The sequence below is a fragment of the Methylophaga sp. genome, assembly GCF_009711715.1.
In the GTDB taxonomy this organism is placed as follows: Bacteria; Pseudomonadota; Gammaproteobacteria; order Nitrosococcales; family Methylophagaceae; genus Methylophaga.
Map to the genome: position 1 here is coordinate 1 of NZ_VENF01000016.1, position 102,557 is coordinate 102,557.

91 protein-coding genes and 3 tRNA genes are annotated in these 102,557 nt (G+C 51.7%); 68 read left to right on the forward strand and 26 right to left on the reverse strand.

Annotated elements, in window-relative coordinates:
• Window positions 1-104: 104 nt before the first annotated feature.
• From FH755_RS11850 to FH755_RS11860, 3 genes are all read left to right on the forward strand, one after another.
• Window positions 105-797, forward strand: coding sequence for a response regulator transcription factor (locus FH755_RS11850; RefSeq protein ID WP_292441330.1), 693 nt, complete (start codon window positions 105-107; stop codon window positions 795-797).
• The gene (locus FH755_RS11855) at window positions 794-2,146 is read left to right on the forward strand and encodes a sensor histidine kinase (RefSeq protein WP_292441331.1); all 1,353 of its coding nucleotides are present in this window, start codon (window positions 794-796) and stop codon (window positions 2,144-2,146) included. The genes FH755_RS11850 and FH755_RS11855 overlap by 4 nt, the downstream gene beginning before the upstream one ends.
• 187 nt (window positions 2,147-2,333) lie before the next feature.
• On the forward strand, window positions 2,334-4,220 hold the full coding sequence (locus tag FH755_RS11860) for a TonB-dependent receptor (RefSeq protein ID WP_292441332.1): 1,887 nt from the start codon (window positions 2,334-2,336) through the stop codon (window positions 4,218-4,220).
• A 109-nt stretch (window positions 4,221-4,329) separates the two neighbouring features.
• Here FH755_RS11860 and FH755_RS11865 read toward each other — a convergent pair whose 3' ends face one another.
• Entirely contained in the window at window positions 4,330-5,676 is a 1,347-nt protein-coding gene (locus tag FH755_RS11865; RefSeq protein WP_292441333.1) for an MATE family efflux transporter, read from the reverse strand.
• Window positions 5,677-5,921: 245 nt separating this feature from the next.
• Here FH755_RS11865 and lepA point away from each other — a divergent pair, with 245 nt between their 5' ends.
• The 16 genes from lepA (at window position 5,922) to FH755_RS11945 (ending at window position 21,407) form a co-directional block, all read left to right on the forward strand.
• Entirely contained in the window at window positions 5,922-7,718 is a 1,797-nt protein-coding gene (gene lepA / locus FH755_RS11870; RefSeq protein WP_292441334.1) for a translation elongation factor 4, read from the forward strand.
• 15 nt (window positions 7,719-7,733) lie between these two features.
• Complete coding sequence (gene lepB / locus FH755_RS11875; protein ID WP_292441335.1) at window positions 7,734-8,504, forward strand: signal peptidase I; 771 nt, start codon at window positions 7,734-7,736, stop codon at window positions 8,502-8,504.
• Window positions 8,505-8,514: 10 nt separating this feature from the next.
• Window positions 8,515-8,895 (forward strand): DUF4845 domain-containing protein, encoded by a 381-nt coding sequence (locus FH755_RS11880; protein WP_292441336.1) that lies wholly within the window; start codon window positions 8,515-8,517, stop codon window positions 8,893-8,895.
• A complete protein-coding gene (gene rnc, locus FH755_RS11885) occupies window positions 8,892-9,575 on the forward strand; it encodes a ribonuclease III (RefSeq protein ID WP_292441337.1) in 684 nt (227 codons plus the stop codon). Before FH755_RS11880 ends, rnc begins: the two co-directional genes overlap by 4 nt.
• Window positions 9,572-10,477: a GTPase Era gene (gene era, locus FH755_RS11890; protein ID WP_292441338.1), complete on the forward strand. Its 906-nt coding sequence runs from the start codon at window positions 9,572-9,574 to the stop codon at window positions 10,475-10,477. Before rnc ends, era begins: the two co-directional genes overlap by 4 nt.
• A gap of 9 nt (window positions 10,478-10,486) precedes the next feature.
• Complete coding sequence (recO, locus tag FH755_RS11895; protein WP_292441339.1) at window positions 10,487-11,203, forward strand: DNA repair protein RecO; 717 nt, start codon at window positions 10,487-10,489, stop codon at window positions 11,201-11,203.
• Between the two features lie 12 nt (window positions 11,204-11,215).
• Entirely contained in the window at window positions 11,216-11,947 is a 732-nt protein-coding gene (gene pdxJ, locus FH755_RS11900; RefSeq protein ID WP_292441340.1) for a pyridoxine 5'-phosphate synthase, read from the forward strand.
• Window positions 11,944-12,327 (forward strand): holo-ACP synthase, encoded by a 384-nt coding sequence (acpS, locus tag FH755_RS11905; RefSeq protein ID WP_292441341.1) that lies wholly within the window; start codon window positions 11,944-11,946, stop codon window positions 12,325-12,327. The genes pdxJ and acpS overlap by 4 nt, the downstream gene beginning before the upstream one ends.
• Window positions 12,327-13,211 (forward strand): cysteine synthase CysM, encoded by an 885-nt coding sequence (gene cysM / locus FH755_RS11910; protein WP_292441342.1) that lies wholly within the window; start codon window positions 12,327-12,329, stop codon window positions 13,209-13,211. Before acpS ends, cysM begins: the two co-directional genes overlap by 1 nt.
• A 3-nt stretch (window positions 13,212-13,214) precedes the next feature.
• The gene (locus FH755_RS11915) at window positions 13,215-15,281 is read left to right on the forward strand and encodes a hypothetical protein (protein ID WP_292441343.1); all 2,067 of its coding nucleotides are present in this window, start codon (window positions 13,215-13,217) and stop codon (window positions 15,279-15,281) included.
• Between the two features lie 12 nt (window positions 15,282-15,293).
• Entirely contained in the window at window positions 15,294-15,908 is a 615-nt protein-coding gene (locus tag FH755_RS11920; RefSeq protein ID WP_292441344.1) for a YdbL family protein, read from the forward strand.
• Window positions 15,909-15,999: 91 nt separating this feature from the next.
• A complete protein-coding gene (gene rlmD, locus FH755_RS11925) occupies window positions 16,000-17,334 on the forward strand; it encodes a 23S rRNA (uracil(1939)-C(5))-methyltransferase RlmD (protein ID WP_292441345.1) in 1,335 nt (444 codons plus the stop codon).
• Entirely contained in the window at window positions 17,334-18,443 is a 1,110-nt protein-coding gene (locus tag FH755_RS11930) for a DNA alkylation repair protein (RefSeq protein WP_292441346.1), read from the forward strand. The genes rlmD and FH755_RS11930 overlap by 1 nt, the downstream gene beginning before the upstream one ends.
• Before the next feature lie 672 nt (window positions 18,444-19,115).
• Window positions 19,116-19,724: a transcriptional repressor LexA gene (gene lexA / locus FH755_RS11935; RefSeq protein WP_292441347.1), complete on the forward strand. Its 609-nt coding sequence runs from the start codon at window positions 19,116-19,118 to the stop codon at window positions 19,722-19,724.
• A 4-nt stretch (window positions 19,725-19,728) separates the two neighbouring features.
• Window positions 19,729-20,967 (forward strand): DNA polymerase IV, encoded by a 1,239-nt coding sequence (locus FH755_RS11940; RefSeq protein WP_292441348.1) that lies wholly within the window; start codon window positions 19,729-19,731, stop codon window positions 20,965-20,967.
• Entirely contained in the window at window positions 20,967-21,407 is a 441-nt protein-coding gene (locus FH755_RS11945) for a hypothetical protein (protein WP_292441349.1), read from the forward strand. The genes FH755_RS11940 and FH755_RS11945 overlap by 1 nt, the downstream gene beginning before the upstream one ends.
• On the opposite strand, the gene FH755_RS11950 is transcribed toward FH755_RS11945, so the two are convergent.
• From FH755_RS11950 to dmeF, 6 genes are all read right to left on the reverse strand, one after another.
• Window positions 21,408-21,941, reverse strand: a complete 534-nt coding sequence (locus FH755_RS11950; RefSeq protein WP_292441350.1) for a diguanylate cyclase — start codon at window positions 21,939-21,941, stop codon at window positions 21,408-21,410.
• 62 nt (window positions 21,942-22,003) lie between these two features.
• Window positions 22,004-22,858 (reverse strand): UTP--glucose-1-phosphate uridylyltransferase GalU, encoded by an 855-nt coding sequence (gene galU, locus FH755_RS11955; protein WP_292441351.1) that lies wholly within the window; start codon window positions 22,856-22,858, stop codon window positions 22,004-22,006.
• Window positions 22,859-22,918: 60 nt separating this feature from the next.
• A complete protein-coding gene (locus tag FH755_RS11960; protein ID WP_292441352.1) occupies window positions 22,919-24,673 on the reverse strand; it encodes a sugar phosphorylase in 1,755 nt (584 codons plus the stop codon).
• Window positions 24,673-25,908 (reverse strand): glycosyl transferase, encoded by a 1,236-nt coding sequence (locus FH755_RS11965; RefSeq protein WP_292441353.1) that lies wholly within the window; start codon window positions 25,906-25,908, stop codon window positions 24,673-24,675. Before FH755_RS11965 ends, FH755_RS11960 begins: the two co-directional genes overlap by 1 nt.
• Window positions 25,901-27,661: an HAD-IIB family hydrolase gene (locus FH755_RS11970; protein ID WP_292441354.1), complete on the reverse strand. Its 1,761-nt coding sequence runs from the start codon at window positions 27,659-27,661 to the stop codon at window positions 25,901-25,903. Before FH755_RS11970 ends, FH755_RS11965 begins: the two co-directional genes overlap by 8 nt.
• Before the next feature lie 102 nt (window positions 27,662-27,763).
• Window positions 27,764-28,693 carry a CDF family Co(II)/Ni(II) efflux transporter DmeF gene (dmeF, locus tag FH755_RS11975; RefSeq protein ID WP_292441355.1) on the reverse strand — a complete coding sequence of 310 codons (930 nt, stop codon included), beginning with the start codon at window positions 28,691-28,693 and terminating at the stop codon, window positions 27,764-27,766.
• 504 nt (window positions 28,694-29,197) lie between these two features.
• On the opposite strand from dmeF, the gene FH755_RS11980 reads away from it, so the two are divergent.
• Genes FH755_RS11980 through FH755_RS12000 form a run of 5 tightly spaced genes read left to right on the forward strand, consistent with a single transcriptional unit; the run spans window position 29,198 to window position 35,218 of the window.
• Window positions 29,198-29,689 (forward strand): formate dehydrogenase subunit gamma, encoded by a 492-nt coding sequence (locus tag FH755_RS11980; RefSeq protein ID WP_292441356.1) that lies wholly within the window; start codon window positions 29,198-29,200, stop codon window positions 29,687-29,689.
• Window positions 29,689-31,239 carry an NADH-quinone oxidoreductase subunit NuoF gene (locus tag FH755_RS11985; RefSeq protein WP_292441357.1) on the forward strand — a complete coding sequence of 517 codons (1,551 nt, stop codon included), beginning with the start codon at window positions 29,689-29,691 and terminating at the stop codon, window positions 31,237-31,239. Before FH755_RS11980 ends, FH755_RS11985 begins: the two co-directional genes overlap by 1 nt.
• Entirely contained in the window at window positions 31,236-34,097 is a 2,862-nt protein-coding gene (gene fdhF, locus FH755_RS11990) for a formate dehydrogenase subunit alpha (protein ID WP_292441358.1), read from the forward strand. The genes FH755_RS11985 and fdhF overlap by 4 nt, the downstream gene beginning before the upstream one ends.
• A 14-nt stretch (window positions 34,098-34,111) precedes the next feature.
• On the forward strand, window positions 34,112-34,942 hold the full coding sequence (fdhD, locus tag FH755_RS11995) for a formate dehydrogenase accessory sulfurtransferase FdhD (RefSeq protein WP_292441359.1): 831 nt from the start codon (window positions 34,112-34,114) through the stop codon (window positions 34,940-34,942).
• Between the two features lie 12 nt (window positions 34,943-34,954).
• On the forward strand, window positions 34,955-35,218 hold the full coding sequence (locus tag FH755_RS12000) for a formate dehydrogenase subunit delta (RefSeq protein ID WP_292441360.1): 264 nt from the start codon (window positions 34,955-34,957) through the stop codon (window positions 35,216-35,218).
• 55 nt (window positions 35,219-35,273) lie between these two features.
• Here the strand turns inward: FH755_RS12000 and FH755_RS12005 are convergent, their stop codons facing one another.
• Both FH755_RS12005 and FH755_RS12010 read right to left on the reverse strand, forming a co-directional pair.
• Window positions 35,274-35,672: a hypothetical protein gene (locus tag FH755_RS12005; protein WP_292441361.1), complete on the reverse strand. Its 399-nt coding sequence runs from the start codon at window positions 35,670-35,672 to the stop codon at window positions 35,274-35,276.
• A 124-nt stretch (window positions 35,673-35,796) separates the two neighbouring features.
• Complete coding sequence (locus FH755_RS12010) at window positions 35,797-36,180, reverse strand: acyl-CoA thioesterase (RefSeq protein WP_292441362.1); 384 nt, start codon at window positions 36,178-36,180, stop codon at window positions 35,797-35,799.
• 215 nt (window positions 36,181-36,395) lie between these two features.
• Between FH755_RS12010 and FH755_RS12015 the strand changes: the two genes are divergently transcribed.
• From FH755_RS12015 to FH755_RS12025, 3 genes are all read left to right on the forward strand, one after another.
• Entirely contained in the window at window positions 36,396-38,147 is a 1,752-nt protein-coding gene (locus FH755_RS12015; RefSeq protein WP_292441363.1) for a PQQ-binding-like beta-propeller repeat protein, read from the forward strand.
• Between the two features lie 75 nt (window positions 38,148-38,222).
• Window positions 38,223-39,692, forward strand: a complete 1,470-nt coding sequence (locus FH755_RS12020) for a lipase maturation factor family protein (protein ID WP_292441364.1) — start codon at window positions 38,223-38,225, stop codon at window positions 39,690-39,692.
• 39 nt (window positions 39,693-39,731) lie between these two features.
• On the forward strand, window positions 39,732-40,448 hold the full coding sequence (locus tag FH755_RS12025; protein ID WP_292441365.1) for a DUF72 domain-containing protein: 717 nt from the start codon (window positions 39,732-39,734) through the stop codon (window positions 40,446-40,448).
• Between the two features lie 22 nt (window positions 40,449-40,470).
• Here FH755_RS12025 and FH755_RS12030 read toward each other — a convergent pair whose 3' ends face one another.
• The 3 genes from FH755_RS12030 to FH755_RS12040 all read right to left on the reverse strand — a co-directional run bounded on the left by FH755_RS12030 (window position 40,471) and on the right by FH755_RS12040 (window position 42,617).
• A complete protein-coding gene (locus FH755_RS12030) occupies window positions 40,471-40,629 on the reverse strand; it encodes a hypothetical protein (RefSeq protein ID WP_292441366.1) in 159 nt (52 codons plus the stop codon).
• Between the two features lie 434 nt (window positions 40,630-41,063).
• Window positions 41,064-42,440 carry an ATP-dependent RNA helicase DbpA gene (dbpA, locus tag FH755_RS12035; RefSeq protein ID WP_292441367.1) on the reverse strand — a complete coding sequence of 459 codons (1,377 nt, stop codon included), beginning with the start codon at window positions 42,438-42,440 and terminating at the stop codon, window positions 41,064-41,066.
• A gap of 101 nt (window positions 42,441-42,541) precedes the next feature.
• Window positions 42,542-42,617 (reverse strand) — tRNA-Asn (locus FH755_RS12040).
• A 177-nt stretch (window positions 42,618-42,794) separates the two neighbouring features.
• On the opposite strand from FH755_RS12040, the gene FH755_RS12045 reads away from it, so the two are divergent.
• Window positions 42,795-43,442 (forward strand): hypothetical protein, encoded by a 648-nt coding sequence (locus FH755_RS12045; protein WP_292441368.1) that lies wholly within the window; start codon window positions 42,795-42,797, stop codon window positions 43,440-43,442.
• A 6-nt stretch (window positions 43,443-43,448) separates the two neighbouring features.
• Here FH755_RS12045 and FH755_RS12050 read toward each other — a convergent pair whose 3' ends face one another.
• Complete coding sequence (locus FH755_RS12050; protein ID WP_292441369.1) at window positions 43,449-44,636, reverse strand: pyridoxal phosphate-dependent aminotransferase; 1,188 nt, start codon at window positions 44,634-44,636, stop codon at window positions 43,449-43,451.
• 137 nt (window positions 44,637-44,773) lie between these two features.
• Between FH755_RS12050 and uvrB the strand changes: the two genes are divergently transcribed.
• From uvrB to FH755_RS12100, 10 genes are all read left to right on the forward strand, one after another.
• Window positions 44,774-46,783, forward strand: a complete 2,010-nt coding sequence (uvrB, locus tag FH755_RS12055; RefSeq protein WP_292441370.1) for an excinuclease ABC subunit UvrB — start codon at window positions 44,774-44,776, stop codon at window positions 46,781-46,783.
• Window positions 46,784-46,833: 50 nt separating this feature from the next.
• Window positions 46,834-46,910, forward strand: a tRNA-Val gene (locus tag FH755_RS12060).
• 74 nt (window positions 46,911-46,984) lie between these two features.
• Entirely contained in the window at window positions 46,985-48,910 is a 1,926-nt protein-coding gene (gene thrS, locus FH755_RS12065) for a threonine--tRNA ligase (RefSeq protein ID WP_292441371.1), read from the forward strand.
• A gap of 3 nt (window positions 48,911-48,913) precedes the next feature.
• Window positions 48,914-49,432 carry a translation initiation factor IF-3 gene (infC, locus tag FH755_RS12070; RefSeq protein ID WP_292441417.1) on the forward strand — a complete coding sequence of 173 codons (519 nt, stop codon included), beginning with the start codon at window positions 48,914-48,916 and terminating at the stop codon, window positions 49,430-49,432.
• A gap of 33 nt (window positions 49,433-49,465) precedes the next feature.
• The gene (gene rpmI, locus FH755_RS12075; protein ID WP_292441372.1) at window positions 49,466-49,663 is read left to right on the forward strand and encodes a 50S ribosomal protein L35; all 198 of its coding nucleotides are present in this window, start codon (window positions 49,466-49,468) and stop codon (window positions 49,661-49,663) included.
• A gap of 15 nt (window positions 49,664-49,678) precedes the next feature.
• Window positions 49,679-50,038 carry a 50S ribosomal protein L20 gene (gene rplT / locus FH755_RS12080; protein WP_266238502.1) on the forward strand — a complete coding sequence of 120 codons (360 nt, stop codon included), beginning with the start codon at window positions 49,679-49,681 and terminating at the stop codon, window positions 50,036-50,038.
• 90 nt (window positions 50,039-50,128) lie between these two features.
• On the forward strand, window positions 50,129-51,166 hold the full coding sequence (pheS, locus tag FH755_RS12085; protein WP_292441373.1) for a phenylalanine--tRNA ligase subunit alpha: 1,038 nt from the start codon (window positions 50,129-50,131) through the stop codon (window positions 51,164-51,166).
• Window positions 51,167-51,184: 18 nt separating this feature from the next.
• Complete coding sequence (pheT, locus tag FH755_RS12090) at window positions 51,185-53,560, forward strand: phenylalanine--tRNA ligase subunit beta (protein WP_292441374.1); 2,376 nt, start codon at window positions 51,185-51,187, stop codon at window positions 53,558-53,560.
• 35 nt (window positions 53,561-53,595) lie between these two features.
• Window positions 53,596-53,892, forward strand: a complete 297-nt coding sequence (gene ihfA / locus FH755_RS12095; RefSeq protein ID WP_266238507.1) for an integration host factor subunit alpha — start codon at window positions 53,596-53,598, stop codon at window positions 53,890-53,892.
• The gene (locus FH755_RS12100) at window positions 53,876-54,241 is read left to right on the forward strand and encodes a MerR family transcriptional regulator (RefSeq protein ID WP_292441375.1); all 366 of its coding nucleotides are present in this window, start codon (window positions 53,876-53,878) and stop codon (window positions 54,239-54,241) included. Before ihfA ends, FH755_RS12100 begins: the two co-directional genes overlap by 17 nt.
• A 57-nt stretch (window positions 54,242-54,298) precedes the next feature.
• On the opposite strand, the gene FH755_RS12105 is transcribed toward FH755_RS12100, so the two are convergent.
• From FH755_RS12105 to FH755_RS12130, 6 genes are read right to left on the reverse strand one after another with little or no spacing between them, the layout of a single operon-like run.
• A complete protein-coding gene (locus FH755_RS12105) occupies window positions 54,299-55,756 on the reverse strand; it encodes a bifunctional 2-methylcitrate dehydratase/aconitate hydratase (RefSeq protein ID WP_292441376.1) in 1,458 nt (485 codons plus the stop codon).
• Between the two features lie 26 nt (window positions 55,757-55,782).
• A complete protein-coding gene (prpC, locus tag FH755_RS12110) occupies window positions 55,783-56,925 on the reverse strand; it encodes a 2-methylcitrate synthase (protein ID WP_292441377.1) in 1,143 nt (380 codons plus the stop codon).
• Window positions 56,926-56,972: 47 nt separating this feature from the next.
• Window positions 56,973-57,857, reverse strand: coding sequence for a methylisocitrate lyase (gene prpB, locus FH755_RS12115; RefSeq protein ID WP_292441378.1), 885 nt, complete (start codon window positions 57,855-57,857; stop codon window positions 56,973-56,975).
• 12 nt (window positions 57,858-57,869) lie between these two features.
• A complete protein-coding gene (locus tag FH755_RS12120; RefSeq protein WP_292441379.1) occupies window positions 57,870-58,859 on the reverse strand; it encodes an aldolase/citrate lyase family protein in 990 nt (329 codons plus the stop codon).
• 20 nt (window positions 58,860-58,879) lie between these two features.
• The gene (locus FH755_RS12125; RefSeq protein WP_292441380.1) at window positions 58,880-59,953 is read right to left on the reverse strand and encodes a MaoC family dehydratase; all 1,074 of its coding nucleotides are present in this window, start codon (window positions 59,951-59,953) and stop codon (window positions 58,880-58,882) included.
• The gene (locus FH755_RS12130) at window positions 59,946-60,827 is read right to left on the reverse strand and encodes a CoA ester lyase (protein ID WP_292441381.1); all 882 of its coding nucleotides are present in this window, start codon (window positions 60,825-60,827) and stop codon (window positions 59,946-59,948) included. The genes FH755_RS12125 and FH755_RS12130 overlap by 8 nt, the downstream gene beginning before the upstream one ends.
• Window positions 60,828-61,141: 314 nt before the next feature.
• On the opposite strand from FH755_RS12130, the gene FH755_RS12135 reads away from it, so the two are divergent.
• The 14 genes from FH755_RS12135 to FH755_RS12200 all read left to right on the forward strand — a co-directional run bounded on the left by FH755_RS12135 (window position 61,142) and on the right by FH755_RS12200 (window position 79,876).
• On the forward strand, window positions 61,142-61,876 hold the full coding sequence (locus tag FH755_RS12135) for a GntR family transcriptional regulator (protein WP_292441382.1): 735 nt from the start codon (window positions 61,142-61,144) through the stop codon (window positions 61,874-61,876).
• Between the two features lie 5 nt (window positions 61,877-61,881).
• Window positions 61,882-63,120: a malic enzyme-like NAD(P)-binding protein gene (locus tag FH755_RS12140; RefSeq protein WP_292441383.1), complete on the forward strand. Its 1,239-nt coding sequence runs from the start codon at window positions 61,882-61,884 to the stop codon at window positions 63,118-63,120.
• Between the two features lie 29 nt (window positions 63,121-63,149).
• Entirely contained in the window at window positions 63,150-64,307 is a 1,158-nt protein-coding gene (locus FH755_RS12145) for an aldolase/citrate lyase family protein (protein ID WP_292441384.1), read from the forward strand.
• A complete protein-coding gene (locus FH755_RS12150; protein ID WP_292441385.1) occupies window positions 64,304-65,935 on the forward strand; it encodes an acyl-CoA synthetase in 1,632 nt (543 codons plus the stop codon). The genes FH755_RS12145 and FH755_RS12150 overlap by 4 nt, the downstream gene beginning before the upstream one ends.
• A gap of 43 nt (window positions 65,936-65,978) precedes the next feature.
• Window positions 65,979-66,869, forward strand: coding sequence for a pyruvate, water dikinase regulatory protein (locus tag FH755_RS12155; RefSeq protein ID WP_292441386.1), 891 nt, complete (start codon window positions 65,979-65,981; stop codon window positions 66,867-66,869).
• A gap of 8 nt (window positions 66,870-66,877) precedes the next feature.
• Window positions 66,878-69,247 (forward strand): phosphoenolpyruvate synthase, encoded by a 2,370-nt coding sequence (ppsA, locus tag FH755_RS12160; protein WP_292441387.1) that lies wholly within the window; start codon window positions 66,878-66,880, stop codon window positions 69,245-69,247.
• 112 nt (window positions 69,248-69,359) lie between these two features.
• Window positions 69,360-69,436, forward strand: a tRNA-Pro gene (locus tag FH755_RS12165).
• A 150-nt stretch (window positions 69,437-69,586) separates the two neighbouring features.
• Window positions 69,587-69,886: a hypothetical protein gene (locus FH755_RS12170; RefSeq protein ID WP_292441388.1), complete on the forward strand. Its 300-nt coding sequence runs from the start codon at window positions 69,587-69,589 to the stop codon at window positions 69,884-69,886.
• A 576-nt stretch (window positions 69,887-70,462) separates the two neighbouring features.
• Window positions 70,463-71,845, forward strand: coding sequence for a PLP-dependent aminotransferase family protein (locus FH755_RS12175; RefSeq protein WP_292441389.1), 1,383 nt, complete (start codon window positions 70,463-70,465; stop codon window positions 71,843-71,845).
• A gap of 37 nt (window positions 71,846-71,882) precedes the next feature.
• A complete protein-coding gene (ccoG, locus tag FH755_RS12180) occupies window positions 71,883-73,304 on the forward strand; it encodes a cytochrome c oxidase accessory protein CcoG (protein ID WP_292441390.1) in 1,422 nt (473 codons plus the stop codon).
• 11 nt (window positions 73,305-73,315) lie between these two features.
• Entirely contained in the window at window positions 73,316-73,819 is a 504-nt protein-coding gene (locus FH755_RS12185; protein WP_292441391.1) for a FixH family protein, read from the forward strand.
• Between the two features lie 51 nt (window positions 73,820-73,870).
• On the forward strand, window positions 73,871-76,312 hold the full coding sequence (locus FH755_RS12190) for a heavy metal translocating P-type ATPase (protein WP_292441392.1): 2,442 nt from the start codon (window positions 73,871-73,873) through the stop codon (window positions 76,310-76,312).
• A 38-nt stretch (window positions 76,313-76,350) separates the two neighbouring features.
• Window positions 76,351-76,569: a cbb3-type cytochrome oxidase assembly protein CcoS gene (gene ccoS, locus FH755_RS12195; protein ID WP_292441393.1), complete on the forward strand. Its 219-nt coding sequence runs from the start codon at window positions 76,351-76,353 to the stop codon at window positions 76,567-76,569.
• A 55-nt stretch (window positions 76,570-76,624) separates the two neighbouring features.
• Complete coding sequence (locus FH755_RS12200) at window positions 76,625-79,876, forward strand: EAL domain-containing protein (protein ID WP_292441394.1); 3,252 nt, start codon at window positions 76,625-76,627, stop codon at window positions 79,874-79,876.
• Here the strand turns inward: FH755_RS12200 and FH755_RS12205 are convergent.
• The 3 genes from FH755_RS12205 to pip are packed head-to-tail and all read right to left on the reverse strand — an operon-like array spanning window position 79,866 to window position 81,915.
• Window positions 79,866-80,498, reverse strand: coding sequence for a lytic murein transglycosylase (locus tag FH755_RS12205; protein ID WP_292441395.1), 633 nt, complete (start codon window positions 80,496-80,498; stop codon window positions 79,866-79,868). The two genes, FH755_RS12200 and FH755_RS12205, sit on opposite strands and share 11 nt — an antisense overlap.
• A gap of 14 nt (window positions 80,499-80,512) precedes the next feature.
• On the reverse strand, window positions 80,513-80,953 hold the full coding sequence (dtd, locus tag FH755_RS12210) for a D-aminoacyl-tRNA deacylase (RefSeq protein WP_292441396.1): 441 nt from the start codon (window positions 80,951-80,953) through the stop codon (window positions 80,513-80,515).
• Window positions 80,950-81,915 carry a prolyl aminopeptidase gene (gene pip, locus FH755_RS12215; protein ID WP_292441397.1) on the reverse strand — a complete coding sequence of 322 codons (966 nt, stop codon included), beginning with the start codon at window positions 81,913-81,915 and terminating at the stop codon, window positions 80,950-80,952. Before pip ends, dtd begins: the two co-directional genes overlap by 4 nt.
• 205 nt (window positions 81,916-82,120) lie before the next feature.
• Between pip and sucC the strand changes: the two genes are divergently transcribed.
• The 4 genes from sucC to FH755_RS12235 are packed head-to-tail and all read left to right on the forward strand — an operon-like array spanning window position 82,121 to window position 86,154.
• A complete protein-coding gene (gene sucC, locus FH755_RS12220; protein ID WP_292441398.1) occupies window positions 82,121-83,293 on the forward strand; it encodes an ADP-forming succinate--CoA ligase subunit beta in 1,173 nt (390 codons plus the stop codon).
• Window positions 83,290-84,165 (forward strand): succinate--CoA ligase subunit alpha, encoded by an 876-nt coding sequence (gene sucD / locus FH755_RS12225; protein WP_292441399.1) that lies wholly within the window; start codon window positions 83,290-83,292, stop codon window positions 84,163-84,165. The genes sucC and sucD overlap by 4 nt, the downstream gene beginning before the upstream one ends.
• Window positions 84,166-85,806, forward strand: coding sequence for an NAD+ synthase (locus FH755_RS12230; protein ID WP_292441400.1), 1,641 nt, complete (start codon window positions 84,166-84,168; stop codon window positions 85,804-85,806). It begins immediately after the preceding gene.
• 9 nt (window positions 85,807-85,815) lie between these two features.
• Complete coding sequence (locus FH755_RS12235; RefSeq protein WP_266238435.1) at window positions 85,816-86,154, forward strand: P-II family nitrogen regulator; 339 nt, start codon at window positions 85,816-85,818, stop codon at window positions 86,152-86,154.
• Window positions 86,155-86,201: 47 nt separating this feature from the next.
• On the opposite strand, the gene FH755_RS12240 is transcribed toward FH755_RS12235, so the two are convergent.
• The gene (locus FH755_RS12240) at window positions 86,202-86,987 is read right to left on the reverse strand and encodes an outer membrane protein assembly factor BamD (protein WP_292441401.1); all 786 of its coding nucleotides are present in this window, start codon (window positions 86,985-86,987) and stop codon (window positions 86,202-86,204) included.
• A gap of 156 nt (window positions 86,988-87,143) precedes the next feature.
• Here FH755_RS12240 and FH755_RS12245 point away from each other — a divergent pair, with 156 nt between their 5' ends.
• The gene (locus FH755_RS12245; protein ID WP_292441402.1) at window positions 87,144-88,307 is read left to right on the forward strand and encodes a L,D-transpeptidase family protein; all 1,164 of its coding nucleotides are present in this window, start codon (window positions 87,144-87,146) and stop codon (window positions 88,305-88,307) included.
• A 395-nt stretch (window positions 88,308-88,702) separates the two neighbouring features.
• Here FH755_RS12245 and FH755_RS12250 read toward each other — a convergent pair whose 3' ends face one another.
• Complete coding sequence (locus FH755_RS12250; protein ID WP_292441403.1) at window positions 88,703-89,002, reverse strand: Lpp/OprI family alanine-zipper lipoprotein; 300 nt, start codon at window positions 89,000-89,002, stop codon at window positions 88,703-88,705.
• A 243-nt stretch (window positions 89,003-89,245) separates the two neighbouring features.
• Here FH755_RS12250 and suhB point away from each other — a divergent pair, with 243 nt between their 5' ends.
• The 5 genes from suhB to FH755_RS12275 all read left to right on the forward strand — a co-directional run bounded on the left by suhB (window position 89,246) and on the right by FH755_RS12275 (window position 95,207).
• The gene (suhB, locus tag FH755_RS12255; RefSeq protein ID WP_292441404.1) at window positions 89,246-90,040 is read left to right on the forward strand and encodes an inositol-1-monophosphatase; all 795 of its coding nucleotides are present in this window, start codon (window positions 89,246-89,248) and stop codon (window positions 90,038-90,040) included.
• A 62-nt stretch (window positions 90,041-90,102) separates the two neighbouring features.
• The gene (gene typA / locus FH755_RS12260) at window positions 90,103-91,935 is read left to right on the forward strand and encodes a translational GTPase TypA (protein WP_292441405.1); all 1,833 of its coding nucleotides are present in this window, start codon (window positions 90,103-90,105) and stop codon (window positions 91,933-91,935) included.
• Window positions 91,936-92,020: 85 nt separating this feature from the next.
• Complete coding sequence (locus FH755_RS12265; RefSeq protein ID WP_292441406.1) at window positions 92,021-92,245, forward strand: PP0621 family protein; 225 nt, start codon at window positions 92,021-92,023, stop codon at window positions 92,243-92,245.
• Window positions 92,242-93,843 carry an ATP-binding protein gene (locus FH755_RS12270; RefSeq protein WP_292441407.1) on the forward strand — a complete coding sequence of 534 codons (1,602 nt, stop codon included), beginning with the start codon at window positions 92,242-92,244 and terminating at the stop codon, window positions 93,841-93,843. Before FH755_RS12265 ends, FH755_RS12270 begins: the two co-directional genes overlap by 4 nt.
• The gene (locus tag FH755_RS12275) at window positions 93,840-95,207 is read left to right on the forward strand and encodes a sigma-54 dependent transcriptional regulator (RefSeq protein ID WP_292441408.1); all 1,368 of its coding nucleotides are present in this window, start codon (window positions 93,840-93,842) and stop codon (window positions 95,205-95,207) included. The genes FH755_RS12270 and FH755_RS12275 overlap by 4 nt, the downstream gene beginning before the upstream one ends.
• Here FH755_RS12275 and FH755_RS12280 read toward each other — a convergent pair.
• Window positions 95,204-96,151 (reverse strand): hypothetical protein, encoded by a 948-nt coding sequence (locus tag FH755_RS12280; RefSeq protein ID WP_292441409.1) that lies wholly within the window; start codon window positions 96,149-96,151, stop codon window positions 95,204-95,206. The genes FH755_RS12275 and FH755_RS12280 overlap by 4 nt on opposite strands.
• A gap of 120 nt (window positions 96,152-96,271) precedes the next feature.
• Here FH755_RS12280 and FH755_RS12285 point away from each other — a divergent pair, with 120 nt between their 5' ends.
• Window positions 96,272-96,661 carry a protein YgfX gene (locus tag FH755_RS12285; protein WP_292441410.1) on the forward strand — a complete coding sequence of 130 codons (390 nt, stop codon included), beginning with the start codon at window positions 96,272-96,274 and terminating at the stop codon, window positions 96,659-96,661.
• Here the strand turns inward: FH755_RS12285 and nadB are convergent.
• Window positions 96,630-98,243: an L-aspartate oxidase gene (nadB, locus tag FH755_RS12290; RefSeq protein ID WP_292441411.1), complete on the reverse strand. Its 1,614-nt coding sequence runs from the start codon at window positions 98,241-98,243 to the stop codon at window positions 96,630-96,632. The genes FH755_RS12285 and nadB overlap by 32 nt on opposite strands.
• A gap of 130 nt (window positions 98,244-98,373) precedes the next feature.
• Between nadB and rpoE the strand changes: the two genes are divergently transcribed.
• Genes rpoE through FH755_RS12315 form a run of 5 tightly spaced genes read left to right on the forward strand, consistent with a single transcriptional unit; the run spans window position 98,374 to window position 102,351 of the window.
• A complete protein-coding gene (rpoE, locus tag FH755_RS12295) occupies window positions 98,374-98,955 on the forward strand; it encodes an RNA polymerase sigma factor RpoE (RefSeq protein WP_292441412.1) in 582 nt (193 codons plus the stop codon).
• Complete coding sequence (locus FH755_RS12300) at window positions 98,952-99,509, forward strand: sigma-E factor negative regulatory protein (RefSeq protein WP_292441413.1); 558 nt, start codon at window positions 98,952-98,954, stop codon at window positions 99,507-99,509. The genes rpoE and FH755_RS12300 overlap by 4 nt, the downstream gene beginning before the upstream one ends.
• A gap of 6 nt (window positions 99,510-99,515) precedes the next feature.
• Window positions 99,516-100,502 carry a MucB/RseB C-terminal domain-containing protein gene (locus FH755_RS12305; RefSeq protein WP_292441414.1) on the forward strand — a complete coding sequence of 329 codons (987 nt, stop codon included), beginning with the start codon at window positions 99,516-99,518 and terminating at the stop codon, window positions 100,500-100,502.
• Complete coding sequence (locus FH755_RS12310) at window positions 100,499-100,924, forward strand: SoxR reducing system RseC family protein (protein WP_292441415.1); 426 nt, start codon at window positions 100,499-100,501, stop codon at window positions 100,922-100,924. The genes FH755_RS12305 and FH755_RS12310 overlap by 4 nt, the downstream gene beginning before the upstream one ends.
• Complete coding sequence (locus FH755_RS12315) at window positions 100,921-102,351, forward strand: DegQ family serine endoprotease (RefSeq protein WP_292441416.1); 1,431 nt, start codon at window positions 100,921-100,923, stop codon at window positions 102,349-102,351. Before FH755_RS12310 ends, FH755_RS12315 begins: the two co-directional genes overlap by 4 nt.
• Window positions 102,352-102,557 lie beyond the last annotated feature (206 nt).

The following is a 102,557-nucleotide window of genomic DNA, read 5'->3' on the forward strand; positions in this document are numbered from 1 at the left end:
GCTGCTTTTTTTTTTTTGTTAGTTAAGTGTTTATTTTTGCCGTCAGAACTTTTACCATAAATGTGAATCATTCGTATTTGAATAGTCTGAAACAGGGATGAAATTTGGGTAAAAAAGCACACATTCTGATCATTGAAGACGACACTAAACTGAGCGACCAGTTGAAACAGTTGTTAGAGGCGGCGGAGTTCGACATCAGCCAGTCTTTCAATGGCGAGCATGGATTACTGATGGCGATGAAAGCGCAGTTTGACTTGATATTGCTCGATGTGGCGTTACCTGAAAAAGATGGGTATGCCGTGCTGAAAACATTGCGACAAAGCCGGACCACACCCGTGATGATGCTGACCGCGCATGGAGCAGAAGAGGAGCGAATTACCGGCTTGCGTAATGGGGCCGATGATTATCTGCCAAAACCTTTCAATCTGACCGAGCTGTTACTTCGCATAGAAGCTATTCTCCGCCGCTCGCTTCCACAGACCAAGTCGGAATCCAGCCTGACAAGACTGACACGAGCCGGTCTGGAAATTGACAGAAATAAACTACAGGTCAGCTTTGATGGCAAACAGCTGACATTTACCCCGATTCAGTTCAAATTGCTGTGGACGCTGATGCAGCATCCGGAGCAAACAATCAGTAAACCGGCTTTATATCAGCTGGTGCTGGAACGTGAATTCAGTCGCTATGATCGCAGCCTCGACATGCATATGAGTCGGGTGCGGCGGAAACTGACTGCGGCAGGCATGCCGGCCGACCGGTTGCAAACCGTGCACGGCACTGGCTATAAGTTGCTATGAAGCGTCGACTTCTCTGGAAGCTCAGCGCAATTATCGTAGCTGGCACGGTCCTGCTGTTCTGGCTGATCCACATGCTTGTTAACAAGACTGAGCAGCGTATGAGCTTTATTGATGAAGTGCATCAGCAAACCTTGTATGACTACGCAGCTAAAGCAGAACAGCTGTATCTGGACGATGACGAGGCCGGGCTTGAGGAGTGGCTACAGACAATTCGTGACAGAGAAAACACCTGGGTAGCCGTGGTACAGCCAGAGCTGCAGCCGATTGCTGGCAGCGAACTGTCGCAGGAATTCAAACAACGGTTCCGCCTGGGACGCAGTATTGACTGGAAAATCCATCTCTATTTCAAAGCCAACCCAGTCATGGATGTTATTTTTGCCGATGGGCGCACCCATTTCTTAATTACTTTGCCGCAACGGATGCGTCCCGGTACCTACTGGCTGGAAACCAACCTGCTGCTGCAGATTGCCCTGCCGATGCTGTTGATGGCGATAATCAGCATTATCATTTACCGTCATGTGATGTCACCGCTCAGGCAACTCGAACGTGCTGCCCAGCAGTTCAGTCAGGGGAATTTTGATGTCCGCGTCAGAAACAGTCTTGGCACGCGAAATGACGAAATCACTGCGCTGGCCGACACCTTTGATGGCATGGCTGAGCGGATTGGTAATCTTATTCAGACTCAGCGTCACCTCACTTCGGATTTATCGCATGAACTGCGAACCCCACTGACGCGGATTGAGCTGGCGCTTGACTGGGCCGAACAGCATTCACCGGATAGCGAACCTTTGAGACGGATCAGGGAAGAATGTGAGCAGATGCGGCATTTGGTCGAGGATACGCTCAGCTTGGCCTGGCTGGAGAACGAACGGCCCCAGTTACTGACTGAAGAACTGGATCTGACGGATCTGATCGACAGTATTGTAGATGATGCCCGTTTTGAATTTCCTGAACACAGCATTGAACTCAAACTGCCTGAACAGGCACCGCTGACAGAGAGCAGTGATCGGGCACTGGGTCATGCGATCGAAAATATTATTCGTAATGCCCTTACTCATACCCCTGAAGGCGGCACAGTGACAGTGAGCCTTCGATCTGTTGACCAACAGTATCAGCTTGATATTGATGATGAAGGTCCGGGCATTGCAGCCAAATATCTGCAGGATATTTTCAAATCTTTTTTTCGGCTTGGCCGTAGCAGTCGGCAGCTGTATCAGGGCTTTGGTATCGGTCTATCGCTTGCCAAGCGTCAGGTTGAAGCGGTGGGAGGTAAGCTGACAGCCACGAATCTTGATACAAAGGGGCTGAGAATGACTATCCGCTTACCAGCACCTGTGCCCGCCAAGTAGAAATCACAATCTTGTAACAATTGTAAAAGTCATTTCATTTCAATTGCATGCTGATTAGAATGCGATCTTGTTTTATTTGATAATGATTATTATTAACGAGGTCGTTGTGAGTAAGAACTTGAATCCTATCAGTCGTCCGACTGTACTCTCTATTGCACTTATGTCAGCCATTGCATCACAGCCAGCCATGGCAGAGCCGGTCCAGCTGGAGACTGTTCAGGTCACCGGTAATACGATTACACCAGAATTAAACAGTGTTGATGCAGAACAGATTGAAAAGCTGCAGGCGAATGATCTGGAAGACCTGTTCAGCCAATCACCGGAAGTGACCGTAGGTGGTGGCCCCGATGTGGCGCAGAAGCTCTATATCCGCGGTCTGGAAGACCAACTTCTGAACATTACTATTGATGGTGCTCAGCAATCCACTCGCCAGTTTCACCACGCCGGTCGCATCAGTATTGAGCCTGAATTGTTGAAACGGGTTGAGGTCAATGCCGGTGCCGGGAATGCCTTGTCAGGCCCTGGTGCATTGGGTGGATCAGTGAAGTTTGTCACCAAAGACCCGGAAGATATGCTGAAACCGGGTGAAAAATTCGGTGGCCTGGTCAAGGGCATGTTTTCTAGTAATACCGATTCGTTCAAAACCAATACCACACTGTTTGGTCGCCTGAGCGATGACTGGAGTGCTATGGTCTCCGCGACGAATTACAACCCGGATGAATACGAAGATGGCGATGGTAATGAAGTAGCAGGAACAAAGTTTGATCAGGATTTTCTGTTTGCCAAAGTCGTTGGTCGTCTTAGCGATAGCCAGACAGTACGTTTGAGCTATGAAAAACGTGAAGATCAGGGGGAGAGAACACAACGTCCACAGTGGATTGTGAGTTCATGGAATCCGCTGTACCCACTGGATATTGAGCGTGAAACGGTAACCCTGAATTACGAGTTGAATCCACTTGATAATCAATATCTGGATATGGCCCTGACTCTGTATAACACAGAAACCCAGCTGTTCCAGAATGGCCGGTTCGGTCCTTACTATGGAGTCGGTGAGAGCAAAGGCTTTGATCTGCGTAATACCTCTATCCTGGGCATACATAAAGTGACCTACGGTATCGACTACCGTGAAGATGAGACGGTCGCCGGGGGCGATGCCTATGGTGATAAATCAGCGTTTAGCGACGAATCCGAGGTGAGAGGCATCTATATTCAAGACGATATGCAGCTTACTGATGCCTTGTTGCTCAGTGCTGGTCTGCGTTACGACGACTATGATCTGGAAACCCAGTTTGGCGATAACGACTTTGATGAAGATGAAGTCAGCCCAAATATTGGTATTAACTATCACTTCACGGATAACTGGAGCGCCTTTGCTTCTTATGCAGAGGCTTTTAAGGGACCACAGGCACAGGATGCATTCAAAATTGACTTCGTTGCCAATGATCCTAACCTGAAGCCTGAAGATGCACAGAACGCCGAATTTGGTGTGGCTTATGAATCAACAAGCTGGTTTGGATCAGCCAAGGTGTACAGAAGTGAAATTGAAGATGTCGTGGCTGATCCTGCCGGTGGCCCACGTCTGTTTGAAAATATTGGTGATCTGGAATCAGACGGCGTCATTCTGGAACTGGGGCGCCGGTGGGATAATATTCTGGCCCGAGTCAGCTATCACTACAACGACGCCGAAGTGGACGGCTTGGAAGCGAATGGCTTCGACCATAATGGCATTGCCAACCTGATCCAGGATACCTTCATAGCCCAACTTGACTATCAACTGAACTCCCAATGGAACTTTGGCTGGAATGCTCGTTTTGTTAAAGGCAACGACAATATCGAGACCAGTGCCGGTGAAATCGACAAGCCTGGCTACGGTGTACACGATTTCTATGCCCAGTGGCTACCATCAGCATCGGAAGATATTCGTCTGACCTTGACAGTCAGAAACGTGTTTGACAAAAACTACCTGGATCACGCCAGTGTCGGTGACTTCGAGCATATTGCAGGTTATGAAGGGGTCAGAGGCTTCAATGAACCGGGCCGTGACATTCGCCTGAGCGTAGCATGGCAGTTCTAGGCTGCTGATATTCAGATTATAGTCAGACTGAGCAAGCCAGGTACTTAGTGCCTGGCTTGTTTAGTTTTTGAGAAAGCACAGTTACTTCAAATGAGGCAAATTAAAGACTTTATTTCACAATAAGTCGAGCAGGGCGATGATGCCAGAATAGGCTGGCTGCCAGGGCAAAGGTCAGCCATTCAGCGATTGGCAGGGCGATAAGAAACTGCGGTGATGATAGTAGCGAGCTAAATATCCATAGCAGCCCCACCGGAAAAAACAGACCACGGGACAGAGCAATCAGCATCGACGGTCTGGGTTTTTGCATCGCTGTCAGATAAATCGACAGAATCACGTTCAGCCCGTTGATCAGAAACAGCGGCCAGACCAGCCCGATAAATGCTACCGATAACTGCCGGGTTGAAGTAGAGCTATCATCCAGAAATAATCCCGTCAGCCATTGCGGTGACAGCAGCAATAACAGTGCAAGCATCAGACTGATGGACATCACCATGCCCGATGCGGTGGCGACAAACTGCAATATGCGTTGCGGATTGCCGGCCCCGTGGTTGTGACTGATCAACAGATGCAGTGCATCTGCAATGCCGTAGTAGAGCATCAGGCTGACAAAAATCAGGTAATTAATGACGGCGAACGCGGCGATACCGTTGACATCCAGCTGCATTACCAGTGTCCAGTTCAGGACCAGGATAACCAGTCCACCGGAGATTTCGTTAATACATTCAGATAATCCATTAAAGCTGATGCTTTTCAACTCAGCCCATTGAGTAGGCCAGGCCCAATGCAACAGGCGGTGCTGGCGGGCGAAGAAGCTCAGCAGAATGATGAGTTGGATACCCTGTGCAATTGCCGTAGCCCAGGCGGCCCCGACCAGGCCCATTTCAAAATGAATAATAAACAATGCATCCAGTGCGATATTCATTAGCGCGCCGGTGACCAGTGCCGTCGTGGCAAGACGCTGACCATTGTCCTGGCGCACGAAATAATACAGCACCATAGTAAAAATCTGCACTACCAGCACACAGCTGATGATATGGAAATAGGGCATTATCAGTGACATCAGACTGTCAGGCGTGCCGAGCCAACCGAGCAGCGTTTGATCCAGCCACCACGACAGCAGCATAAAGCTGATGCCGACGATCAGTACCGCCACCAGACATTTGCTGAGCACCGCAGAAGCCCGCTCATTTTGAGCGCGGCCGAGAAAATGACCGCAGCGGACCGCGCCACCGATGGCAATCATCAGGGCCAGGCCGAAAACCAGTGACAAATACGGAATCAGCAGGTTGATGGCGGCGAGGCCGTCGCTGCTGACAAAGTGGCCGACAAAGATGCCATCAACAATACTGGCAGTGGTGATCGCCAGCAGTCCCAGGATGGAGGGCAGTGCAAAGCGCAGGAAAGTCATGACGACCGGACCAGACAGAATCAGCGTATTGGGAGAGAGTGAAGACATGAACAGGCCCGGCTTGATGTCACGAAGTCGCTTAGGCTAATTATTCTCATTTGATTCAGCAAGGTTTTTCCAGCAATAAGCGGGAAAAGTGGAATGGATCATGATCGTTTTGTCACTGTTAAGTGCGTATAATAACGGGTCATTTGCTTAATTCGTGACCCGAAGCCGATGATGGTCAGTGAATAAAGAGCAGTGCTGGCCTGCTCATCATGGGCAGTTGAGGTCACCCACAAAAACATAACTGAATGAATAATATACGTAACTTTTCTATTATCGCCCATATCGACCACGGCAAATCCACCATTGCGGATCGCTTTATTCAGATCTGTGGTGGTCTCACCAACCGTGAAATGCAGCAGCAAGTGCTGGATTCGATGGATATTGAGCGTGAACGCGGCATTACCATCAAGGCACAGAGCGTGTCACTGGAATATAAAGCCCGTGACGGAGAGACGTATCAGCTGAACTTTATCGACACGCCCGGTCACGTCGACTTTTCCTATGAAGTCTCGCGTTCACTGGCCGCCTGTGAAGGAGCTTTGCTGGTGGTCGATGCGGCCCAGGGCGTGGAAGCACAGAGCGTTGCCAACTGCTACACCGCCATCGATCTGGGGCTGGAAGTGTTACCGGTGCTCAATAAAATCGACTTGCCCTCAGCAGAGCCCGACCGTGTTGCCCAGGAAATCGAAGATATTATCGGCGTTGATGCCATGTCTGCGGTCCGCTGCAGTGCCAAAACCGGCCTGGGCATTGAAGACGTGCTGGAAGAACTCGTCGCTAAAGTGCCACCTCCACAAGGGAACCCTGATGGCCCCCTGAAAGCGCTGATTATTGATTCCTGGTTTGACAGCTATGTCGGTGTTATCTCGCTGGTTCGCATTGTCGATGGCAGCCTGAAAACCAAGGATAAAATCCGGGTGATGTCGACCGGTCAGGAATATCAGGTCGATCAGGTCGGTACTTTCACACCGAAGCGCACTCCTTGTCAGGTGTTGGATTGCGGTGACGTCGGTTATGTCATTTCCGGGGTCAAGGAGATTGACGGGGCGCCGGTCGGTGACACTCTGACGCAGGCCCATCATGGTGCCGATAAAATGCTGCCTGGCTTTAAGGAAGTCACACCGCAGGTCTACGCCGGCATTTTCCCGGTCAGCAGTGACGACTACGAGAATTTCCGTGAAGCACTGGCCAAGCTGCGTCTGAATGACGCCTCCCTGTTTTATGAACCGGAAACTTCGCAAGCACTGGGCTTTGGTTTCCGCTGTGGCTTCCTGGGCCTGCTGCATATGGAAATCATCCAGGAACGACTGGAGCGGGAATACGATCTGGACCTGATCACCACCGCACCGACAGTCGTTTTTGAAGTCCTGAAGAAAAATGGGGACGTGGTCAAAGTCGAGAATCCGGCTTCATTGCCTGATGTCGGCAGTATTGATGAAATCCGGGAACCCATTGTAGCTGCTGATATCCTGGTGCCCCAGGAACATCTCGGTGCTGTCATTACCCTTTGCGTGGAAAAACGCGGGGTACAGAAACACATGCAGTATATGGGCAAACAGGTCGCCTTAAGCTACGAACTGCCAATGAACGAAGTTGTGATTGATTTTTTTGATCGCATTAAATCGGTCAGCCGCGGCTATGCTTCACTGGATTATCATTTCATCCGCTTTCAACCTGCGGATCTGGTTAAGCTCGATATTCTCATCAACAGTGAAAAAGTGGATGCTTTGTCGCTGATTGTGCATAAAGATACCAGTGTCAGCCGTGGGCGCCTGCTGGTGGAGAAAATGAAAGAACTGATCCCCCGGCAGATGTTCGATGTGGCGATTCAGGCCGCCATCGGCGGTCATATTATCGCCCGTTCCACAGTTAAGGCGATGCGTAAAAATGTATTGGCGAAGTGCTATGGCGGTGACGTGTCACGTAAACGCAAGTTGCTTGAAAAGCAAAAAGCGGGTAAGAAACGGATGAAGTCTGTTGGCAAGGTAGATGTGCCGCAGGAGGCATTCCTGGCAGTGTTACAGCTGTCCAAGAATTCATAAAAGGAGCGTGGTTGAGTGAGTTTTCCGGCATTGATGGTGTTACTGGTGGCTGTGACCGGCCTCATTTGGTTAATCGACAGGTTGTTCTGGGCGCCAAAAAGAAACAAAGAAGAAGACGAACCCGTTGTGGTGGAATATGCCCGATCCTTCTTTCCGATCATTCTGCTGGTACTGGTAATCCGTTCTTTTATTGCAGAGCCTTTCCGTATTCCTTCCTCATCCATGCTGCCAACGCTGCATATCGGTGATTTCATCCTGGTGAACAAATTCTCCTATGGTATCCGTCTGCCGGTTCTGCACACCAAACTGTTTGACACAGGTGAACCGGAGCGGGGCGATGTAGTTGTATTCCGCTATCCGAAAAAGCCGGAAGATCAGGATAAGCCGGATATCGACTATATCAAACGTGTGGTCGGTTTACCGGGCGACACCGTGGGCTATTTTGACAAGATGGTTTACATCAACGGTGAGCCGGTCGGTCAGGAATTACTTGAGCCGACCAATATCGTTTTACCCAGTTATACCGAATTACGTTTTGAGCATCTGGGCGAAGAAGGGCATATGATTCTGGTGGATACCGATAAGCGGCCGCTGGAAGGAGAAATGGTCGTTCCAGAAGGGCATTATTTCGTCATGGGGGATAATCGTGATAATAGTAATGACAGTCGTTACTGGGGCACCGTGCCGGAAGAGAACCTGGTCGGTAAAGCGTTCTTGATCTGGATGAGTTGGGACTGGAATGCCGGTGGTATTATCTGGAACCGCATCGGCCAGTCAATCAATTAAGGGGATAATCATGAAAAATCAACGTGGAATGACTTTGATTGGCTGGGTGATCGTGCTGGCACTTATTGCTTTTTTTGCCACGCTGGTGATGCGTCTGTTGCCAATGTACCAGGAGTACTATGGTGTGCTGCAGATCATGGAATCAATGGAAAACGAACTCAAAAATAACAATCTGAGTAAAAATCAGGTAGAGCTTCTACTCTACAAAAAGTTTGATACAGGTTATATAAAAAGCGTTGATAGGGAAGATATTGAAATTCTTCGTGGCAAAAATACGGCCTATATCACCAAAATCGTGATCGATTATGAAGTCAGAAAACCCTTTATCGCGCATATTGACCTCATCGGCCACTTCAAAGAAGAAATTGATATAGAGCCCAAGCGACAATGATGACCCAGCGGCAAAAAGCCCTGTGCAAACAGCTACAAATTGAATTCAAGGATACCGCCTTACTGCTTCAGGCACTGACTCATCGCAGCGCCGATCCCAAAAACAATGAGCGCCTGGAATACCTGGGTGACGCGATTCTGAGCTTTGTGATCGCAGAAGAGCTGTTCAATCGCTTTCCGCAAGTGAAGGAAGGCAAGCTCAGCCGACTGCGCGCCTCGCTTGTCAAAGGCGAAACGCTGGCTGAAATTGCCCGCGAACTGAAAATCGGAGAAGTGCTGATTCTGGGACCGGGTGAACTCAAAAGCGGCGGTTTCCGGCGCGAATCGATTCTGGCCGATGCGGTGGAAGCGGTTATTGGCAGTCTTTATCTGGACCAGGGGCTGGAAGTGGTCAAAGCCCTGATTCTCCGGCTTTATGATGAAAGACTTGACAGCATTGATGTCACTGAAACCGTCAAAGATCCTAAAACACGCTTGCAGGAACTGCTGCAGAGCCGCAAGCAACCTTTACCGATCTACAGCGTCCGTGAAATCAAGGGGGAAAACAAGCAGCCGGTATTTGAGGCCGCCTGCCAGGTGACCCTGCTGGATAAAGTCGTGATGGCGCAGGGTAGCAGCCACCGCAAAGCCGAAAAAAAAGCCGCTGAACGCGCCCTGACTCTGATAGAAAGTTCAATATGACTGAAACCCCATTCCGTTCCGGCTATGTCGCCATAATAGGCCGGCCCAATGTCGGTAAATCGACCCTGATTAACCGTGTATTAGGGCAGAAGCTCTGTATCACCTCGCGCCGGCCACAAACCACCCGGCATCGTATTCTGGGGATCAAAACCACAGAGCAGGGTCAGTTCATTTATGTCGACACGCCGGGGCTGCACAGTGACAACAAAAAAGCGATGAACCGCTATATGAATCGCGCAGCAGCTTCATCGATCGAAGATGTCGATGTCATTCTGTTTGTGGTGGAAGGGCTGAAATGGACCGATGAAGACAAAAAGGTCCTCAAACGTCTGCAGCAGGACGCCCGCGCCCCGGTCATTCTGGTGCTGAACAAAGCTGATAAGCTGAGTGATAAGGGTGCCTTACTGCCGCAAATGCAGGAACTGTCAGCACAATATGACTTTGCCGCGGTGGTACCTATTTCCGCCCGCAAAGGGATGAATACGGATGTGCTGGAACAGGAAATAGCCAAGCTGATGCCTGAAGGTGAAATGATTTATGACGAGGACCAGCTGACTGACCGCAGCTCCCGTTTTCTCGCTGCTGAAATCGTACGTGAAAAACTGTTTCGCTACCTGGGTAAAGAGTTGCCGTATTCCCTGACCGTGGAGGTGGAGCTGTTTGAAGAAGCTGACAACATGTTCCGCATCAGCGCCGTAGTCTATGTCGAACGCAGTGGTCAGAAATCGATTGTTATCGGTAAAAATGGTGAGCAGCTCAAACTCATCGGCCGCGAAGCCAGGCTGGAAATGGAACAGTTGTTTGGTTGCAAGGTTTATCTGCAACTCTGGGTCAAGGTTCGTGAGGGCTGGTCGGATAATGAGCGTATGCTCAAGAATCTCGGCTATAAAGACGATCTCTAAAGTCTCAACGTGGAACTGACTGCCGCCTTTGTTCTCCACCACCGGCCTTATCGAGAAACCAGTCTGCTGGTCGATGTACTGAGCCGTGATCACGGTCGTGTCAGCCTGGTCGCCCGCGGGCAGCGCCAGCAATCCAAACGTCGCCGCAATGTGATGCAGCTGTTCCAACCCCTGTGGCTGAGCTGGTATGGTCAGGGGGAACTGGTGACATTGAGTCAGGTGGAAGTGTCTGATGCTGCTTATCGCCTGCTGGGGAATGCGAGTTTATGTGGGCTGTACATGAATGAGCTGCTTTACAGGCTACTGCCGCTGCAAGAACCGGAAACCGACTTGTTTGATACCTATCAGCGGACACTTGAACAACTACAGAATAACAGCCATCAGCAGCAGGTCACTTTACGTTTATTTGAAAAGGCTTTACTCAGTGAACTGGGCTATGGCCTGCAACTCGACATCGAGGTCGACAGTGGCCAGCCGCTGCAGGATGAGTTGAACTATCTGTATCAACCCGACAGTGGTCCACATCTGTATCAAGCTGGCAGTGGCAATGCCAGTATTGTGTCGGGCAGAAGTCTACGCCACCTGCGTGAAGGGCAGGGGTTTGATGAGATCAGTCTGAAACAGATTAAAACCCTGATGCGGACAGTGATAAATTATTATCTGGGCGGGCGGCCTCTGCACAGCCGTCAGTTGTTCGCTGGCCTCAAACAGTTTAATAGCAAATAAAAACGGAGCTCCATGTCCATTTATCTAGGCGTTAATATCGACCATATCGCGACCCTCCGCCAGGCGCGCGGTACACGTTATCCGGATCCGATCCAGGCCGCGATTGAAGCTGAGCAGGCCGGTGCCGACAGCATTACCCTGCATCTGCGCGAAGACCGCCGTCATATCCAGGAGCGTGATGTGGCGATGCTGTCTGATATTCTGCAGACCAAGATGAACCTCGAAATGGCCGTCACTGAAGAAATGCTTGAGATGGCAGAAAAATACCGTCCCGCTGATTGCTGCCTGGTGCCGGAAAAACGCGAAGAATTGACTACGGAGGGCGGACTTGATGTTGCCGGTCAATTCGATCGAATCAAACAGGCTTGTGACAGACTGGCTGCGGCGAAGGTACGGGTATCGTTGTTTATCGACCCTGAGATCAGCCAGATTGAAGCGGCACTGGCCTGCGGCGCACCGGTGGTAGAGCTGCATACCGGCCGCTACGCCGATGCCGAGAATGACAGTGACATGGCCAGAGAACTGGCGATTATTACAGAAGCTGCAGAGCAGGCGTATGCCCATGGTTTACAGGTTAATGCCGGTCATGGCCTGCATTATCACAACACCCAGGCGATTGCCGCGATTCCGCAACTGGTTGAGCTTAATATCGGCCATGCGATTGTGGCCCGCTCGGTCTTCACCGGCTTTAAAGCCGCTGTGCGTGATATGAAACAGCTGATGCAGGAAGCCCGTCGCGGATGATAGTCGGCATCGGTACCGATCTGGTTCATATCCCGCGCATGCAGAGCCTGCTGGATAAGCATGGCGAGCGCATTGCTGAGCGGATTTTGAGCGAGTCGGAGTTTGCCGAGTTTAAATTACAGATCAAACCGGCAGCATTTCTGGCCAAGCGTTTTGCGGCTAAGGAAGCGACTGCCAAAGCCTTGGGTACCGGGTTCCGTGATGGGCTCAGTCTGCGCCATATCGTGGTTCGTAATAATGCCTTGGGCAAACCGGAATTAAGCTTTGAAGCGGCCGGTCAGACTATTATGGCAGCGCATCACATCGGCCAGGCCTTGCTGAGTTTAAGTGATGATCATGAATATGCCAGTGCGTACGTCATTTTAATGGAAGTGACCTGATGACCGCTTTTCCAACGATTGAATCTTTTATCGGCCATACCCCACTGGTCCGGCTGCAACGTCTGCCGGGTGAGACCAGTAATACCCTCCTGCTTAAACTGGAAGGGAATAATCCGGCCGGTTCGGTGAAGGATCGGCCGGTCGACAGTATGATTCGTCAGGCGCAGCAGCGTGGTGATATTCAGCCCGGCGATACGCTGATTGAAGCGACCAGTGGCAATACCGGTATTGCGCTGGCGATGGTGGCTGCGATTCTGGGCTATCACATGGTTTTGATTATGCCTGAAAACAGCAGCAGTGAAAGGCGGGCAACCATGCGAGCCTATGGTGCCGAGATTATTCTCACTGATGGGATGGAGTCAGCCCGTGATCTGGCACTGGAACTGTCCAAAGCGGGTAAAGGCAAAGTGCTTAATCAATTTGCCAACTTCGACAATCCACTGGCGCATTATCAGGGTACCGGACCTGAAATCTGGCATGATACCCACGGCAAAGTTACCCACTTTGTCAGTTCTATGGGCACCACCGGTACGATTATGGGGGTGTCACGCTATCTCAAGGAACAAAACCCAGCTGTTCAGATTATCGGTGTGCAACCGGCTGAAGGAGCCAGCATTCCCGGTATCCGACGCTGGCCGCAAGCTTACCTGCCGGATATTTTCGAACCAGCACGTGTCGATGAAACCCTGGATGTCAGTCAGGAAGAGGCCGAACATACCATGCGTGAACTGGCCCGTCAGGAAGGCATTTTTGCCGGCGTTTCCTCCGGTGGCGCGCTGGCAGTGGCTTTAAGGCTATCAAGGCAGCTGGAAAATGCGGTCATCGTCAGTATTGCCTGTGACCGTGGCGACCGTTACCTGTCAACCGGGGTCTTCCCGGTCTGAGTTATGCGATGTCCTGCGGCATGGACAGCCTGGATTTGCTGCCTGTTGCTGTGGCATCCGCCCTTGTATGCGATTGACAGTATTCGTCTGCAGGCCGGTCATTGGACTTTTGATAACACCACAGCGAAGCAGTTTTCTCTCTCAGTCGACTTAACTGAACAGGGTCTGCAACTCTCCGCAGCTGCCGAAAAGCTGGATTTGCCGGCACCGATAGGCAGTCTGCACAATCTGCAACTGGCCTGTAGTTCTTTCAAACTCAATGCCGGTCGCTGGCAATGTGAATCAGGCACGGCGGCTTTCAGGCATCAGCAACTGGGCGAGCAGGATTTCCGTTTCAGTATCAAAGCCGGAACGGACAAGAATGACTATCAGTTGACCCTCAACGGTCTGAAGCTGGCTGAATCCCGGATTAGTCTGGAGGCAGATGTCACTGATTCAGCCTGGACAGTCTCGGTGTCAGCAGACCGTGTCTCCCTTACGGCACTCAGGGACTTCCTACCCCTTATGCTCAGCGAGTCTCAACTGGCCTTAGTGGCAGACTGGGATTATCAGGGGCAGGTTAAACTTGAAGGTCGTTTTGAAGGCAAAGCAGGGCAGTTACAGGCATTTTCGCTGAACTGGCAGGCCAGTGATTTGAGTTTCAGTAATGTCAGCGGCACCCAGGTTGCTGAAAGCGTCGCCTTGAATGGGCAGACCAATGGTCGCTTGCAGCAGGCGCAATGGCACTGGCAACTGGAGCTAGGGAGCAATAAGGGCCAGGCTTATAGTGAACCGATATTTCTGGATCTTAAGCAGTATCCTCTTTCGTTGACTGCGAGCGGTCAGCTGGCAACTGATTTCAAATCGTTTAAGGTTGAGCAGGCCCGGCTTGAACAGGGCCAGGTGTTGGCGGCAAATGCCACGCTTAATTGGCAAAACCAACAAATACAATCTCTGCATATCGTGACCGGACCGGCTGACTTATCAAAGCTTTATCCCATCTGGCTGCAACCGTTCGTTGCCGGTAGTGCTGCTGCCAAGCTCGAAACCTCGGGCAGACTCAGTATGACATTTGACTGGCAACAATCTGATTACCAGTTATTGCTCGACTTTAACGAAGCCATGCTCAGTGACAAAGAAGGGCGCTATAGCTTGCAGAATCTGAACGGTCAGTTGGGCTGGAGCCAGACCGATCAGTCATTGAATAGCAGCCTGGCGTGGCGATCAGCAAAACTGTTTGAAATCGAATTGGGGGCGGCCGCTATCCAGGCTCACAGTGCCAATAATCGTCTGGTACTCGATGAATCGCTGCGACTGCCGGTGCTGGATGGTTCGCTTGAGATCAGTAATTTCAGTCTTGATAATCAATCCGGCCGGTTGCAGTGGCAGTTTGCGGGTCTGCTCACCCCGATTTCGATGCAGAGGCTGACCTCGGCGCTAGACTGGCCACCGCTCGAGGGTAAGCTGTCGGGTGTCATTCCCACGGTCACCTATCAGGATGAAGAAATGAAGATTGACGGTGCCCTTCAGGTCAAAGTCTTTGATGGCACAACAATAATACGGGATCTGCGTATGACTACGCCTTTCGGCAGACTGCCGCAGCTCTATGCCAATGTGGATATCCATAATCTGGATTTAGCCCTGCTCACCAATGCGTTTGACTTTGGTCGTATTACCGGCAAAATCGAAGGCCATGTTCACCATCTTCGTTTATCTAACTGGGAACCGGTCCGGTTTGATGCCAGGCTGGCGACCCCGCAAGAAAATCCGGGTAAGCGTCGTATCAGTCAGAGAGCAGTGGATAACCTGACTGAACTGGGTGGCGGGCCCACAGGTATGGTGTCGCGCAGTTTTCTTGGTTTTTTTGATGACTTTTCCTACCAGAAAATGGGCTTAAGTTGTGAGTTAGACAACGAAGTCTGTGAAATGGCGGGTATCGAAGAAGCAGAACAGGGCTATTATATTGTCAAAGGGGGAGGTGGACTGCCGCCGTGGATCAATGTGATTGGTTATAACCGTCGCGTAGACTGGTCTGAATTGATCGCACGACTGCTTGCCATTCGCGAAAGTCCCGGCCCGGTGATTGAGTAAAAGGAGAAAATGATGAAGTTATTTAAATGGCTGACAGGCACGGTATCAGGGCTGATGCTGGTCTCTTGTGTCACGATTAATATCTATTTTCCGGCTGCTGCTGCCGAGAAAGCGGCGGATCGGATTATTGAAGATGTCTGGGGACCGGGAACACGGCCTGGAGAAGGTACCGAGCCGGAGGCCGAGCCAGCACAGGAACAGTCATCAGCCATTGAAGCCGGGCACAGAAATATCGCTATTAATATGCTTAACTGGCTGATTTCTCCAGCCGCGGCGCAAGCCGATATCAATATCAATTCGCCGGCGATTAATGAGCTGAAAGCGGATATGAAAGAGCGACACAACCAGCTCGAGCCGTTCTATAACAGTGGTGGCATTGGCCTGACCGAAGATGGCCTTATCACGGTGCGTGATGCTAAAGCCATCCCGCTTAAAGATCGCAACAAGGTCAATGCGCTGGTTGCTGATGAGAATAAAGATCGTAAAGCGCTATATGCCGAAATCGCCCGCGCTAACGGTCATCCGGAATGGCAGGACGATATTCGCCAGACCTTTGCCAAACGCTGGATTAGCAATGCAGCCAAGGGCTGGTGGTATCAACAGGGCGGTAGCTGGAAGCAAAAATAAAAGCCTGTTTCCTTTATAATATTTTCTTTCTGGTCCAGTGGCGTGGCAACGCGTCACTGGACCTTTTAGTTTCGGCATAAAAGAGAGCAAGATGGCAAAACGCAGGCGCAGGCAAAAACTGCCTCAGGAGCCGGTGACGGCAACAATCGAATCTTTATCCCATGATGGCCGCGGCATTGCCCGCATTGAGGGCAAAACCGTATTCGTTGACGGTGCACTGGCCGGTGAGCAGGTGGATTTTCAGTATGCCCGACTGCATAAAAGCTACGATGAAGCCAGAACGCTGAGCGTACATCATGCCTCGTCGCAACGGGTTGAGCCCAAATGTCGTCATTTTGGTGTCTGCGGTGGTTGTAGCCTGATGCACATGGCGCCGGAAGCACAGCTTGAACACAAACAGTCGACGCTGGCCGAGCATTTCGCCCATTTTGGTAATCTGACACCGGAAGCCTGGCTACCGCCGCTGACAGGGCCACTCTGGGGTTATCGTCGGAAAGCGCGCCTCGGTGTTAAATATGTCACCAAAAAAGAACAGGTTCTGGTCGGCTTTCGCGAAAAAGCCTCGCCGTTTGTTGCCCAGCTGGAACAATGCGAAGTACTGGACCCGCGAGTCGGTCTGCGCCTGGCTGAACTGGGCGAGATGATTGCAGGACTTGACGCTTATAATCGCATCGCCCAGATTGAAGTCGCGATGGATGATGATCATGTCGCTTTGGTATTCAGAAATCTCGATCCTTTATCTGATGCCGATATACAGACACTGATTGATTACGGTCAGGCACAGAACCTCTGGGTTTACCAGCAGCCGGGAGGTCCCGATACCATATCACCTTTATGGCCTGATAATCCGCAGCTCTCTTATGCCCCTGAGTCTGGCCTGACGTTGAATTTTGATCCCAGTGACTTTACCCAGGTCAATGCCGGCATCAATCACAAAATGATTCAGCGGGCGCTGGATTTACTGGATGTTCAGCCCGAGGATCGCATTCTGGATCTGTTCTGCGGACTGGGTAATTTCACCTTGCCGCTGGCACGCCGGGTATTCGAAGTGGTCGGCGTCGAGGGCGATGCGGCCCTGGTCGGCCATGCCCGCCGCAATGCCGGGCTGAATCAGCTGGATAACGCCGAGTTTGAGCTGGCTGATCTGACTCAAACCGAATTGAAAGACTACCCATGGGCCGCCAGAGGCTTTAACAAAATTCTGCTGGATCCGCCGCGCAGCGGGGCCTTTGAGGTGCTACATCAACTGGCTGATCTGGGGGCGGATAAACTGGTCTATGTGTCCTGTAACCCGGCCACGCTGGCGCGCGATGCCGGCGAACTGGTGAATCGTCATGGCTACAAAATGGAAGCAGCTGGGGTGATGGATATGTTTCCGCATACCAGCCATGTCGAATCCATCGCGGTGTTCAGTAAACAGGACTGATGGCGGAGCAGACACCGCTTAAAACGCAACTGGGGCCGGCTGCCGTGGAGCAACTGGCTGCTGCACTTAAATCCGTGTATCCGGACTTTGATGCGCAGGGTTTTATCAGCCAGGCTAATCATCATTTAGATGAGCTGGAACTCAAAGGCCGCGTCAGACATCTGATCGCCGTACTGGCAGCTCATTTGCCTTGCGGCTTTTGTGAAACAGCCCGGATCCTCGAGCAGGTGGCTGAAGCCTGGCCTGAGCAGCCACAGGGGCAGTGGAGTAGTTTCACTGCCTGGCCTTTGATTGATTATGTCAGTGTCTACGGGCTGGATTATCCGCAGCGTGCCTTTTCCTTGCTGGAAAAACTGACGCCGCTGTTCACCGCAGAATTTGCCATTCGGTCGTTTCTGAATCGGCATTTTGAGCTGACCCACCAACAGCTGTTGCAGTGGACCCGCCATGACAATGAGCATGTCAGACGACTGGCTTCGGAAGGTATCCGGCCACGGTTGCCATGGGCGCAGCAATTACCGGCTTTACGCAAAGATCCGACGCCAATCTGGCTAATTCTGGAAGCCCTGAAAACCGACCCGAGTCTCTATGTTCGCCGTTCGGTCGCCAATAACCTGAATGACATCAGTAAGGATCACCCCGAAGCGGTAATGATGCGCTGCCGTGAGTGGCAGCAATTACAGCACAAAAACACCGACTGGCTGATTAGTCATGGCCTGCGTACTCTGGTGAAAAGTGGCCGGGCGGAAGTTTATCCGCTGCTCGGTTTCAGCGATAAGCCGGTCATTACAGCGATCGGGCTGCAATTAAGCGAAACGCAGATAAAACTCGGTGATGCCTTGCGATTAACCCTCACGTTGACGACGCAAGAGTCCGAACGCTTGGTGGTTGACTACCGGATTGGATACCGGCGTGCAGATGGTCGTCTGGGCTGGAAAGTCTTTAAATGGAAAAATATTAGGACACAGGGCGGAGAGCCGCTGACTTTAACCAAAAGCCAGACATTTAAACCACTTTCAACCCGCCGTTATTATCCCGGGGAGCATCTGGTCGAATGTTTGATTAACGGCCAGATGGCAGCCCGGGCAGGTTTTCAATTATCCGTCTGACAGCTTAGGACATGATCAGGCCGTAAGCGACCAGCAGAATAAATGCGACTGACAGAATACAGATAAATTCGGCGAAGTGTTCACTGAAGAATTCTTCCAGTTTGTCCATAATGCACCTCCTTCATGGGTGGTTTGTCGATAAAACAGGCTTGAGTTGATTATCGAATGTGTCCAGGTGGTGAGCATTGATTTGGATCAATTATTAACAGCTTATTTGCAACTATGAAATTACGCCCATAAAAAAAGCCAGTCAAGTGACTGGCTTTTTCAGCGCTTCAAACAAGCGAATCAGGCGTTGTACAGGCCGAAAGCGACCAGACTCAACCAGAAAGCAGTGAAGCTAAGAATAATGTGGGGGAATTTTTCCACCAGCAGTTTATCGATTTTTTTCAACATGCTTTTGTCTCGTAGTTCATCAAGTTAAACAATTATTAATATTATTATCCGGGCAAAGATAGCAGTTCTTTTTCCGGAAAGCCAGCTTCAATTTCATCACTATTTTGTGTTTATCAGCGCTAAACGCAATGATATCAATGGATTTTAGCCGTAAAGCGAGGATTCGCGGTTTTCATCCGCTATTGCTTATCAATTAATAGAAAAAAACGCTTGCTGTCTTCCCTGTTGTTCTCTATATTTTCTCTTCTCACTATTTTCTCTTAAAAGGAAGAGATCATGCTGACTGAACGTGAACAAGATACGCTGGAATTTATTCGTGGTTACATCGCTGAACAGGGACGTTCACCGCTGGTCTCGGAAATCGCAGACGGGCTCGGCCTGCGTTCGCAGGGCACCACACACCGTTATATTCAGGCGCTGGTCGATGCCGGCCTGCTGGAACGCCATGTCGGCCGTACCCGCGGTCTGCGCCTGACAGAGCAGGCTGAGTTGCCTGAGACTGCGCCGCTGACCCTGCCGGTGATGGGCAAAATTGCGGCTGGTCGGCTTATCGAGGCGGTGGCCGACGAGTCTGAGATTGATCTGGGTGATATGTTTACCGGCAAAGGCCGTTTTGTGCTCAAGGTCAACGGCGATTCGATGATCGATAAAGCCATTATGTCGGGTGATTATGTCGTGGTGCAGTCGCAATCGACCGCCCGTCATAATGATATTGTCGTGGCACTGGTGGATGGCTTTGATGCCACCCTGAAAACGCTGTTGCTCAATGATGACGGCACCGTGACCCTGATGCCAGCTAATATTAACTACGAACCGGTGACCCTGCCGGCTTCCAGGGTCCGGATTCAGGGGGTCGTGGTCGGACAACTTCGCACCTATCCTTAAAGTAATGCCGAAGCAGCAAGCAACATGGCCGCGGATGATAGCCCTGGTCGATATGAACTGTTTCTTCGCACAGATTGAGCAGCAGGATCATCCTTTCTGGCGTAACCGGCCGGTCGCTGTGACCAATGGCAAACAGGGCAGTACCATTATCACCGCTTCCTATGAAGCCAGAAGTCATGGTATCCACACTGGTATGCACCTGTCAGAGGCAAGAAAATATTGTCCAGACCTGATTCAGGCGCCAAGCCGACCTTACCGTTATGCCGATGTCTCCTCGAAGATCATGGTGGCGTTGCAAGAGCTTTGCCCCGAGGTCGAGGTTTATTCAGTGGATGAGGCTTTTCTGGAACTGACCGACTGTCAGCAACTTTATGGCAGCCCGCAATCTATCGGTCAACTGATTAAACAGGCAGTCAGTCGGGCCTCAGGCCTGACCTGCAGTGTCGGCCTGAGTGGTGATAAAACCACGGCAAAATTTGCTGCCAAGCTGAAAAAACCGGATGGACTGACCATTATTTCTCCCTGGGAAGCTGAAGCCCGGCTTGCTAACGAAGTGGTGACCGAATTAAGCGGTATCAACGTTGGTATCGGACGCTTCCTGGCAAAATATGGCATCGAACGTTGTGGCGATATGAAAAAAGTACCGATGAGTCTGATCGCCAGGCGTTTCGGCAACCCCGGCAGACGAATCTGGCTGATGGCCCAGGGCAAAGATCCGGAACCGGTGGTGACCAATGTCAATGCGCCCAAGACCATTGGCCATGGCAAAGTGATGCCGCCCGGCACCCGTGACAGAGAGACAATACTGACCTATTTCCAGCACATGTCGGAAAAGGTTGGTTCACGTTTGAGAAAACATGGCTTTCAGGCTGCCCGTTTTTTTATCGGCATCAAAACCCGTCACCAGGGCTGGCTGGCTACTAAAATACAGCTGCCACAGACCACCGATGATGGTGCTGTGATTTACCAGCATTGTGATCAGTTTGTCCGGCAGTACTTCAGTGGTGAAGACAGCCGGCAAGTGCAGGTGACCGCCTTAAGTCCGGTTGTGAGCTACCAGCCGGATTTGTTTCTGGATCATGGTGAACGACATAAACGGGAAAAGCTCAACAACGCGGTGGATAGGATCAATGAGCGCTTTGGTGAGTTTACTGTCGCGCCGACCCGCGTGATCGGTCGCAGTGAAATGCCCAATGTCATTGCCCCGGCATGGAAACCCAGCGGTCACAGGAAAACAATTTAATGTGCGAAGGGGTGTATTTCACCCATGGCGATGAGGTCATGAGAGTGTTTTATATCAATCCTAAGGCCTTGCTGCCGGTGTTGATGTTAGATGGCAGTATTCGTCTGATGCCGTGGGGGCGACGCCGTAAACAGCCCGGACAGTTGCCGGCCACCGGCTGGGCGAAACTGGATGCAATCTATTCCGGCCGCTGGGACAAGTTTTTCCCCAAACCGGTAAAGATTCCGGTGCTCCGTTTTATGGACAGGGATATCGAAGGACAGCACCACTGGTATGACCTGCAGAAAGGCCAGTTTATTCAGGGGCTGATAGCCCGTGAAGGCCATGAACGACGCGTTTATATCGTGATTATCGAACCGGAAGTCGAAGATGCCGAGCAGCATCAGCATTGGCCGCGTGTCGTTCAGAGAGGAGAAAAATCCCGCTACAGCTTTGAGTAATTATTTCAAAACCCGGCTGTGTAGCCGGGTTTTGGAACAGTTGCCACCAGCCTGTTTGGCCTGAGCAACATGATGTTGCACCGTAGCCAGCATATCCAGAATACCATAGCAGTCATTTTCGACCGGCGCATAGGTGCTGTGGCCAATGCTGACCGTGGCGTAGCGGCCGGTCGGTGAATGTGGATGGAAAATTTCCAGGGCTGCGACGGCTTTGTGCAGCTTGCCAGCCATCTGGGTGCTCTGGCGATAACTCATATGAGAACTGATCGCCATCATCTGTTTGCGGTTGAAGCGGGCGATAAAGTCGGTTTCGCGGTGAAATTGTTGACGGATAGCATTCAGGATCTGCTCAAAACAGGCAGATTTATTTTCCATCTGTGAAAAACGGTCGACATCGATAATAAACATCGACACAGGAAAGTCTTCAGCCACCGCCAGACGCCAGTGAAAGATCAGTTTCTCCAGCAATAGGGTCTGATCGATCAGAATATGTTTGTCGGAAGCTTGTTCAGAATTGTTTTTGATGCCGCCCATTTGTTTAATCTTAGCCTTGTGTCAGCGTAATCATAACCGCATCACGCTGACACGGCAGTGCCTTAAGACTTTTTATAGTCGCGTTGATAGTAGTAATTAGTGGCTTCGACAAAGCCGTCGATACTGCCGCAGTCAAAACGGTGACCTTTAAATTTGAGTGCCAATACCCGCTTGTCCTGTGCCATTGCCTTAATCGCATCAGTAATCTGAACTTCACCATTGGTACCCGGTGGTGTTTTACGAATGTAATCGAAAATATCCGGCGTCAGCACATAACGGCCGATGATGCCCAGGTTACTGGGGGCGTCCTGAGGACTGGGTTTTTCCACCATGTCGTCCACTTCATAGACACCGTCTTCGATCTCACGACCCGAGATCACACCATAACTGCTGATGTTGTCACCAGGCACTTCTTCAATCGCGATCACACTGCAGTTGTAGCGTTCGTAAAGTTCAACCAGCTGTCCAAGCGCGCGTTTACTGCCGCTCTCCTCGGGGGGGGAACAAAGATCATCGGCCAGAATGACAGCAAAAGGCTCATCGCCGATGAGTGGTTCGCCGGTCAGAATAGCATGACCGAGACCCAGCATGGCGCGCTGGCGGATGAATATAAAGTCACAGCTGTCCATGAGGTTCCGGATATCTTCCAGAAATTTTTCTTTGCTGGTGCCTTTAATTTCCTGTTCCAACTCGTAGCTGGTATCAAAGTGATCGGCGATGGCGCGTTTACCGCGACCGGTGATAAAGCCTGCTTCGCTGATGCCGGCTTCAACCGCTTCTTCCACACCATACTGAATCAGGGGTTTGCTGACGATGGGGAGCATTTCTTTCGGCATGGCTTTAGTTGCGGGCAGGAAGCGGGTGCCGTATCCGGCTACCGGGAACAGGCATTTACGAATAGGTTTAACTTCTGACATGCAATTATCCTTTTTTGGAAAAAACATTAACAAACCATGGTGAATGTATCATGACAGTCATCAACTGTTTGTGATCCACAGCACTTGATAGGGCTTAACAGTAAAAGTCTCTGTTTTTTCATCAAAAATATGACCGCTGATAAGGTCCCACCAGCGATCGGTCACGATTAAATTAAGCTCAGCGATGCGAAGTGGCTGCGGCGTATCGCTGATATTAAAAATACAGAAAATACTCTGGCGTCTATCCATGCTCTGACGCCAGAATCCAAATAACTGTTCCCCCATCTGCAAAGTAAACTGGGTTGCATTAGGATGGAAGGCCCGTTGCTGCTGACGCAGGTGTACCAGCTTTTTCAGCAGATCAGACACACGGGCATGCTGTGAGGCCGGATCAGCAAGCGCAGCGCTGAGTTGGTCATAATCCCACTCGTGACGGTTAATGGCGCGATTGTGGCCGCTATGCTCGAGTTTTTCCAGATCATTACTGGTGGCGAGCAGACTGTGAATATAAATGCCGGGAATACCTTCCAGCGAGAGCATGATGGCATGCGCACAGACAAATCGGTCGATCTGCCACTGATCGGGACCCTGAATTGTACCCTGCAATGCATCGAACAGGGCAATATTGATTTCGTAGGGCTTTTTAACACCATTATCACCGGCGCGCCATGAAATCTGGCCGCCGAATTGTTGCATGGTACTGATCAGTGAGGCGATTTCGCTGTCAGACAATAGTCCCTCTGCCGGGCGCAGGCCGATGCCGTCATGCGAGGCAATAAAATTGAAGTAGGCCGTGCCGTTCTGTGCCGGTGGCATGCTCATCAGCCATTGTTTGAGATAGAAACAGTTGCCGGTGACCAGGGTATTGACCAGCAGCGGTGGCAGAGAGAAGTTATAAATGCAGTGGGCTTCGTTGGCATTACCGAAATAGCTCAGATTTTCCCGGTTGGGAATATTGGTTTCGGTGATGATGATGGCATCCGGCTGGGCATGTTGAATGAGATTACGCATCAGCCTTACCACTTCATGAGTTTCAGGCAGATTCAGGCAATTGGTTCCCGGCTTTTTCCATAAAAAAGCGACGGCATCCAGACGGAAAATGCGGATACCTTTATCGAGATAGAACCGCACGATACGGATGAACTCTTTCAATACTTCGGGATTACGGAAATCGAAATCGACCTGGGTATGGCTGAAAGTGCACCAGACATATTTAATGCCGTCATGGGTTTCGGTTTCGCGTAACAGCGGGCTGGTGCGGGGACGCACCACCTGGCTTATGGGCGTATCGGCGGCAGTCGTATAAAAGTAGTCATGGCCTGGTCCCTCACCCTTGATAAAGTTTTTGAACCATTCTCCGCTGCTGGAGCCGTGGTTAATCACCAGGTCCGCCATCAAGCGGTAATCGCCAGCGATTCTCTCTATATCCTCCCAGTCACCGAGCGCTTTGTTGACCTGGTAATAGTCCATCACGGCAAAGCCGTCATCAGAACAGAAGGGAAAAAACGGCAGTATATGGACGCCGTTGATATAACCCTTAATTTCGTGATTGAGGAAACGATACAGGGTCTTCAGCGGCGCTTCGCCCTGACGTTGCACACTGTTACCGTAGGTAATCAGCACCACATCGGACTGATCCCAGTTGTTTTTATGGGGTAGCGAATCAAAAAAAGTCTCGTCAAGACGCATTAGCTTAATGATGTCATCACTGATGTCTGTCAGTGATAAACCGGGCAGGCAATCCTGATAAATCGCCTGCAGGTGATAGAGAACGGTTTCATGCAGCTGTTTGAGCTGCTCGGCAGTCGCAGTCATCAAGCATCGGTCCTCAGGCAGAATTCCTGGTAATCGGCTTCGACCGCCTGATAGAGGCGATCGAAGATATCCGGCAGCGCACTCTGGACGCGGCTCCAGCTCGGCGTAAATGGGGTTTCCATCGGGTTTTCCAGGAACATCTGGCCGGCATCCATAATATTTTTGGCGAACATTTCCACCGACGCTTCTTCCTGGTGAATATCGAAATTAAGCCCGTTCATGACGGCATCATTGCGGTAGGTTTCAACAAAATCCAGTGCAATACGATAATAGGTGGCCTTGAGGCTGCGAAAAGCTTCAGGAGAAAACACCACGCCCTTGGTTGCGAGTTTCCGGAACAAGGATTTGGCGATATCAATTGACATTTTTGACAGGCCGCCACGCTGATCGTCCAGCGACAATTCCTGATGCTTGTGATCATAAGTATCGGCGACATCGACCTGACAAAGCCGGTTATTGGCATAGTTACGGTGCATTTCTGATAACACACCGATTTCCAGTCCCCAGTCACTGGGAATGCGAATATCGGTCAGCACATCACGCCGAAACGAGAACTCACCCGCCAGTGGATAACGGAAGCTGTCCATATACTCAAGGTAGGGGTGGTGACCAATGACTGATTTAAGCGCCCGGATAAGCGGCGTGACCAGTAGACGATTGACGCGGCCATTGAGTTTGCCGCCGGCAACCCGGGCGTAATAGCCTTTACAGAATTCATAATTGAACTGCGGGTTGGCGACGGGGTAAATCAGCCTTGCCAGAAGTTCACTGGTGTAGGTCACAATATCGCAATCATGCAGCGCGATGGATTCAGTTTTACCCGAGGCCAGAATATAGCCCATGCAATACCAGACATTGCGACCTTTGCCCATCTCCCTGGGCGCCAGACCCAGTGACTGTAACTCGGCGTCAATCGCTTTGAGTCGAGGCCCGTCATTCCAGAGGATACGATGATGTTGCGGCAAGTCAGAAAAGAATTTAATGGCACGCTGATATTGGGCCTCATCGGCACGATCGAGCCCAATGACAATTTCCGACAGATAAGGGACATTTTTCAGCTGCTGCACAATATTAGGCAGGGCCTCGCCTTCCAGTTCCGAGAATAAAGAAGGCAGTAGCAAGCCCATCGGTCGCTGTTTGCTGAATTGCAGCAAATCACTTTCCAGATCAGCGATGTGCCGGTGGGTCAGGTTGTGTAAGGTGGTAATAATCCCATTCTGGTAAAAATCAGCCATGATTGCCTCGGGGTAATTTGGGTGAATCGGAATGCAACGTTGTATTGATAATTTGGTTGACACCTTCCGCCCAGCCCTTGGGTCCGGTGTGGGTAGATACAACAAGATTGTCGGTGCGTTCAATGCCGGGCAGCGGGTGAACCGGTGAACGAATCAATAGGGCGTAATCAGCCTGTTCCAGCATCGCCTTATCATTCTGACTGTCGCCGATCGCCAGTGAGACCATTTGTCTGTCAGGGTTTGCTGTCTGGTAAACCTGTTCCAGCCATTGAATGGCACGGCCTTTATCGCAATCGCCCGAGACATGCATAAAACGACCCCCTTCGAGTATGCAGGCACCAGCCTGTGTCAGATCGTTGATAAATTGCTGTTTGAGATTGCCATTGCCCTGCCAGGCGATGGGCTCACCGTATTGTCTTCGGGCGGCACGGGCAGCAGCATGCACATTAAGACCGGTCATGGCGATGATGCCGTCAATACCGACTTCGGCAAAGGTCTTGAACTCACCCTGGTAACGACTGCGGTTTTGCTCGATCAAGGATTGCCAGTGAGAGCGCGGCGCGACAAACTCTTTAAGCCAGTAACCGTTTTTTTCGATGGTGTCTGCAGGTTGCTGTTCAAAATAGCCGACGGGAATAAACACGGCAGCACCGTTTTCAACAATAAACGGATGACTGTTTTGCAGGCTGTCGCGGAGCAGTTCGACTTCGGCCTGGGTTTTACTGGTCACCGGTATCACAGGAATATGTTGGTATTCCAGTGCCGCCAGGGTTGGCACTGCTTCATCGAAATGATAGTTATGATGATCAAGCAGACTGCCATCCATATCGGTGAAGATCAGCCATTGTTTTTTAGTCATGGGCGCCAGTGTCGGCGGCTTTGATGTCAGTTTGATGATTTGTCGGTTCTGATCCAGTTCAAACAGATAATTGACACACGAAGGCAGGGTTCTCAGCGTGTTTTGGGTGATGCGTTGATAAAACTTGATGAAGCGGGCCAGTTGTGACGCATCCATGATCTGATACTGAGCACGGCTGCTGTCACGCAGTTTATTTTCCTGCTCCAGACGCCAGTCATAAACGCATTGAAAATCCGGTGCTTTGAGCATGACCCAGATATCAATCAATTCGAATAATTTAGGATAAAACAGCGCCAGCTGTTCATTCACATAGCGACGCCAGCGGCCATGCGGGTCTTCACTGCTCTCCAACTCATTAACCGGCTCCGCCAGGCTGGCTTCAGATTCTGCACGGGCACCGAGGCACCAGCCTTCCAGGACAATGACATCGACAGGCTCATTAATACATTCCGCAAACTCGGGTGGATAGCGATCATCAATCGCTTTATTAAAGCGTGGAATCAGCACGGGTAAATGCTGATGCAGCAAATCGCTCAGCGTCTTGCGCGCCAGTGGAATATCGTGTGTGCCCGGCACACCGCGTGTCGCCAGCAAGGGATGAATGCCCTGTGCAAGACGTTGTCGCTCGGCGCGGGTAAAGTAGAAATCGTCCAAAGAGAGGGACAGGGCACGTATATGGTGTTGCTGTTCCAATAAATAGACAAGGCAAGCCGCAAGCGTGCTTTTGCCGGACCCTTGTGCACCATTGATACCGACGATAATCGGGCGTCCCGCACCTTTCTGGTGCATTCTGATGGTATCAGCTAGCGGTGCAAACCATTCCGCGATTTGTTGCTGGTAGCCCGCGGGCAGGCGGTGCTGTTGGAGAAAGCCGCTGAGATCGATGTTCAGCATATCCATATCTCTTGTTCTTCATTGAAACGATGATGAGGAGCAACGCAATATCCGTACCGGTGCAGCAGAAACAGGTTTTCTCCGGCTTGGGATCTACCTGTTTCAGCGAGGGTGATTGCAGTCCTCGTCATCACATTGATGTACTTCTATCGTGATATGGGACAAGCGATCAAAATCTGACAATAGTGCTTTGTAATGCGCCGTTGCTTGAGGCCTAGCCGTGACAATGGTGATGATAGCGGCATAGTGATGAGGACTGATATGCCAGATATGGAAATCAGCAATGCGGTTATCGCTATCGCTTTCAATGCATTGCTTTATGGCCTGCCGATATGCTTCATCGATACTGCCATCCAGCAGAATCGGACTGGTTTCCCGAATCAGGCCCACCGCCCAGGCCGTGATGATGAGTGCACCGACTACACCCATAATTGGATCCAGCCAGGTCAGTCCGGCCAGTTTGGCTGCAATCAAGGCGACGATCGCCAATACCGAGGTCAGAGCATCAGCCAGTACATGAACATAAGCTGCTTTCAGGTTGTGATCGTGGTGGTGTTCATGTTCGCTGTGACTGTGATGGTGATCTTTTAACAGTAGGGCACTGATTACATTGACAGTGAGACCCAGAAAAGCGACAGCAATCGCAGCATTCAACTGGATATCATGTGGATTGACCAGCCTCTCAACTGACTCAAGTAACATCAGTACTGCGACGACGCCGAGCGCAACAGCACTGGTGAATCCACCGAGCACACTGACTTTGCCGGTACCGAAAGCGAAGTCCGGATTATCGGAATGTTTACTGGCATAGTGATAGGCAAACAGGGTAATCAGAAAAGCGGCAACGTGCGTCGCCATATGCCAGCCGTCTGCCAGCAGGGCCATCGAGCCAAAAGCCAGGCCGGCGATGATCTCGACCAGCATGGTCACAGCGGTGAGTAACAGCACGTAGCGTGTGCGCTTTTCACCGCGCTTGTTGACGATGACAAAGTCGTGGTCCTGTTGCCAGCGTTCGATAGTGTGCTGATGCATGTTGCCCTCAGGAACGAATATTGATGTTATCCCTATGCTATCAGAGTCATCAGGCCTGAATCAGTTGCAAAAAAAAAGGGTGAACATCAGTTCACCCCAAAGCTCAGCACGTAGACAAGAGAGAAATTACAAACAACATGCAGCTGAAAAATTGTTTGTAATTATTTAGTTGCATCAGCTGTGCCAGAATATATAAATCATTTAAATTCAATTGGTTATATTTCTTACCCTGTTTTATCGACCTTTGTTGTGCACATTCCTGGTGCATTGATGACATGTCCTGCACTAACTTAAACCGGTATTGATCCATGTGCACCATAAAAGCGGCCAGCTGGCTGAAAAATACGTCATGAACGCGTTGATCGATAAGGTCATATCAGCCAGTTAAATATGATCTAAATATCATATTTTTATCTCAATAACTGTGTGTTAACGTCCTAATAAAAATAACAAAAATAGCATTATTTATGCATTTATATGCATATATCAGGATGGAGAGAGGCAATGAGTTCAAACGCAGAGTGGACAATGCAGTCCATTCAACTAATTATCGACAAGCTAAAGCATAAACCTGGTGCGATGCTGCCTATTCTGCATGCTATCCAGGATGAAATCGGCTTTATTCCGGACAAAGCCGTCAGTTTGATCGCACAGTCATTGTTGCAGACCCGTGCTGAGGTGCATGGTGTGATCAGTTTTTATCATCACTTCCGTAGCACCCCGCCTGCCAGACATAGCATTGAAATCTGCCGGGCTGAAGCCTGTCAGGCGATGGGCTGCCGCAGTCTTGAGCAGCATGCTAAAAAAACACTGGGCATTGATTACCATCAGACGACAGCCGACCGCAGCTTTTCGTTGGAAGCGGTGTATTGCCTTGGTAATTGTGCCACCGCGCCGTCTGTTCGTATTGATGATGCTATCCACGGCCGGGTCAGTCTCGATAAATTTGATGCCCTCATTGCTGAGCATCAGAAAGACATGAAGGAGGCTGGCTGATGAGCAGACGAATTTATGTGCCCTGTGATACCACCGCGCTCTCTTTGGGTGCAGATAAAGTCGCCGAGGCAATCCGGCTGGAAGCGGAAAAGCGTGATATTCCGGTTGAGCTTATTCGTAATGGTTCGCGAGGCCTGCTGTGGCTGGAACCGCTGGTGGAAATTGAGACCGCCAAAGGTCGGGTCGGCTATGCTGCTGTGGAACCGGGGCAGATTTCAGCACTGTTTGAGGCGGGCTTTGTCAATGGCAATGATCAGCATCCAAGCTGCATTGGTCTGGTTGAAGCCCTGCCTTACCTGAAAAAACAGCAACGACTGACCTTTGCCCGTGCCGGTATTACCGATCCCGTATCGCTTAAAGATTATGAATCTCTCGATGGTTATCAGGGCCTCAAAAAGGCGCTGAAACTGGAACCACAACAGATCGTGGACGAAGTCAAAGCCTCCGGTCTCCGTGGACGCGGTGGTGCTGCGTTTCCGACCGGTATCAAATGGGAGACGGTGCTCGACACCGCGTCCGAGCAGAAATATATCGTCTGCAATGCCGATGAGGGTGATTCCGGGACTTTTGCGGACCGACTGGTGATGGAGTGCGATCCGTTTATGCTGATTGAAGGCATGACCATAGCGGGGCTCGCAGTGCGTGCAACGCAAGGCTATATCTATCTGCGCTCCGAGTACCCGGTAGCACATCGACTGCTTAATGAAGCTATCGATAAGGCTTATCAAGCCGGTTATCTGGGTGCCAATATTCTGGGCTCCGGCAAGCATTTTGAGCTGGAAGTCCGGCTTGGTGCCGGCGCTTATATCTGTGGTGAAGAAACCGCATTGCTGGACAGCCTGGAAGGCAAGCGCGGTCTGGTCAGGGCCAAACCGCCATTACCGGCCATTATCGGTCTGTTCGGCAAACCCACCGTGGTTAACAACGTGCTGTCGCTGGCGGCGATTCCCTACATTCTGGATAAGGGGGGGCAAGCCTATGCCGATTACGGCATGGGCCGTTCCCGGGGCACCTTACCCTTACAACTGGCCGGTAACGTCAGGCAGGGCGGACTGGTCGAACTGGCTTTCGGTATTACCCTGCGTGAACTGATGCAGGATTTCGGTAATGGCACGCTGACCGGAAGGCCGCTCAAAGCGGTTCAGGTGGGTGGGCCTTTGGGTGCCTATATGCCGGCCAGTCAGTGGGATACGCCGGTTGATTATGAAGCATTCTCTGCGATTGGTGCCGTGCTCGGACACGGCGGAGTGGTGATGTTCGACGACACTGTGAATATGGGGGAGCAGGCCCGTTTTTCGATGGAATTCTGCAAAGTCGAATCCTGTGGTAAATGCACTCCCTGCCGGATTGGTTCCACCCGCGGCGTCGAGGTCATCGACCGTATCCGTCGCGGCAACAGTGCCGATAAGAACTGGATGTTGCTGGAAGATCTCTGTGAAACCATGATCGACGGTTCTTTGTGTGCTATGGGCGGCATGACCCCATTCCCGGTGCAGAGCGTGATGAAATATTTCCCCGATGAGCTTAAAGCCCGAGGAGAGTCAGCATGAGAGTAGAAAAATTCAATCCTGATAAAGATTACGGCACACCGGCGCGTTTATCGGAAACGTTGGTGTCGGTGCAAATTGACGGCATCGAGATTACAGTGCCGGAAGGGACTTCGGTGATGCGTGCCGCGGCACTGGCCGATATTAATATTCCCAAACTGTGTGCCACGGACAGCCTGGACGCTTTCGGTTCCTGCCGGCTATGTGCAGTGCAGATTGAAGGTCACCGCGGCTATCCGGCCTCGTGTACCACCACTGTTTACAATGGCATGAAAGTGACTACCCAGAATGAAAAACTGGGCAAGCTGCGCCGTAATGTGATGGAACTGTATATATCCGATCACCCGCTGGACTGTCTGACCTGCCCCGCCAACGGCAACTGTGAACTGCAGGATATGGCCGGTGATGTCGGCCTGCGGGAAGTGCGTTACGGCTATAACGGTGAACACCATCTGGACAGTAAAAAAGACGAGTCCAACCCGTATTTCAGTTTTGACCCGAGTAAATGTATCGTCTGTTCGCGCTGCGTGCGTGCCTGTGAAGAAACCCAGGGCACTTTTGCCCTGACTATTGACGGCCGGGGCTTTGATTCCAAGGTCTCAGCCGGTCAGAACCAGGATTTCATGGATTCTGAGTGTGTGTCCTGCGGGGCCTGCGTGCAGGCCTGCCCGACTGCGACGCTGATGGAGAAAAGCATCATCGATATGGGCCAGCCCGAGCACAGTGTGGTGACGACCTGTGCCTACTGCGGTGTCGGCTGTTCTTTCAAGGCAGAAATGAAAGGCGACAAAGTGGTGCGTATGCTGCCGTATAAAGGCGGCGATGCCAACCACGGGCACTCCTGTGTCAAAGGCCGTTTTGCCTTCGGTTATGCGACGCACAAAGACCGTATCAAATCACCGATGATTCGTAACGCGATTAATGAACCCTGGCAGGAAGTGAGTTGGGATGAGGCCTATAAGTTTGCCGCCGAAAAGCTGAAAGCCATTCAGGCCAGGTACGGCCGTGATAGTGTCGGTGGTATTACTTCCTCACGCTGTACCAACGAGGAAGCCTATCTGGTTCAGAAACTGGTCCGTACGGCGTTTGGTAATAACAACACGGATACCTGTGCCCGTGTCTGTCATTCACCGACCGGTTACGGACTGAAAGTGACGATGGGTGAATCCGCCGGTACCCAGAATTTTGATTCGGTGATGAAATCGGATGTCATTATGGTGATTGGCGCCAACCCGACTGATGCCCATCCGGTATTCGGTTCAATGATGCGCCGGCGTCTGCGTGAGGGAGCACAGCTGATTGTCGCCGACCCGCGTCATATTGATTTGCTGAAAACACCGCATCTCAAGAAGGCTCAGCACCTTGCACTGAAACCCGGCACCAATGTGGCACTGATCAATGCGATAGCGCATGTCGTGGTGACCGAAGGGCTGGAAGATAAAGCCTTTGTCGAAAAACGCTGTGATAGGGAGAGTTACAACGCCTGGCGCGAATTTATCCAGCAGGATCGTCATTCACCGGAAAATGTCGAAGCCGTGACCGGCGTGCCGGCCGGCGCGGTCCGTGAAGCGGCAGTAACCTATGCCAGAGCCGAAAACGGTTCCATCTATTATGGTCTGGGCGTGACTGAACACAGCCAGGGCTCAACCATGGTGATGGGTATTGCCAACCTCGCCATGGCCACCGGTAATATTGGTCGTGAGGGGGTCGGTGTGAACCCGCTGCGTGGTCAGAACAATGTGCAGGGTTCCTGTGACATGGGCTCATTCCCGCATGAGTTGTCGGGTTACCAGCATGTGTCCAATGCCGAGGCCCGTACGCATTTCGAGAAAGTCTGGGGTGTGACGATTGATGATGAACCGGGGCTGCGTATTCCCAATATGTTTGACTCGGCGATCGCCGGGACCTTCAAAGCCCTTTACGTGCAGGGTGAGGATATCGCCCAGTCCGATCCGGGTACCCAGCATGTGGAAATGGCGCTGCGTTCACTGGATTGTCTGATCGTGCAGGATCTGTTTCTGAATGAAACTGCCAAGTTTGCGCATGTTTTGTTGCCGGGATCTTCCTTTCTCGAGAAAAACGGCACCTTCACCAATGCCGAACGACGTATCAACCGGGTTCGCAAGGTCATGCCCGCGGTCGCCGGCAAGGAAGACTGGGAGATAACCATGGATTTGTCCAATGCACTGGGTTATCCGATGCATTATAATCATCCGTCGGAAATAATGGATGAGATCGCCAGCCTGACGCCGACCTTTAGCGGTGTGAATTATCAGCGCCTGGATGAGCTTGGCAGTATCCAGTGGCCTTGCAATGAGGATAATCCGGTCGGTATGCCCACCATGCACGTGGAGGATTTCCCGATTGGCAAAGGCCGTTTCAGTGTCACCGAATATGTGGCAACGGATGAGAGAACCAATAGCCGTTTCCCGCTGCTGCTGACTACCGGTCGGATCCTGTCGCAATACAATGTCGGTGCGCAGACCCGTCGCACAGATAATCAGGTCTGGCATGATGAGGACAGGCTGGATTTGCATCCGCATGATGCCGAAGTCCGTGGCATTAAAGAAGATGACTGGGTAGGAATTTCCAGCCGTGCCGGTCAGACCGTACTCAGAGCCCGGATCACGGATAAAGTCCTGCCCGGTGTTGTCTATACCACTTTCCATCACCCGGGCAGTGGAGCCAATGTCATCACTACCGACAGTTCCGACTGGGCCACTAACTGCCCTGAATACAAGGTTACTGCGGTACAGGTCGAGCGGGTCAGTCAGCCATCGGAATGGCAGCGGAACTTCAAATCGTTTGAAGAGCTGCAGCTCAAACTGTTACAGGGTGATGAGCACAAAACACACGCATAAACAGGTTTCAGGAAATGCAGATTAAAGACGAAAACGCCATCAATCTTGCGGTCGCTGTTCATGAGGATGAAGGGGCGGCCCGCTGGACACACGACGACATTGCCGTCGAAGTGCCTGTGGCGCTGGTCTATAACTATATCTCGCATGCCGTGATGATGGCCACGCCCGATGACTTGCAGGATTTTGCGCTGGGTTTCAGCCTGACCGAAGACATCATTGCCGATGCCGGCGAAGTCAGTCATATCCATGTGCAATCAGGAAAAAATGGGATTACGGTCCGGCTTCAGATCAGCGACGAACGCTTTGAAGCGCTGCGCGAACGCCGCCGTAATATGGTCGGCCGCACGGGCTGCGGTTTGTGTGGTGTGGAAAGTCTTAAACAGGCCATTCGTGTCATTGAGCCGGTACAAAGTGTGGCGGTCACTGATGAAGCTATCCAAAAAGCCCTGGCTGAGGTGAATCAACATCAGCCGCTGCAACAGGCAACCGGTGCAACCCATGCCGCAGCCTGGTGTGATCTTGAAGGCCATATTCTGCTGGTCAGGGAAGATGTCGGTCGTCACAACGCCCTCGACAAACTGATCGGCGCTTTCACCAAGACCGGCTATTCGGTGCATGACGGTTTTGTCCTGGTCACCAGCCGCGCCAGTTACGAAATGGTCCAGAAAAGCGCCAGTGCCGGTTTCGGATGTCTGGTGGCGGTGTGGGCGCCTACTTCACTGGCTGTGGAGCAGGCGCAGGAAGTGGGGATGAAGCTGGTGGGGTTTGCCCGCGATGGTCGTCATATTGTCTATCACGATCCCGACAGCGAGGAACAACATGAAAAAGCCCGTCGGGCAGTCTGAGGAATTACCGGGATGAGTCATAAGCAACTGGATACCCTGATCCGTATGATCAATCAGATCGCGGCTAATAACGGGGCATACCCCCATGATGAAGCGGCCGAGCGCGTGGCCAGTCATCTTCAACGTTTCTGGGCACGCAGCATGAAAACCATGATCATTGAGTATCGGCTGTCAGAGGGGGATGAACTGAGTCCGATTGCCAAAGAGGCAGTAGCGATACTGGCGCAGGCTGCTGTCAGTAAACAGCAGGGTGCTGACTCGGCCGTTCAGGCATAAATATTGCCCAAACCACGTTTCTGACAGCGGTTTATGTTGCTTTTCCCTGCCGCGCTTAGGTATAAGCGTGGCGTTTTCTTCGGTCACCACCGTGTCTTTGTTCGTAGTGGCTGAAATGCTCTCTCATTGCCACACTGGCGCGCCGTCGTTCTTCACCTCTGCGCCTGTCAGCATAATGCTTGTAGGTGCACTGGCAGCGTGAAGCATCACAGCCTTCGACCGGGAGACTCATGGCCTCATGAGCCAGAAAACGCCTTCCCCGCAGTGCGATGGCTGCATCGCAAGGATGAGAGCCGGGCTCGATGCTGACTGCATGGAAACGGGTCTGAGCAGGGGAATTAGCGGTGTTATCTGAGCTACGTCGCAGCGGAGAACGACTGCTTTTAGGTTCCGGCCAGAACCAGATCAACAAAAGCAGAGCGGGAACAAGCAAAAAATATAGCCAATCGTTCATTTCACGATACTCCCGCCAGGAGGGCTATCCGGTATAAAGGATTCACCTGACAGCTTTAATATAGCACACCCGTTTTTTTAATGTATATCAATGCTTTGTCCTGTTTGGGGCGCTGATATTATCTTTAGCTGATAGGGGTGGGTTGCCGCGCATCATTGATATGTACATAGACGATTTCAGCCGTCGCCACGGGCAGGATTTGTTCCTCACCGGACTGTCTGCGTTCGACATAGACGTTTATATCAATCGTCACCGAACTGGTACCGACTTTGTTGACGTCGGCATAAATGCTGACGATATCACTGACCAGAACCGGGGCAAGAAAACGGAAATCCTTGACTGCCACGGTGACTACCCGGCCGCCGGCACGCCTGCTGGCGACTATACCGCCGGCAATATCGCACTGAGACATCATCCAGCCACCGAAAATATCACCGGCGACATTCACATCGTTGGGGCGGGCCATGATTCTGAGAATGGCGTGTTCATCTGGCAGGCTGTGGCTCATTCGTGTTCCTTCTGTTCTCAATGCTTTGCATACCGGCGTCATCCAGCCGGGTGCCATGTTATTCTACTCATAGCAACTAGACATGTACCAGCAGACTCATGCACAAGGTGATGAGATGATTATCCTTAGGCTGGAAAATATCAGCTGCCTTGGTGATAATCAGCTTGAACTGTTGTCTTGTTCAGGACAGAAATAAAATAAAAGAGAGGAAAACAATGCGGATAAGGCAGATTCTGGGGGCTTTGAGCAGCGTGCTGATGATCACAGCCTGCTCGGTCGATACACAGGAAGAGTGGCCTTTATTTGGTGGTAATGAACTGCATCAGCGTCACAGTCCACTCACCCAGATTACGCCTGATAACGTTAATGAACTTGAACCTGCCTGGGAATTTCACAGTGGTATTGAAGCCACTTTTCAGGCGACACCGATTGTCAAAAACGGTGTGATGTATGTTTCCCTCCCGTTTAATGATGTCGTGGCGCTGGATGCCGCCAGTGGAGAACGCTTGTGGCGTTACCAGCATGACTGGGATGAAACCCGCAATATGTGTTGTGGTCCGGCTAACCGCGGTGTAGCCGTGTCGCAGGGGCGGGTATTTATGGGCACGGTCGATGGCCGTCTGATTGCCCTGGATGCGCAAACCGGCGCGAAGCTGTGGGATGAGGATGTCACCAAGGGTAAGAGCGGTATTCGTGAAGACATTTCCATTCTGGCGGGCGACACAGAAGGTGAAGTTTCCGGGACTTCGGGCGCCGGCCTGAATATGGCGCCGATGGTTTACAAAGGCAAAGTCATTATCGGTATCACGGGGGTCGGCTATGGCCTGCACCTGGATTCGCCCGATCCCAATGCACCACTGGGTGCGGTTGTCGGGATTGCGGGTAAATACGGCCGCCGGGGTTTTCTTGCTGCTTATGATATTGAAACCGGCGAACAGGCCTGGCAGTTTGACACGATTCCGGAGCAGGGCTGGGAAGGTGACTTTGTCGAAACCACGCCGGACGGTGAGATTTTGCCGCGGGATATTGAAGCTGAAAAAGCGGCTGCCGATGACTATGCCGATGCCTGGCGCTATGGCGGGGGCTCAGCCTGGAGTACACCAGCGATCGATCATGATACCGATACCCTGTACTTCGGCACCGGTAACCCTTCACCCCAGATGGAAGGCTCATCCCGCCCCGGTGACAATCTCTACACGTCCTCTCTGGTTGCCCTGGATGCGACCACCGGTGAGTTGAAATGGTATTTCCAGCAGGTGCCGCATGATATGTGGGGCTATGATGTGGCCAGTCCGCCGGTACTGTTTGACGTCAGACGCGATGGTGAATCAATTCCGGCCGTTGGACAGGCGGGTAAAACCGGCTGGTTTTATGTGCTCAACCGACATACGGGCGAATTGATCTTCAAAAGTGAAGCCTATGTGCCACAGCAGAATATGTTCCAGTCTCCCTCCAAAGCCGGTACGGTGATTTACCCCGGCGTATTAGGCGGTTCCAACTGGTCACCGGTTTCGCTGGACCCTGAACGTCGCCTGGTATTTATCGCCGGTATTCACTGGCCGGTTACCTACAGTCTGCATCAGTTGGAAGGCAAAAATGGTGAAGCCGGTGTTCAGTATTCTTCAATGTCACCGGTGAATACCGAGGAGCGTTATGGTTTGCTCAGTGCCATCAATATCGACACCGGTGAACTGGTCTGGCAGCATAAAACCCCCGATCCCTTGCTGGGAGGGGTACTTAGCACAGCCAGCGGACTTGTCTTCAGTGGTGAAGGCAGTGGTGAGTTATTTGCACTGGATTCAGAAAGCGGGAAAAAATTGTGGTCAGCGTCAACAGAGGCCGGTGTCAATGCGCCGCCAATTAGTTATCAGATAGGTGGCAAACAGTATGTGGCCGTCGTGGCAGGCGGTAATAAACTGTTCGGTTTCAAGGGGGGCGATGCCCTGAAAGTGTGGGCACTGCCATAGCGAATATGCGCTGCTGCTAAGCTGCCCACGCAGTTTTTCTTAGGCCACCACCATCATGATTGGAGGTCGTGTGCGATGGAAGCAGCAAATAAACGCGCCTTCTGGCAGCGTCTGTTTCAGCTACAGCCGGATTTCCGGTTAAGTGCCTGGCTACTTTTGCGGCTGCTGGCACTCATCTACCTGGTTGCCTTTGCTTCTCTGTATGGACAGATCGCCGGTCTGATTGGGCCCGACGGAATCCTGCCTTTTGAACAGGTACTCGACCGCGCCTACCGCAGTGAAGGCTGGCAGGCCTGGCTGCAACTGCCTAACCTGTTCTGGTTCAATGCCTCGGATTTAGCACTCAAGACCGCCATACTGGCGGGCTGTGTTTTCTCGCTTTTGTTACTGTTTGACAGGTTGTCGCAGTTCTCAGCGATTATGTTGTTCGTTCTCTATCTGTCGCTGTATCACGCCGGACAGATTTTTCTGAGTTTTCAGTGGGACAGCCTGTTACTGGAAGCCGGTTTTCTGGGCATTTTCCTGGTATCCGGGCCAAGCTTGTGGCTGATCCTGCTTTATGAATGGCTGTTGTTCCGGTTTCGATTTATGTCTGGTATGTCCAAGCTGCTTTCTGGTGACCCCAGTTGGTCCGGCTTCAGCGCCTTGCAACATTATTTTGAAACCCAGCCCCTGCCGCATATCGGTGCCTGGTATGCTCACCAGTTTCCGAGCTGGTTGCATCAATTAGGCGTCGGCTTTACTTTTTTCACTGAGCTGCTGGTGCCGTTTCTTATCTTTATGCCGAGGCGCTGGCGTATTGCCGCGGCGATGATCACGATTTTTATGCAGCTCCTGATTATTGCCACCAGTAACCATGCATATGTAAACCTGCTGGTCATCGTGCTCTGCGTCCTGCTGCTGGATGATCGTATTATCCGTCGACTGCTACCCAGGTGGCTGCATCAGGCTGGCAAAGGTGAGGTTCGTGAGCCGGGTCTGATTAAGTCAGGACTAACGCTGATATCCGGCCTGTTGATTGTCTTTGTCAGTTGCACTGCCCTTTATATGTATGCCACACGCAGCTTCCTGCCCGAGCCGGTAATGAGAGTGGCTAACTGGACTCAAAGCTGGGGTATAGGACATATCTATCATATCTTTCCGACCATGCAGACATCGCGACAGGAACTGGTTATTCAGGGCAGTAACGATGGGACAAACTGGCAGGATTATGAGTTTAAATTTAAACCGGGTGCTGTATCTGAACCACCCGGTTTCATCGTGCCACATCATCCGCGTCTCGACTGGATGATGTGGTTTGTACCGACACAATCCGGGCGTCAGTTACAGTGGTTCAGGCAATTTCAGCACCAGCTTAAAAAAGGCTCGCCAGCGGTGCTCGATTTATTGGCGCATAACCCGTTCCCGGACAAGCCGCCACGCTTTCTGCGGGTTCAGGCTTATGATTACCGGTTCACCACCCCAGAACAACGTCAGCAAAGCGGCGACTGGTGGCGAAGTGATTATCTGGGGTTATTTCCCTATGTTGCTCCCAGAAGGCCATAGCTGATATTTCTGAGTCTATCTTTTGTAGCGGGAGCTTAGATGCAGTTTTACATCGGTACATCCGGCTGGGTTTATCCGCACTGGCAGGAAAAATTCTATCCGCAGGACATGGCTGAGTCTGAATGGCTAGATTATTACGCCAGGCATTTAAACTGTGTTGAACTGAACCGCAGTTTCTATCGCCTGCCATCCACTGACAATATCAGGGAATGGGTTGAAGCAACGCCCGAGAACTTTCTGTTTGCGGTCAAAGCCAGTCGCTATATTACCCATATGAAAAAACTCAAGGACCCGGACAAGACGCTCAAGTCGCTAATTGATGTGATCGGGGGAATGGGCGATAAACTGGGGCCTTTGCTGTTTCAGTTGCCGCCGCGCTGGTCCGCTGACCCTGAACGTCTGGCGCAATTTCTGGAAGCCTTGCCCGATGATTTGAAGGTCGCGGTCGAGTGCCGTGACCACAGTTGGCACAGCGATGAGATAATGGATTGCTTATCAGCATATAACGCCGCGTTTTGTGTCTATGACCTCGATGGATTTACCAGTCCGGCTGTCACTACTGCTGACTTTGTCTATCTGCGTCTGCATGGACCGGATGGAGCTTATTCCGGCAGTTATTCAGATGCACAGCTGAGAGAATGGGCGAACTGGCTCAGGCAACAGCCGGTGAAATCCGCCTTTGTTTTCTTCGACAATGATCAGGAAGGCTATGCCGTAAAAAACGCACTGGCATTGCATGCTATCTTGAGCAACTGAAATGTCAGGGATGACTGAGTGCTTATATCCACATACGGGCGCGCATAATCATACAGGCCGCGATGCCGAAGCTGACACCCGATACAAACGCGAAAATATTATCAAGCGCGAAAGGGATGGAAATACCTGAACCCAGATAAAGGAAGGGCATGGCATTGTATATGGGATTGGGCAGCATCATTAACCTCCCTGTTAATTACGGTTAGAGATTTGAAATGCTGTTCATCAGCTTGAGTCTTTAATTGAAAGGCCATGATGAAACAGAAGCTGACAGTCAGACCAAACAAATCATGGTGGCAGCCTATGATTTCAGTGCCGACGACGTCATCATTTCAGTGATGAATCCCTTCAGGGCCAAGCAATCTAATTGGCGACATCCCTGTCCAGAATCTCATCTTCCTTTGACGGGATTCGTATTCCCTTGGACATAGATTCGTCGATCTGCTGCTGTTGGGCCACCCCTTATTTGTGGGGAGAAATGGCGGGGGAAGGAGGATCAGGGAAACTCAGGGGCATGCTGCCGGGATCGTCAAACTTATTTGACTGCCTGATTGGTAAGCCGGACCACAACAGCTGAGACTGGTGACTCACCACCCGGGCGTGAGTCGCGGCCTGTCAGCGAATGAGGCGTGCCCGAATGCTGCGTCCTTTGACTTTACCGTTGGTCAGGTAATGCAGCGCCTGTCGGGAAGCGGATTCTTCGACAGCCACATAACTGGACATTTCAAAGATATCAATCTTGCCGATGTGTTTTCCCGCCAGACCGGCGTCACCGGTCAATGCGCCCAGGATATCGCCGGGGCGTAGTTTGTTTTTTCTGCCGGCATCTAGCTGTAGCGTCACCATCGGCGCTTTCAGCGAAAAGTCCTTGGCAGGCTTTAAGGAGGAGGGAACATCGCAGGGGCAGGGCTGTTGTCGATAATTCTCAATAGCGTTGATCCGGGGCGTTTGCGCCGGAGTCACCATACTGACTGCCAGGCCTTTTTCACCGGCACGACCGGTACGTCCGATGCGGTGGACATAGACTTCGGGATCACGGGGCAACTCATAGTTGATTACCATCTGCAGTGATTTGATATCCAGTCCCCGTGCCGCCACATCTGTTGCCACCAGTACCGGACAACTGTTATTGGCAAACCGCACCAGCACCTGATCCCGTTGCCGCTGTTCCAGGTCGCCGTGAATGGCAAGTGCCGTGATCTGTTTGTCACGGAGCAGGCTGGCAACTTCATCGCACTGTTTTTTTGTATGGCAGAAAACAACACAGCTTTGTGGCTGGTAGTGTTGTAACAACGCCAGCAAGGTTGTCTCGCGTTGCTGTTCTGTGATCTCATAAAACATCTGTTCAATGCTATCGGCTTGATGTTCTGCCTCGACGGTTATCCGGGCGGGATCATGCTGAATATGACGACTGATTTGCTGAATACCGTCAGGGTAGGTGGCAGAAAACAGCAGTGTCTGCCGTGATGCTGGTGTCTGCGCGATAATATCCTGCATAACTTCGGCAAAGCCCATATCCAGCATGCGGTCTGCTTCATCCAGTACCAGCATTTTCAGGCTGTCCAGCTTCAGAGTGTTTTTACGCAGGTGATCCTGTACCCGGCCCGGCGTCCCCACTACAATGTGCGCGCCGTGTTCCAGTGAACCGATCTGGGGGCCAATTGGTTTACCACCACAAAGCATCACCAGTTTGATATTGGGCATGAATCGCGCGAGTTTTCGTATTTCTGTGCCGACCTGTTCAGCAAGCTCCCGGGTCGGACATAAAACCAGTGCCTGAACACCAAAAAAGCGAGGGTTAAGCACATCAAGCAGGCCAATACCAAAAGCGGCCGTTTTACCACTTCCCGTTTTGGCCTGAGCAATGATGTCCCGACCGTTGAGGATAAAGGGCAGGGTCTGAGCCTGTATCTCGGTCATCGTCTGGTAACCGAGCGAACTGAGTCCATCAAGCTGTGGTTTGGACAGCGGCAGGGAAGTGAAGGCGGTCATAATGGCTTTATTTATGTAGTGAAGTGGATTGGCAGAGTTGCCTGGGAGCAGAAACAAAAAAGCCCTGAAAAGGAATTTTCAGGGCTTTCCGGAATCTTGTGTGGCTCCCCGAGCTGGACTCGAACCAGCGACCCAATGATTAACAGTCATTTGCTCTACCAACTGAGCTATCGGGGAACAGAAAGATGCGTATGATAGAGGCTGAGACCGGGGGCGTCAAGGATTAGCGGTAATTTTTTGCAATTACAAAATGCAGAAGCCGATCTGCCGGGGTAAGTGTTTGATTTTTCATTTTGCGGGCAGGTAAGGTTTCCGGGTGTTGCGCTAACAAAATACGGTTAACAGGAGGTTTGCATGGAATTTCTGGCACCGGTAAGTACCGCGGTTATGGCCGTGATATGGGTGATTTACCTTCAGCTTTTTTTCGTGCAGTATCGGCGTAACAGTCGGCCCTATCTTGTTTTCCACCATGCTCAGAATGACAATCCGGATGCACTTTGCCTGCTGGTCAATATGGGTGAGTTGCCTGTACATGTGCAGACGGTACAGGCCGTGGTTTACTTTAAAAATGGTCAATCCATCACTACCACGGTCACCGATTTTGAGCGTATCAATACTGAACAGCATAATGTTCAGCAGAGCCTGAGGCAGGGACCATTACTGTCAGGCGGTTATCTGGTGTTGGGGTCATTCAGGAATATCCTATGTGGTGACCAGGATGAAAGCGAGGGCAACCGGCGAATGGATGAGATAGAAGGGCTGGAATTACGTGTTGCTGTGATCCACGGTCCCAGTCGATTTCCTGTTGGTGCGAGGAGGTCATTCCGAATCGAACATCAGCCAGAACCGCGGATACAGCCGGCCAATATTCATACAGAGCAGTTAAGCAGAAAGCGTGACCAGAGCACAGTGAGAGAATGGATAGAATGTGATTTGAACCCTCGCAGGAAGGGCAGTTCGGAATCGGACAGTTCTTCGCAGGAAGAACTGTCCGAAGACTAGAAAGCTTTATTTAGCAATAAATGCTGCGATTCTATCGAGTGCCTTACGCAGGTTTTCTTCGCTGGTGGCAATCGACAGACGCACATGGTTTTTCAGGCCAAAAGCGGTGCCGGGTACCACTGCAACACCCTCATCAACCAGCAGCGCTTCGGCAAAGTCCATATCGTCTTTCAGGGCTGGCTTGTGCTCGAGTACACCGGCAATATTCGGAAAGACATAGAAAGTACCATTGGTTTCCAGGCAGTCAATGCCATCCATACCATTCAGGGTCGATACCACAAAGTCATGGCGCTTTTTGAATTCAACCAACATGTCATCAATGCAGGATTGATCACCATTGAGGGCTTCTACTGCCGCAGCCTGTGAGATCGAAGCCGGATTGGAGGTGCTTTGTGACTGTACTTTTTTCATCGCTGCAATCAGCGCAGCCGGACCCGCTGCGTAGCCGATACGCCAGCCAGTCATGGAATAGGCTTTCGAAACCCCATTCATCACCAGGGTTCTGTCATACAGATCGGGATTGGCATTAACGATATTGCAGAAGGGCTCATCGGCCCAGTAGATATGCTCATACATATCGTCAGTCGCGATCAGAATATCCGGATGTTTGCGCAGTACGGCGCCCAGCGCTTCCAGTTCAGCGCGGCTGTAGGCCATACCGGTCGGGTTGGACGGGCTGTTGATAACAAACAGGCGGGTTTTGTCAGTGATCGCCGCTTCCAGCTGTTCGGGAGTGATTTTGAACTGATTTTCCTGACCAGCTTCGATAATGACCGGCTTACCATCAGCCAGCAGGGTCATATCCGGGTAGGAAACCCAGTAAGGGGCGGGTATGATGACTTCATCACCGGCTTGCAGGTAAGCCTGAGCCAGGTTGAAAAAGCTCTGTTTACCACCGACGGAAACCAGAATCTGCTTGGCTTCGTAATTGAGGCCATTGTCGCGTGCGAACTTTTTAATGATTGCCTGTTTCAAATCAGCTGTGCCATCAACCGGTGTGTATTTGGTCATACCGCTGTTGATTGCCCGAATCGCAGCCTGTTTAATGTGCTCTGGTGTATCAAAGTCGGGTTCACCCGCACCCAGACCAATCACATCTTTGCCTTCGGCCCTGAGTTCGGCAGCCCGGGCAGTGATGGCAAGAGTCGGTGAGGGTTTGATGTTTTGAACGCGTTGGGAGAGCTTGATAGTCAAAATCTTTCCTTCAGTAAAACGTTACTAAATTTAACCAAAAAAGGCCTGTTTATCTTTCATCTCACAGCAACACTAGAGGGCTGAAAGATAAATAAACTCTTGTAATATACGCCAAACTAAATCGATGCTAAAGACGTATGAGTAAAGAATTGCAGTTAGTCAGCGAGTTTTCTCCGGCCGGTGATCAGCCGACCGCAATCGCTGCTTTGATTGAGGGCCTGGAGAACGGTGAAATGTGGCAGACCCTGCTCGGCGTCACCGGCTCGGGCAAGACCTTCACCGTGGCTAATGTTGCGCAAGCCGTTCAGCGTCCGGTTATGGTTCTGGCACCCAACAAGACCCTCGCCGCCCAGCTTTACAGCGAAATGAAAGACTTTTTCCCGCATAACGCGGTGGAATACTTTGTTTCCTACTACGACTACTATCAGCCCGAGGCCTATGTGCCTTCATCGGACACGTTTATCGATAAGGATGCTTCGGTCAACGAACAGATTGAACAGATGCGGCTGTCGGCCACCAAGGCCATGCTGGAGCGGCGTGATGCGATTATTGTCTCCAGTGTGTCCTGTATTTACGGTCTGGGCGAAAAAGATGCCTACCTGGAAATGGTGCTGCATCTTGTCCAGGGTGATGTCATCGGCCAGCGCGATATTCTGCGCCGACTGACTGAGCTGCAGTACACCCGTAACGACATTGAACTGCATCGTGGTACTTACCGCGTTCGCGGTGAGGTCATTGATATTTTCCCGGCAGAATCCGAGCGCGACGCGGTCCGGGTTGAACTGTTTGATGATGAAATCGAACAAATCAGCTATTTCGACCCGCTGACCGGTGAGCTGCTGCAGCGTCTGAGCCGGATTACCATCTACCCGAAAACCCACTATGTAACGCCGCGGGAGAACCTGCTGAAAGCCGTCGATGCGATCAAGGAAGAATTACGCGAGAGACTGCAGGAACTCAACGAGCAGAATAAGCTGGTGGAAGCTCAGCGGCTGGAGCAACGTACCCGCTTTGATATTGAAATGTTACTGGAGCTGGGCTACTGCAACGGCATAGAGAACTACTCACGTCACTTGTCCGGTCGCAGTGCCGGCGAAGCGCCGCCGACATTATTTGATTATCTCCCGGATGATGCCGTACTGGTGATTGACGAAAGCCATGTCATGGTGCCGCAGATTGGTGCGATGTATAAAGGCGACCGTTCGCGTAAGCAGACCTTGGTGGATTACGGTTTCCGTCTGCCCTCGGCACTGGATAACCGGCCTTTGATGTTCGAGGAATGGGAAAAGCTGGCGCCACAAACCATCTTCGTGTCAGCAACCCCGGGCAAATATGAATATGCGCACTCCAGTACCATTGTTGAGCAGGTGGTCAGGCCGACCGGTCTGGTCGATCCCCAGGTTGAAATCCGGCCGGTAACGACGCAGGTTGACGATCTGCTGTCTGAAGTCAACAAACGCAGTGCAGTGAATGAACGGGTGCTGGTCACCACGCTGACCAAGCGCATGGCGGAGGATTTAACCGAGTACCTGCGCGAGCACAATGTCAAAGTGCGTTACCTGCATTCAGATATCGATACGGTGGAGCGGGTCGAGATTATCCGTGATCTGCGGCTGGGTGAGTTTGATGTGCTGGTGGGGATCAACCTGTTGCGTGAAGGCCTGGATATTCCTGAAGTCTCGCTGGTGGCGATTCTGGATGCCGACAAGGAAGGCTTTCTGCGCAGTGATCGTTCACTGATACAGACCATAGGCCGGGCTGCCCGTAACCTGAATGGCAGGGCGATTCTCTATGCTGATGAGATCACAGGTTCAATGCAGAGAGCGATTGAGGAAACCGAGCGGCGTCGGGAAAAACAGATTGCGTTTAACGAAGAGCACGGTATTACCCCGCAAGGTATCAAAAAAGCGATTCGAACCGGGATGGATGACGCATCTGAACGTGCCAGCAAGAGAGAGTTCGCCAAAGTGGCAGAAGAGCAGGCCGAGTACGCCTCACTCACGCCACAACAGCTGGCCAAACGCATCAAAAAAATCGAACAAGCGATGTACAAACATGCGCAAAATCTTGAATTTGAAGATGCTGCCAGACTGCGTGACGAACTGGAACATCTGCGAAAAGTGGCACTGGGACCGGTTGTGGTCTAAAGGACTTGCATTATGACTCAGGCTGCGTATAATTTCGCAGCTTCCACGGCAGGCACGTAGCTCAGTTGGTTAGAGCACCACCTTGACATGGTGGGGGTCGTTGGTTCGAATCCAATCGTGCCTACCAGTTTTCTAAAAGCACCCAGGGGTGCTTTTTTGGTTTTTAAGGCCCCTCGTATAGGCCACAACCAAGGATTTGAAATGATTTCAGTCACCCTTCCTGATGGCAGTCAACGCCAGTTCGATCACCCCGTTTCCATTCACGATATTGCTTACGATATTGGTGCAGGTCTGGCCCGCGCTGCGCTGGCTGGCAAAGTCAACGGTAAGCTGGTCGACACATCCTACGTTATCAGTGATGATGCCGAAGTCGCGATTGTGACCGAGCGTGATGAGGAAGGCCTCGATATCATTCGCCACTCCACTTCTCATCTGATGGCCCAGGCCGTCAAACAGCTTTATCCGGAAGCGCAGGTCACCATCGGCCCGGTCATTGAAGACGGCTTCTATTACGACTTCTCCTATCCGCAGGGCTTCACCCCGGATGATCTGGCCAAGATCGAACAACGTATGGAAGAACTGGTTAAAGAAGACCTGCCAGTACGTCGTGAAGAGATCTCCCGTGATGCCGGTATCGACATGTTCCGTGATATGGGCGAAATCTATAAAGCCGAGATCCTGGAAGACATTCCCAAAGATGAAACTCTGTCTGTGTATCGTCAGGGCGATTTTGTCGACCTGTGCCGCGGACCCCACGTGCCCAGTACCGGCAAGCTGAAAGCCTTCAAATTGATGAAACTGGCCGGCGCCTATTGGCGTGGCAAGTCAGATAATGAAATGCTGCAACGGATTTACGGCACGGCCTGGCAGGATAAAAAAACGCTGAAGCAGTACCTGCACCGTCTGGAAGAAGCCGAGAAGCGCGATCATCGTAAAATTGCCAAGAGCCTGGACCTGTTCCATCTTCAGGAAGAAGCGGCCGGTATGATTTTCTGGCATGACAATGGCTGGCAGATTTACCGTGTGGTCGAAAACTATATTCGTGACGTGCTGCGTGACAATGATTATCAGGAAGTACGGACGCCGCAGGTGGTTGATCGCAGCCTGTGGGAAAAATCCGGTCACTGGGACAAGTTCGGGGACATGATTTTCAGTACCCATTCGGAAAGCCGTGATTACGCAGTCAAACCGATGAACTGCCCCTGTCATATTCAGATTTTCAATCAGGGCCTGAAGAGTTACCGGGATCTGCCATTGCGGATGGCCGAGTTTGGTTCCTGTCATCGTAATGAACCATCAGGCACCTTGCATGGTCTGATGCGTCTGCGCGGATTTACCCAGGATGATGCGCATATCTTCTGTACTGAAGATCAAATCCAGTCAGAAGTCGCGACTTTTATTGAACTGTTACATGAAGTCTATGCGGACTTCGGCTTTAACGAAATTATCGTTAAGTTATCCACCCGTCCGGAAAACCGGGTAGGTAGTGATGAAGTCTGGGACAAGGCCGAACATGCGCTGGAGCAGGCGCTGAATGCTGCTGAACTGGACTGGGATCTGCAACCGGGCGAGGGCGCTTTCTACGGGCCGAAAATCGAATTTTCGCTAAAAGATTGCCTGGGACGGGTTTGGCAGTGCGGTACGATTCAGGTCGACTTCTCCATGCCTGGACGGCTGGATGCCAGTTATGTCGCCGATGATGGCAGTAAACAAGTACCTGTTATGCTGCATCGTGCTATCCTTGGCTCGCTGGAACGTTTTATTGGTATTCTGATTGAAGAGTATGCCGGTGCCTTCCCGACCTGGCTTGCACCTAAGCAAGTGATGGTAATGGGCATCAGTGATAAACAGGCCGATTACGTCAAACAAGTTGCTCAAAATTTGCAGAAACAAGACTTTAGAGTCGATACAGACTTGAGAAACGAAAAAATTGGCTTTAAAATACGCGAGCATACACTTCGCCGCGTTCCGTATTTATTAGTTGTCGGTGAACGTGAAGAACAGAATCAAGCCGTGGCGGTACGTACACGCAAGGGTGAAGATCTCGGCGCAATGTCGCTTGAAGAATTTACCAGCTTGCTGCAGGAAGACGTCGCTCGCCGCGGTCGAATTATTTTAGAGGACTAGAACATCGCTACAGATCAAAGACGGCTGAATGGTGAAATCACAGCCAAAGAAGTACGATTGACGGATTCTAATGGTGAGCAACTCGGTATTGTTTCCTTAAAGGAAGCAATTCAAAAAGCCGAAGAAGCCGATTTGGATTTGGTGGAAATTGCCCCACAGGCAAAACCACCGGTTTGCCGTATCATGGACTACGGCAAGTTTTTGTTTGAGGAAGGCAAGAAAAAAGCCGAGGCTCGTAAAAAACAAAAACAAATACAGGTTAAGGAAGTCAAATTCCGGCCTGGCACAGAAGAAGGGGATTATCAGGTAAAACTACGCAACCTGATACGTTTCCTTGAAAGCGGTAACAAAACCAAAGTCAGCCTCCGCTTCCGCGGACGTGAAATGGCACATCAGGAGCTGGGTCTGAAATTACTCGAACGAGTGGCGGCAGATTTAGACGAGATCTCCAGTGTCGAACAGCGTCCCAAGAAAGAAGGTCGACAAATGATCATGGTTTTGTCACCAATCAGTAAAAAATAACTACATAAATTTGAATGCGGAGTTGTAAATACAATGCCTAAGTTAAAAAACCATAGTGGTGCCGCCAAGCGTTTCAGACGCACTGGCAGCGGAAAATTCAAGCGTTCACAGGCTTTTACCAGTCATATCCTGACCAAGAAAAGCACCAAGCGTAAACGCCAGCTGCGTTCTACCCTGACTATCTGCAAGGCAGATCACATGTCAGTGCGTAAAATGCTGCCAAATCTGTAATTAAGGAGTTTTCCGATGCCAAGAGTAAAACGCGGCGTAACTGCACACGCACGCCATAAAAAAGTGCTTGATCAAGCCAAAGGTTATTACGGTCGTCGCAAGAACGTCTATCGTGTTGCCGTCCAGGCTGTCACCAAAGCCGGTCAATACGCCTATCGCGACCGTCGTCAGAAAAAACGTAACTTCCGTACCCTGTGGATTGCCCGTATCAACGCGGCTGCCCGTGATTGCGGTTTATCCTATAGCCGACTGATCGATGGTCTGAAAAAAGCGTCAATTGAAATCGATCGTAAAGTACTGGCTGATATCGCCGTGCATGACGAAGCGGCTTTCGCAGCTATCGCGGAAAAAGCAAAAGCAGCTTTGGCTAAGTAAGTCGCCTGCAAAGAGCGATAGCCATAGTGCTGTAGTGACTAAAAAAGGGCCGCAACCACGGCCCTTTTTTGTTTCTGATGAGGGGGAAATATGGCTGAACTGTCGTCACAGTTACAGGCTTTGGAAGAAATTACGGCAACAGCCAGGCAGGCTGTGGCAGAAGCACAGGATAATCGGGCGCTGGATAATGTCCGGGTCGAATACCTGGGCAAAAAAGGCAAAATTACAGCCTATCTGAAACAATTGGGCAACGTTAGTGTGGAAGACCGGCCGTTGATCGGCAAGTCGGTTAACCTGGCCAAGCAGGAAGTGACCGGCCTGGTGGAGCAACGCGGCAGGGCGCTGGCTGAAGCAGCGATGGAAGCAGCATTGAAAGCCGAAACGGTGGACGTAACCCTGCCTGGCCGTAACAGTGAAGTCGGTAGCCTGCACCCGGTCACACGCACCTTACAGCGTATTGAACGTTATTTCCGCAACATCGGTTTTAATGTGGCTGAAGGGCCGGAAATCGAAGACAGTCACCACAATTTCACGGCACTGAATATTCCTGAAACCCATCCGGCGCGTGCGATGCACGATACCTTTTATTTTGATGCCGATAAGCTGCTGCGAACCCATACTTCACCGGTACAGATCCGGGTGATGGAAGAAAGCCAGCCGCCATTACGACTGATTGCCCCCGGCCGTGTTTATCGCTGTGACTCTGATTTGACCCATACACCGATGTTCCATCAGGTAGAAGGGCTTATGGTGGATGAAAATATCAGCTTCACGGATCTGAAAGGGGTGCTGTCCGACTTCCTGCAGGCATTCTTCGAGAAGCCACTGAAAGTACGATTCCGGCCGTCTTATTTTCCTTTTACCGAACCCTCTGCCGAGGCGGATATTGAGTGTGTCATATGCGGCGGGGAAGGCTGCCGCGTCTGTAGTCATACCGGCTGGATTGAAATCCTGGGTTGCGGCATGGTGCACCCGAATGTGTTTGAACACGTCAATATCGACAGTGAAAAATACCTGGGTTTTGCCTTCGGTCTCGGTGTCGAGCGGATGGCGATGCTGCGTTACGGCGTCAATGACCTGCGTCTGTTCTTTGATAACGATCTGCGTTTCCTCAGTCATTTCAAATAATCGGCGGGATAATTAACAATGAAGTTTAGTGAAAAGTGGTTACGCGAGTGGGTAAATCCGAATATGGATACCGCTGCGCTGGTAGAAAAACTAACCAATGCCGGTCTGGAAGTCGATGCCGTTGAGCCGGTCGCCGGTGAGTTCAGTGGCGTCCTTGTCGGGCAGGTTAAATCAGTAGAGCCGCATCCTGATGCCGATAAATTACGTCTGACCAAAGTCGATGTCGGTGACGCCGAACTGCTGGAGATCGTCTGCGGCGCCAGTAATGTGCGTGAAGGATTGAAGGTCCCTGTGGCTGTTGTTGGTGCAGTGCTGCCGGGCGATTTCAAAATCAAGAAAGCCAAGCTACGAGGTGTGCCTTCTTTCGGCATGCTGTGTTCTTCCAAAGAACTGGGGCTGGCTGAATCAGCCAACGGCCTGATGGAACTGGCCGAGGATGCACCGGTAGGCCAGGATTTTCGCGCTTACCTGGGGCTGGATGATGTGGCGATTGATATTGATCTGACCCCGAATCGCAGCGACTGCCTGGGTGTGGCCGGTGTCGCCCGTGAGGTCGGCGTGTTAACTTCGACTGATGTTTGTCAGGTCCAATGTGATGAAATCAAAGCGACCACAGACAAGACCGTCCCGGTTAACGTCTCTGCCAGTGCCGCCTGCCCGCGTTATCTGGGCCGGGTAATTGAAAACATCAATCCGCAAGTGGAAACACCGGTCTGGATGCAGGAAAAACTGCGTCGCAGCGGTTTACGTAGTCTCGGGCCCGTGGTCGATGTGACCAACTATGTGATGCTGGAACTGGGGCAGCCAATGCATGCCTTTGATCGGGATAAGCTCAACCGTGGTATCAGTGTCAGGCTATCTCAGGGCAGCGAAAAGCTGACCTTGCTTGATGGTCAGGAGATTGAGATTCAGCCCGATACACTGCTGATCGCGGATGATAACGGCCCGCTGGCACTGGCCGGGATTATGGGGGGCGAACATTCCGGCGTGACTGAAACCACAAAGCATTTGTTTCTTGAGGCGGCCTTTTTCAGTCCCGAAGCGATTGCCGGTAAAGCCCGTGCCTATGGTCTGCACACGGATTCGTCGCACCGTTTTGAACGCGGTGTGGATCCCGAACTGGCACAACAGGCAATGCAGCGAGCGACAGCTTTGCTACTGGACATTGTCGGTGGTGAGCCGGGTCCTGTGACCGAGGTTGTCAGTGAAAACGATTTGCCGCAAACGGTATCGATTCACCTGCGTGAAAACCGCATCCGGCGCGTGCTGGGGATAAGTCTGGAAGCCTCGGAAGTGACCGAGCAACTGAGCCGGCTGGGCCTGACACTGAGCCGGGTCGATGACGGCTGGCAGGTGACTGTGCCCAGCTTCCGGTTTGACCTTGCCATCGAAGTCGATCTGATTGAGGAACTGGGGCGTCTTTATGGCTATGACAGGCTACCGGAGACGCGGCCTCAGGGCACCGTACTGACGAGCAATATCACCGAGCGACTGACACAGCTTGAGCGCTTACAGCACCTTCTTGTCGACCGTGGTTACTATGAAGCAGTGACCTACAGCTTTGTTGAACCTAAACTGCAGTCCCTGTTGGCTGAAGACGAAGTCGCACCGATTAAACTGGCCAACCCGATCTCCGCTGATTTGTCAGTCATGCGTACTTCATTGTGGCCTGGACTGGTACAGGCGCTGGTATACAACGCTAACCGTCAGCATGAACGGGTACGTTTGTTTGAAGTGGGCCGTGTCTTCAAAGGGGATCTTGACAATATTGAGCAGGAGCGTCGTATCGGGGGACTGATCTACGGCGACAGATATAGTGAACAATGGTCAGAAAAAGCCCGTGATGCTGACTTCTTCGACGCTAAAGCCGATGTTGAAGCCTTGCTGGCAATCAGCGGTGGTGAGATTCGTTTCCAGGCTGAAACACATGCCGCCTTACATCCCGGTCAGACTGCCAGAATCTATAAAAACGGCGAAGCTATCGGTTGGCTTGGTGCCTTGCATCCGAAACTGCAAAAGCCGCTGGATGTGAATGGCCGCGTTTATTTGTTCGAACTGAGTCTGTCTGCTGTATTATTGGCGCAAATACCTGAATTTACTGCCTTATCTAAATACCCGGCGATCCGCAGAGATTTGGCCCTGGTGGTGGCGGAGTCAGTAACAGCTGGTCAAATAGAAGATTGCCTGAGCACAATCGATTCTGATATTCTTAAGGCATTTCAACTATTTGACGTTTATACCGGAGATGGAGTCGAGCTCGGCAGCAAAAGTCTCGCTGTGGCTTTCCACCTTCAGCATGGTGAACGTACGCTCAAAGATGACGAAGTCGATGCGTTGATTAAAACTGTGACTGACAAGCTGGAACAGTCAGTCGGCGCAACGATAAGATCTTGAGCAAATATTATTAAAAGAAGAATTTAGAGGTATACATGGCACTGACTAAGGCCGATATGACGGAACAACTCTACGATGAGCTGGGTTTTAATAAACGTGAAGCCAAAGAGCTGGTTGAAATGTTTTTCGAAGAAATCCGTACTGCGCTGGAAAAGGGTGAGCAGGTTAAATTATCCGGCTTCGGTAATTTCGAACTCAGAGACAAGAGTGAACGGCCTGGTCGTAACCCGAAAACCGGTGAAGAAATCCCCATCTCTGCCCGTCGTGTGGTGACTTTCAGACCCGGCCAAAAACTGAAAGCGAGGGTGGACAGTTATGCTGGAAGCGAGTAATAACAACGAATTACCGCCTATTCCGAGTAAGCGTTACTTCACCATCGGTGAAGTGAGCGAACTGTGTGGCGTCAAGCCTCACGTTCTGCGCTACTGGGAACAGGAGTTTTCACAACTCAAACCGGTCAAACGTCGTGGTAACCGCCGTTACTATCAGCGTCATGATGTGATCCTGATCCGGGAAATCCGTGGTCTGCTCTACGAGCAGGGTTTCACTATCGGCGGTGCCCGCCAACAACTGGGTGCACCGGGTGAAGTCAAAACCGTGACCGGTGCCAAACAGGATCAGAAAGACTTGGTTCGTGAGCTGCTGAGAGAACTGGAAGACTTAAGAACTTTACTTAACTAAGCTAAGCACACTAGCAAAATGAAAAGGCCGGCTTAACGCTGGCCTTTTTGTTGCTCATCAGATCACAAATAAATCAACAAACTCATCTACGGGCATGGCTGAAAGCTTCGCCTCATCTGTACAGACATCAATAATCATTTTTTGCTGACGCTCAGGAAAGCGACGTGCCAGATTGGTTTTGAATTTCCTGACCAGCTCTGGAATGCCCTCAGCGCGACGGCGACGATGACCGATAGGATATTCCACCGCGACTTGTTCAGAATGCGTGCCGTCTTTAAAAAACAGCTGCACGGCATTGGCAATAGAGCGCTTCTCGGGGTCAAGATAATCCTTGGTGTATTCAGGGTTTTCAATACAAACCATCTTGTCACGCAGGGCATCAATGCGCGGATCGGCTGCCACAGTATCTTCATAATCAGCCGCTGTGAGGCTGCCTTTGAGCAGGCCGACAGCGGTCATGTACTGAAGACAATGATCGCGATCAGCCGGGTTATTCAGCGGCCCCTGTTTGTCGATAATGCGAATCGCTGATTCATGGGTAGTCAGCACGATCCTCTCGATTTGATCGATTTTCTGCAGCGTGTCGATTTTGTCTGCCACCTCAGGGTGCAGGTGGAAGGCACATTCGACCGCAGTCTGGGCATGAAACTCAGCGGGGAAGGCTATCTTGAACAGCACATTTTCCATCACGTAGCTGCCATAGGGCCGCTGGAATTTGAAAGGCTGACCTTTGAAAAAGACATCATAAAAGCCCCAGGTCGTGGCCGTCAGCGCTGTCGGATAACCCATTTCTCCCTTCATTGTCATCAATGCCAGCCGCACAGCACGGCTGGTTGCATCACCGGCTGCCCAGGACTTACGTGAACCGGTATTGGGACTGTGACGATAGGTACGCAGGCTCTGACCATCAACCCAGGCGTTGGAGACAGCATTGATAATATCGTCCTTGCTGCCACCGAGCAGACCGGTGACGACAGCGGTGGAGGCTATCTTGACCAGTACCACATGATCGAGGCCGACGCGGTTAAAGCTGTTTTCCAGTGCCAGTACACCCTGAATTTCATGGGCTTTAATCATCGCAATCAGCACATCACGCATTGTGATCAGAGGCTGATCATCCTTGCGGTTACGCGAGAGGAAATCGGCAATAGCAAGTATGCCACCAAGGTTATCCGACGGGTGACCCCATTCGGCAGCCAGCCAGGTATCGTTGAAGTCCAGCCAGCGGATCATGGCGCCGATGTTAAATGCAGCCTGAACCGGATCCAGCTGGAATTGGGTGCCCGGGACTTTACTGCCATTGGGAACAATCGTTCCCGACACGATGGGTCCCAGCAGTTTGGTGCAGGCAGGGTAGGACAGGGCCTCGAACCCACAGCCCAGTGTATCCATCAAGCAATAACGGGCGGTGTCCAGCGCTTCTTTGCTGGTAACCAGGTAGTCACTGACATAGTCGGCTATCTCAACCAGTACCTTGTCTGGTGCTGGACGAATATTGGAAAAAGCAGCGGTCATAAAATATTCCTCAAAGAATAACGGGCTCAGCCACGTTCGGTGATGGGGGGAAACGGACGATTGGCCGGGCCGGTGTATTCGGCATTGGGACGGATGATCTTGTTATCAATCCGCTGTTCGATAATGTGCGCGGCCCAGCCGGTGACACGTGAAATCACAAAGATCGGTGTGAAAAACGCGGTGGGAATACCCATCATGTGATAGCTGGAGGCGCTGTACCAGTCGAGGTTGGGAAACATGTTTTTCTCGCGCCACATGACCTGCTCGATCCGCTCGGATATGTTGAAGAGATTCATATTGTTTCCGTCTTCACACAGTCGGCGGGAGACGCCTTTAATGGCTACATTGCGCGGGTCGGAAATGGTATAGACCGGATGGCCGAAGCCGATAATGATTTCCTTATTGGCTATCCGCCGCATGATGTCGGTTTCGGCTTCATCCGGGTTGCTGTAGCGCTGAATAATTTCCATCGCCGCTTCATTGGCCCCGCCATGTTTGGGGCCGCTTAAGGCCCCGATCGCACCGGTAATAGCGGAATAGAAGTCTGCCAGGGTGCCGGCAATGACTCTTGCGGTGAAGGTTGAGGCATTAAACTCATGTTCTGCATAGAGCACTAAAGATTCATTCATGGCCGCAATGTGCAGATCTGAGGGGGCTTTGCCGTGTAATAAATGCAGGAAATGCGCGGCAATGGAATCATCATCGGTGTCCAGCTCAATGCGTTTGCCATGTAAACTGAAATGGTGCCAGTAGAGCAGCGCGGAACCAAGGCAGGCTATCAGCCGGTCGGCAATATCGCGCGCGCCCTCGGCATTGTGATCAGCGCCTTCCGGCTCCAGTGTGCCCAGCATTGAGGTCGCGGTACGCATGATGTCCATGGGGTGTGCGGTTGGCGGCAGCTGCTCCAGCACGACTTTCAGGGCATCCGGTATATTTCTGAGCTTGCGGAGTTTACTGTGATAAGCCTCAAGCTCATTTTGATTGGGCAGATGGCCATGAATCAGTAGAAAAGCGACTTCCTCGAAACTGGCCTTGGCAGCCAGATCCAGAATATCGTAGCCACGATAATGTAAATCATTGCCACTGTGACCAACAGTACATACCGCAGTCGTACCAGCGGAAACGCCCGCGAGGGCAACGCCTTTTTTCTTTTTCTGAACTTGAGTCATGGTCTTCTCCCCGGCAGCCCGGCTGCCTGCTAAAACACGGATTTCATTTATTTATCGTTGTTGCTGTAGAGCTCATCCAGCTTCTGTTCATAAGCGTGGTAATCGAGATAATCGTAGAGTTCATTGCGGGTCTGCATCAGATCGACGACATGCTGCTGGGTACCGTGCTCACGCACCGACTGATATACCTTGAGCGCTGCCGAATTCATTGCCCGGAATGCGGACAAGGGATACAGCACCAGACTGACATCGTGAGCAGCCAGCTCATCCACCGTGAACAGCGGCGTGCTACCGAACTCGGTGATATTAGCCAGTACCGGTACTCTCACCGCCTCAGCGAACTGTTTATACATACCCAGTTCGGTCATGGCTTCCGGAAAAATCATATCGGCACCGGCCTCGACACACGCGCCGGCACGATCAATGGCCGATTGCAGCCCCTCGACTGCCAGTGCATCAGTACGCGCCATAATCACAAAGTCATCATCGGTTTTGGCATCGACCGCTGCTTTGATGCGATCAACCATTTCCTGCTGACTCACAATGGCCTTATTGGGGCGATGTCCACAGCGTTTGTTCTGCACCTGATCTTCAATATGGACGGCGCCGGCACCGGCACGAATCATGGCTTTTACGGTGCGGGCTATGTTAAAAGCGCCACCAAAACCGGTATCGATATCAACCAGTACGGGTAACTCGGTGACATGGGTGATGCGCTCGACATCGGTGACCACATCATCCATGGTCGTGATACCCAGATCCGGCAGGCCCAATGAGCCGGCTGCGACACCGCCGCCTGAGACGTAGAGCGCCCGATAGCCGACCTTATCTGCCATGCGGGCGTGATAGGCATTAATGGCGCCCATCACCTGTAATGGATGTTCTTCGGCAACCGCCTGTCTGAAACGGGCACCGGCTGAAATTAATGTCATGATCAGTCCTTATCAGAAAAAGGCTTTATCCGCATCAGCAGGTAATGCGACACCGGTTTGTCTGGCACGCTGCAGTAACTCCCAGAAATAACGGTAAGTCGCCCGGTCGTGCAGTTCACCGTCATACTGAATCGGACCCCATTCGGCCTGTTGTGCAGTGAGCAGGATATTGGCTGCCGCTATCACTTCGCTGTAATCGGGTTTCATCGCATCGACAATGGCCGTGATCTGGGTTGGATAGATACTCCACATTCTCAGAAAGCCGAATTCATGGCGGGCGCGCGCTGCATCGGAATAAGTCACTTCCTCATTTTTTAAGTCCAGCGTCACGTTATGTGCCGGGACCACACCATTAGCCAGAGCCGCTGCCACTACTTCGGCCTTGGCTCTTGCCAGCAGCCTGTGATCAAACTGTCCCGGACTGCGCATGGCTGTAGCTGATATGGCGCCATGATGGGCACTGACAAAATCCATCAGGCCGAAATCCAGCACCTGGACCCAGTCCAGGGCGGCAATTTGATGCACATCTCTCAAGGCGCCGTGGGTTTCGATCAGGACGTGTACCGGGATCTCCCGCTCAATCCCGTTTTGCCGGGCGACTTTCTGAATAAAGCCAATCATTTCTGCCACCTGATCGACGGAGGTTGCCTTGGGAATGGTGATATAGCTCAGCACTTGTCCGGCACCGGGCACCAGGATCTCAATATCCTGTGCCCAGGCATCATGGGTATAATCATGAATACGGGCACCAGCCATTTTGTGCCGGTTTAAATCCGAATTAAGCACCCGGACGATCATCTCGGCATGTTCTTTTTCTGTCCCTGCGGCGGCACCGTCTTCACAGTCACAGGTGATATCGAACACCGGGCCGATACTGTCCTGCAGCCCCAGCGCTTTGCTGATCAGTTTTTCACTGCCGGCAAAGTGCTCACAGCTGGGAATAATGGGGAAAGCGCGTTCGCCTTCGAACAGCGCTTCGCTGGGATGCGTCAGTTTAGTCATATTCATAGCCTGCTTCTTCCTTACGCCTTACGCGGCATTAACACGGTGTAGTCGAGATCAAGCACGACATTGGGGTGATACTGGCGTTTGCCATCAATATCAATATGAGTGGAGTCGAGACTGTCAGCCGTCTGGTTTTTAAGGCCGACCATTCTCAGTCGAAGCGCGCCCAGATCAGCGCGACCCGGCAGGGGCCACTTTTCCAGCACTTCGGTCCAGGTATAAAAAGTATCGCCACCGAAACTGGGGTTGGCATGGGTCCCAGCGTTAATTGCAGCGATAAACAGGGCATTCTCTAAACCGTCATAGCTCAGTGCGCGGCAGACTGAAATCACATGACCGCCGTACATCAGGCGTTTACCGAAAGCGCTTTGCTGCATCATCAGATCATCGAAATGCAGTCTGGCGTTGTTCTGGTACAGCCTGGTGGCGAGGGTATGATCGCTGTCATCGACAGTCATGCCGGCCGGGTGATTGAGGCGTTCACCCACCTCAAAGTCTTCCCAGAAACGCGAGGAACCCGTGACGCTGGCTTCAAAGTCTTTGGCATCCAATTCAGCCGGGATGACTAATTCCTCTGCAGATACCACCTGGGTGAGTTCGGGAACGACCGCCTCGGGAGCAGGGGCGTCCGGATTGTTTTTATGCACCATGACCCAGCGAACCCAGGATAGCACTGCTTTGTGATTTTGATTAACAGAGGTTGAGCGGACAAAGACGATACCGTTTTTGCCACTGGAGTTTTGCTTCAGACCAATAACTTCGGTTTCTGTTGTCAGCGTGTCACCGGCATAAACCGGATGCTGGAACTTGACTTCGGCATAGCCCAGATTAGCGACTGCATTGACCGAAATATCCGGTACGCTTTTGCCAAAAGCAATATGGAAAGTCAGCAGATCATCAATCGTTTTGTCTGCAAAACCAAGCGAATGAGCCACCGGTTGCGCGCAGTGAACAATATGCCTTGAGCCGGTTAAAGCGATATAAAGCGCCGCATCACCTTCAGTGATAGTGCGTGGCGTGGCATGGACTATCGTCTCGCCGAGTTTGAAGTCCTCGAAAAAACGGCCCTGGTTGAATTGCAGCTTAGTCATTATCAAGCTCCAATTCTTTTATCATGTCACTCAGCAGCAGGAAGCGTTTGGCCGCGGTGACATGATGATGCTCAACCAGCTTGCCGTTGACCAGTACGGTTCCCCGTCCTGCCTTGTTGGCCTGGCTCAATGCTTCAATAATTTCCTTGGCATTTTCTACCTCAGCCGGTTTCGGTGTGTAGGCATCGTTGGCGTAGGGTAACTGGAAGGGATGGACTAAAGACTTGCCATCAAAGCCCATATCGCGTCCGATACGGCAGGCATATTCAAAGGCCTGCATATCTTTCAGGTCACTGTGAATGCCATCAATAACGGCACGGCCATACGCACGTGCTGCCAGGACAACCCATGACAGACTGGTGCGAATGGCGGTGCGTTCCAGTGTGGGTCTGGCATGCAGATCGGAAATCAGATCCGAGGTGGCCAGAACCATACAAGCGATACGATCCGAAGCGCGGGCAATTTCCTCGGCATGCAAGACTGCCAGGGGACTCTCGATCATCACCATGATGGGCGTTTCAGTATTCCCGGCTTCTTCCATCGCGTTGATAGCGGCCATCACGTCATCCTGGCTTTCGATGCTGGAGAACAGTACGGCATCAGGAGCCAGCTGGGCGATGGCGTTAACGTCGTCATAGCCCCACTCGGAATCCAGGTCGTTAACACGGACCACGACCTCACGGTTACCGTAGCCACCGTGTTTTAAAGCATTGACAACATTTGTGCGGGACTCTTCCTTGGCAGAGAGCAGAATAGGTGCACCCAGATCCAGAATGATGGAATCCACCTGCAGACTGCGGGCCTTTTCCAGGTAGTGCGGGTTGCAACCCGGCACATAAAGCATCGAACGTCGTGGCCGGTAGTAATTAGTCATACGGCTTCTCACCTTATTAATTCAGCGCCATGCTGAGCGTGTTAATGATTCTATCCCCGTTTTTTTAAGAGTGTCAATATTTATCTTATGTCTTATATAAGATATAAAACACTAGACAAGTTTGAATAACTGTTATAGATTGACAATCACAGTGATGACGCTTGATTAAGGAAACAGCAGAACCGTGCCTGAAATGATTAAAGGCAATAGAAAAGTCAGAATATCGCTGAAATGCTGACACGAATTACATGTGTCTTATATAAGAGTGGTTTGATAGGCTATGAGATATGTTCGATAAACAAACAGGAATGATCATGAGCAAATCAGCGAGTGCGCCGGTTTTTAAACCACTCTACGAGCAAATCAAGGTGTTTCTGACCCAGAGTCTGATTGCCGGGGAGTGGAAACCCGGTGAGAGTATCCCCAGTGAGATAGAGCTGGCAGCCAGATTCAATGTGAGTCAGGGCACGGTGCGCAAAGCAATTGATGCACTGGCGATGGAAAATATTCTGATTCGTCGTCAGGGCAAAGGGACTTTTGTCGCGACCCATAAAGAAGAGCAGAGCAAACTGCGGTTTCTGCGTCTGACCTCGGCTGACGGCCATAAGCAACCATTGAATAATCAGCTGTTGTCATGCAAACGCCTTAAGGCCAGCGCTGAAATTTCGCAGCTGACCGGACTCAAAAAAGGGACAGCCGTGATTGAGATTCAGCGTCTGCTAACCTTTTCCGGTGAGCCCAAAATCCTTGATTACATCATCGTCCAGGCCAAATTTTTCCGTGGTCTCAATAGCAGCCGGATCAACGAGAATAACGGCTCGCTTTACAGCATGTACGAGACGGTTTACGGCATTCCGATGGTACGTGCTGAAGAAAAACTGACTGCGGTGGCTGCCAGCGCGGGAGAGGGTCAGTTGCTGCACGTCCAGACCGGCTTCCCGCTGCTCAAGGTGGAGCGGGTGGCTTATACCTACGGCGACAAGCCGATGGAGTGGCGCGTAGGTCTCTGCGTCACCGACCAACATCATTATATGAACGAACTGGAGTAAGCCTGATGACAGACAACCAGCCCAGCTATAAACAGCGCGCGCTTGATTATCATGAGTTTCCGCGGCCCGGCAAACTCAGCGTGGAATCCAGCAAACCCTGCGCGACCGGGGCCGAGTTGTCTCTGGCATATACGCCGGGCGTCGCCGAGCCCGTGCGTGAAATTTATCGTGATCCTGAAACGGCTTATCGCTACACCAATAAGGGCAACCTGGTGGCAGTTATCACCGATGGTACGGCGGTGCTGGGCTTAGGTAATGTCGGGCCATTGGCGAGTAAACCGGTAATGGAAGGCAAAGCGGTGCTGTTCAAACGCTTTGCTGATATTGATGTGTTTGATATCGAAGTGGATGCACCTTCGGTCGACAGCTTTATTGAAACCGTGGTCAACATCGCGCCGACTTTTGGCGGCATCAACCTGGAAGATATCGCCGCACCGCATTGTTTCCGCATTGAACGTGAACTCAGACAGCGACTCGATATTCCTGTTTTCCATGATGATCAACATGGCACGGCAGTCGTTATCTGTGCGGCGTTAATCAATGCACTGGCATTACAGGATAAAACGCTGTCCAGCGCCAAAATTGTTTTCCTTGGCGCCGGTGCTGCCGGTATGGCGACAGCCAGACTGCTCAAAGCGATGGGCGCTAACGATATCACGCTCGTCAATAAATCCGGCGTTTTATATAAAGGCGTTAGCGGTGTCGGTGAAGAAGTCACAGACTTGCTCAGGGACACCCCGGATAGAACACTCGCTGACGCCCTGAGTGGGGCCGATGTGTTTATCGGTGTGTCGGCAGCTAATGCCTTGCCGGCTGAGCTGTTAAAAACTATGGCTGCGAGCCCCGTGGTCTTTGCGCTGGCTAATCCCGACCCTGAAATCCTGCCGGCACAGGCTATGGCCGTGCGGAATGATCTGGTGATGGCAACCGGCCGGTCTGATTTTCCGAATCAGGTCAATAATGCGCTGTGCTTTCCTTATCTGTTTCGCGGTGCGCTGGATGCCAAAGCGCCGCAGGTCAGTGAAAGTATGCAGATTGCCGCCGCTTTCGCGCTGGCGGAACTCGCCAGGGAACCGGTGCCGGATTCGGTACTTAAAGCCTATGAGCTGGACGCTTTGGCATTCGGTCCTGATTACATTATTCCCAAGCCCTTTGATCCACGCTTATTAAAGCGTGTCTCAGAAGCGGTTTGTGACGCCAGCTTGCAGGAGCAGGCAGCACTGACGCAAAAAACAGGCTCTTAGGCCTGTACTGATTTAGAAGGGGGAACCGGATGGAATATCCCAATAAACAATACGCTGAACCTTATGCAGACGTAGATTTCTGCCGGGTATTCAATAATACGGTGCTCGGTGATTACTGGCCGGGCATCCAGCTCTATTACCCACCGGTCAAATATGCCCCGTCACTGGGCATTTATGAGGATCTGGAACAGGCGGCGCAGCGCATTAAAAAACATGCCTATGAGACGCATGCCCATACGCTCATATTCGACCTGGAAGACGGTTGCCGACAGAAGGAAATGAGCCGGACCTTATTGCGTCAGGAACTGCCGGGGCTTCGTCAACATAATAAGAACGTGACGATTGCGGTGCGGGTAAATCCATTCCGTACCTATGAATACGAGCAGGACATGGATCTGGTTCGTGATATGGGCGACTGCATCGATGTGGTGATGCTGGCCAAGGCTGGTGAAGCTTATGGTGCAGCGGAAGTCAGGGATTTGTCCAATCTGTTGGTCAGCATTAATAACAAGATCACCATTCAGCCGATTATTGAACATCCCAAATCGCTCAAAATTGCGCCGGAACTGATGCAATACAGCACCGTAAAACATGTGGTGTTCGGTATTCACGACTTTTCCAAGGCGATGGGTATTCATATCACGCCCGAAAACTGGACTGAAGAGCTGAAGCATTTTCTGTATCAGATCATGTTCGAAGCCAGGATTGCCGGTAAGGGAGTGATCGGCGGCGTGGAGACGCTGATTGGTTCCTCCAGTATGCCCGAAAAGTTTGTTGAGCCGCATGATGTAAGGCGCTGGCTGGACTTGCACGGTGAAGAAGAGTCAAGAATTGTCTACAAACATGCCTGTGAAGAGTCTGCCATGGGCCTGACCGGCAAGCAGGTAATTCATCCCGGCCACATTCATTTATGTAAGGTCGCTTACACGCCATCCCCCACCGATATCAATCAGAAGATCGCTATTCTCAGGGCGGCGATTGAAGCGGATGCGCTGCTGGGTGGTGCCATCAAATTTGAGGGTGAAATGCTGGATCCGCCGATGTTCGGTAAGGCTCTGCAGACCCTGCTACGGGCTAATGCCCTTAAAGCCCTGAAACCGGAAGACCGGCAATTTGCCATCGAAGTGCTGCAATTGATGCCGGCCCAGGTGATTCGTGAGAACTGGCCATATGGAGCGATTTTATGAGAAACCTGCCTGCTTTCCCGCACTGGCACTGGCAAGTGCCAAGCCATTTCAATATTGGTGTGGCCTGTACCGACAAGCATCTGGCCACCACGTTGGGACGGACCACGGCCATGATTGTCGAAGATGATGAACTTGGCACCGATCAAATCAGCTATGCCCAGTTATCCAGACGAACCAATCAGTTTGCCCAATTACTGCGCAATGAAGGTATTCATGCCGGCGAAAGGGTATTGATTCGTCTGCCCAACTGCCTGACTTATCCGACTGCCTTTCTCGGGGCGATGAAATTAGGTGCGATATCGGTGCCCACATCAACTTTGCTGACTGTTGAAGAAGTCATCTACCTAGCCAAAGACTCCGGCGCCCGTGTACTGGTGACAGATAAGGCTTTCTGGCCACAGCTTAAAAACGAGATTCATCAGTGCCCAGAGATAGAGCTCGTTCTGTTATCCGGCCGGGGTGACAGCGAAGCAGCGGAGGGCGTTAAAGTGATGGAGATGGATCAGGCTGTCTCGGCCGTTGATAAATGGCTGCCACCCAAACAAACATTGGCAGAAGATCCGGCATATCTTGTCTATACCTCAGGCACCACCGGCTATCCCAAAGGTGTTTTACATGCGCACCGGGCGATGATTGGTCGTACACCGGCATCCAGCTACTGGTTTGATTTTGCTGATAACCAGCAAGATAGAATTCTGCATTCGGGCAAGTTCAACTGGACCTATGTCCTGGGATCGGGTCTGATGGACCCGCTTTATCTCGGTAAAACGGTGATTGTGCATGAAGGCAAAAACGATGCGACCCTGTGGCCGCAACTGATTGCCAAGCATGAGGCCACGATTTTTATCGGCGTCCCCACCATATACCGTCAAATCCTGCAGAAAACCGAGTTCAGCAGGGAAGACGTGCCCAGTCTCAGACACTGTATGAGTGCCGGTGAGCATTTGTCTGATGAAGTCCTCACCCAGTGGAAACAGCGTTTCGGCATCGATATCTATGAAGCAGTAGGTATGTCGGAATTTTCCTATTACCTCTGCGAGACCAAATCAAGACCAATTCGGCCCGGCTCTGCCGGTTTTCCACAGCCGGGACATGATATCCGGCTGCTCGATCCGGACACCCTTAAACCCGTTCCGACAGGGGAAGAGGGCATGATTTGTGTGCCTGACACTGATCCCGGACTGTTTCTGGAATACTGGAATATGCCGGAGGAAACCGCCAAGCTTCGCCATGATGGCTGGTTCTTTACCGGTGATTATGCTCGCTACGATAAAGACGGCTATGTCTGGTTTTTGGGGCGTAAGGACGACATTATCAAGAGCTTCGGTTACCGGGTGTCGCCCTACGAAATAGAGCGGGTTTACAAATCACATCCGGCTGTCAGTGATTGTGCTGCGGTGGGTGAGGAAATAGCCAAAGATAAAATTCTTGTGGTGGTTTACGTGATTCTGCGCCCAGGTGAAGATATCAGTGCCGATGAATTATATGAATTTGGTCAGCAACATCTGGCCGCCTACAAAGCGCCAAAAAAGGTCTATATCGCTCAGGATTTTCCCCGTACCAAGAACGGTAAAATTCTGCGCCGTGAAGTCAGTCCCCGGATAGCGTTGCAACAGTCCAGTAGTTAAATTTTTGTTGATCAATCGATGCTTTTCAGCACATGATTAGCGCATGAAAGACAACGAAAAGCATCAATCTGAGCACGGTCGTAAAGTTTTTTTCGTCTCCGACAGAACAGGACTCACCGCTGAATCCTACGGAAAATGCCTGTTGGCGCAGTTTCCGGATCTGGAATTCGAAACCATTACTTTGGCCTTTGTCGATACCGTTGAAAAAGCTGAAATCGCGCGCGATCAGATTAATGCGGCCAGTCAGGAAGCAGAATTAAAACCAGTGGTCTTCAGTACCCTGGTACAGGATCAGCAGCAATACATTATCGAAAGTGCCGATGCCTGCGTGATCAGCCTGTTCCACAGCTTTATAGGCTCCCTTGAGGGTTATTTTGGTGTAGAATCCTCGCAAAAAGCTGGGGTCTCGAGAATCAAACTGAGCGATACGACCTACCAGCGCAGGCTTGATGCGATTGATTTTTCGCTGATGCATGACGATGGCGTCCGCCCTGATCAATACAAGGAAGCGGATGTAATCCTGGCCGGTGTATCCCGCTGTGGTAAAACGCCGACCAGTTTGTATCTTGCTATGAACTTTTCGCTTAAAGTGGCAAATTATCCGTTGACGCCGGAGGATTTGGGGTCAGATGAATTGCCAGAATGTCTGCAGGACAATGTTCATAAGCTTGTCGGATTGACGATTAAACCGGTCCCGCTGAGTCGTATCAGACGACAGCGTCGTCCGGATAGTAACTATTCGTCACTGGAAATCTGCCAGGCAGAACTGGAAAAAGCTCAGGCGATGTTCGACAAAGTCGGCATTCCGGTTTTCGAGACCACAAATACTTCAATTGAAGAAATCTCCAGCCGTGTTGTGCGTGCCCTTGGGCTCGGCAGAGAGCGGGTGCGTGAATCAGTTTTAAAATTTAATAAATTAAAGAAAGCAAGGTAGTTATTACTATGACGGAATACGTTGTCTCTTTGGATAAGCTGTGCATGGAGGATGTCGGCAGAGTCGGTGGCAAGAACGCCTCATTGGGTGAAATGCTACAGAATCTGGCTCCGCTGGGTGTAGCTGTTCCAAGTGGTTTTGCAACAACCGCCGATGCCTACAGAGAGTTTCTGGCTCATGATGGCTTGCAGGACCAAATCAACGATCTTTTACGTGATCTTGATGTCGATGATGTGACTGCCTTACAAAAAACCGGTCGTCAAATCCGTGACTGGATTATGACGATCCCGTATCCAGCGGCTATGGAAAAGGCGATTGATGAAGCCTATGCCGCACTGGAAAAAGAATACGGTGCTGAAACCAGTTATGCCGTTCGCTCTTCAGCCACTGCTGAAGATCTGCCGGATGCCTCTTTTGCCGGTCAGCAGGAAACTTTTCTGAATGTTTCCGGACTCGACAATATCAAGAAACAAATCCGTGAAGTGTTCGCGTCTTTGTTTAATGACCGTGCCATTGCCTACCGCGACCATCAGGGCTTTGATCACAGTGAGGTGGCTCTGTCTGCCGGTGTGCAGAAAATGGTTCGGTCTGACATCGCCAGCGCCGGTGTAGCTTTCTCGCTGGACACCGAAAGTGGTTTCCGTGATGTCGTGTTCGTAACCGGCAGTTACGGTCTTGGTGAGATGGTGGTACAGGGGGCGGTCAACCCGGACGAATTCTACGTTCACAAAGAAACACTGGCTGCGGGCCGTCCTGCAGTATTGCGCCGTACCGTCGGCCAGAAAGCCATCAAAATGGTGTATTCAGGTGATAAGGCCGCTCCGGTAAAAACCATTGATGTGGAAGGTAATGACCGCCTGCATTTCTGCCTGACCGACAAAGAGGTGGAAGAGCTGTCAAAAATGGTGGTTACCATCGAGAAACACTACAAACGCCCGATGGACGTTGAGTGGGCCAAAGATGGTAACGATGGCCGCATCTATATTGTTCAGGCCCGCCCTGAAACCGTTCAGAGCCGCAGCAAAAACATTCGTGAATCCTATCTACTGAAAGAGAAGGGCGAACTGCTGTCAGTCGGTCGTGCCATCGGCAGCAAGATCGGTCAGGGTAAAGTGCGTCTACTTAACAGCCTGGACCAAATGGACAAGTTTGAAGTTGGCGATGTCTTGCTGACCGATATGACCGATCCTGACTGGGAGCCGATCATGAAACGTGCATCGGCCATTGTCACCAATCGTGGCGGCCGTACCTGTCACGCGGCGATCATCGCGCGTGAACTGGGTATTCCAGCAGTCGTCGGCTGTGGCGATGCCACCGAGAAAGTTGCTGAAGGCAGTCAGGTGACCGTGTCCTGTGCGGAAGGTGACGAAGGTAATATTTATAAAGGTCTGCTCGAATTCGAACATCGCGTCGAAGAACTCGATAACATGCCCGAACTGCCGGTCAAGATCATGATGAACGTGGGCAATCCGGATCGTGCTTTCAGCTTTGCACAGCTCCCACACAAAGGTGTGGGTCTGGCGCGTCTTGAATTCATCATCAACAACATGATCGGTATTCACCCGAAAGCGCTGATGAACGCTGATCAAATGGAAGGTGAAGTTAAACAGGCCATCGTAGAACGTACCACTGCCTACGGCGACCCGGTCGAGTTCTATATCAGCCGTATTGCGGAAGGCGTATCAACCATCGCGTCTGCCTTCTATCCGGAAACCGTGATTGTCCGGATGTCTGACTTCAAATCGAATGAGTATGCCAACCTGATCGGTGGCCCGCTGTTCGAACCGCATGAAGAGAACCCAATGATTGGTTTCCGCGGTGCTTCACGTTACACTTCAGAAGACTTTGCTGAATGCTTCAAGCTGGAAGTTGAGGCAATGAAACGGGTTCGTGATGAAATGGGCCTTACCAACGTAGAACTGATGATTCCGTTTGTGCGTACCACCAAAGAAGCTGAATCAGTCATTAAGATCATGAAGGAAAATGGTCTTGAACGTGGTAAGAACGGTCTGCGCGTGATTATGATGTGCGAACTGCCATCAAATGCGGTTCTGGCTGCGGACTTTCTCGAGTATTTCGACGGTTTCTCTATCGGCTCTAATGATATGACTCAGCTGACGCTGGGGCTGGATCGTGACTCTGCGCTGGTGGCAGATTCCTTTGATGAACGTAATCCGGCAGTCCTGAAAATGCTGGATATGGCCATCAAAGCCTGCCGTGATGCCGGTAAATATGTCGGTATCTGCGGTCAGGGCCCGTCTGACCATCCGGATCTGGCAGAGTGGTTGTTGGAGCGTGGTATCAGCAGCATCTCACTGAACCCGGATACCGTGGTCAGCACCTGGCAGAGATTGGCAGAAATCAGTGCTAAAAAATAAAAGCGATATTTGGCAAAGCCCGGTCTATCCATTCAGGCCGGGTTTTGCTAATATACTCGCCGTCGTTAACCAAGTCCTTTCGGACACTCCCAAACGTTAACACTCATACAGTCGGGGCATGGCGCAGCCTGGTAGCGCACCTGCATGGGGTGCAGGGGGTCGTAGGTTCAAATCCTACTGTCCCGACCATTATCTCTTTCATCTAAGTCTTTAATTTCACACTCTCTCTTATCATATTTAAAAGTGTGACTTGTATCACATTCTGTAATAGGTTAAGTTTGCCCCATCCAATTAATTCAATCAGGCAGGGATAACCGCCCACTTCATGTGAGGATTTGTATGGAAGCAAGAGCCGAGTCTGAATGTGGCCAATTAATGAGCTGGGGCTTATTTGAGGTCATTGAAAGCGGTGAAAAACACATTATCGGCCATGCCAGCGCCTATGGTTTTGATGTCATTACCCAGGAACTGGTGCATGTTGATTTCAATCCCAAAACCAAAACCGGGATTGCTGTTACCAAAACCGGCATTCTCTATCACTTGCAGGGCAAACCGCTGAAATTTGGTGTCAAAGGACATCAACAACTTAGAGAATTTGTGCAGATTCATAACTGCAGCATTAAAGTGCTAAAAGTCTGATTCTGATTCCCCCCGTCTGATTTATCGATGTAGCTTGACCTACTTCACGTAAATTTCGCAGCAAACTGATAAGCTCGACTGCGAACTATCAATGACAGTTCACTCCACCTTCTAAACCAGTTCATTCCCGGTGAACTGGTTTTTTTTGCCATAACAGACAGAAAGAACATACCGATAACAGGCTGAATGAGACAAGGAATAGTCAGGCAATCATGAGCTTTATTGCAGCCTGAATCGTCAAAGGTTTTTTATGCAGTTTTTTCAATGGATAAAAAAGAAATAATACCAGTCAGACCTTATGCTGACGGTCACTGACCTGTCGTCAGCTCCTATCTGCGCGAAACTCCTCTCTGAGGAGGTGGGGTGACATCTTCGGATGTCACCCTTTTTTTATGCGGCACTATGTATGCCATAATATTGCATACAAAATAACAGGCGAAAGTCATGATCATTCCCTGTGCATTGAGTATCGTTACGAAATAATCCCTTAAGATAAAAAATCAATTCAAAAAATGATTGGTCCTGCAAATCGTTTACTGTAGAATTGTATGCATATTTTCTACATACATAATAACGATGGCAACCTGGCAACCGCATCTTCAGGCAGAAGCAGGAAAAAAATATCTCGGCATCGTCAGTGCGCTGGAAGCGGATATCTATGCCGGCCGCATCCGGCCAGGGGACCGGCTGCCGTCGCAGCGCGCGATTGCAGAAGCGCTGCAGGTCGATTTAACCACCGTGACCCGCGCTTTCAACGAGGCCAGGCGCCGCGGTCTGGTGGAGGGTAATAAAGGCAGTGGCACCTACATCAGAGATTCAGTCCAACAGCAATTAATGGCTGAAAAGCAATCGATGCTGGATCTCAGTATGAATAATCCGCCTCAGCCATTAAGTGCTCAACTGCAACAGCGTGTGCCTGATGGCATTGCCGGGCTGATTGCTGATGAGCGCAGAATGTTGCAATTACAGTATCAGGACAGTGCCGGAAACCCGGCCGATCGCGAGGCGGCTGTGCATTGGCTTCAGCAACGCAAAACACAGGTGGACACCGAGCGGGTGTTAATTGCTGCTGGGGCCCAAAGTGCTCTGTTTGCCATTTGTAAATGTCTTGTTCCTGTCGGGGCCACGCTATTGACTCCCGAATACAGTTATCCCGGCCTCAAGGCTGTTGCAGAGCAACTGGGCATCCGCTTGCAGGCGTTGAGCTGTGATGCTGAGGGCATCATCCCGGAAGCGTTTGAAGCCGCCTGTCTGACGGGTGAGGCAAAAGCGGTGTATCTGATACCGGCCCTGGATAATCCGACTACGATTACGATGACTTCGTCCAGAAGACAGGCACTGGCCGATATTGCCCTGCGCCACCAGATCGCCATTATCGAAGACGATCCGTATTCACCGTTGCAGACCCAATCCATTGCGTCATTTGTCAGTTTGTTGCCCACCCAGACCTGGCATATTGCTACATTATCGAAATGTGCCACGCCGGCACTGCGGGTCGCCTTTGTGATCACACCGGGTAGCCAGCAGAGCAGTCAGTTGGCTGCCGTTTTGCGGGCGACGAATTTAATGGCACCGCCGTTAATGTGCGCGCTGGTCACCCGCTGGATTTATGACGGTACGCTGGATGCTATCGCCAAAGCTATCCGCCTGGAAAACAACCAGCGTCAGGAATTGGCGGCTGAGTTGCTGGCAGGGCATTGTTTTGCTGCGGATAAAGATGGCCATCATATCTGGTTGACTCTGCCGTCCCACTGGCAGGCTGATAACTTTGCCAAAGCCGCATACAGTCAGGGAGTGACGATTGTGCCGTCCAGTCAGTTTGCCATTACCCAAACACCTATCGAAGCCGTCAGAGTTTCTTTGGGTATCGCAACGGACAGCGATGCACTCAGGCGAGCCATAACCATTCTGGCTCATTTAATCAGTCAGACCGAGCAGCCCCAGCGGGTGGTGGTGTGACGACCCGCCATGATTTTTACAGCGAACAGGTAAACCTATGTCCGTGAATGATATGCATAATGTCGAGAATGCCTCGAATATTTACGAAGAAGTCGCCGACTGGCACATCAATACCGGCGAAGAGAAAGTGGTGGCCAAGCGGCTGAAAGGGCGTTTTCGTCTGCGTAAATGGATGGGGATGTCAGTCTGGTCGCTGTTTTTCCTGGTACCCTACCTGCGCTGGGACGGCCAGCAGGCCATTTTATTTAATATTCCCGACCGCCAGTTCCGCTTTTTTGAGCTGACCGTGTTTCCGCAGGATATCTGGATGCTGTCGCTGACCCTGCTGTTTTTTGCGATCTTGCTGGCAGCAGTCACCAGTGTGGCAGGGCGGGTTTTTTGCGGCTACTTCTGCTTCCAGACGGTCTGGACCGATATCTACACCTATATCGAAACCAAACTGGAAGGCGACAGCCCGCAAAAAGCGCACAAATTCAAACAAGCGCCATGGACGCTGGATAAAAGCTGGCGTGTGCTGACCAAACACAGCCTGTGGATAGCGATTGCCCTGCTCACCGGCCTGTCATTCTGTGCCTGGTTTACTGATGCCTATCAGCTATGGGGCGATATTTTCACCCTCGAAGCCCCCATGCCGGTCTGGGCCAGCATTGCCGTGTTTGGTGTCTTCACCTACGGCTTTGCCGGCTTTATGCGTGAACAGGTCTGCTTCTGGCTGTGCCCCTATGCCCGTTTGCAGGGCGTCATGTACGACCAGGACACCGTGCTGCCGGCCTATGATGCCGAGCGGGGTGAACCCCGTGGCAAGCTCAAAAAAGGCGTGGTTGACGGCAGCAAAGGCAGCTGTATTGACTGCAAAGTCTGCGTTGCCGTCTGTCCGACCGGCATTGATATCCGCAAGGGTCAGCAGGAAGGCTGTATCACCTGCGGTTTATGTATCGACGCCTGTGACAGCATCATGGACAAGACCGGCCAGCCACGGGGACTGATCCGTTATGCCAGCTACAAGGAACTGCATCACGACCAGAACGTCCTACCGATGTATAAACGGCCGCGGGTCATCATCTACAGCCTGATTTTACTGCTGGCCCTGAGCGGTATCGTTTATGGCTTTACCACCCTGTCACCCACCGAATTCAAAGTCATCCATGACCGTCAGCCGCTGTATGTGAGGCTCAGTGACGGCTCGATACAGAACAAATACACGCTGAAGCTGCTCAATAAAACCCAGCAGGCGATTACCGTGAATTACAGTGTGAGCGGTCTGACAGGAGCCAGCCTGCATGGCATGGAGCAGGAAGTGATTGTCGAGCCGGGACGGGTGGTGCCGGTCACGGCGCTGGTGAGGGCACCGGCAGATGTGACTGAAGATGGTCTGGCCCCGATTACCTTTGAGGCCACGGTCAGAGAGAAGCCTGAGTTGAGTACTACCTATAACAGTATGTTTATGACGCCGGAGTAAATGAGGAAACAATGAGAATTTCACAGGAAAATCCACAGGCTTTACGTAACCCCTGGGTCTTGGGATTACTGGCTTTTTTGTTCGTGTTTCTGTCTGCAAATGCCGTCTTTATCTATCTGGCGTTTTCGACGCCTCCTAATCTGGTGGTGGAAAACTTCTACGAGAAGGGGGAGGCGTATGCCGAAACCCAGGAACGTATTGACAGACAAAAAGCGCTTGGCTGGTCCGGTATGCTGATGGTACCGACCACTTCAAGAGTCAATCAGACGCAGACTTATGAAGCCATGATTACAGGTAAGAACTCAGCCGGTCTATTGCTCGATTCGGTGAAGTTTTTTGCTTATCGTCCATCCGATGCTGATGCTGATTTCGCCGTTGATATGCAAAAATCGGGGCACGGCAGTTATCAGGCGGATGTGAGCTTCAACCTGCCGGGTACCTGGGATATTATCGTCGAAGCCAAACGCGGTGAGGATGAATTTATCATCAGCCGCCGTATTCGTATTGATCCCTGATTATTTTTGTCTTGTTGATGGCGACAAAACGACTGTCTGCCGGGTATGACTGTGTCTGATTTGTGTTATCACTGCGGCCTGCCTGTCGAGGATGCGGGCAGTTTTACTTCGACTGTAGCGGGGCAGGAGCGAGAATTCTGCTGTCATGGCTGTCAGACGGTATGTGAGACGATCTATTCCGCCGGTCTGGAAGGCTTTTACAGCAAAACAACCCGTAGCGATACACTGGCACCACCACCGGTGGTAGCCAAAGAACTTGATGCTTACGATCTGGATGAAGTGCAGTCTGATTATGTGGACTCTATGGGACCACAACGCAGCATTCAGTTGCTGATCGAGGGCATTCACTGTGCCGCCTGTGTCTGGCTGATTGAGAAAGCACTCAAACGCCAGCCGGGCATTATCGATGCCGAAGTCAACCTGACAGCCAAACGCCTTAAGCTGCGCTGGGATAACAGCCAGATACGGTTATCACAGGTGATGCAGCTCCTCGCTGATATCGGTTATGCTGCGGTACCCTTTGATCCGGAAACGGCTGAAGGGGCGCTGGCGCGTCGTCACCGTGGTTTGCTCTACCGCATGGCTTTTGCCGGCTTTGCGATGATGAACATGATGTGGATTTCGATCGCCTTGTATGCCGGCGCTGATGAAGGCGAATTCCGTCAATGGTTCCACTGGATTGGTTTTATTATTGCCACGCCGACGCTGTTGTACTCCGGTTATCCATTTATCAAAAACGGGCTGACCGGTCTTAAGCACCGCTACCTGACGATGGATTTACCGATTGCCATCGGTGCCACATCGACTTATCTGTATTCGACCTATGTGACTTTCACCGCCTCGGTCACCGGCCAGGTTTATTTCGACACCGTGGTTAACTTTTTATTTGTGATCCTGGTCGGCCGTTACCTGGAGGCTATTTCCAAACGCCGTGCTTTATCGGCCACCCAGCGCCTGCTGGAATTACAGCCCAAGCTGGCCAATTTGGTGGAGGGTGAGGAAGTTCGCATCGTACCAATTCGCCATGTCCGCATCGGCGATGTTCTGCTGGTTAAACCGGGCGGCAGTGTGCCGGTCGACGGCGTGATTGTGTCCGGTGAAAGCGCGGTTAATGAGTCGATGCTGACGGGAGAATCCCTGCCGGTGCCCAAGCAGGCCGGTGATCACGTCGTGGCGGGTAGTATCAACGGTGAAGGCGCATTCCGGGTGCGCACTGAAGAAGTATTAAGAAATACCGCGCTGGCGAAGATTGTGGCCCTGATGGATGAAGCGCAGGCGTCGAAAGCACCGATTCAGAGCCTGGCGGATCGGATTGTGCCGTGGTTTGTTTTGGCAACCTTAACACTGGCCAGCATCACTTTTCTTTATTGGTGGCAGTTCGATTTTGAGACGGCTTTGCTGGCAGCGACCTCAGTGTTAGTGGTGACCTGTCCCTGTGCGTTTGGTCTGGCCACACCGATGTCGGTGGCTGTAGCGACAGGGGCCGGGGCCGCGCGCGGCGTGCTGGTCAAGCAAGGCGAGGCACTGGAGCAACTGTCACGGGTTAATCATGTGGTTTTTGATAAAACCGGCACGCTGACCGAGGGCAGACTACGGGTAACCACGATTCAGCCATTCTCTGCTATGAGCGAGTCCGAGTTGTTACGACTGGCCGCGTCGGTGGAACAGCATTCTGAGCATGGGGTTGCTGCGGCGATTTGTGAAGCAGCCAGAGAAAAGCAGCTCCGTCTTCACGAAAACAGTGGTTTTGTATCGACACCGGGGAAAGGGGTAACAGCCAGGATTGAGAAACAGCAGGTCTACGTTGGTACGGCTGTCTGGTTACAGAGTCAGGGCATGACACTCTCAGCGGCACAGGTGCAACAACTTGCCGCAATGGAAAAGCAGGGTGTCAGTGGCGTTCTGGTTGCCATTGATGGTGAGATCGTGGGCTTGCTGGGTCTGGTGGATGAACTGCGTAAGGATGCGGTTGACACCGTTCGCTCCCTGTTGGCGGCCGGCCTTAAAGTGACTGTGCTCAGCGGCGATCGTCAAGCGGTGGTCGAGGCGGTTACAGCGCCTTTAGGTGACGTATCACGACAGGCAGAAGTGTTGCCGCAGGACAAATCAGCAGTCATCCGTCAGTTGCAGCAGCAGGGCGATGTGGTTGCCATGGTCGGGGACGGGGTCAATGATGCACCGGCATTGATACAGGCTGAGGTAGGTATGGCGATGGCTTCCGGTACCGATGTGTCGGTAGAGAGTGCGGATGTGGTATTGTCTCATCAGGAACTGAAAAAGGTCGTGGAAGCCCGTCTGCTGGCGACACGGACCCTGAAAACGATCCGGCAGAATATTGTACTGTCCATCAGCTATAACGTTATTATGGTGCCTTTGGCCATGATGGCGCTGGTCAGTCCGCTGGTGGCGGCGATAACGATGCCGATGAGTTCCTTACTGGTGATCGCAAATGCGGCCCGGATTGGCCGAGTTTTCAGACAAAGGGCTGGCTGATTTATTTGTTGTAAATCGCTTCCTGCACAGAGGGTATTATGGAAGTTATATATGGTTTACTGCCGGGCATGCTACTGCTGGGTATTATCGGCGTCGGTGTCTTTTTCTGGGCAGTACGCAACGGTCAGTATGATGATATGGATGGTGCGGCCAACCGGGTGCTGCTGGACGATGATGATGAGAATCAGGATAGCGGCCGGAATAACCGCAGTGAAGGGCAAGCTGATGACACAGAGCGCTCTTCCCACAAAAACTAGTCTGCCGGTAATGCAGCATCACGTAACATGATTGGATTGGACGACGGGAAACAGGATGTTTAAAAACTGGAGTATCAAACGACAGCTCCAGTTCTGGGCGGGCACTACCGTCATTGTTGTCATTGTCATGGCCCTGCTGGCCAATTACGCCCATTCATTGATTGAATCATCACGACAGGCATTGTCAGAGACATTACTGCCGGTAGATGACAGCAGCCGACGCCTTAGTAGTGTTGTTAACGCATTGGGCCAGCGTCAGCGTCAGATATTGGCCAGCGAGAATCTGTTACAGCTGGAACAATTCGGTCAGCGGGATATACTGGAACAACAATTTCAGCAGAACTGGCTGCGCCTTGCGCCGCTATTTGCTGCTGATTCGGAACAGAAAAAGCACTTTGCCACCCTGTTCAGTTTCTATCAGGACTTTCTGGTTCTGGACACCGACCTGTTTACACATAAACAGCGTAATCTGACGCTGACTCAGCGAATTGCTCAGCACAGTGACGATATTAATATTCAGTCCGCTCAACTTCAGCAACAACTGGATGAACTGGCGACGCAGCTGGGTCAGCGCAAGCTACAATCAAGACAGGCTGTAGCGCAGAGTCTCAAGCTGTCGATCAGCCAATTGACTGCGCTTAATTACCAATCATTTCTGGCTGCCAGTGACAAAGATTTGCAGTTGTTAGCAGAACGCCTGTCCCCCCTGGCTAATGAGATAGAGCAGCAATCCACAATGCTGGGTGAGTCACTGCTCAGCCGGCCTCAGCTGTCAAAGCAGCTGGTGCAGATTCGCTATGACGCTCAGGTACTGTTTGATCTGCTGAGCGGCGAAGACGGTCTGTTCGCTTTGCAGGAACAGCAGTGGCTGGTCCGTGCTTTGCTGCGACAGTCTGAAACCACGGCAATGTCCGTCATGAAAGTGCTGACAGATCAAATTAATCAAGTCGCCGACGCTGTCAGTGAACGCACATATAATATGGTCACCGCCAATGTGCAGGAAGCGGATAAAACGCGCTGGCGGATTATTATCCTGAGTCTGCTGATCACACTGGCCATGATTATCTTTGCATGGCGCCTGTTTCGTAACATTCAATCCCCACTAAGTGATATTCGCGCTTCCATCCATGCTTTGTCCGAGGGGCAGTTTGCCACCAGGATGGCTGTGCCTGATTCCGGTAATGAGCTTTCGCTGCTGGCACGCGACTTCAACCAGTTTGCAGACAATACGGAACAGACGATTAGCGAGCTGCATGATGCCCGGTTGTCACTCGAGAACCGACGCAAACATATTCAGGCTATCCTCAACGGGGTGCCGGAAGCGATTCTCACATTAACGGATCGTGGTACCATTATTGACCTAAACCCCGCAGCGGAACAGGTCTTCGGTGCTTCGTCGGAGGCGTTGAGCGGACAGAGTGTGCTGCCATTTTTCAGCCAGGTTCAGCCCGTCGATTCGATGGCAACGCTGGCCGAATGCGTTGAAAAAAATCCCGAGTTTGAGGGCCAGCGAATGGATGGCAGCACATTGTCGATGTGGGTCTCTCTCAGCCTTATCAATAATGGCGATAATAAAACCTGGGTCGGTGTGATCTCTGATGTCACAGCCCGGAAACAGGCCGATCAGCGTTTACAGCAATTGACGGTCGAGCAGGATGCAATTCTGGAAAATGCCATTATCGGTATTGCCTTTATCCGTGACCGGCGATTTGTGCGGGTCAATCAGCGTTTCGAGCAGTTGTTCGGTGTTGACCGCGAGCAACTCGTTGGTCAGAGCTCCCGGGTGTTTTACCCAAATCAACAGGCTTACTTTCAGTTTGGTGAACAGGCTTATGCAGCACTGGCTTCCGGCGACAGCTATGAAGCGCAGCTGGAGCTGGTCAAAGCTGATGGCACAAAATTCTGGTGTGCGATTTCAGGCAAGGCTATCAACCCGGATAATCCGATGGACGGCACTATCTGGCTGTTTGAGGATGTCACCAAGCAGCGTGAAAATGAAGAATATCTGACCCGGCTGGCCAGTGTCGATTCACTGACCGGCCTGCCTAACCGCAATGTCTTTAATGACAGAGTCGAGCATGCCATTCATCGATCTCATCGAAGTGGTGGACGTCTGGCGGTGTTTTTCCTCGACCTGGATCATTTCAAAACCATCAATGATTCACTGGGACACCGGGCCGGTGATGTACTGTTGAAAGAGGTGGCGGCGAGAATAAAATCCTGTCTGCGTGAGGGCGATACCGTGGCACGTCTGGGCGGGGATGAATTCACTTTGCTGCTGGAAGATATCCGTTCCGCAGAATACGTCGGTAAGGTGGCGGAGAAAGTCATCGATGCCATGTCCAAGCCCTACAGCATTGAAGCTACTGAAGTCACCATCAGCCCCAGTATCGGTATCAGCCTGTATCCGGCGGATGGGCGTGACGGTGACATGTTGATCCGTAACGCCGATGCGGCGATGTATCACGCTAAGAAACTGGGACGCAACAACTTCCAGTTTTATTCGCTTGAGATGAATGCAGAAGCCGCCGAAAGGCTGCTGATGGAAACCGCTTTACGGCGAGCGGTAGATAATGATGAGTTACTGCTGCACTACCAGGCGCAGTATGATCTCGACTCCGGACAACTGATCGGGGCCGAGGCACTGCTGCGTTGGCATAACCCGGATTGGGGACATGTTTCACCGTCGCGGTTTGTCCCCATTCTGGAAGATACCGGTCTTATCGCTCTGGTAGGAGAGCAGGTACTGAGTCAGGCCTGTCAGACCTATCTGGAACTGAAGGAAGCCTTACCGCCGGAATTTATGATGGCCGTCAACCTGTCGGGTCGTCAGTTCAAGGGCGGTAATCTGGCTACTGATATTCGCCGTCTGCTCAAGCGCCATGGTATGTCAGCCGCCAACCTGGAGCTGGAAATCACGGAAAGCATGCTGATGGAAGATACCCAGCTCGCCACGCTGACACTGAAAGAGTTGAGTCAGATGGGCATCAGTCTGGCTATCGATGATTTCGGCACGGGTTATTCATCGCTGTCCTACCTCAAGCAATTCCCGCTGAATGTGCTCAAAATTGACAGCGCCTTTATCCGCGATTTGACCACGGACAAAGAGGATGCCGCCATTGTCGGTGCCATTATGGCCATGTCAGAGAGTCTGGGTTTAACCGTCGTTGCTGAGGGCGTTGAGACGGAGGAACAGCTGGCCTACCTGAAACAGCATCATTGTCAGCGGGCCCAGGGATACCTGTTGAGCCGGCCACTCGACAAAGCGGCCTTTGTTGAGCTGGTTCAGCAAACGATCAGCGTTTAGCGCGGTATATCAGCAGCGTTTTCTGTTCGCTTTGAAACAAGACGCTGAGGCCGATATCGGGATAAAACCAGGTTTCAGTCACGCGGCCATTTTCATCCCTTTCTGAGCGCTCGTTACGGGCAGGTTTACCGAAACGGCTTTGAATCATTTCCCGGTCCAGCCGGACAGAGGGAATATAGGTCAGGCCGATAACCGGCACACTGAGCAGGTACTGGCGGTCTTGGTCTGTCAGCTCATATTGATGTGCACCGCTGGGTTTCAATTCACCGGCGCCGGCGCGTGACTGCATCGCCTGCAGTTTGTCATTGCTTACCCCGAGGTTCATGATCAGTTTGGCAGAAAGTCCCGCCAGATTAATGCTGTCAAAATAGGCTTCGACACTGAGGCTGCCGTCAGGATCAACAAACAGTGCCGTCTTGCCGAAGACGCCCAGTTGTTGCTGCGCTGTTTTATAGTCAGTATCGCCAAGATGAATACCCAGTACACGGCTGTTACCATCCGGCATCACGGTCACTTCCCAGGGTTTCTCGGCGGGTGCCTGCGGTGACGGGATCAGCATCAGCGCAGCGATGCCGACAACAATCAGTAAAAGACCGAGTAAAACATTCCTCAAAATTCGCATAACTCAAGCTCGCTCTAATGGGTTTGCAGCCAGAAGGTCACCGGACCGTCATTGGTAAGTCTTACCTGCATATCAGCGCCGAAATGACCAGCAGCAGTGGAAGCATGTTTGATGCGAGCCTGACTGACCAGGTATTCAAACAAAGCTTCACCCTGTTCAGGTGGCGCAGCCGGCGTGAAACTGGGCCGCATGCCTTTTCGCGTATCGGCCGGCAAGGTGAACTGTGGAACCAGCAACAGGCCGCCGTGAATCTCTTTCAGCGACAGGTTCATTTTGCCTTGCTCATCACTGAACACCCGGTAGCCCAGTATCCGCTCCAGCAAACGTTCGGCATCGGCTTCAGTGTCGGCTTTTTCAACACCGACAAGCACCAGCAGACCCTGCTGAATTTCTGCCACCTGTTTATTGCCGACATGGACATCGGCATGAGTGACACGTTGTAGCAAGGCAATCATGATAAAACCTCCGCCAGTTCGTCTGTTGCCGACACCAGGGCATCGATAAGTCCGGGTTCGCCCGCGGCATGGCCGGCCAGCGGGACAATACGCAGATCAAGCTGAGGCCAGGCCTGCTTCAATTCCCAGGATTGCTGTATCGGACACACCAGGTCATAGCGGCCGTGAATCACGATGGTAGGGATATGCTGGATGGCGGCGGTGCTGCCGAGAATCGGTCTGTCATCAATAAAACAATGATTCATCGCATAGTGCAACTGAATCAGGGAGTGGGCAAGTGGTCCCGCTGCCTGACTTCGATCCGGTTCGAAGTCATGATCACGCAGCATCACGATGGTGCCTTCCCAGGCATTCAGGGTTTGTGCCGCTGCCAGTTGCACCGCTTCGTCTTCATCCTTCAGTTTATTGAAATAAGCCTGAAGCGGCCGCTGTTGCTGAGACTTGGGCAGATCAGCTACAAGTTGTTGCCAGCGTTCCGGAAACAGGCGGGAGGCGCCGCCTTCAGCATAGACCCAGTCGACATCCTGACTGCGCCCGAGAAACGTGCCCCGCAGGATCATTGACAGCACGTGCTGAGGATAATCCCTGGCATAGCATAAGGCCAGGGTTGCCCCCCAGGAACCGCCGAATAACAGCCATTGACTGATGTCCAGTGTCTGGCGGATGAATTCCATATCGGCAACCAGATAGTCGGTAGTGTTATTTTCCAGTTCACCGGTTGGCGTTGAACGTCCACAGCCGCGCTGGTCGAAGAGTACGATACGGTATTTATCGGGATTGAAATAACTGCGGTGTTGCGGACGACAACCCGAGCCCGGGCCGCCATGCAGAAAAACCACGGGAATGCCCTCGGGGTTACCACATTCTTCGACATAAATCCGGTGCTGACGCCCATCGCTGAGCATTTCCCGGGCAAATTCGTGAGTCTGATAAGGTTCAATTTCCGGATATAGCGTTCGCATTTTTGAGCTCAATTTTCCCTAACGGCCTGCACTATAGCATGCTGCCTCAAATCTTAGGATTGACAGCGGCGCAGAAAGCACCATCTGCTTGTGGTAATTATCGGCCTAATGCGAGAAAATATGCGGTTTACATGGCAAGTCCAATGCGATTTGTCGCAAACCGTGCCATCACGGTGCGATTGATGATTGAAAGGCACAGGAAACAATGAACCTGCACGAATTTCAGGCAAAACAACTCTTTAACCGCTACGGTGTGCCCACGCCGCAGGGGCAGGCGGTCACCGATGCGGCTGAAGCCAGACAGGCGGCAGAACTGCTTGCCGGTGAACGTTGGGTGGTAAAAGCCCAGGTCCACACGGGGGGGCGTGGTAAAGCTGGTGGTGTCAAAGTGGTTGATAGCGTCGACGCTGTTGAATCCGCAGCAAAGGGAATGCTTGGTCAGCGCCTGGTCACCCATCAAACCACGGCGGAGGGTTTACCTGTCAACCAGGTATTGGTGGAAAAGCCTACCGATATTCAGCGTGAAATTTACCTGGCGGTGCTGCTTGACCGCAGCAGCCAGCGGATTGTGTTCATGATTTCCGCCCAGGGCGGGATGGATATTGAAGCGGTCGCAGAACAGGATCCGGATGCCATCCTGAATCTGTATGTCGATCCGATCGTCGGTCTGCAGGGCTATCAATGTCGCCGTGCCGGTTTTTTCCTGGGCCTGACTGGCGTGGCCTTCAAGCAATTACAGCAAGTAATGCAGAATCTGTATCAGCTGTTTACCGAAAATGATGCCAGCCTGGTCGAAGTCAATCCGCTGGTAGTCACGGGAGAAGGGGACCTGCTGGCTGTGGATGCCAAGATTAATCTCGATGATAACGGTCTGTTCCGGCATGCCGATCTGGCGGAGATGTTTGATCCGAGCCAGGAAGATGATGCCGAAGTGGTCGCCCGTGAGTTCGGTCTCAATTATATCTCGCTGGATGGCAATGTCGCCTGTATGGTGAATGGTGCCGGTCTGGCTATGGCGACCATGGATCTGATTCAGAAAGAGGGCGGTGAGCCGGCTAACTTTCTCGATGTCGGAGGCGGTACCACCGCTGAACGCGTTGCGGAAGCTTTCAAACTGATCCTGTCGGATAAAAAGGTGAAATCGATTCTGGTTAATATCTTCGGTGGCATTGTCCGCTGTGATCTGATTGCCGAGGGCATTATTCAGGCCGCTAAGGAAGTGGAATTGTCCTTGCCGGTGGTGGTCAGACTGGAAGGCACCAATGCCGCTATTGGCCGTGAGTTACTGGCAAACAGCCAGATGAGTATTTATGCAGCGCAGGATTTGACTGATGCTGCCAGAAAAGCAGTGGCTGCTGCCCGGGAGTCAAACGCATGAGCATCCTTGTTAACCGTGATACCAAAGTCATTTGTCAGGGCTTTACCGGCAAACAGGGGACTTTCCATTCTGAACAGGCGATTGCCTATGGCACCAACTTTGTTGGTGGCGTGACGCCGGGCAAAGGTGGTCAGAAACATCTGGACCGGCCGGTATTCAATACCGTTCACGAAGCAGTAGCTGAAACCGGTGCCGATGCCACGATGATTTATGTACCGGCGGCGTTTGCCGCCGATGCCATTCTGGAAGCGGCGGATGCCGGTATCAGGGTGATTGCCTGTATCACCGAGGGTATTCCGGTGCTGGATATGCTGCGTGTTAAACATGCCCTCAATAACAAAGACGTTTACCTGATCGGCCCCAACTGTCCGGGCCTGATCACGCCGGGTGAATCCAAAATCGGTATCATGCCGGGCGCCATTCATCAGCCGGGTAAAATCGGTATTGTCTCCCGCTCCGGTACGCTGACTTATGAAGCGGTGCATCAGACCACCCAGAACGGGCTGGGTCAGAGCACCTGTGTCGGTATTGGCGGTGACCCGATTCACGGTATGAACTTTATCGACTGCCTGCAGATGTTTGAGGACGATCCACAGACCGAAGGCATCGTCATGGTCGGTGAAATTGGCGGCAATGCCGAAGAGGACGCCGCGGCATTCATCAAAGACCATGTAAGCAAACCGGTAGTAGCCTATATTGCTGGTCTCACAGCGCCCCCGGGTAAACGTATGGGCCATGCCGGTGCCATTATCAGTGGCGGTAGTGGTACCGCCGAGGCCAAGCTGAAGGCGCTGGAAGCCGCCGGTGCCCGGATTGCACGTTCACCGGCAGAAATAGGTGACTGCATGCTGGCCGCGATGGAAGCCAGATAAATGCAGCCCTTGACGCTGGTGATGGGGCAGGTCAACCCCGTTGTCGGGGATGTGGCCGGTAACGTGATGAAAATCATTACCACGGCCCATAAGGCGCGTGATGAGTTTGGCGCTGATATGGTCATTTATCCCGAACTGACACTGACCGGCTATCCGCCTGAAGATCTGTTGTTGCGCCCAGGTCTGCTCAAACGTGTCAACAAAGCGCTGCAGACGCTAAGGAAACATATTCAGGGCGTGGCGATTGTCATTGGTCATCCCGATGGCGAGGTCAGGAAAGAGCTTTATAACGCCGCTTCGATCATTGATAACGGTGAAATTGTTGGTACCTATTTCAAGCAGAAACTGCCGAATTACAGCGTCTTCGATGAAAAGCGTTATTTTGTCGAGGGCAAAGAAGCCTGTGTGATTGATTTCCGCGGTGTCAAAATCGGTCTGACCCTGTGTGAGGATATCTGGTTTAAAGAGCCAGCCTGCCAGGCGGTCGATGCCGGTGCCGAACTCATCATCAATCTGAATGCCTCGCCATTCCGCAGTGGCAAATGGCAGCTTCGTGAAGCGGAAGTCAGAAAACGGGTGGTCGAAACCTGCGTACCGGTAATCTATGTCAACCAGGTTGGCGGCCAGGATGAACTGGTGTTTGATGGCTGTTCCTTTGTCCTCAATCACCACGGTGACAAAGTGGCCAGAGCCCCGGCTTTTGAATCCGGTCTTTACCCCGTTAGCGTAAGTCGAATGGAAGACGGCAAGCTATCGCTTAAGGGCGAGATGGCTGACAAAGAAGACGAACTGGCGATGATATACAAAGGTCTGGTGATGGGCCTGCGTGACTATATCAACAAGAATCATTTCCCCGGTGTAGTTATCGGCCTGTCAGGTGGTATTGATTCGGCGCTGACCCTGGCACTGGCGGTCGATGCCGTGGGAGCTGATAAAGTCCATGCGGTTATGATGCCGTCACGCTATACCTCCGCGATAAGCCTTGATGATGCCAAGGCTATGGCCGAGCGCCTCAAGGTTCAGTACAGTCTGATTTCAATTGAACCGGTATTTGCTCAATTTCTGGACACTTTATCCACCCAGTTTGCCGGCCTGCCTGCCGATACCACCGAAGAAAACATTCAGGCTCGATGCCGCGGTATTATTCTGATGGCGTTGTCGAATAAATTCGGTTATATGGTGCTGTCGACCGGTAACAAGAGCGAGATGGCGGTGGGCTATTCAACGCTCTATGGCGATATGGCTGGCGGCTATGCGCCGCTCAAGGACGTCTATAAAACCCTGGTGTACCGACTCAGCCGTTACCGTAATGAACGCTCAGCTGTCATTCCCGAACGCATTATCAGCCGTCCGCCTTCAGCGGAGCTCTCAGAAGGACAACTGGATCAGGACAGCCTGCCTCCGTATGAATTGCTGGATGTGATCCTGGAGCGATACATCGCTGATGACAGCTGTTTTGAGGATCTGGTGGAAGAAGGGTACGATGCGGAAGTGGTTGCAAGGGTGATTAAAATGGTAGATCGTAACGAATACAAACGCCGTCAGGCACCACCGGGTATTCGTATCAGCAGCCGGGCCTTCGGCCGTGATCGGCGCTATCCGATCACATCAGGCTACACGGTTACCTCAACAATAGAGTAAGGAATTGCAATGAAGAAAATTGAAGCGATTGTTAAACCTTTCAAACTCGATGATGTTCGTGAGGCGTTGTCCGAAATCGGCGTGACCGGCATGACCGTGACCGAAGTCAAAGGCTTTGGTCGTCAGAAAGGACACACCGAGTTTTACCGCGGTGCGGAATATGTCGTTGATTTTCTGCCTAAGGTCAAACTGGAGATTGTGGTCGCTGATGAAACCGTGGATTCGGTGATTGAGAGTATTACCCAGGCCGCGCATACCGGTCGTATCGGTGATGGCAAAATCTTTGTTACTTCTCTGGAACGTGCGGTAAGAATTCGCACCGGGGAAGAAGGCGAAGAAGCGATTTGAGCTTCAATAATGTCGCGTGCCGGTGACTTCACCGGCACGCTGTAACATCAATCAATCCTGGTTTGACGGACTTCAGCCACACCGGTGTGGCCAGGGTAGTTCAGCTCCAGCACTCTTAATGCATCTTCTGACAGATCAGTCATCCCCATTATCTTGTAGGCTTTGGCCATAACTACCAGTGCCTCAGGCATCGCCGGGGTTCTCGAATAATTTTCAATCACGTACTTGGCACGGTTCGCGGCAGCCAGATAAGCGTCACGGCGCATATAGTAATTGGCGACATTGACTTCATGCTGAGCGAGTCGGTTTCTCAGATAAACGATGCGTTGGGTAGCGTCTTCGGCATAACGGCTGTTGGGATACTGTTTCACCAGGCGGGTGAAATCACGCAAGGCATCTTCTGCTGAGCCGGGATCACGCTGGGATTCATCACGTGGCACATATTTCTCAATCAGACCTATGTCACGGTGGAAGTTGACCAGGCCTCGAAGGTAAATGGCGTAGTCAATATTGGGATTCAAGGGATAAACCCGCATGAACCGGTCCAGTGTGGCAATGGCTGTTTCCGGATCATCGTTTTTGTAATGGGCGTAAGCGGATTCCAGCAAGGCCTGTTGCGCGTACTCACCAAACGGGAAGCGGGCTTCCAACTGCTCGTAGTAGGTGATTGCCGTGGTGTAATCGCCCAGATCCAGCGCTGCCTTGGCTTCTGCGTAGACCCGTTCAACACTCCAGCTTTCATCGGCTTTGATTTCCTCTTTTTCGAAAAAGGAGCAACCGGACAGGGCAAACGCGGCGAGACTTAAAATCAGGGGCAGGTAAAATTTTTTCATCGGCTTAGGGTACGTTAGATAAATGTCCAAGGCAAAAGATAAAACCAGGCTCTAATGTTAGCCCTTTTTGTGCATCAAAGCACGCCTTAAGAGATTATCTATTGATTAGAATCCAGTACAATATGCTTCTTTCATCTTTGTTATCAGGATTAATTAATGCTCCGTCGTCTGTTGTCTATCGCCATTGGCCTGACTCTGTCGGCACCACTCTCTGCGACCACCTTTGAAATCAGTGAGCCCGGTGCCAGTGTCATTGGTCATAACATGGTCCTTTACAGTCGCAGTGAAGATACCCTGCTGGATATTGGCCGCCAGTTTGACCTGGGCTATCGCGACATTACAGACGCCAATCCGGAAGTGGATGCCTGGTTACCCGGTGAGAATACCCCCGTGGTCCTCCCGACCCGTTTCATTCTTCCTGACGCTCCCAAGGAAGGCATTGTCATCAATATTGCCGAGATGCGCCTGTTTTATTACCCCAAAACGGCCACTGGTGAAAAGCAACAGGTTGTTACCCATCCGATTGGTATCGGCCGTGAAGGCTGGGCGACCCCCTTAGGCAGAGCCCGGATCACGCAGAAGATCAAGGATCCTTCATGGACGCCACCTGAATCTATTCGTAAAGAGCATGCTGAAAAAGGTGACCCACTGCCACGCGTGGTACCGGCCGGTCCGGATAATCCCTTGGGTGCTTACGCGATGCGTTTATCTATGCCGGGCTATCTGCTGCACGGCACCAACAAGCCTTATGGCGTTGGGCTGCGGGTCAGCCACGGCTGTATCCGTTTGTTCCCGGAGGATATTGAGAACATGTTCAACATCACACCTAGTAACACCGGCGTGGAAATTGTGTATCAGCCGCACAAAGCCGGTGTGAGAAACGGTCAGCTTTATCTTGAAGCCCATCGCCAGCAGAAAGACGTCGACAGCCGTGAAGGCAATAATATGACGCCTATGGTTAAAGCCATTCTGAATGTCCAGGATAAATTGCCTGCCGATGATCACTGGTCACACGCTGAAACCGTTGTCCGTAAACAGCATGGTCTGGTTAAACCCCTGGGTCAGCAGCAACTCGATATTGTTGAGAACCTATGGTTTCTGCATGCCGGTTTGAATAAGAAAGCGGTGGACAAGGTACGTGCTGCCATCACTACCTTGCGACTGGGCGATCTGTACTGGCCGGTCAGATCCGGTGCCCGTGAAGAAACGCTGATTGGACCGTTCAATACCCAGGAAGAAGCCAGTATTGTGGCTGATGAAATCTCAGCCTCTGCCGGGGTGCCGGTCTGGACAGTGCAGGTGACCAGCGACGCGCTCTAGGGCTTGTTGCTCTTTGCTCTCCGCTTCTGTTGTAGCTGAAAAAGCGTTAATCAAGGCGCGAGGAGAGCGGTTTAGTTGTTCTAAACAAACGACGAGCAACGCCGAGCAGTGATTTTTCAGCGCACCCGAGGGCTGGATCTATTTTCGCGCCTGGCTGCGTTGTACGAAATACTTCCCTGTATTTCGCCGCTTCGCTGTTCAAATGGGTTCCATACCCATTTGTCAATCGCTCATGTAGGATGGCTACACTAAGCTCTTTCTGCCTTGCCAGACACAAAAATAGCCTCCAGCAGGGGGGGATGAAAGATCAACAAGCCCTTGCCACGGAACGAAATTGAAGACAAAAAAAAGCCGGAACAACAGTTCCGGCTTTTTTGCATGCGGCAAATAGATTGTTACTTGCTCATGGCTTTTTCAAACATACGATCAATTTTGGCACAGCATTCTTCAACTGTAGCCATTGCTTCATCAGCAGTTTTCTGGGCATTCATCGCAGCCAGTTCTGCGTCAGTAGCAGTGCGTTGAGCTGTGTCAGCAGTGCTTTGAGCATTGCGGGCAGCAGCAAGAGCAGAGTCAGCAGTTGATTGAGCTGATTCTACAGAGGCTTTCAACGCGTCCATTTCGGCAGTGTTGGCGCAAGCGGTCAACAGAGCCAAAGGCAGGATTACAGCACTCAGTTTTGCTAATGGTTTCATTTTAATCTCCTTGAAAAAGTACCAGTTTAAATGGCAGGCATATTATATTGCGTATTCGCAACATAAAACATACGCTAGCAAGAAATATTTTCACTGTCTATCAAGAGGCGGGCAAAATGCGAACTGTTTCTTCAAAACTGTCTCCCCGCCGCTAAATACTTGCTATAATTACGCCTTTTGAAATGCTCCGGTTTCCTGCCCGGGAATGCCGTCTTTCTAAACCGTTCTGGAAAAATTTGTCTTATGCACCCAATGCTGAATATTGCGATCCGTGCTGCCCGCAATGCAGGCACCTTGATCATGCGATCTTTGCAACATGTTGAACACCTGGAAATCACCACCAAGGGCCGTAATGACTACGTGACAGAGGTTGATCACCTGGTCGAACAAGAGATTATCAAGGTCATCAAAAAAGCCTATCCCGATCATGCGATCATGGCTGAAGAGTCCGGCAACGCCGGTGATAATGACACCGTCTGGATTATCGATCCGCTGGATGGCACGACCAATTTCCTGCACGGATTCCCGCATTTCTGCGTTTCCATCGCTGTTCGTGTCAAAGGCCGGGTCGAGCATGCCGTGGTTTATGACCCACAGCGCGACGAATTGTTTACTGCCAGCCGTGGCGAGGGTGCCAAGCTCAATGACCGCCGGCTGCGAATCAGTAAGCGTCGCGATTTGAAAGGGGCGCTGCTGGCAACGGGCTTTCCGTTTAAGTATCCTCAGCACCATGATAACTACATGGCGAGCTTTGAAGCGCTGTTCAAGCAGGTCGCTGATATCCGCCGCGCCGGCTCGGCGGCTCTCGATTTAGCCTATGTGGCCGCCGGCCGTCTTGACGGTTACTGGGAAATCGGCCTGGAAAACTGGGATCTGGCTGCCGGTCTGCTGCTGGTAGAGGAAGCGGGTGGTCTGGTGACTGACTTCGCCGGTCAGGATAATCTGTTTGATAAAGGCAATATCATCGCCGCCGGTTTCGGCGTTCATAAACTGATGCTGGACGCTGTTAAGCCTCATTTGCAGGAACCACTCAATTAATTCGGACCCTTGCGGGCCTCTTTACACCTGCATGCACCGCATGCACCTACTGAATTCTTTATATGACTGATAACCAACGAGACATTTCCAAACTGCGCAACATTGCGATCATCGCCCACGTTGACCATGGTAAAACCACCCTAGTCGACCAGTTGCTGCGTCAATCCGGTACCTTCGGCGAGCATGAAGAGCTCACCGAACGGGTGATGGACTCCAATGATCTGGAACGTGAGCGCGGTATTACCATTCTTTCCAAAAATACAGCGATTCGCTGGAACGACTATCACATCAATATCGTCGACACGCCGGGACACGCCGACTTCGGTGGTGAAGTCGAGCGGGTATTGTCAATGGTCGACTCGGTACTGTTGCTGGTGGATTCCGCTGAAGGGCCCATGCCACAAACCCGTTTTGTGACTCAGAAAGCACTGGCACTGGGCCTGAAACCGATTGTGGTCATTAACAAAATCGATAAGCCGGCCGCGCGTCCCAACTGGGTGCTGGATCAGACTTTTGATTTGTTTGTAAACCTGGATGCCACAGACGAACAGCTCGACTTTGATGTCATTTATGCTTCCGGTCTGAACGGCTTTGCCAATCTGGATGAAAACGTCCATGAAGGCGATATGACACCCTTATTCGAATTGATTGTCGATAAAGTCAGTCCGCCTGATGTCGATGCAGACGGCCCGTTCCGGATGCAGGTCTCCTCACTGGATTACAACAGTTATGTAGGCGTTATCGGTGTCGGTCGTGTGCAACGTGGCCGGGTAAAAACCAATACCCCGGTGACGGTTGTTGACCGCGAGGGTAATAAACGTAATGGCCGGATTCAGCAGGTCATGGGCTTTATGGGGCTGAAACGTGAAGAAGTGCCCGCAGCGCAGGCCGGCGACATTATTGCTTTCACAGGCCTCGATCCGCTCAATATTTCTGACACGGTCTGTGATCAGAACGCGGTAGAAGCTTTGCCACCTCTGTCTGTGGATGAACCGACTGTGACAATGACCTTCCAGGTCAACAACTCTCCGTTTGCAGGCAAGGATGGTAAATTCATCACCTCCCGCCAAATCAAGGAGCGTCTGGAACGCGAATTGATTCATAACGTGGCACTGCGCGTGGATCAGTCACCAACCGACCCGGACAAGTTCAAAGTCTCCGGCCGGGGTGAGCTGCATCTGTCTGTGCTGATTGAGAATATGCGTCGTGAAGGCTTTGAACTGGGCGTCTCCCGTCCAGAAGTGATTATTCGCGAAATTGATGGCGTAAAACAGGAACCCTTCGAGGCTGTGACGATTGATGTCGAAGATGAGCATCAGGGCACGGTAATGGAGAAAATGGGGGAACGGGGCGCCGAAATGAATAATATGGTGCCGGACGGTAAAGGCCGTGTGCGACTCGACTTTATCATTCCTTCTCGTGGTCTGATTGGTTTTCGTACCGAGTTCCTGACCGCGACTCAGGGTACAGGCCTGATATACAGCGTCTTTGATCATTACGCACCGATGAAACCGGGTAATTACGGTAAACGCATCAATGGCGTATTGATTGCCAATGGCGTTGGTAAGGCGGTAGCTTTCGCCATTTTTAACCTGCAGGAACGTGGCCGGATGTTTATCGGCCATGGTGACGAAGTTTATGAAGGTATGATTATCGGTATTCACTCACGGGATAACGATCTGGTGGTCAATCCGCTCAAGGGTAAACAGCTCACCAATGTTCGTGCATCAGGTAATGACGATGCCGTGACCCTGGTACCGCCGATTCGCATGAGTCTGGAACAGGCGCTGGAATTCATTGCCGATGATGAATTGCTGGAAGTCACGCCCAAGTCATTGCGCCTGCGTAAGAAACTGCTGCTGGAGCACGAACGCAAGCGCGCTTCCCGCGCCTGATCCGGTCCAAACAGCAGACAAAAAAGGGTATCCTAATCACAGGAGCGATGGGTCGCTCCTGTGTCCCTTGTTTTTGAGGTGAAAGATGCGCATTCTGATCTTGCTGGCCATTGGGCTTTTACTCTATATCATCATTGGAAATCTGCTCAGAAAGAGCAAAACGCCCTCCAATACTGCTCCTGGCAGTAGTGAAAGAATGGTCCGCTGTGAACATTGCGGGCTACACATCATCGAAACAGAAGCGCTGGAAGACAATCGCCAGTTTTTCTGCTCCCACGAACACCTAGAGGCCCATCGCCAGTCACGATGAGCGCGGACTCCGCCCGACTGACATTACGTCAGGACCCGGCCACATGGCGGGCTTTGACTGTCTTTGCCGCCTATCGTTTTTTTCTGGCCGGTGTCCTGTTTTTTGTTTTCTACCTGAAACTGCCACCGGAATTTCTGGGTTCGGCTGATCCGCGTTTTTACGCCAGCGTCAGCCAGGTTTACCTGTTGATAGCGCTGATCCTGCTGGTGTTTACGCTAAAACGCTGGGGCTACGTGGATACCCAGATCAAACTGCAACTGGTCATTGATATCATTGTGCTGACCATGTTGATCCATGCCAGTGGTGGCCTCCAGACCGGGCTTGGGTCGCTGCTTTTAGTCGTCGTGGTGGCCGGTGGGGCGCTGGTGCCGGGACGACTGGCCGCTTTTATTGCTGCGATCGCGACGCTGGCGATCCTGCTGGAAGTCAGTTACTCACAAATTGCCGGTGACGGTGCCACGAAATACAGCCAGGCTGGGCTGCTGGGCGCCACATTCTTTGTCACTGCCTGGTTGGCACAGTGGCTGTCGAAGAAAATGCAGACTTCTCAGGTACTGGCGGAAGAAAGGGCGCGTGACGTTGCCAACCTCGCGGTATTGAATCAGCACATTATCAGTCGGTTGCAAATCGGCGTATTGGCATTGGATACGCAGGGCAGTATCAACCTGTTTAATGAGTCAGCACGTTATCTGCTGGGCATTGAGCGCACCGTACCCGGTTTTAGTCTTAAACAGACTGTACCCGTACTGGCTGAGCAAATCTGGCTTTGGCAACATCATAACCCGCAGCCGTTTCAGCCTTTTCAGGCCCGGCCGGATCTGCCTGAAGTCAGAGCCTCGGCGACCAGGCTCGATAGTGGTGAAACCCTGATTTATATTGAAAACACCTCAGCGATGGCGCAGCAGGCGCAGCAGCTTAAACTGGCATCCTTGGGTCGACTGACAGCCAGTATTGCGCATGAAATCCGTAATCCCCTTGGCGCTATCAGTCATGCCGGTGAGTTGCTGGCAGAACAGCAAAGCCAGGATGAAGGAATGAAAACACTGACGGGCATCATTCAGCGTCACAGTCAGCGGGTAAACAACATTATTGAGACGATTCTGCAGATGAGTCGCCGTAAAACCGTGGAACCGGCAACGGTGGTGCTGGCAACCTGGATGGATCGTTTTATTAATGAGTTTCGCGAGCTTAAGGGCGCGACTGAAACAGATATTGAGCTCAAGATAGAGTCGCCCCTGGCCAAAGTGGCGATGGATCCGGAACAGCTACATCAGGTTATGTGGAACTTGCTGGAGAACGCCTGGCATTATTCAGAACCTAGTCAATCTGCACCCCGGGTAAGTGTACGTTTGGCCGAAGCTGAAGGTGAAATCGTGCTGGATGTCAGTGATAACGGCCCCGGCGTTTCTCGGGAGGTGCAGGCGCATTTGTTCGAACCATTTCACTCTCAGCGGCAAGGTGGCACCGGGCTGGGCTTATATCTGGCACGTGAACTTTGTCAGGCTAACGGTGCGAGACTGAGCTTTCTGCCCGATGAGTTGCAAAGCAGTCGTTTTCGTATAAGCTTCCCGGGTGAATGGCAGGAATATCTCGCATGACAAACCGACAAGCTAAACAGGCGCTGGTGATTGATGATGAACCGGATATCCTGGAACTGCTGACCATGACGCTGTCCGGGATGTCGATTGATTGTGTCACCGCTGAAAATCTGGCCCAGGCACATGAAGCGCTGAAGCGGCACAAATTCGATTTGTGTTTCACCGATATGCGTTTGCCTGACGGCAATGGGCTGGATTTTGTCAAAACACTTCAGAAGCACTGGCCGGAACTGCCCGTGGCGGTCATTACCGCTCACGGTAATGTTGATCATGCCGTCGAAGCACTGAAATCAGGCGCTTTTGATTTTGTCTCCAAACCGCTAAAACTGAGAATGCTCCGTGATTTGGTTGAGTCGGCACTGAAATTGTCACCGGATCGTCCGCAGCAACGTGAGCGACGCTCACGAGACAAACTGCTCGGCGATACCGATCCCATTCGTGCACTGCGCGGCAAGATCACCAAGCTGGCGCGAAGCCAGGCACCGGTTTACATCACAGGCGAATCAGGCACCGGTAAAGAACTGGTGGCGAGATTGATCCACGAGTTGGGAGCGCGAAGTGACGGACCGTTTGTCCCTATTAACTGCGGTGCCATCCCTGCAGAATTGGTGGAAAGCGAATTTTTCGGACATAAAAAAGGCGCTTTTACCGGCGCGGTCGCTGATAAACAGGGCCTGTTCCAGGCGGCTGAAGGGGGCACTTTATTTCTGGATGAAGTGGCTGATCTGCCACTGATGATGCAGGTCAAATTGCTGCGTGCGATTCAGGAGAAAGCGGTGAGACCGGTGGGCGGCCACGAAGAGGTCAATGTCGATGTCCGTATACTGTCGGCAACTCATAAAAACCTGGCTGCATGCGTGCGGGATGGCAGTTTCCGCGAGGATTTGTTTTATCGCCTCAATGTCATTGAGCTGAAAGTACCGCCATTACGTGAACGCCAGGCTGATATTCCGCTGCTGGCTGAACATATTCTGGCTTTGCTGGCCAGAAAGAACCATCTGAGCAAACCGCTTATCAGCCAGGCGGCGATGGCAAAACTACAGTCCTATGCTTTTCCCGGTAATGTCCGCGAGCTGGAGAATATTCTGGAGCGTGCGCTGACCTGGGCCGATAGCGATATCATTGAAGTTGATGACTTGATGTTGCCGGAGCATCCATCCATGTCAGTCATGCAGGCGCCTGTTTCAGCTGAACCCGGTGAACCTTTGCCACAGGATCTTGAGTCCTGTCTGGAGGATCAGGAGCGGCAACTGATCATGCAGGCCCTGGAAGCGACCCGATGGAACAGAACCGCCGCGGCAAAGAAGCTGGGAATTACCTTCCGCGCGCTGCGTTACAAACTGAAGAAACTCGAGCTGGATTAAGCGGAGTCCGATGCCGTTGCCAGCGGGGTCAGTGATTCGATCTGCTGGTCGCCAATCATAGCGGTTTTACCGACAGCAGATAGTTTCATACTCAACTGGCAGACGATAGTCTCCTCATCGCTGAACTGCGACTGCACCACATGCCCAAGCGTCTCTCCACCAGCATCAGTCACTGCGCTGTTAATTCCCGGCAGTGTATTGGCATGGAGCTGTCCCAGAAATAGCCTGCGGCTGGGGGAACCAAGATAGTGCAAGCGCGCGACGACCTCCTGACCCGGATAACAGCCTTTTTTAAAGCTGACACCGCCGGCCAGATCCAGATTGATCTGTTGTGGCGTAAATGCTTCTTTGCTCTCAGCAAAGACCATCGGCAGACCGGCCTCAATGTCCAGGCGCTGCCATAGAGACGCCGGCGCGATTTGCCAGTCCTGTTGCAACCAGTGAGTCAGCGCTTCAATATTTTTGTCATCTGCAATGAGTAATGACCGGCTTGTCTCACCAGGCTGACGGATAATCAGGCCTTCTTCGATGCGCTGACCTTGCCAGACTTCAGTTGAGCCGGGTTCGCTACCTGGATGAACCAGGCCCAGTACATGACTGTTCTCCAGCAGGCTGATTTCAACCTTGCTGCGCAACTTGAACATAGTAAGACGCTGGCTGATAGTCTCAGCGAGTTCGGCCGGCAGCACAATCAGATAATCATCCTGACGCCGCACCAGCTGAAAAATCGCCAGCAACCGGCCTTTCGGGTTGCAAAAACCGCTTAATTGCGACTGGTTAAGCTGCAAGGCGTTGACATCATTAGTCAGCAGGTTCTGCAGAAAGCTTTTGGCTTCTTCGCCTGCGACCTGAATAAGGCGCCAGCCGCTCAGAGGGATAATGCTGTTACCGTCAGTCATTGAGGTAGATTGAGATTGTTGCTCGATTAATTTTTGCCAGCTCATAATGAATCAGATCAGAAAAATAACAATGCTCTATTCTAACGACTGGCTGGCATGGAAAACAGGGATGAATAAAGAGGGTATTCAGGGATGAAGCTGATGATGGGACGCTCTAGATTGATTATGGCTTATTTGCTGCTGATACATTTATCGGCTTTACTGTTGATCAATCTGACGGGATTAGGCATCGGATTCGAGATTTTTATCTCGTTACTGATCATTGTCAGTCTGCTTTACTACAGTCGCTTATACGGCTGGATCGGTCAGCAAAATCAGATCACGGTTTTGTGGGTTGATGATGACGGATTCTGGTTTATGGCGGATAAAATGGGCAGCCAGCAAGGGCCAATGCAGCTCACAAGCAGTGTGCTGCTGGGGCCGGTAATTGCAATCTATTTCAAGCCTTTAAGCGGCTTGCTCGGTAAATCAGTACTTATTCCTGAAGATGCCGTTAAGCCGGACGACTGGCGTCGGCTTCATGTCAGGCTGCGTGATCCTGAATCCTGGGATTGATTATGGTTTCCTGTGGCGGCCTGGTGTTATCCGTTTCCGGATAGTCCAGTGTGTAGTGCAGACCGCGACTCTCTTTTCGCATCAGGGCAGAAGAAATGATGAGTTCGGCGACATCGGCCAGGTTACGCAGCTCCAGCAGGTCACTGCTGATATGGTGCTTAGCGTAATAGTCCCTGATTTCCTGCTTCAGCAGCATTAACCGTTGGCGGGCTTTGTTAAGCCGGTGTGTGGAACGGACAATACCGACATAGTCCCACATGAAACGACGTAACTCGTCCCAGTTATGACTGATTGATATGGCTTCTTTAGCCGGCTCCACCTGGCTGGCATCCCAAGGCGGAATATTGGCCGTGACAGGCTTCAGTACCTGCTGCTTGATGTCGTCTGCCGCCGCACGGGCGAAGACCAGGCATTCCAGTAATGAGTTACTGGCCATCCGGTTGGCACCGTGCAGACCAGTGTGAGCGGTTTCACCGATCGCATACAGACCGGGAATATCAGTTCGGCCATGCAGGTCGGTCATGACGCCACCACAGGTATAGTGCGCAGCCGGCACCACGGGCACCGGCTCACGGGTCATATCAATACCATAGGCCAGACAGCGTTCATAAATCGTCGGAAAGTGACTTTTTATAAACTCCGCCGGCTGATGTGAAATATCAAGATAAACACAGTCATGACCCAGCCGTTTCATCTCATGGTCTATCGCTCTGGCAACGACATCACGCGGGGCCAGTTCTGCCTGGGGATGGAAGCGAGGCATAAAACGTTCCCCATTGGCTAAAAGCAGGCGGGCGCCTTCACCACGCAGCGCCTCGCTGATCAAAAAAGACTTGGCTTTAGGATGGAACAGGCAGGTGGGATGGAACTGTACAAATTCCATATTGGCCACCCGGCAGCCGGCACGCCAGCCCATAGCGATGCCATCGCCGGTGGAGACATCCGGATTACTGGTGTAGAGATAAACCTTTCCGGCACCGCCTGTCGCCAACACCGTGACAGGTGCCAGAAAAGTTTTGGTCTCGTCATTTTTTATGTCCAGTACATAGCAACCCAGAGAGCGGTTGGGAGACTGCCTGAGTTGTTTGTTGCTGGTGATGAGATCGATACCGATATGATAGGGAAACAGCGTAATATTGGGATGTGCTTTTGCCTTTGCTAACAGGGTGGTTTCCACTTCACGACCCGTGGCATCAGCCGAGTGGATAATCCGTCGATGGCTGTGACCGCCTTCCTGGGTAAGATGGTAGGTTTCTGCCGTCATACCATCACGGGTAAAAGAGACACCCTGCTCAATCAGCCATTCGATATTTTCGCGGGCATGTTCTACGGTATAACGAACAGCTTGTTCGTTACAAAGGCCAGCACCGGCGCGCAGTGTGTCGTCGATATGAGACTGAATAGAGTCCGTCTTGTCGAGCACCACAGAAATGCCACCCTGGGCATATAGCGAGGCGCCCTCATCAAGTTGCCCTTTCGAAATCACTGCGACGCTGGCCTGGTCCGCCATGTGCAGGGCGAGTGTCAGTCCGGCCGTGCCGCTGCCGATTATCAGAATGTCAAAATGTTCAGTTGTGGTCATAGGGCTCGATACAGGTACAATAGGTTGGATTTTATTTTGCACACAATACGGAACAAAGTTAAATCGACATGGTCAATCAAGCAGAATTTAAAAGCGTGCACTGGCGTGTCGATAATAGCCGGAAGATAGGATGAATGCAGATCAAGAGCTAGTACGACGCGTACAGGCAGGGGATAAAAAAGCGTTTGACCTGTTGATTATGAAATATCAACAGCGGATTATCCATGTGATTACCGGATTTGTGCATGACCCGGTAGAAGCCATGGATGTCGCTCAGGAAGCGTTTATCAAGGCATATCGCGCTTTGCCGGGGTTCAGGGGGGATAGTGCTTTTTATACATGGCTGTATCGCATCGCTATCAATACCTCTAAAAACTACCTGACAGCCGCGTCACGTCGGCCGCCGGTGACCGATGTTGATGCCATGGATGCAACAATTTATTACGATGCACCGGAGTTGAAGGAATTTGAGACGCCTGAAAACAGTCTCATGAGTGATGAGTTGCAGCAGGCAATTCATGATGCGATTCAGGATTTACCTGAAGACACGGCGACGGCTATCAAACTGCGGGAGTTTGACGGCCTGAGCTATGAGGAAATTGCGCAGGCAATGGATTGTCCTATAGGTACAGTACGATCTCGTATCTTTCGCGCCAGAGAGGCAATAGATAAGCAGGTCAGAGCAGTGATGGGTGGAGAGGAACAACAATGACAGCCAAGCAACATGAATTACTGTCAGCATTTGTCGATGGTGAACTGAACTCGCAGGAGCTGGACGAGCTGCTGGCGCTGATGAGCACAAATGACAATGCCAGGGCAGATTATCAAAGATATCAACTTTCCAGTGACGTTTTACGGGGGTATACCAATCGCAGCCAACCTGTCGATTTGACGGCCCGTATCAGTGCGGCACTGGCCGATGAACCGGTACATCAGTTAAACGGGCATGAAACTAAAAAAGCCAGCGTATTGAAGCTGCCGGACTGGTTCTGGAAGCAAACTGCGGGTCTGGCGGCTGCCGCTTCAATCGGCGCACTGGCTGTTGTCGGTGTATTGAATCAGCCACAAACAGCAGTCACGCCGGAACTGGCTCAGGCTGACGCCGTGCAGACACAAACCGCAGTGGCTGCGTCACCGAATCGCTGGACGGTGGGCGAGCAGGAAGTAGAAGATCGCCTGAATAATTACCTGGTTGATCACAACGAGTACGCTGGTGCATCCGGCCTGTTTTCCTATGCCCGTGTCGTTTCTTACGGCGAGGAGTAAAGTCTGATGCGTTTTCTGCTTCACGTCCTGCTGGGCCTCAGTCTCAGTTTGCCGGTCGCTGTGCCGGCTGCCGATAATGATGAGGCGCTGAAGATGCTGGAACGCATGACCGAGGCAGCCAAGACGCTGACGTATGAAGGCGTCTTTGCCTATCAGTCCGGTAGAAACATGCAGTCTATTCGTATCTATCATCGTGCCGATGCCCGTGGCGAGCTTGAGCGTCTGATTTCTCTCAATGGTGCTGCCCGCGAGGTGATCCGGAGCAATGACATGGTGACCTGCATCAATCCGGATGGTAAGCAGGTCAACGTTAGTCGGCGTCCGCTCGGCCGGGGCTTTCCCAGCGATTTACCCCGCAGACTGAATTCGGCCACGCCTTATTACGATGTCAATCTGGGGGAGAAAGACCGCATTGCCGGCCGCAAGGCTCATGAACTGGTCATTACGCCGGTGGATCAATATCGCTACGGATACCGCCTCTGGGTCGATACGGATACCTATCTTTTGCTGAAATCGGAGCTGGTGGGCACCGATGGCGATGTACTGGAAACCTTCACCTTTTCTTCGATCAACACTGATGTGCACATTCCCGAGCACAAATTCCAGTCGCAAATGGCAGGTGAGGAAATGACCTGGCATCGCAGTGAGCCGGAACAACCAATTGATACAGCAAGCCACAGTAAAACGAATAACTGGCAGCCAGCCTGGTTGCCGGCTGGCTTTTCTCAAGTTGCCTATCAGACCCGACTCAGAGCCAATAATGGGGCTGATGTCGAACAGCGTGTCTACAGTGACGGTCTGAGTTCCGTTTCCATCTTCATTGAAAAGATCCGGGCCCGTCATAGTCATCTGCGCGGCGGCTCTCATGTCGGTGCCATTAACGCTTTCGGTACCATCATGCAGGCGCATTTTGTCACTGTTGTCGGTGAAGTGCCTGCGCAAACCGTGGAGAAAATCGGTAACAGTATTTCCTTTGCGGACAGCAGGCAATGATTGAACAAAAAGCCACGGTGATCAGCCGGGACGGCAAACTGGTCTGGGTTGAAGCTGAACGCCAATCGACCTGCGGGCAGTGTCAGGCAAGGAAAGGCTGTGGCACAGGCTTGCTTGCTAAGCACGTTGGCCGGCGTTTCTCCCGTTTGGCCGTCAACACCGACCTGGATTTGAAAGTTGGTCAAGAGGTCATGGTTTCTATTCCTGAACAGGCTTTGCTCAGCGGCGCGATGCTGATGTATTTGTTGCCATTGAGCGGTCTGTTTGGTGCGGCGATGCTGACAAGAATGATCGGCGGGGGGGAACTGGCTCAAATTACGGCTGGTCTACTAGGACTGTGTGCCGGCTTTTTCTGGGTCAAACGCCAGATGACTGATAACAATCCCGGCATCCGTGTTCAAACAAGAGAGGAATACCAATGAGATATACCAAAACCTGGACAGCAGTGATGATGCTGACGGCTTGGTTGATGCTGAGCTTCAATGTGCAAGCTCGTGCCTTGCCTGAATTCACCGAACTGGTAGCTGAAAACGGCGATGCGGTCGTTAATATCAGTACCCGTAATAAAGTGGATCAGACCGCAAGCTCCATGTTGCCACCGGGTATGGAAATTCCTGAGGGCTCGAGTATTGACGAGTTCTTCAAGAAATTTTTTGACGGTATGCCAGGCATGCCACCCGGCGGTATGCCTTCACCGAGAGAAAGCGAATCTCTGGGCTCGGGTTTCGTACTGTCATCTGACGGATATATTCTGACCAACCATCATGTTATCAGGGATGCGGAAGAAATCATCGTCCGTTTCAGCGATCGCACTGAACTGGAAGCCAAGCTCCTGGGTAGCGACGAACGCAGTGATGTGGCGCTGCTGAAAGTGGAAGCCACTGGCCTCAAATCGGTTAAACTGGGTGACTCCAATGAGCTGCAGGTGGGCGAATGGGTACTGGCTATCGGTTCACCCTTCGGCTTTGATTACTCTGCCACTGCCGGTATCGTCAGTGCGCTGGGACGCAGCCTCCCAAGTGACAGTTATGTACCGTTCATTCAAACAGATGTGGCGATCAATCCGGGTAATTCCGGCGGTCCACTCTTCAATCTTGATGGCGAAGTCATTGGCATCAACTCCCAAATCTACAGCCGCACTGGTGGCTTTATGGGCGTATCGTTTGCCATTCCGATTGATACCGTGATGAATGTGGTCGCACAAATCAAAGATCAGGGCTATGTCAGCCGTGGCTGGCTCGGTGTGGTGATTCAGGATGTAACCCGTGAACTGGCCGAGTCCTTTGGTCTCGACAAACCAAAAGGCGCGCTGGTATCTCGTGTTGTTTCTGACAGCCCCGCAGCTGAAGCTGGTTTCAAAGCGGGCGATGTCATTCTCGAATTTGATGGAAAAGAAGTTGAAACTTCATCTGATCTGCCGCCAATTGTTGGCCGCACCATGGTCGGTAAAGAAGTAGACGTTATCGTCATGCGTGACAATAAACGCACCACACTGGGCGTCACCATTGAAGAACTGCCTGAGGATGAGGAACTGGCCGCGACAGGCAGTAAACCGGGCCGTTTTGTTGCGCAAAATCTGTCACTGGAAGTGGCCGAAATCAGACCTGAACAACGTGAAAAACTGGATGTTGAGTCAGGCGGTGTTATGGTCATGAAAGTCGAAAAAGGCCCCGCAATTAATGCAGGCATTCGTCCGGGAGATGTGATTCTGAGCCTCAACAATGTTGAAATCAAAGATGCACATCAGTTTGTTGAAGTAGCGAAGGAACTGCCGGCGGGTAAACCTATCCCGGTGCTGGTCCAACGCTCAGGACAGTCACAATTCCTGGCCTTGAAAATCGAAAAGTAAATAAGCATTTCTCTCGCTCAGAAGCAGCTGACCGGTCTATCCGCTCAGCTGCTTTTTTTTGTGCGTGAGTTAAGTGTTTATTTTTGCCGTCAGAACTTTTACCATAAATGTGAATCATTCGTATTTGAATAGTCTGAAACAGGGATGAAATTTGGGTAAAAAAGCACACATTCTGATCATTGAAGACGATACTAAACTGAGCGACC

Coding starts and splice junctions, on each gene's coding strand:
- FH755_RS12140 (WP_292441383.1), top strand. CDS start 61,882: ATGACAGACAACCAGCCCAGCTATAAACAGCGCGCGCTTGATTATCAT.
- dmeF (WP_292441355.1), bottom strand. CDS start 28,693: ATGCATCAGCACACTATCGAACGCTGGCAACAGGACCACGACTTTGTC.
- FH755_RS11965 (WP_292441353.1), bottom strand. CDS start 25,908: ATGGCTGATTTTTACCAGAATGGGATTATTACCACCTTACACAACCTG.
- FH755_RS11950 (WP_292441350.1), bottom strand. CDS start 21,941: ATGGGCGGCATCAAAAACAATTCTGAACAAGCTTCCGACAAACATATT.
- thrS (WP_292441371.1), top strand. CDS start 46,985: ATGATTTCAGTCACCCTTCCTGATGGCAGTCAACGCCAGTTCGATCAC.
- rpmI (WP_292441372.1), top strand. CDS start 49,466: ATGCCTAAGTTAAAAAACCATAGTGGTGCCGCCAAGCGTTTCAGACGC.
- pdxJ (WP_292441340.1), top strand. CDS start 11,216: ATGTCCATTTATCTAGGCGTTAATATCGACCATATCGCGACCCTCCGC.
- rpoE (WP_292441412.1), top strand. CDS start 98,374: ATGAATGCAGATCAAGAGCTAGTACGACGCGTACAGGCAGGGGATAAA.
- ccoS (WP_292441393.1), top strand. CDS start 76,351: ATGGAAGTTATATATGGTTTACTGCCGGGCATGCTACTGCTGGGTATT.
- FH755_RS12155 (WP_292441386.1), top strand. CDS start 65,979: ATGAAAGACAACGAAAAGCATCAATCTGAGCACGGTCGTAAAGTTTTT.
- FH755_RS11860 (WP_292441332.1), top strand. CDS start 2,334: ATGGCAGAGCCGGTCCAGCTGGAGACTGTTCAGGTCACCGGTAATACG.
- pheT (WP_292441374.1), top strand. CDS start 51,185: ATGAAGTTTAGTGAAAAGTGGTTACGCGAGTGGGTAAATCCGAATATG.
- FH755_RS12100 (WP_292441375.1), top strand. CDS start 53,876: ATGCTGGAAGCGAGTAATAACAACGAATTACCGCCTATTCCGAGTAAG.
- galU (WP_292441351.1), bottom strand. CDS start 22,858: ATGTCAGAAGTTAAACCTATTCGTAAATGCCTGTTCCCGGTAGCCGGA.
- FH755_RS12235 (WP_266238435.1), top strand. CDS start 85,816: ATGAAGAAAATTGAAGCGATTGTTAAACCTTTCAAACTCGATGATGTT.
- FH755_RS12250 (WP_292441403.1), bottom strand. CDS start 89,002: ATGAAACCATTAGCAAAACTGAGTGCTGTAATCCTGCCTTTGGCTCTG.
- cysM (WP_292441342.1), top strand. CDS start 12,327: ATGACCGCTTTTCCAACGATTGAATCTTTTATCGGCCATACCCCACTG.
- FH755_RS11940 (WP_292441348.1), top strand. CDS start 19,729: ATGCCGAAGCAGCAAGCAACATGGCCGCGGATGATAGCCCTGGTCGAT.
- FH755_RS12125 (WP_292441380.1), bottom strand. CDS start 59,953: ATGACTAAGCTGCAATTCAACCAGGGCCGTTTTTTCGAGGACTTCAAA.
- typA (WP_292441405.1), top strand. CDS start 90,103: ATGACTGATAACCAACGAGACATTTCCAAACTGCGCAACATTGCGATC.
- acpS (WP_292441341.1), top strand. CDS start 11,944: ATGATAGTCGGCATCGGTACCGATCTGGTTCATATCCCGCGCATGCAG.
- FH755_RS12285 (WP_292441410.1), top strand. CDS start 96,272: ATGGCTTATTTGCTGCTGATACATTTATCGGCTTTACTGTTGATCAAT.
- FH755_RS12240 (WP_292441401.1), bottom strand. CDS start 86,987: ATGAAAAAATTTTACCTGCCCCTGATTTTAAGTCTCGCCGCGTTTGCC.
- FH755_RS11920 (WP_292441344.1), top strand. CDS start 15,294: ATGAAGTTATTTAAATGGCTGACAGGCACGGTATCAGGGCTGATGCTG.
- FH755_RS12300 (WP_292441413.1), top strand. CDS start 98,952: ATGACAGCCAAGCAACATGAATTACTGTCAGCATTTGTCGATGGTGAA.
- FH755_RS12170 (WP_292441388.1), top strand. CDS start 69,587: ATGGAAGCAAGAGCCGAGTCTGAATGTGGCCAATTAATGAGCTGGGGC.
- rplT (WP_266238502.1), top strand. CDS start 49,679: ATGCCAAGAGTAAAACGCGGCGTAACTGCACACGCACGCCATAAAAAA.
- FH755_RS12145 (WP_292441384.1), top strand. CDS start 63,150: ATGGAATATCCCAATAAACAATACGCTGAACCTTATGCAGACGTAGAT.
- FH755_RS12280 (WP_292441409.1), bottom strand. CDS start 96,151: ATGAGCTGGCAAAAATTAATCGAGCAACAATCTCAATCTACCTCAATG.
- rlmD (WP_292441345.1), top strand. CDS start 16,000: ATGGCAAAACGCAGGCGCAGGCAAAAACTGCCTCAGGAGCCGGTGACG.
- FH755_RS11880 (WP_292441336.1), top strand. CDS start 8,515: ATGAAAAATCAACGTGGAATGACTTTGATTGGCTGGGTGATCGTGCTG.
- FH755_RS12005 (WP_292441361.1), bottom strand. CDS start 35,672: ATGAACGATTGGCTATATTTTTTGCTTGTTCCCGCTCTGCTTTTGTTG.
- FH755_RS11945 (WP_292441349.1), top strand. CDS start 20,967: ATGTGCGAAGGGGTGTATTTCACCCATGGCGATGAGGTCATGAGAGTG.
- FH755_RS11980 (WP_292441356.1), top strand. CDS start 29,198: ATGAGTTCAAACGCAGAGTGGACAATGCAGTCCATTCAACTAATTATC.
- FH755_RS11930 (WP_292441346.1), top strand. CDS start 17,334: ATGGCGGAGCAGACACCGCTTAAAACGCAACTGGGGCCGGCTGCCGTG.
- FH755_RS12010 (WP_292441362.1), bottom strand. CDS start 36,180: ATGAGCCACAGCCTGCCAGATGAACACGCCATTCTCAGAATCATGGCC.
- FH755_RS12275 (WP_292441408.1), top strand. CDS start 93,840: ATGACAAACCGACAAGCTAAACAGGCGCTGGTGATTGATGATGAACCG.
- prpB (WP_292441378.1), bottom strand. CDS start 57,857: ATGACATTAATTTCAGCCGGTGCCCGTTTCAGACAGGCGGTTGCCGAA.
- ihfA (WP_266238507.1), top strand. CDS start 53,596: ATGGCACTGACTAAGGCCGATATGACGGAACAACTCTACGATGAGCTG.
- fdhF (WP_292441358.1), top strand. CDS start 31,236: ATGAGAGTAGAAAAATTCAATCCTGATAAAGATTACGGCACACCGGCG.
- FH755_RS12310 (WP_292441415.1), top strand. CDS start 100,499: ATGATTGAACAAAAAGCCACGGTGATCAGCCGGGACGGCAAACTGGTC.
- FH755_RS11970 (WP_292441354.1), bottom strand. CDS start 27,661: ATGCTGAACATCGATCTCAGCGGCTTTCTCCAACAGCACCGCCTGCCC.
- FH755_RS12135 (WP_292441382.1), top strand. CDS start 61,142: ATGAGCAAATCAGCGAGTGCGCCGGTTTTTAAACCACTCTACGAGCAA.
- pheS (WP_292441373.1), top strand. CDS start 50,129: ATGGCTGAACTGTCGTCACAGTTACAGGCTTTGGAAGAAATTACGGCA.
- rnc (WP_292441337.1), top strand. CDS start 8,892: ATGATGACCCAGCGGCAAAAAGCCCTGTGCAAACAGCTACAAATTGAA.
- FH755_RS12130 (WP_292441381.1), bottom strand. CDS start 60,827: ATGACTAATTACTACCGGCCACGACGTTCGATGCTTTATGTGCCGGGT.
- dbpA (WP_292441367.1), bottom strand. CDS start 42,440: ATGACCGCCTTCACTTCCCTGCCGCTGTCCAAACCACAGCTTGATGGA.
- FH755_RS12200 (WP_292441394.1), top strand. CDS start 76,625: ATGTTTAAAAACTGGAGTATCAAACGACAGCTCCAGTTCTGGGCGGGC.
- FH755_RS12315 (WP_292441416.1), top strand. CDS start 100,921: ATGAGATATACCAAAACCTGGACAGCAGTGATGATGCTGACGGCTTGG.
- FH755_RS12150 (WP_292441385.1), top strand. CDS start 64,304: ATGAGAAACCTGCCTGCTTTCCCGCACTGGCACTGGCAAGTGCCAAGC.
- FH755_RS12230 (WP_292441400.1), top strand. CDS start 84,166: ATGCAGCCCTTGACGCTGGTGATGGGGCAGGTCAACCCCGTTGTCGGG.
- uvrB (WP_292441370.1), top strand. CDS start 44,774: ATGAGTAAAGAATTGCAGTTAGTCAGCGAGTTTTCTCCGGCCGGTGAT.
- ccoG (WP_292441390.1), top strand. CDS start 71,883: ATGTCCGTGAATGATATGCATAATGTCGAGAATGCCTCGAATATTTAC.
- FH755_RS12025 (WP_292441365.1), top strand. CDS start 39,732: ATGCAGTTTTACATCGGTACATCCGGCTGGGTTTATCCGCACTGGCAG.
- dtd (WP_292441396.1), bottom strand. CDS start 80,953: ATGATTGCCTTGCTACAACGTGTCACTCATGCCGATGTCCATGTCGGC.
- pip (WP_292441397.1), bottom strand. CDS start 81,915: ATGCGAACGCTATATCCGGAAATTGAACCTTATCAGACTCACGAATTT.
- FH755_RS11915 (WP_292441343.1), top strand. CDS start 13,215: ATGCGATGTCCTGCGGCATGGACAGCCTGGATTTGCTGCCTGTTGCTG.
- nadB (WP_292441411.1), bottom strand. CDS start 98,243: ATGACCACAACTGAACATTTTGACATTCTGATAATCGGCAGCGGCACG.
- sucD (WP_292441399.1), top strand. CDS start 83,290: ATGAGCATCCTTGTTAACCGTGATACCAAAGTCATTTGTCAGGGCTTT.
- FH755_RS12030 (WP_292441366.1), bottom strand. CDS start 40,629: ATGATGCTGCCCAATCCCATATACAATGCCATGCCCTTCCTTTATCTG.
- FH755_RS12265 (WP_292441406.1), top strand. CDS start 92,021: ATGCGCATTCTGATCTTGCTGGCCATTGGGCTTTTACTCTATATCATC.
- FH755_RS12000 (WP_292441360.1), top strand. CDS start 34,955: ATGAGTCATAAGCAACTGGATACCCTGATCCGTATGATCAATCAGATC.
- FH755_RS12270 (WP_292441407.1), top strand. CDS start 92,242: ATGAGCGCGGACTCCGCCCGACTGACATTACGTCAGGACCCGGCCACA.
- FH755_RS12245 (WP_292441402.1), top strand. CDS start 87,144: ATGCTCCGTCGTCTGTTGTCTATCGCCATTGGCCTGACTCTGTCGGCA.
- FH755_RS12175 (WP_292441389.1), top strand. CDS start 70,463: ATGGCAACCTGGCAACCGCATCTTCAGGCAGAAGCAGGAAAAAAATAT.
- fdhD (WP_292441359.1), top strand. CDS start 34,112: ATGCAGATTAAAGACGAAAACGCCATCAATCTTGCGGTCGCTGTTCAT.
- FH755_RS11855 (WP_292441331.1), top strand. CDS start 794: ATGAAGCGTCGACTTCTCTGGAAGCTCAGCGCAATTATCGTAGCTGGC.
- FH755_RS12020 (WP_292441364.1), top strand. CDS start 38,223: ATGGAAGCAGCAAATAAACGCGCCTTCTGGCAGCGTCTGTTTCAGCTA.
- lexA (WP_292441347.1), top strand. CDS start 19,116: ATGCTGACTGAACGTGAACAAGATACGCTGGAATTTATTCGTGGTTAC.
- ppsA (WP_292441387.1), top strand. CDS start 66,878: ATGACGGAATACGTTGTCTCTTTGGATAAGCTGTGCATGGAGGATGTC.
- lepA (WP_292441334.1), top strand. CDS start 5,922: ATGAATAATATACGTAACTTTTCTATTATCGCCCATATCGACCACGGC.
- prpC (WP_292441377.1), bottom strand. CDS start 56,925: ATGACTCAAGTTCAGAAAAAGAAAAAAGGCGTTGCCCTCGCGGGCGTT.
- FH755_RS11985 (WP_292441357.1), top strand. CDS start 29,689: ATGAGCAGACGAATTTATGTGCCCTGTGATACCACCGCGCTCTCTTTG.
- FH755_RS11865 (WP_292441333.1), bottom strand. CDS start 5,676: ATGTCTTCACTCTCTCCCAATACGCTGATTCTGTCTGGTCCGGTCGTC.
- FH755_RS12120 (WP_292441379.1), bottom strand. CDS start 58,859: ATGACTAAACTGACGCATCCCAGCGAAGCGCTGTTCGAAGGCGAACGC.
- FH755_RS12045 (WP_292441368.1), top strand. CDS start 42,795: ATGGAATTTCTGGCACCGGTAAGTACCGCGGTTATGGCCGTGATATGG.
- era (WP_292441338.1), top strand. CDS start 9,572: ATGACTGAAACCCCATTCCGTTCCGGCTATGTCGCCATAATAGGCCGG.
- FH755_RS11960 (WP_292441352.1), bottom strand. CDS start 24,673: ATGACTGCGACTGCCGAGCAGCTCAAACAGCTGCATGAAACCGTTCTC.
- FH755_RS12185 (WP_292441391.1), top strand. CDS start 73,316: ATGAGAATTTCACAGGAAAATCCACAGGCTTTACGTAACCCCTGGGTC.
- FH755_RS12305 (WP_292441414.1), top strand. CDS start 99,516: ATGCGTTTTCTGCTTCACGTCCTGCTGGGCCTCAGTCTCAGTTTGCCG.
- FH755_RS12015 (WP_292441363.1), top strand. CDS start 36,396: ATGCGGATAAGGCAGATTCTGGGGGCTTTGAGCAGCGTGCTGATGATC.
- sucC (WP_292441398.1), top strand. CDS start 82,121: ATGAACCTGCACGAATTTCAGGCAAAACAACTCTTTAACCGCTACGGT.
- FH755_RS12105 (WP_292441376.1), bottom strand. CDS start 55,756: ATGACCGCTGCTTTTTCCAATATTCGTCCAGCACCAGACAAGGTACTG.
- FH755_RS12205 (WP_292441395.1), bottom strand. CDS start 80,498: ATGCGAATTTTGAGGAATGTTTTACTCGGTCTTTTACTGATTGTTGTC.
- suhB (WP_292441404.1), top strand. CDS start 89,246: ATGCACCCAATGCTGAATATTGCGATCCGTGCTGCCCGCAATGCAGGC.